At 69.1% G+C, this 109717-nt stretch carries 110 protein-coding genes (1 of these 110 only partly in view); 40 read left to right on the forward strand and 70 right to left on the reverse strand.

Annotation, left to right across the window (positions count from 1 at the left end):
• Positions 1-213, forward strand: partial view of a thioredoxin-like domain-containing protein gene (locus EV137_RS14375; RefSeq protein WP_134129098.1) — the end only. It extends 504 nt beyond the left edge of the window; only the last 213 of its 717 coding nucleotides appear in the window; the start codon falls outside the window, past its left edge; its stop codon occupies positions 211-213.
• A gap of 111 nt (positions 214-324) precedes the next feature.
• Here EV137_RS14375 and EV137_RS14380 read toward each other — a convergent pair whose 3' ends face one another.
• The 5 genes from EV137_RS14380 to EV137_RS14400 all read right to left on the reverse strand — a co-directional run bounded on the left by EV137_RS14380 (position 325) and on the right by EV137_RS14400 (position 5919).
• Positions 325-1419 (reverse strand): mannose-1-phosphate guanylyltransferase, encoded by a 1095-nt coding sequence (locus EV137_RS14380; RefSeq protein ID WP_134129100.1) that lies wholly within the window; start codon positions 1417-1419, stop codon positions 325-327.
• An 11-nt stretch (positions 1420-1430) separates the two neighbouring features.
• Positions 1431-2456, reverse strand: coding sequence for an NAD(+)/NADH kinase (locus EV137_RS14385; protein WP_238175294.1), 1026 nt, complete (start codon positions 2454-2456; stop codon positions 1431-1433).
• 157 nt (positions 2457-2613) lie between these two features.
• Complete coding sequence (locus EV137_RS14390) at positions 2614-3693, reverse strand: hemolysin family protein (RefSeq protein ID WP_134129102.1); 1080 nt, start codon at positions 3691-3693, stop codon at positions 2614-2616.
• Positions 3690-5027, reverse strand: coding sequence for a hemolysin family protein (locus EV137_RS14395; protein WP_134129104.1), 1338 nt, complete (start codon positions 5025-5027; stop codon positions 3690-3692). The genes EV137_RS14390 and EV137_RS14395 overlap by 4 nt, the downstream gene beginning before the upstream one ends.
• Before the next feature lie 43 nt (positions 5028-5070).
• Positions 5071-5919: an SDR family NAD(P)-dependent oxidoreductase gene (locus EV137_RS14400; protein ID WP_134129106.1), complete on the reverse strand. Its 849-nt coding sequence runs from the start codon at positions 5917-5919 to the stop codon at positions 5071-5073.
• A 70-nt stretch (positions 5920-5989) separates the two neighbouring features.
• Between EV137_RS14400 and EV137_RS14405 the strand changes: the two genes are divergently transcribed.
• Positions 5990-6913, forward strand: coding sequence for a LysR family transcriptional regulator (locus EV137_RS14405; RefSeq protein WP_134129108.1), 924 nt, complete (start codon positions 5990-5992; stop codon positions 6911-6913).
• On the opposite strand, the gene EV137_RS14410 is transcribed toward EV137_RS14405, so the two are convergent.
• Positions 6860-7117, reverse strand: coding sequence for a Sec-independent protein translocase subunit TatA (locus tag EV137_RS14410; protein WP_134129110.1), 258 nt, complete (start codon positions 7115-7117; stop codon positions 6860-6862). The genes EV137_RS14405 and EV137_RS14410 overlap by 54 nt on opposite strands.
• A 67-nt stretch (positions 7118-7184) precedes the next feature.
• Between EV137_RS14410 and EV137_RS14415 the strand changes: the two genes are divergently transcribed.
• Both EV137_RS14415 and EV137_RS14420 read left to right on the forward strand, forming a co-directional pair.
• Positions 7185-7865: a TIGR03089 family protein gene (locus EV137_RS14415; protein WP_134129112.1), complete on the forward strand. Its 681-nt coding sequence runs from the start codon at positions 7185-7187 to the stop codon at positions 7863-7865.
• A gap of 1 nt (position 7866) precedes the next feature.
• Complete coding sequence (locus EV137_RS14420) at positions 7867-8646, forward strand: SDR family NAD(P)-dependent oxidoreductase (RefSeq protein ID WP_134129114.1); 780 nt, start codon at positions 7867-7869, stop codon at positions 8644-8646.
• Here EV137_RS14420 and EV137_RS14425 read toward each other — a convergent pair.
• The 4 genes from EV137_RS14425 to galE all read right to left on the reverse strand — a co-directional run bounded on the left by EV137_RS14425 (position 8643) and on the right by galE (position 13690).
• A complete protein-coding gene (locus tag EV137_RS14425) occupies positions 8643-8966 on the reverse strand; it encodes a hypothetical protein (RefSeq protein WP_134129116.1) in 324 nt (107 codons plus the stop codon). The genes EV137_RS14420 and EV137_RS14425 overlap by 4 nt on opposite strands.
• A complete protein-coding gene (locus EV137_RS14430) occupies positions 8963-12160 on the reverse strand; it encodes an AAA family ATPase (protein WP_134129118.1) in 3198 nt (1065 codons plus the stop codon). The genes EV137_RS14425 and EV137_RS14430 overlap by 4 nt, the downstream gene beginning before the upstream one ends.
• Before the next feature lie 68 nt (positions 12161-12228).
• On the reverse strand, positions 12229-12648 hold the full coding sequence (locus EV137_RS14435; protein ID WP_134004220.1) for a cyclic nucleotide-binding domain-containing protein: 420 nt from the start codon (positions 12646-12648) through the stop codon (positions 12229-12231).
• A gap of 88 nt (positions 12649-12736) precedes the next feature.
• Entirely contained in the window at positions 12737-13690 is a 954-nt protein-coding gene (galE, locus tag EV137_RS14440) for a UDP-glucose 4-epimerase GalE (RefSeq protein ID WP_134129120.1), read from the reverse strand.
• 66 nt (positions 13691-13756) lie between these two features.
• On the opposite strand from galE, the gene EV137_RS14445 reads away from it, so the two are divergent.
• The gene (locus tag EV137_RS14445; RefSeq protein WP_134129122.1) at positions 13757-14503 is read left to right on the forward strand and encodes a phosphocholine cytidylyltransferase family protein; all 747 of its coding nucleotides are present in this window, start codon (positions 13757-13759) and stop codon (positions 14501-14503) included.
• Between the two features lie 219 nt (positions 14504-14722).
• On the opposite strand, the gene EV137_RS14455 is transcribed toward EV137_RS14445, so the two are convergent.
• From EV137_RS14455 to EV137_RS14465, 3 genes are all read right to left on the reverse strand, one after another.
• Entirely contained in the window at positions 14723-15355 is a 633-nt protein-coding gene (locus EV137_RS14455; protein ID WP_166679867.1) for a class I SAM-dependent methyltransferase, read from the reverse strand.
• On the reverse strand, positions 15352-17436 hold the full coding sequence (locus EV137_RS14460; protein ID WP_134129126.1) for a spermine/spermidine synthase domain-containing protein: 2085 nt from the start codon (positions 17434-17436) through the stop codon (positions 15352-15354). Before EV137_RS14460 ends, EV137_RS14455 begins: the two co-directional genes overlap by 4 nt.
• Positions 17437-17511: 75 nt before the next feature.
• Complete coding sequence (locus EV137_RS14465) at positions 17512-18345, reverse strand: S1 family peptidase (protein WP_134129128.1); 834 nt, start codon at positions 18343-18345, stop codon at positions 17512-17514.
• 280 nt (positions 18346-18625) lie between these two features.
• Between EV137_RS14465 and EV137_RS14470 the strand changes: the two genes are divergently transcribed.
• Both EV137_RS14470 and EV137_RS14475 read left to right on the forward strand, forming a co-directional pair.
• Complete coding sequence (locus tag EV137_RS14470) at positions 18626-20110, forward strand: LCP family protein (RefSeq protein WP_134004209.1); 1485 nt, start codon at positions 18626-18628, stop codon at positions 20108-20110.
• A 6-nt stretch (positions 20111-20116) separates the two neighbouring features.
• Positions 20117-21121 carry a glycosyltransferase family 2 protein gene (locus EV137_RS14475; RefSeq protein WP_134129130.1) on the forward strand — a complete coding sequence of 335 codons (1005 nt, stop codon included), beginning with the start codon at positions 20117-20119 and terminating at the stop codon, positions 21119-21121.
• Here EV137_RS14475 and EV137_RS14480 read toward each other — a convergent pair.
• The 6 genes from EV137_RS14480 to EV137_RS14505 form a co-directional block, all read right to left on the reverse strand.
• A complete protein-coding gene (locus EV137_RS14480) occupies positions 21118-21873 on the reverse strand; it encodes an ABC transporter ATP-binding protein (protein WP_134129132.1) in 756 nt (251 codons plus the stop codon). The genes EV137_RS14475 and EV137_RS14480 overlap by 4 nt on opposite strands.
• A complete protein-coding gene (locus EV137_RS14485) occupies positions 21860-22741 on the reverse strand; it encodes an ABC transporter permease (protein WP_134004203.1) in 882 nt (293 codons plus the stop codon). Before EV137_RS14485 ends, EV137_RS14480 begins: the two co-directional genes overlap by 14 nt.
• Before the next feature lie 170 nt (positions 22742-22911).
• Entirely contained in the window at positions 22912-23613 is a 702-nt protein-coding gene (locus tag EV137_RS14490; protein WP_134129134.1) for a tyrosine-protein phosphatase, read from the reverse strand.
• Between the two features lie 5 nt (positions 23614-23618).
• The gene (locus EV137_RS14495) at positions 23619-24296 is read right to left on the reverse strand and encodes a hypothetical protein (protein ID WP_134004199.1); all 678 of its coding nucleotides are present in this window, start codon (positions 24294-24296) and stop codon (positions 23619-23621) included.
• Positions 24297-24327: 31 nt separating this feature from the next.
• Positions 24328-24651 carry a branched-chain amino acid transport AzlD family protein gene (locus EV137_RS14500; protein WP_134004197.1) on the reverse strand — a complete coding sequence of 108 codons (324 nt, stop codon included), beginning with the start codon at positions 24649-24651 and terminating at the stop codon, positions 24328-24330.
• Entirely contained in the window at positions 24644-25336 is a 693-nt protein-coding gene (locus EV137_RS14505; protein ID WP_134129136.1) for an AzlC family ABC transporter permease, read from the reverse strand. Before EV137_RS14505 ends, EV137_RS14500 begins: the two co-directional genes overlap by 8 nt.
• 54 nt (positions 25337-25390) lie before the next feature.
• Here EV137_RS14505 and EV137_RS14510 point away from each other — a divergent pair, with 54 nt between their 5' ends.
• On the forward strand, positions 25391-25960 hold the full coding sequence (locus tag EV137_RS14510) for a helix-turn-helix domain-containing protein (protein ID WP_238175295.1): 570 nt from the start codon (positions 25391-25393) through the stop codon (positions 25958-25960).
• Here the strand turns inward: EV137_RS14510 and EV137_RS14515 are convergent.
• Positions 25957-27141, reverse strand: a complete 1185-nt coding sequence (locus EV137_RS14515) for an MFS transporter (RefSeq protein WP_134129138.1) — start codon at positions 27139-27141, stop codon at positions 25957-25959. The two genes, EV137_RS14510 and EV137_RS14515, sit on opposite strands and share 4 nt — an antisense overlap.
• A 166-nt stretch (positions 27142-27307) precedes the next feature.
• Here EV137_RS14515 and EV137_RS14520 point away from each other — a divergent pair, with 166 nt between their 5' ends.
• Positions 27308-28384 carry an RICIN domain-containing protein gene (locus EV137_RS14520; protein WP_134129140.1) on the forward strand — a complete coding sequence of 359 codons (1077 nt, stop codon included), beginning with the start codon at positions 27308-27310 and terminating at the stop codon, positions 28382-28384.
• Positions 28385-28434: 50 nt separating this feature from the next.
• Here EV137_RS14520 and EV137_RS14525 read toward each other — a convergent pair whose 3' ends face one another.
• Positions 28435-29265 carry an SAM-dependent methyltransferase gene (locus EV137_RS14525; protein WP_134004190.1) on the reverse strand — a complete coding sequence of 277 codons (831 nt, stop codon included), beginning with the start codon at positions 29263-29265 and terminating at the stop codon, positions 28435-28437.
• Positions 29266-29429: 164 nt separating this feature from the next.
• Between EV137_RS14525 and EV137_RS14530 the strand changes: the two genes are divergently transcribed.
• On the forward strand, positions 29430-30308 hold the full coding sequence (locus EV137_RS14530) for a Sco1979 family transcriptional regulator (RefSeq protein ID WP_238175296.1): 879 nt from the start codon (positions 29430-29432) through the stop codon (positions 30306-30308).
• On the opposite strand, the gene EV137_RS14535 is transcribed toward EV137_RS14530, so the two are convergent.
• Positions 30305-30796, reverse strand: coding sequence for a winged helix-turn-helix transcriptional regulator (locus EV137_RS14535; protein ID WP_202870920.1), 492 nt, complete (start codon positions 30794-30796; stop codon positions 30305-30307). The two genes, EV137_RS14530 and EV137_RS14535, sit on opposite strands and share 4 nt — an antisense overlap.
• Before the next feature lie 56 nt (positions 30797-30852).
• On the opposite strand from EV137_RS14535, the gene EV137_RS14540 reads away from it, so the two are divergent.
• Positions 30853-31428 (forward strand): GNAT family N-acetyltransferase, encoded by a 576-nt coding sequence (locus tag EV137_RS14540; protein ID WP_134129142.1) that lies wholly within the window; start codon positions 30853-30855, stop codon positions 31426-31428.
• Between the two features lie 377 nt (positions 31429-31805).
• Here EV137_RS14540 and EV137_RS14545 read toward each other — a convergent pair whose 3' ends face one another.
• Entirely contained in the window at positions 31806-32930 is a 1125-nt protein-coding gene (locus EV137_RS14545; protein WP_134129143.1) for an epoxide hydrolase family protein, read from the reverse strand.
• The gene (locus EV137_RS14550; protein WP_134129145.1) at positions 32920-33267 is read right to left on the reverse strand and encodes a VOC family protein; all 348 of its coding nucleotides are present in this window, start codon (positions 33265-33267) and stop codon (positions 32920-32922) included. The genes EV137_RS14545 and EV137_RS14550 overlap by 11 nt, the downstream gene beginning before the upstream one ends.
• A 53-nt stretch (positions 33268-33320) precedes the next feature.
• On the opposite strand from EV137_RS14550, the gene EV137_RS14555 reads away from it, so the two are divergent.
• Positions 33321-34097 carry a Rossmann-fold NAD(P)-binding domain-containing protein gene (locus tag EV137_RS14555; RefSeq protein ID WP_238175297.1) on the forward strand — a complete coding sequence of 259 codons (777 nt, stop codon included), beginning with the start codon at positions 33321-33323 and terminating at the stop codon, positions 34095-34097.
• Positions 34098-34114: 17 nt separating this feature from the next.
• On the opposite strand, the gene EV137_RS14560 is transcribed toward EV137_RS14555, so the two are convergent.
• Positions 34115-34687, reverse strand: a complete 573-nt coding sequence (locus tag EV137_RS14560) for a dienelactone hydrolase family protein (RefSeq protein ID WP_238175339.1) — start codon at positions 34685-34687, stop codon at positions 34115-34117.
• Positions 34688-34742: 55 nt separating this feature from the next.
• Here EV137_RS14560 and EV137_RS14565 point away from each other — a divergent pair, with 55 nt between their 5' ends.
• Positions 34743-35324 (forward strand): ArsR/SmtB family transcription factor, encoded by a 582-nt coding sequence (locus EV137_RS14565; RefSeq protein WP_134004176.1) that lies wholly within the window; start codon positions 34743-34745, stop codon positions 35322-35324.
• 74 nt (positions 35325-35398) lie between these two features.
• Positions 35399-36166, forward strand: a complete 768-nt coding sequence (locus EV137_RS14570; RefSeq protein WP_238175298.1) for a GAF and ANTAR domain-containing protein — start codon at positions 35399-35401, stop codon at positions 36164-36166.
• Between the two features lie 161 nt (positions 36167-36327).
• Here EV137_RS14570 and EV137_RS14575 read toward each other — a convergent pair whose 3' ends face one another.
• Positions 36328-36666, reverse strand: a complete 339-nt coding sequence (locus EV137_RS14575) for a hypothetical protein (RefSeq protein ID WP_134004174.1) — start codon at positions 36664-36666, stop codon at positions 36328-36330.
• Between the two features lie 239 nt (positions 36667-36905).
• On the reverse strand, positions 36906-37391 hold the full coding sequence (locus EV137_RS14580; protein WP_134004173.1) for a MarR family winged helix-turn-helix transcriptional regulator: 486 nt from the start codon (positions 37389-37391) through the stop codon (positions 36906-36908).
• A 57-nt stretch (positions 37392-37448) separates the two neighbouring features.
• On the opposite strand from EV137_RS14580, the gene EV137_RS14585 reads away from it, so the two are divergent.
• The 3 genes from EV137_RS14585 to EV137_RS14595 are packed head-to-tail and all read left to right on the forward strand — an operon-like array spanning position 37449 to position 39681.
• A complete protein-coding gene (locus tag EV137_RS14585) occupies positions 37449-38336 on the forward strand; it encodes a glutamate-cysteine ligase family protein (RefSeq protein WP_134004171.1) in 888 nt (295 codons plus the stop codon).
• Positions 38333-39292 (forward strand): ATP-grasp domain-containing protein, encoded by a 960-nt coding sequence (locus EV137_RS14590; RefSeq protein WP_134004169.1) that lies wholly within the window; start codon positions 38333-38335, stop codon positions 39290-39292. The genes EV137_RS14585 and EV137_RS14590 overlap by 4 nt, the downstream gene beginning before the upstream one ends.
• Positions 39289-39681 carry an MAPEG family protein gene (locus tag EV137_RS14595; RefSeq protein WP_134004167.1) on the forward strand — a complete coding sequence of 131 codons (393 nt, stop codon included), beginning with the start codon at positions 39289-39291 and terminating at the stop codon, positions 39679-39681. The genes EV137_RS14590 and EV137_RS14595 overlap by 4 nt, the downstream gene beginning before the upstream one ends.
• 112 nt (positions 39682-39793) lie before the next feature.
• Here the strand turns inward: EV137_RS14595 and EV137_RS14600 are convergent, their stop codons facing one another.
• Entirely contained in the window at positions 39794-41077 is a 1284-nt protein-coding gene (locus EV137_RS14600; protein ID WP_166679868.1) for a metal-dependent hydrolase family protein, read from the reverse strand.
• A 254-nt stretch (positions 41078-41331) separates the two neighbouring features.
• Between EV137_RS14600 and EV137_RS14605 the strand changes: the two genes are divergently transcribed.
• Both EV137_RS14605 and EV137_RS14610 read left to right on the forward strand, forming a co-directional pair.
• On the forward strand, positions 41332-41811 hold the full coding sequence (locus EV137_RS14605; RefSeq protein WP_134004163.1) for a pyridoxamine 5'-phosphate oxidase family protein: 480 nt from the start codon (positions 41332-41334) through the stop codon (positions 41809-41811).
• Positions 41808-42479, forward strand: coding sequence for a DsbA family oxidoreductase (locus EV137_RS14610; protein ID WP_134004161.1), 672 nt, complete (start codon positions 41808-41810; stop codon positions 42477-42479). The genes EV137_RS14605 and EV137_RS14610 overlap by 4 nt, the downstream gene beginning before the upstream one ends.
• A 69-nt stretch (positions 42480-42548) precedes the next feature.
• On the opposite strand, the gene EV137_RS14615 is transcribed toward EV137_RS14610, so the two are convergent.
• Positions 42549-42998 (reverse strand): pyridoxamine 5'-phosphate oxidase family protein, encoded by a 450-nt coding sequence (locus EV137_RS14615; protein ID WP_134004159.1) that lies wholly within the window; start codon positions 42996-42998, stop codon positions 42549-42551.
• A 72-nt stretch (positions 42999-43070) separates the two neighbouring features.
• Between EV137_RS14615 and EV137_RS14620 the strand changes: the two genes are divergently transcribed.
• Positions 43071-43643, forward strand: a complete 573-nt coding sequence (locus EV137_RS14620; RefSeq protein WP_166679869.1) for a TetR/AcrR family transcriptional regulator — start codon at positions 43071-43073, stop codon at positions 43641-43643.
• Here EV137_RS14620 and EV137_RS14625 read toward each other — a convergent pair.
• Both EV137_RS14625 and EV137_RS14630 read right to left on the reverse strand, forming a co-directional pair.
• Positions 43638-44147 (reverse strand): GNAT family N-acetyltransferase, encoded by a 510-nt coding sequence (locus EV137_RS14625; protein WP_134129153.1) that lies wholly within the window; start codon positions 44145-44147, stop codon positions 43638-43640. The two genes, EV137_RS14620 and EV137_RS14625, sit on opposite strands and share 6 nt — an antisense overlap.
• Positions 44148-44279: 132 nt before the next feature.
• Positions 44280-45443 carry an acyl-CoA dehydrogenase family protein gene (locus EV137_RS14630; protein ID WP_134129155.1) on the reverse strand — a complete coding sequence of 388 codons (1164 nt, stop codon included), beginning with the start codon at positions 45441-45443 and terminating at the stop codon, positions 44280-44282.
• Between the two features lie 124 nt (positions 45444-45567).
• Between EV137_RS14630 and EV137_RS14635 the strand changes: the two genes are divergently transcribed.
• Positions 45568-46905, forward strand: coding sequence for a UDP-glucose dehydrogenase family protein (locus EV137_RS14635; RefSeq protein ID WP_202870921.1), 1338 nt, complete (start codon positions 45568-45570; stop codon positions 46903-46905).
• Here EV137_RS14635 and EV137_RS14640 read toward each other — a convergent pair.
• From EV137_RS14640 to EV137_RS14650, 3 genes are all read right to left on the reverse strand, one after another.
• Positions 46902-48122, reverse strand: coding sequence for an MFS transporter (locus EV137_RS14640; RefSeq protein ID WP_134004151.1), 1221 nt, complete (start codon positions 48120-48122; stop codon positions 46902-46904). The two genes, EV137_RS14635 and EV137_RS14640, sit on opposite strands and share 4 nt — an antisense overlap.
• A gap of 75 nt (positions 48123-48197) precedes the next feature.
• On the reverse strand, positions 48198-48704 hold the full coding sequence (gene purE / locus EV137_RS14645) for a 5-(carboxyamino)imidazole ribonucleotide mutase (protein WP_134004149.1): 507 nt from the start codon (positions 48702-48704) through the stop codon (positions 48198-48200).
• A 3-nt stretch (positions 48705-48707) separates the two neighbouring features.
• Positions 48708-49880 (reverse strand): 5-(carboxyamino)imidazole ribonucleotide synthase, encoded by a 1173-nt coding sequence (locus EV137_RS14650; RefSeq protein ID WP_238175299.1) that lies wholly within the window; start codon positions 49878-49880, stop codon positions 48708-48710.
• Positions 49881-50023: 143 nt separating this feature from the next.
• Here EV137_RS14650 and EV137_RS14655 point away from each other — a divergent pair, with 143 nt between their 5' ends.
• Positions 50024-50584: a GtrA family protein gene (locus EV137_RS14655; RefSeq protein ID WP_134004145.1), complete on the forward strand. Its 561-nt coding sequence runs from the start codon at positions 50024-50026 to the stop codon at positions 50582-50584.
• Between the two features lie 294 nt (positions 50585-50878).
• On the opposite strand, the gene EV137_RS14660 is transcribed toward EV137_RS14655, so the two are convergent.
• From EV137_RS14660 to EV137_RS14670, 3 genes are all read right to left on the reverse strand, one after another.
• Positions 50879-51103 carry a hypothetical protein gene (locus EV137_RS14660; RefSeq protein WP_134129157.1) on the reverse strand — a complete coding sequence of 75 codons (225 nt, stop codon included), beginning with the start codon at positions 51101-51103 and terminating at the stop codon, positions 50879-50881.
• Positions 51104-51176: 73 nt separating this feature from the next.
• Positions 51177-51800, reverse strand: a complete 624-nt coding sequence (locus tag EV137_RS14665; protein WP_238175300.1) for a hypothetical protein — start codon at positions 51798-51800, stop codon at positions 51177-51179.
• Between the two features lie 314 nt (positions 51801-52114).
• Positions 52115-53044, reverse strand: coding sequence for a hypothetical protein (locus tag EV137_RS14670; protein WP_134129161.1), 930 nt, complete (start codon positions 53042-53044; stop codon positions 52115-52117).
• Between the two features lie 75 nt (positions 53045-53119).
• On the opposite strand from EV137_RS14670, the gene EV137_RS14675 reads away from it, so the two are divergent.
• The gene (locus EV137_RS14675) at positions 53120-54334 is read left to right on the forward strand and encodes a GNAT family N-acetyltransferase (protein WP_134129163.1); all 1215 of its coding nucleotides are present in this window, start codon (positions 53120-53122) and stop codon (positions 54332-54334) included.
• On the opposite strand, the gene EV137_RS14680 is transcribed toward EV137_RS14675, so the two are convergent.
• On the reverse strand, positions 54335-54955 hold the full coding sequence (locus EV137_RS14680) for a PH domain-containing protein (protein ID WP_134129165.1): 621 nt from the start codon (positions 54953-54955) through the stop codon (positions 54335-54337).
• 140 nt (positions 54956-55095) lie between these two features.
• Here EV137_RS14680 and EV137_RS14685 point away from each other — a divergent pair, with 140 nt between their 5' ends.
• The 3 genes from EV137_RS14685 to EV137_RS14690 are packed head-to-tail and all read left to right on the forward strand — an operon-like array spanning position 55096 to position 57194.
• Positions 55096-56499 carry an OFA family MFS transporter gene (locus EV137_RS14685; protein ID WP_134129167.1) on the forward strand — a complete coding sequence of 468 codons (1404 nt, stop codon included), beginning with the start codon at positions 55096-55098 and terminating at the stop codon, positions 56497-56499.
• The gene (locus EV137_RS42135) at positions 56496-56603 is read left to right on the forward strand and encodes an MFS transporter small subunit (protein WP_445991790.1); all 108 of its coding nucleotides are present in this window, start codon (positions 56496-56498) and stop codon (positions 56601-56603) included. The genes EV137_RS14685 and EV137_RS42135 overlap by 4 nt, the downstream gene beginning before the upstream one ends.
• Before the next feature lie 48 nt (positions 56604-56651).
• Positions 56652-57194: an MOSC domain-containing protein gene (locus EV137_RS14690; RefSeq protein ID WP_134129169.1), complete on the forward strand. Its 543-nt coding sequence runs from the start codon at positions 56652-56654 to the stop codon at positions 57192-57194.
• A 35-nt stretch (positions 57195-57229) separates the two neighbouring features.
• Here the strand turns inward: EV137_RS14690 and EV137_RS14695 are convergent, their stop codons facing one another.
• From EV137_RS14695 to EV137_RS14705, 3 genes are all read right to left on the reverse strand, one after another.
• Positions 57230-58039: a biotin--[acetyl-CoA-carboxylase] ligase gene (locus tag EV137_RS14695; protein ID WP_134129171.1), complete on the reverse strand. Its 810-nt coding sequence runs from the start codon at positions 58037-58039 to the stop codon at positions 57230-57232.
• Entirely contained in the window at positions 58036-60663 is a 2628-nt protein-coding gene (locus EV137_RS14700; RefSeq protein WP_134004126.1) for a phosphoenolpyruvate carboxylase, read from the reverse strand. The genes EV137_RS14695 and EV137_RS14700 overlap by 4 nt, the downstream gene beginning before the upstream one ends.
• A gap of 120 nt (positions 60664-60783) precedes the next feature.
• Positions 60784-61410 (reverse strand): TetR/AcrR family transcriptional regulator, encoded by a 627-nt coding sequence (locus tag EV137_RS14705; RefSeq protein ID WP_134129173.1) that lies wholly within the window; start codon positions 61408-61410, stop codon positions 60784-60786.
• A gap of 66 nt (positions 61411-61476) precedes the next feature.
• On the opposite strand from EV137_RS14705, the gene EV137_RS14710 reads away from it, so the two are divergent.
• Complete coding sequence (locus EV137_RS14710; protein ID WP_134129175.1) at positions 61477-61959, forward strand: SCP2 sterol-binding domain-containing protein; 483 nt, start codon at positions 61477-61479, stop codon at positions 61957-61959.
• Positions 61960-61966: 7 nt separating this feature from the next.
• Here the strand turns inward: EV137_RS14710 and EV137_RS14715 are convergent, their stop codons facing one another.
• Complete coding sequence (locus EV137_RS14715; protein ID WP_134129177.1) at positions 61967-63325, reverse strand: hypothetical protein; 1359 nt, start codon at positions 63323-63325, stop codon at positions 61967-61969.
• A 90-nt stretch (positions 63326-63415) separates the two neighbouring features.
• On the opposite strand from EV137_RS14715, the gene EV137_RS14720 reads away from it, so the two are divergent.
• From EV137_RS14720 to EV137_RS14730, 3 genes are read left to right on the forward strand one after another with little or no spacing between them, the layout of a single operon-like run.
• Positions 63416-64993, forward strand: coding sequence for an acyl-CoA carboxylase subunit beta (locus EV137_RS14720; protein ID WP_134004118.1), 1578 nt, complete (start codon positions 63416-63418; stop codon positions 64991-64993).
• Positions 64990-65193, forward strand: a complete 204-nt coding sequence (locus tag EV137_RS14725; RefSeq protein ID WP_238175301.1) for an acyl-CoA carboxylase subunit epsilon — start codon at positions 64990-64992, stop codon at positions 65191-65193. The genes EV137_RS14720 and EV137_RS14725 overlap by 4 nt, the downstream gene beginning before the upstream one ends.
• An 11-nt stretch (positions 65194-65204) precedes the next feature.
• Positions 65205-65564 carry a hypothetical protein gene (locus EV137_RS14730; protein WP_134004116.1) on the forward strand — a complete coding sequence of 120 codons (360 nt, stop codon included), beginning with the start codon at positions 65205-65207 and terminating at the stop codon, positions 65562-65564.
• On the opposite strand, the gene EV137_RS14735 is transcribed toward EV137_RS14730, so the two are convergent.
• The 5 genes from EV137_RS14735 to EV137_RS14755 are packed head-to-tail and all read right to left on the reverse strand — an operon-like array spanning position 65561 to position 71410.
• Positions 65561-67027 carry a peptidase M16 family protein gene (locus EV137_RS14735; RefSeq protein WP_134129179.1) on the reverse strand — a complete coding sequence of 489 codons (1467 nt, stop codon included), beginning with the start codon at positions 67025-67027 and terminating at the stop codon, positions 65561-65563. The genes EV137_RS14730 and EV137_RS14735 overlap by 4 nt on opposite strands.
• A 45-nt stretch (positions 67028-67072) precedes the next feature.
• Positions 67073-68083 carry a hypothetical protein gene (locus EV137_RS14740; RefSeq protein ID WP_134129182.1) on the reverse strand — a complete coding sequence of 337 codons (1011 nt, stop codon included), beginning with the start codon at positions 68081-68083 and terminating at the stop codon, positions 67073-67075.
• Positions 68080-68475: a hypothetical protein gene (locus EV137_RS14745; RefSeq protein WP_134129184.1), complete on the reverse strand. Its 396-nt coding sequence runs from the start codon at positions 68473-68475 to the stop codon at positions 68080-68082. The genes EV137_RS14740 and EV137_RS14745 overlap by 4 nt, the downstream gene beginning before the upstream one ends.
• Before the next feature lie 26 nt (positions 68476-68501).
• Positions 68502-69722, reverse strand: coding sequence for a Maf family nucleotide pyrophosphatase (locus tag EV137_RS14750; RefSeq protein WP_134129186.1), 1221 nt, complete (start codon positions 69720-69722; stop codon positions 68502-68504).
• Positions 69719-71410, reverse strand: coding sequence for a DUF885 domain-containing protein (locus EV137_RS14755; RefSeq protein WP_238175302.1), 1692 nt, complete (start codon positions 71408-71410; stop codon positions 69719-69721). The genes EV137_RS14750 and EV137_RS14755 overlap by 4 nt, the downstream gene beginning before the upstream one ends.
• A 101-nt stretch (positions 71411-71511) precedes the next feature.
• On the opposite strand from EV137_RS14755, the gene EV137_RS14760 reads away from it, so the two are divergent.
• Positions 71512-72738 carry a neutral zinc metallopeptidase gene (locus tag EV137_RS14760; protein ID WP_134129188.1) on the forward strand — a complete coding sequence of 409 codons (1227 nt, stop codon included), beginning with the start codon at positions 71512-71514 and terminating at the stop codon, positions 72736-72738.
• Here EV137_RS14760 and EV137_RS14765 read toward each other — a convergent pair.
• On the reverse strand, positions 72718-73065 hold the full coding sequence (locus tag EV137_RS14765) for an MmcQ/YjbR family DNA-binding protein (protein ID WP_134004104.1): 348 nt from the start codon (positions 73063-73065) through the stop codon (positions 72718-72720). The genes EV137_RS14760 and EV137_RS14765 overlap by 21 nt on opposite strands.
• A gap of 2 nt (positions 73066-73067) precedes the next feature.
• Positions 73068-74480, reverse strand: a complete 1413-nt coding sequence (locus EV137_RS14770; RefSeq protein ID WP_134129190.1) for an MFS transporter — start codon at positions 74478-74480, stop codon at positions 73068-73070.
• Between the two features lie 92 nt (positions 74481-74572).
• Between EV137_RS14770 and EV137_RS14775 the strand changes: the two genes are divergently transcribed.
• A complete protein-coding gene (locus tag EV137_RS14775; RefSeq protein ID WP_134129192.1) occupies positions 74573-75118 on the forward strand; it encodes a TetR/AcrR family transcriptional regulator in 546 nt (181 codons plus the stop codon).
• Here the strand turns inward: EV137_RS14775 and EV137_RS14780 are convergent.
• The 7 genes from EV137_RS14780 to EV137_RS41040 all read right to left on the reverse strand — a co-directional run bounded on the left by EV137_RS14780 (position 75115) and on the right by EV137_RS41040 (position 80993).
• Entirely contained in the window at positions 75115-75663 is a 549-nt protein-coding gene (locus tag EV137_RS14780; protein ID WP_134129194.1) for a hypothetical protein, read from the reverse strand. The genes EV137_RS14775 and EV137_RS14780 overlap by 4 nt on opposite strands.
• A 115-nt stretch (positions 75664-75778) precedes the next feature.
• Positions 75779-77080 carry a DUF58 domain-containing protein gene (locus EV137_RS14785; RefSeq protein WP_134129196.1) on the reverse strand — a complete coding sequence of 434 codons (1302 nt, stop codon included), beginning with the start codon at positions 77078-77080 and terminating at the stop codon, positions 75779-75781.
• Positions 77077-78084 (reverse strand): AAA family ATPase, encoded by a 1008-nt coding sequence (locus tag EV137_RS14790; protein WP_238175303.1) that lies wholly within the window; start codon positions 78082-78084, stop codon positions 77077-77079. The genes EV137_RS14785 and EV137_RS14790 overlap by 4 nt, the downstream gene beginning before the upstream one ends.
• A 7-nt stretch (positions 78085-78091) precedes the next feature.
• Entirely contained in the window at positions 78092-78676 is a 585-nt protein-coding gene (locus tag EV137_RS14795) for a hypothetical protein (RefSeq protein ID WP_134129197.1), read from the reverse strand.
• Positions 78673-79386 (reverse strand): DUF4129 domain-containing protein, encoded by a 714-nt coding sequence (locus tag EV137_RS14800; RefSeq protein WP_134004094.1) that lies wholly within the window; start codon positions 79384-79386, stop codon positions 78673-78675. The genes EV137_RS14795 and EV137_RS14800 overlap by 4 nt, the downstream gene beginning before the upstream one ends.
• Before the next feature lie 17 nt (positions 79387-79403).
• Positions 79404-80615, reverse strand: a complete 1212-nt coding sequence (locus EV137_RS14805; RefSeq protein WP_134129199.1) for a GNAT family N-acetyltransferase — start codon at positions 80613-80615, stop codon at positions 79404-79406.
• A 9-nt stretch (positions 80616-80624) separates the two neighbouring features.
• Positions 80625-80993 (reverse strand): helix-turn-helix domain-containing protein, encoded by a 369-nt coding sequence (locus EV137_RS41040; RefSeq protein WP_202870922.1) that lies wholly within the window; start codon positions 80991-80993, stop codon positions 80625-80627.
• A gap of 103 nt (positions 80994-81096) precedes the next feature.
• Between EV137_RS41040 and EV137_RS14815 the strand changes: the two genes are divergently transcribed.
• A complete protein-coding gene (locus EV137_RS14815; protein ID WP_134129201.1) occupies positions 81097-82170 on the forward strand; it encodes a CobW family GTP-binding protein in 1074 nt (357 codons plus the stop codon).
• A gap of 588 nt (positions 82171-82758) precedes the next feature.
• Here the strand turns inward: EV137_RS14815 and EV137_RS14820 are convergent.
• Positions 82759-83454 (reverse strand): maleylpyruvate isomerase N-terminal domain-containing protein, encoded by a 696-nt coding sequence (locus EV137_RS14820; RefSeq protein ID WP_134129203.1) that lies wholly within the window; start codon positions 83452-83454, stop codon positions 82759-82761.
• Positions 83455-84085: 631 nt separating this feature from the next.
• Positions 84086-84862 (reverse strand): HpcH/HpaI aldolase family protein, encoded by a 777-nt coding sequence (locus EV137_RS14825; protein ID WP_134129205.1) that lies wholly within the window; start codon positions 84860-84862, stop codon positions 84086-84088.
• 72 nt (positions 84863-84934) lie between these two features.
• Between EV137_RS14825 and EV137_RS14830 the strand changes: the two genes are divergently transcribed.
• A complete protein-coding gene (locus tag EV137_RS14830; RefSeq protein ID WP_166679870.1) occupies positions 84935-85840 on the forward strand; it encodes a phosphotransferase family protein in 906 nt (301 codons plus the stop codon).
• On the opposite strand, the gene EV137_RS14835 is transcribed toward EV137_RS14830, so the two are convergent.
• Together EV137_RS14835 and EV137_RS14840 are read right to left on the reverse strand one after the other, a co-directional pair.
• Complete coding sequence (locus EV137_RS14835) at positions 85837-87366, reverse strand: acyl-CoA carboxylase subunit beta (RefSeq protein WP_134129209.1); 1530 nt, start codon at positions 87364-87366, stop codon at positions 85837-85839. The two genes, EV137_RS14830 and EV137_RS14835, sit on opposite strands and share 4 nt — an antisense overlap.
• A 19-nt stretch (positions 87367-87385) precedes the next feature.
• Positions 87386-88549 carry an acyl-CoA dehydrogenase family protein gene (locus EV137_RS14840; protein WP_134004080.1) on the reverse strand — a complete coding sequence of 388 codons (1164 nt, stop codon included), beginning with the start codon at positions 88547-88549 and terminating at the stop codon, positions 87386-87388.
• Positions 88550-88617: 68 nt separating this feature from the next.
• Between EV137_RS14840 and EV137_RS14845 the strand changes: the two genes are divergently transcribed.
• Positions 88618-89016, forward strand: coding sequence for a MerR family transcriptional regulator (locus EV137_RS14845; RefSeq protein WP_238175304.1), 399 nt, complete (start codon positions 88618-88620; stop codon positions 89014-89016).
• Here the strand turns inward: EV137_RS14845 and EV137_RS14850 are convergent.
• From EV137_RS14850 to EV137_RS14880, 7 genes are read right to left on the reverse strand one after another with little or no spacing between them, the layout of a single operon-like run.
• Positions 89013-89240, reverse strand: coding sequence for a hypothetical protein (locus EV137_RS14850; protein WP_134004076.1), 228 nt, complete (start codon positions 89238-89240; stop codon positions 89013-89015). The two genes, EV137_RS14845 and EV137_RS14850, sit on opposite strands and share 4 nt — an antisense overlap.
• Positions 89241-89261: 21 nt before the next feature.
• Positions 89262-90008 carry a sirohydrochlorin chelatase gene (locus tag EV137_RS14855; protein ID WP_134129211.1) on the reverse strand — a complete coding sequence of 249 codons (747 nt, stop codon included), beginning with the start codon at positions 90006-90008 and terminating at the stop codon, positions 89262-89264.
• The gene (locus EV137_RS14860) at positions 90005-91132 is read right to left on the reverse strand and encodes a uroporphyrinogen-III synthase (RefSeq protein WP_166658589.1); all 1128 of its coding nucleotides are present in this window, start codon (positions 91130-91132) and stop codon (positions 90005-90007) included. The genes EV137_RS14855 and EV137_RS14860 overlap by 4 nt, the downstream gene beginning before the upstream one ends.
• A complete protein-coding gene (gene nirD, locus EV137_RS14865) occupies positions 91122-91466 on the reverse strand; it encodes a nitrite reductase small subunit NirD (RefSeq protein ID WP_134129213.1) in 345 nt (114 codons plus the stop codon). Before nirD ends, EV137_RS14860 begins: the two co-directional genes overlap by 11 nt.
• Positions 91463-95359 carry a nitrite reductase large subunit NirB gene (gene nirB / locus EV137_RS14870; protein ID WP_134129216.1) on the reverse strand — a complete coding sequence of 1299 codons (3897 nt, stop codon included), beginning with the start codon at positions 95357-95359 and terminating at the stop codon, positions 91463-91465. The genes nirD and nirB overlap by 4 nt, the downstream gene beginning before the upstream one ends.
• Positions 95356-97476, reverse strand: a complete 2121-nt coding sequence (locus EV137_RS14875; RefSeq protein WP_134004068.1) for a molybdopterin oxidoreductase family protein — start codon at positions 97474-97476, stop codon at positions 95356-95358. Before EV137_RS14875 ends, nirB begins: the two co-directional genes overlap by 4 nt.
• Positions 97473-98840, reverse strand: coding sequence for an MFS transporter (locus EV137_RS14880; RefSeq protein ID WP_134004066.1), 1368 nt, complete (start codon positions 98838-98840; stop codon positions 97473-97475). Before EV137_RS14880 ends, EV137_RS14875 begins: the two co-directional genes overlap by 4 nt.
• A gap of 147 nt (positions 98841-98987) precedes the next feature.
• Here EV137_RS14880 and EV137_RS14885 point away from each other — a divergent pair, with 147 nt between their 5' ends.
• Positions 98988-101105 (forward strand): MMPL family transporter, encoded by a 2118-nt coding sequence (locus EV137_RS14885; RefSeq protein WP_238175305.1) that lies wholly within the window; start codon positions 98988-98990, stop codon positions 101103-101105.
• A 10-nt stretch (positions 101106-101115) separates the two neighbouring features.
• Positions 101116-101556 carry a YdeI/OmpD-associated family protein gene (locus EV137_RS14890; protein ID WP_134129220.1) on the forward strand — a complete coding sequence of 147 codons (441 nt, stop codon included), beginning with the start codon at positions 101116-101118 and terminating at the stop codon, positions 101554-101556.
• Here EV137_RS14890 and EV137_RS14895 read toward each other — a convergent pair.
• The gene (locus tag EV137_RS14895) at positions 101543-104626 is read right to left on the reverse strand and encodes a helix-turn-helix transcriptional regulator (RefSeq protein WP_134129222.1); all 3084 of its coding nucleotides are present in this window, start codon (positions 104624-104626) and stop codon (positions 101543-101545) included. The two genes, EV137_RS14890 and EV137_RS14895, sit on opposite strands and share 14 nt — an antisense overlap.
• Positions 104627-104721: 95 nt before the next feature.
• Between EV137_RS14895 and EV137_RS14900 the strand changes: the two genes are divergently transcribed.
• Positions 104722-106158 (forward strand): Nramp family divalent metal transporter, encoded by a 1437-nt coding sequence (locus EV137_RS14900; RefSeq protein ID WP_134004057.1) that lies wholly within the window; start codon positions 104722-104724, stop codon positions 106156-106158.
• A gap of 5 nt (positions 106159-106163) precedes the next feature.
• Here EV137_RS14900 and EV137_RS14905 read toward each other — a convergent pair whose 3' ends face one another.
• Positions 106164-107093, reverse strand: coding sequence for an SMP-30/gluconolactonase/LRE family protein (locus tag EV137_RS14905; RefSeq protein ID WP_134004055.1), 930 nt, complete (start codon positions 107091-107093; stop codon positions 106164-106166).
• 61 nt (positions 107094-107154) lie between these two features.
• The gene (locus EV137_RS14910) at positions 107155-108078 is read right to left on the reverse strand and encodes an SMP-30/gluconolactonase/LRE family protein (RefSeq protein ID WP_134129224.1); all 924 of its coding nucleotides are present in this window, start codon (positions 108076-108078) and stop codon (positions 107155-107157) included.
• 61 nt (positions 108079-108139) lie between these two features.
• Between EV137_RS14910 and EV137_RS14915 the strand changes: the two genes are divergently transcribed.
• A complete protein-coding gene (locus EV137_RS14915; RefSeq protein ID WP_134004051.1) occupies positions 108140-108589 on the forward strand; it encodes an Lrp/AsnC family transcriptional regulator in 450 nt (149 codons plus the stop codon).
• 63 nt (positions 108590-108652) lie between these two features.
• A partial coding sequence (locus EV137_RS14920) for an acetyl-CoA carboxylase biotin carboxylase subunit (RefSeq protein WP_238175306.1) occupies positions 108653-109717 on the forward strand: 1065 nt, incomplete at its 3' end.

Here is a 109717-nt window from a genome sequence, read left to right on the forward strand (position 1 = left end):
CTCGGCAAGTTCATCGCGGCGCCGTTCAAGGAGTCCGACGGCAAGGCCTGGCCGGCCGGCAAGAACCTCGCCTTCGCGCACTGGAGCGGCCCGGACTCGGCCCAGAAGTCCTTCGGCCACCGCCAGTTCTGCGGCTCCGTCAGCGGCGAGGCCCTCAAGCAGTTCATGGAAAAGTACCCAGCCACCGACGCCCAGGAACCCAACGGCGGCTGACCCACCCCCATCCGCGTTAGAGGGGATATCCCTACGCGTCATGGGTTCTCCCCTGGTACATGAAGGGAGAACCCGTAACGCGAGCGGATATCCCCTCGTGTTGTGGTGGGGTCAGATGTAGTTCGCGTGGTCGGATTGGACTTGGGCTACCAGGTCTTTCACGCGTTCGCCGTCGGACAGTGGGCAGACCATGGTGACGTCCTGGGTGTGGACGATGATGTGGCTGCGGAGGCCCACGGCGGCGACCAGGTGGTTCGGGTCGTCGGTGACGATGATGTTGTCGTGGGAGTCGAGCAGGCAGCTCAGGGTGACGCTGTCGGTGCGGTTCCCGTTCGGGTCGGCGTCGTACGTGTCGGCGAGCGCGGCCCACGAGCCGACGTCCAGCCAGTGCACGGGCATCGGTACGACGACCACGTCCGCGTCGACCTTGCCCTGGGAAGCCGGCTCCATGACCGCGTAGTCGACGCTGATCTTGCGCAGGTTCGGGTAGATCTCCGCGAGCGTCGCCTCCCGCTCCGGGGTGTCCCAGACCGCGGCGACCTCACGCAGCCGCGCGGCCGATTCCGGCAGGAGCGTGTCGAGCACGTTCAGCACCGTGGAAGCCTTCCAGACGAACATCCCGGAGTTCCACCAGAACCGCCCGGTCGCCAGGTACTCCTCGGCCGTCGCCCGGTCGGGCTTCTCCCGGAAGCGGTCCACGACGTACGCCGACGTACCCTGGATCGGCGCGCCGCGCTCGATGTACCCGAGCCCGGTGTGCGGATGCGTCGGCTCGATCCCGAACGTCACCAGCGACCGGCCGCGCGCCTCCACCACCTCGAACCCGTGCTCGATCGCCGCCCGGAACTCGTCCTCCGGGCTGATCAGATGGTCCGATCCGACGAACGCGACCACCGCGTCCGGATCGTTGCGCGCAACCACAGCGGACGCGAGACCGACGGCGTTCGCGGTGTCGCGCCGGGCCGGCTCACCGATGATGTTGTGCGGGCCGAGCTCCGGAAGCTCCTTGCGGACCACGTCGGTGATCGCACCGACGGTGCAGACGTAGATGTTCTCCGGAGCGACCAGTCCCAGCAGCCGGTTGTACGCCACCCGCAGCAGCGACTGTCCCGCTGCCAGCGGCAGCACCTGCTTCGGCCTGTCGTCTCTGGACATCGGCCACAACCGCGTCCCTGAACCACCCGCCAGGATCACCACGTTTCGCATGAGGAGAGACCCTACCGGTCGTCACCAGGTGGCATCGGAATCCTGAGGTGCTGGAGGTCCGGAGGGATCGGCGAATCCGCGGGCTGCCAGAACAACTCGGCCTCACCGTCGAGCGCTGTCGCCGGTGCATCTGTGAGCCGGAAGCGGTCCCGCAACCGCCCGTAGAAGTCCGGCGGACGCAGCCGCACCAGCCGCAGCCGCCGTGGCGATCCGTAGACCCCGATCCAGTCCCCCGGATCGAGTACACCGCGCAGCTGCCCGTCGATGCTGACCGCGGCCTGCCCCGAGTGCGGCAGCACCCGCAGCGCGATCGGCTCGTCCGGCGCCGCGACGACCGTGCGGTTGAAGGTCATGTGCGGTGCGACCGGAGTGAACACGATCGCCTCGGTGTTCGGCGACAGGATCGGCCCGCCGGCGGCGAAGCTGTACGCCGTCGAGCCGGTCGGCGTCGCGACGATCACCGCGTCGGCGGAGTACGACGCCAGCAGCCGGCCGGACAGGTACACGCCGAGCGCCACCTGGTGATCGCGCGCGAGCTTCTCCACCACGACGTCGTTCAACGCGGTCACGTCGAGCGCCATCCCCCAGCCGTCGCCCTCGGCCATCTCGTGCCGTACCGGCGGCGGAGGCAACGCCGGCCCGTGCCCGTACCGCAGCAGCGACTCGATCCCGCTTGGGATCTCCAACGGCCGCGACGCCCGCATCGTCAGCGTCATCCGTTCTTCGTACGTCGCTCCGCCGTGATGCACCGCCTCGAGCGCCTCTTCGACGTCCTTGCACGCGACCTCGGTGAGGAAACCGACCTTCCCGAGATCCACCCCGAGGACGGCGGCGTCGTTCTTGGCAGCGATCCGAGCGCCGCGCAGGAACGTCCCGTCACCCCCGAGCGTGACCACCAGATCCGGATCCCCGGCGTGATGCAACTCGTCGGTCCCGGTACGCCGTTCCTGATGGTCTTTCCAGACGTCGATGTCCGTGCAACCGATACCGTGTGCGGCCGCCCAGTTCCGAACGGTCTCCGCAGTCTGAACCGCCACCGGCCGCCCCTGATGCACCACAAGCCCAAGCCGCCTAACCGCCACAACCCCTCCTCCGCGCTCGCCACCCCCACCGTAACCCGGCAACTTTGTGCACCCACCAACCATTCTGAGCGCGCCGAAACGGTCGGTGGGTGCACAAAGACGCGTGGGTGGGTTAGTTCGGTGGGGTGGGGCGGGTCGCGGTGATGATGGGGTCGGTTTCGTCGTCGAACTCGCCGATGACCTCCTCGAGGAGGTCCTCCAGGGCTACCACGCCGATCGCGGTGTTGCCGCCGCAGACGACTGCCAGTTGGGCGCGTTCGTCGCGCATGGTGCGGATCGCCTTGGCTACCGGGGTCTTGTCGCCTAGTTCCAGGGCCTCCGTCATCAGGTCCGACGCGCGGCTCGTGGTGTCGCCGGCGGTGGTCACGCGGGCCGCGTCGCGGACATGCACGATGCCGCAGATCCCCGTGGATCCGTCGGGACGCGGCCCGACGACCGCGAGGCGGGAGTGACCCTCGCGGCGGCTGGTCAGCTCCACCTCGCGGGCCGATGCGGACGCCGGGACCGTGGACAGCCGTGCGATCGGCGTCATCACCTGGCCGACCGTGGTGTTCTGCAGCGCGAGCATCGCGGTCAGCAGTTCGTGCTCGGGTTGTTCGAGGGTCCCGTATTCGCGCGAGGACTCGATCAGCAGCCGCAGCTCGTCCGGGCCGTGCGCGTTGGCGATCTCGTTCTGCGGCGTCACGCCGACCAGCCGGACGCACCGGTTCGCGATCCAGTTGAGGACGCTCAGCAGCGGGCGGAAGACGTACGTGAATCCGCGGAACGGCATCGCCAGCACCAGCGCCGCTCGCTCGGGGTTGCTGATCGCCCACGACTTCGGCGCCATCTCGCCGAGCAGGACGTGCAGCAGGCCGATCCCGCCGACGGCGATGATCAGCGCGATCACATGCCCGACGCCTTCCGGGATATGCGCCAGCTCGAACAGCGGATGCAGCAGATGCGCGACGGCGGGTTCACTCAGCGAGCCGAGGCCCAGCGTGCACAACGTGATCCCGAGCTGAGCACCCGCGAGCATCAGCGACAGTTCGCTGACACCGGCGATCGCGGCCCGGGCCGAACGGCTGCCGGACGCCGCCGCCTCCTCGAGCCGGTGCCGCTTGGACGCGACCAGCGCGAACTCGGCGGCCACGAAGAACCCGTTCAACGCCAGCAGTACGGCGGAGATGATCAGCGCCAGCGGCGTACTCATGCCGTCCGCTCCATCACGACGATGCCAGGCACCCGGCGCTCGATGGTCTGCACCGTGAGCCGCACGAACTCAGGCGGCACCGACCGGCCGTCGTGGTCGATCCGGTGCGGAAGCTCGACGACGAGCGAATCACCGACCTCGGGGATCCGGCCGAGCCGCGCCATCACCAGACCGGACACCGTCTCGTAGTCGTCGCTCTCCGGCAGTTGTACGCCGGTCACCTCGGCGACCTCGTCGACCCGCCGTCGAGCAGGCACCACCCAGGTCCCGTCGCCGCCCTGCACCAGCCCGGTCTCCGGCAGGTCGTCCTCGTCGCGGATCTCGCCGACCAGCTCCTCGGCGATGTCCTCCAGCGACACGATGCCCGCGAACCCGCCGTACTCGTCGACGACGATGGCGAGTTGCCGGCGCGCGACCCGGAGGCGCTCGAGGACCGCGGGCAGCGGGAGGGTCGTCGGTACGGCGACGGGCTGCGACGCCAGCGATCCGACCGCGATCGTCGCCCGATCGGCCGGTTCGAGCTCGACGACCTCGCCGATCGCGACCACCCCGATCACCTCGTCGACCGAGGCCCCGATCACCGGGAACCTGCTGTGCCCCGTGTCCTGCAGCTCGACGACCCGGGTCAGCGGCTCCTCACGGTGAACGGTGACCACGTCGACCCGCGGGACCATCGCCTCACCCGCGGTCCGGCCGCGGAAGTCAAGGCCACGGTCCAGCAGCCGCATCGTGTCCTGGTCCAGCAGGCCCTGCTCGTACGACGTCTCGATGATCCGGTCGAGCTCCTGGGCGGTCGCGCCCTGCGGCAGTTCCTCGACCGGCTCGATGCCGACGCGGCGCAGGATCCGGTTCGACGCCGAGTCGAACAGGTGGATCAGCGGCCCGGCAATGGCCAGGTACAGCAGGGTCGAGCGGGCCAGCCGGAGCGCGATCGCCTCGGCCTTCGCGATCGCCAGGTTCTTCGGCGCGAGCTCGCCGAGCACCATCTGGATGATCGTTGCCAGCAGCAAGGCGAGGATCACCGAGACCGACGTACTCACGGCGTCCGGTACGCCGGCCGCGCCGAGCAGGTTCTCCAGACCGGCACCGAGGTACGGCTCGGCGAAGTACCCGGCGAGCAGCGCGGTGATCGTGATGCCGACCTGTGCGCCGGACAGCACGAACGACAGTCGTGCGGTGACCTTCAGCGCTCGTGCGGCGGCCGCGTCACCGTCCGCGGCCAGTGTCCGCAGGCGGCTCCGGTCGACAGCGACGTACGAGAATTCCTGGGCGACGAAGTAGCCAGTGGCAACGGTCAGCACCAGGATCAGGCCCAGGCCGGCCAGGATCAGCATGGAACGACCTTATGAGAACTCCAGCGACTCCCATAGCGCGGGGTCAGCCCAACTGCCGCGGGGTCTGGCGCGGCTTCCAGGCGACCACCCGGCCGTCGCGGATCAGCTCGCCGTAGACGCCCGGATCGACGGCGTCGGCCAGGACCAGGTCGGCGATCGGTACGACGGCATCAGCCGGCGACTTCGCCTGGCTGAAGTCCTCGAACCACGGGCGGGACGCACGGGTGTCGACCAGCCCGGGGCAGACGGACGCGACCAGGGTGTTCTCGGCGAGGTCCCGGTCCCGTCGTTCGGCCGCGACCGCGCGCACCGCGGCGACCTGCGCCACCTTCGACGGGAGGTTGATCCACTCCGGCCAGCCCTGTGCCTGCGCCGTACCGTCGTGGACCGCCGTACGCCACTCCTCCACGACCTTCTCGACGTCCTCCAGCGAGACCTCGTCGAACCTTCCCCACAGGTCCTTCGGCAGTTGCTCCAGCGTCCCCAGCGAACTGGCCACCACGATCAGCCGTCCCCCAGGCCGCAGGATCGGCCCGAACGCCCGCAGCATGTGCTGCGCCCCGAGGTTCGCCACGTCGACGAACTCGTCGACCTGCTCCACGGGCGCCACCCCGGGCTCCAACGGCCCGACCGCGTTGGACACCACGATGTCCACAGCCCCCAGTTCGGCTGCCAGCCGCCGTACGGCTTCCCCGTCGGTCACATCGAGCACGCGCCCTTCGACCCGCGCCCTTCCTTCCACTCGAGCTGCCGCGGCGGCGACCCGCTCCGGGTTCCTGCCGGTGAGCAGGACCAGGTCCTCCGGGTTCATCCGCTGTGCCAGCTCTTCAACCAATGCATATCCGATGCCTTGATTGGCGCCGGTGACCAAAGCGATGCGTTGTTCTGTCATGTCTTCAACGTAGGTCTGCGACAGATATGACTCCAACGAAAGTTCGGCACACGTGGTATGCGTAGACGTCATGGACTTCACCGACGTCTCGCTGGTCGCCCTGCGCGTGTTCCGAGAGGTCTCCGAACGCGGCACGTTCACGGCCGCGGCCACTGCCCTCGGGTACACGCAGTCGGCCGTCTCCCGCCAAATCGCCAGCCTCGAACGTGCCGCCGGCAACCAGCTCCTCGAACGTCGTCGCGAAGGCGTCGCCCTCACCGACGCGGGACAGGTCGTACTGCGGAACGCCGCCGCCGTCCTGGACCAGATCGACGCCACCGCCCGCGAACTGGCCGGGCTTCCGGTCGCCGGCGGGACCGTGCGGCTGGGCTGGTTCCCGAGCGCAGGCGCGGTCTTGTTGCCACGAGCAATCAGCGCGGTACGTCGTACGCACCCGGCGATCACCGTGACGACGCGGGAAGGATCCACACCCGCGCTGGTCCGGGCGCTCCGGGCCGGGACGATCGATCTCGCGGTGATCGCGTCCGCTCCACCGTTCCGGCCGCCGGACGCCGAGTCGCCGGCGTTGAAGCTGGAGACGCTCGCGGAACGAAGCCTGCGGCTGGCGGTGCCGACCGGACATCCGCTCGCGGCGTCCGACTCGGTCGAGGTCGCGGACCTGCGAGGTCAGCGGTGGATCGCCGGGCCGGCGTCGAGCAGCGAGTTGTGGATGGGAGTGTGGCCGGGTCTGGACGAGCGGCCGGTGATCGCGCACACGGTCCGCGACTGGCTCGCGAAACTTCAGTTGGTCGCAGCCGGGGCAGGGCTCACCACGATCTCCGCGTCGATGGCGTCCGCAGTGCCGCCAGGTGTTCGGGTGGTCACGGTCCGGGGCGGGCCGCAGGAATTGCGCCGTACGCTCCTCGCCCGGCTGCCCGGCCGGATGACCGAGCCGACAGCGCTACTGGCTGCTGCCCTTCGTGCCGCCGCCCTCGAGGTCAACCCGCCGCTCTGAACCATCCATCGGAGGCTGAGCAGCCTGCGTGACCTGGGCGGGGGTCTCGTCGTCGTCGCCGTGCCGGGCCTTGTCGAACTCCTTCATCGCGCGGGCCGCGTTCCGGGTCAGCTCGGGGAGTTTCTTGGCGCCGAACAGCAGCACGACGATGACCAGGATGACGATCCATTCGCCGCCTTCGGGCAGCGCGAGCTCTGGCACCATGACAAGCCTTCTTTCCGGTCAATCCCCGTCCAACGTACGTCGGTCCGCGAACCGTAGGGTGGGCCATATGTCACGAGTCCTGCCCGAGTTGTTCGCGGCCGCGGTCCGCCGGGACGGCGGCGCCCCGTTCCTCACCTACTACGACGACACGACCGGCGAGCGGATCGAGCTCAGCGCGGTCACCACCGCGAACTGGGTCGCGAAGACCGCCAACCTGCTCGTCGACGAGTACGACCTGGAGGCCGGCGAAACCGTCGCGATCGGCCTGCCGCCGCACTGGCTCGGCGTGGTCTGGGCGCTGTCCACCTGGTCGGTCGGCGCATCGCTGACCAGCGGCACCGGCACGCTCGCGATCACCGGGCCGGACTTCGCGATCCGCGGCGAGCGCGAGACCGTCGCCTCCGCGCTGCTTCCGCTCGGCGGCCGCTTCCGCGAGCCGCTCCCGGACGGCATCCAGGACTACGGCGCCGAGGTCTACAACCATCCGGACGTGTTCGTCCCGTTCGACCCGCCGACGCCGGCCTCCCCGGCGTACGACGACCTCAACCACGAAGCCCTGATCGGTACGGCGGAACCCGTGAGCGACCGGATCCTCGTGACGCGTACGCTGACGGACCGCGCCGGGCTGGCCCTGCTCGTCGGCGTGATCTCCGGAGGTGGTTCGATCGTGCTCTGCCGCAACCTGGACGCCGCCAAACTGGAGCGCCGGATTACGGACGAGAAGGTCGACCGAGTTCTGGAGGGGTAGCGTGCGGCGGTTCGAGGGCAAGGTTGCGCTGGTCACGGCGGCGGCGCAGGGTATCGGTTCGGCGGTCGCGCGGCGGCTGGCCGACGAAGGCGCGTCGGTGGTGGTGACCGATCTCCAGGAGGAGAAGGTCACCGAGGTCGCGAAGGAGATCGGCTCGAACGCGCTCGGGATGCGGGTCGACGTGACGAGCCGGGACGACGTCGACGCGGCGGTCGCGGCCGCGGTCGAGCGGTTCGGCCGCCTGGACGTCGTGGTGAACAACGCCGGCGGCTGCATCGTGCGATCCGTGCCCGAGGACGCCACCGCCGAGGAGTTCCACGCGCAACTCGACCTCACGCTGGTCAGCGCCTCGCGCTGCATCCAGGCCGCGCTGCCGGAGCTGGTGAAGAACCGCGGCAACGTGGTCACGATCAGCTCGGTCAACGGGATCGCCGCCTTCGGCAACATCGAGTACGCCGCCGCCAAGGCCGGACAGATCGCGATGACGGTCAACTACGCCGCCCGCTACGGCAACCTCGGCGTCCGGTTCAATGTGGTTGCTCCCGGCACCATTCGGACGCCGAACTGGGACAACCAGCCGGACACCCTGGAGAAGTTCGGCAAGATGTACCCACTCGGCCGCATCGGCGAACCCGAGGACATCGCCGCCGCGGTCGCGTTCCTCGCCTCCGACGACGCCTCCTGGATCACCGGCCACACCCTCCCGGTCGAAGGCGGCGTCCTCACCGGCCCCGGCGTCCTCGACCTGACCACTTCAGGCCCCTTCAAGAAGGAGTACTAGAAGCCGAACGCGCCGACGACCCGCAGAGGCAACCCGGCGACGGCCACACCGAACCACAGGCCGCGGAACAGCCAGCACCAGCCTCGATGCCCACGGACGCCCTGCAGCACCAGGCTGCCGATGACCAGCGCGCCCAGGACCGCGAGCAGCACGACGCCGAACACCGTCCAGCCGCCGAGCAGCGAACCCACCCCGAGCAGGACCCAGAGCGGCCAACCCACGACCGAGGCAGGGCTCCACAGCGCATCGCGCGTCCGCCAGGGCTGCTTCCCGGGCCGCCCGCATCCGCACTCGGCGAACGGCTCCGGCGTCACGCTCATGGTCTGAACAGCTGCTCGGCCTGTGCCAGCGCGCTGGGATCGCCCGTGATGCGGTGCAGGCCGCGGAGGGCATGCGCCTGTTCGAGTTTGTTGCCGAAGGCACCCCAGTCCGCGGCGGCGCGCGCGAACCCGGCGGCCGCGGTCCCCGTGTCGCCGCGGTGTTCGGCGAGCAGCGCCTGCGCAGTCGTCGCCGAGTACTCGCGCATCGGCAGCACCGGCTCGACGAAGTCCGCGAGCTCGGCCGCAGCTTCGGCGTGGTCCACGGCGAGCGCCGCCCGCACCAAGGACGGCAAGCGGACGTCGAATTCGATGCTGCCGTGCAGATCGGGCAGCGAGGTGACCAACTGCAGGATCTCCAGGACGCCGTCCCGGTCGCCGTCGCGCGCACGCGTCGTCGCCGCAGGCGCGGCCGCGACGGCGATCATGTCCGGCCAGCCCGCCTCCACCGCCAGCCGGTACGCCTCCTCGGCGTGATCGCGAGCGCCCGGAAGGCCGGCCTCGGCCTCCGCCACCGCCAGCGCGCCGAGGACCTCGATGCGCCGCAACAGGGTGAACGCCGGGGAAGGGTGCTCGAGCTGGGCCCGGCACGCCGCGATCACCTCGCCCGACCGACCGGTCTCGATCATCAGCTGCAGGACCGTACAGCCGATCTGCTCCACCATCTCGGCCAGCCGGCGCCGGGCGGAGAACTCGCGAGCCGCTTCCAGCTCGCCCAGGGCAACCACCGGTCCCTCGATCTGCCACAGCACCCAGCCGTAGTTCAGCCACGTCACCGCCGCATCGCGCCCCCGACCGCCCTCGAGCAGCGCGGTCAGCGCCTCCTTGACGTCGACCAGCCCACCGGTGTCACCCAGACCGACCCGGGCGAGCCCCCGCGACTCCAGGGCCCGGTGCGGTACGGCGTACCCCTGCTCGGTCGCGATCCGCAGGGCAGAGTTCGCCGAGTCGATCGCATCCTGATAGCGGCTCGCGACCACGCGGATGCTCGCCTGGCCGGACAGCAACAGCGCCAGATCCTCGCTCGGCCCGAGCTCCTCGAGCATCCCGACCGCCCGGTCGACCGTCGCCAGGCTCTCCTCCATGCTGGTCAGCGAGTACGTCGAGGCTCTCAAGGCGAGCGCGACTCCGCGAATGTCCCCGATCGCCTCGAATCCGGCGATTGCCTCGAGGTACGCGGCCTGGGCGTCGTCGAGGCGGCCCGCCTGGAAGGCCGCCCAGCCCCAGCGCAGCAGGACCGTGGGACGTTCAGGATCGCCGGCCGGGCTCAGGGCCAGCGCGCGGTCGAGCAGGGCGAGCGCCTCGTTGGTGTCGAGGTTCATCGCCAGCTCCGCGGCCATCAGCTGGTACTCGCGCGCCCGGGGCGCGATCGCAGCGGCCGCATCCGGGTCGCCCAGGGCTGCGGCAAGGTCCAGGGCCGTGCTGAGGTGGTAGGCGATCAGGTTCGGCGTCTCGGCCTGACAGGCAGCGCAACGCAGTTCGAGCCAGTCGGCGGCAGCGAGGTGCCGTGCCGATCGAGCCGCGCGCGGCACCTGGCTGTAGGCGACGTCGCGGGTCAGGGCATGCCAGAAGGTGTATTCGTGCTGGCCCAGCATCGACGACCGCCGGACCGGCCGCACCAGCTCCTTGCGGGCCAGCTCCTGCAGCTCCTGGAGCACCTGGCCCGGATCACGGTCGGACAGCGCCGCCACGGCCTCGGCCCAGAACACCGGACCGATCACGGCGGCGTCCGCGAGCAAGGCCTTGCGATCCGGCTCCAGGGTGTCCAAGCGGGCCGCGATCAGCGCCGCGATGCCGATCGGCAGGTCGGCCGAGCCGGCCTGGTCCGGGCCGCAGTCGGTGACGATCCGGGCGAGTTCTTCGGCGTACAGGGGGTTGCCGTCGGCACGGCGTACCAGCCGCCGGCGGACCTCCACCGGCACCTCCTGACCGGCGAACATCCCGGTGAGGAGTTGATCGGTCTCGTCCGCCGTCAGCGGCGAGAGGCCGAGGGTGAGGGCGTTCTGCACCCCGCGGGTCCACTGCGGTCCGCGTTCGAGCAGCTCGGGGCGGGCGGTGACCACGACGAGCATCGGCAGATCGGTCAGCCACTCGGCCAGATGATCGACGAAGGCGAGCATCGCGTCCGTCGCCCAGTGCAGATCCTCGAACACCAGGACCACCGGCGACTGCTCGGCGAACGATTCCAGCAGCTGCCGCCAGGCCGCGAACGACTCCTCCTGGGTCGCCGACCCCGGCTGAGCGGACTGGTCGGCGCCGACCAGGGGTCCGACCCGGGCGCGCAACCAGGCGCGGTCCGCGCCGTCGGGCACGATCGCGTCGAGCTTGGCCACGGCCTGCGCGGGCGGGTCGGTGTCCAGGATCCCGGCCTGGACCTTGAAGACCTCCGCGATCGGCCCGAACGGCGTCTCGCCGTACGGCAGCGATCGGCCTTCGCGCCAGGTCACGAGCTCCTCGTGCTGATCCAGCCAGGCGCCGAACTCCGCGACCAGGCGGGACTTGCCGATGCCGGGCTCGCCGAGCAGCGTGACGAACTGCGGCACCCGCTCCGCGACGGCCTTCTCGAACGCCGTGCACAGCAAGGTCAGATCGCGCTGCCGGCCCACCATCGGCGTACTGAGGTCGCGGATGACGTCCGTGCCGAACCGTGCCCGCGGCGAGCCGGCCTGCCAGCGTTCGACCGGACGGCCGACTCCCTTGGCCGCGACGGGTTCCAGCGCGTCGTAGCCGAAGACCCGACTCGTCGCCTCGTGGGTCCCGCGCCCGACGACGACCGCGCCGACCGGCGCGGAGGACTGCAGACGGGAGGCGAGGTTGACCACCATGCCGGTGACGAACGGCTCGCCGAGCTCGGGTCGCGCGGTCAGCTGGACGAGCGCCTCACCGGTCTCGATGCCGATCCGGACCTCCAACGGCCCGTCGGGCAGCTGCCGCACCGCCTCGAGGATCGCCAGGCCGGCCCGGACCGCACGTTCGGCGTCGTCCTCCCGGGACCGCGGTGCGCCGAAGACGGCCAGGATGGCGTCCCCGGCGAACTTCTCGACCGTCCCGCCGTACCGCTCGACCGTCTGCCGCAGGGTCGAGTGGTACGGCGCCAGCCAGCGCCGGACGTCCTCGGGGTCGGCGGACTCGGACGCGCTGGTAAAGCCGACGAGGTCGCAGAACAGCACCGTGACGACCTTGCGTTCCTCGGTCATGGGGCCTCCCGTCCTGGACTGAGGAGCGGAGGGAGCGAAGCGACCGGCGCCCGCTGTCCCAGATCGGCTCAGTTCTGGGACTCGAGTGAGCGGATCCGGGCGGTCAGGGCCTTGAGCAGGGTCTGGGCGACCTCCGGGTTCTCCTTGACGACCGGCTCGAACGCCAGCGCGGACAGCGCGAACGTGGTCAGCCCGTCCGGCCCGGCCACCACGGTCGCGGATCGCGGCCGGCCGTCGATCAGCGAGATCTCGCCGAAGTAGTCGCCGACTTCCAGCGGCTCCCGTACGACACCGTTGACCTCCACGGCGGCCGAGCCTTCCAGCACCACCTGCAGGCCGGCGTCGTGGGCACCCTGCTCGATCACATGGCTACCGGCCGGAACCTTCAACGTGGTGCCGCGCTCGATCAGGTCGGACAGCGTGTCCTTGGACAGCCCTTCGAAGAGGTCGATCTTCCCCAGGAACTGCGGCAGGCTCTCGTGACTCATGGATCGCACCCCTCGATCAGTGCCCGGCACGGGCAACTCAGTGAACTGCGCCACAGGCTACAGCCGCTCCAGGACCACGCACCACGATTCAGTTCTTCGGCCAGGCTTCCCAGGCTGTTGCGAACATTTCGTCGACGGAAAACGTGTTCTGCCAGCCGAGGTCGCGGGTGGCCAGGTCGCCGTTGGCCACGACGCGGGACGGGTCACCGGGGCGGCGCGGGCCCTCGGTCGGGGTGAAGTCGATTCCGGTCACCCGGCGGGCGGCGTCCATGATCTCGCGGACCGACGTCCCGGTGCCGCTGCCCAGGTTGTAGACGGGTTCGAGGGTCTTGCCGGACTCGAGGGCGCGGGCGGCCGCGACGTGGGCGCGGGCCAGGTCGGCGACGTGCACGTAGTCCTTGACCGACGTACCGTCCGGGGTCGGGTGGTCGGTGCCGTAGATCTGCGGCACCTTGCCCTGGGTGAGCAGGTCGCAGACGATCGGGAACAGGTTGTACGGCGACGCGTCGTACACCGTCGGGTCGCCGGACCCCACCACGTTGAAGTAGCGCAGCGAGGTGTGGTGCAGTTCCGTCGCGGCCGCCTGGTCGCGGAGCAGCCACTCGCCGATCAGCTTCGACTCGCCGTACGGCGACTGCGGGTCGGGCGCGGTGTCCTCGGTGACGACCTCGTCCTTCGGCGTCCCGTAGACACCGGCGCTGGACGAGAACACGAGGTTGCGGATCTCCTTGTCCGCCATCGCTTCGAGCAGCGACACCATCGCGGTCACGTTCTGCGTGTACGTGTGCAGCGGGCGCTGCACCGAGACCCCGGCGTACTTGAATCCCGCGAGATGGACGACGCCGTCGACGCCCTCCAGCGCCTCGCGGACCGCCGCACCGTCGAGCAGGTTCGCCCGCACGAACGGCACCCCGTCCGGGACGAACTCCGCCTTCCCGCTCGACAGGTCGTCGATCACGACCACGTCGATCCCGTCGTTGCGGAAGGCGCGCACCACATGCGCCCCGATGTATCCGGCACCACCAGTCACGAGCCACGTCATGTCTCAGATCCTGCCACCAGAATCCGGCCCGGACCCCGTAAACGGGCCGAACCCGTACCATGGGCCATGATCGGACTGATTCTCGCCGCCGGAGCCGGACGCCGCCTTCGCCCGTACACAGACACGTTGCCCAAGGCACTCGTACCGATCACCCCGGACGTCACCGTCCTGGATCTGATCCTGGCCAACTACGCCGAGGTCGGCATCACCGACGTCGCCGTCGTCGTCGGGTACGCCGCCGACGCCGTCCGGACCCGGGTCCGCGACCTCGAAAAGCGGTACGGGGTCACGCTGGAACTTGTCCACAACGACAAGGCCGAGGTCTGGAACAACGCCTACTCACTGTGGTGCGCCCGCGACCTTCTGGCGACCGGCGTACTGCTGGCGAACGGCGACACCGTCCACCCGGCCTCGGTGCAACGCACGCTGCTCGGCGCCCAGGCGCCTGGCCGGCAAATCATCCTCGCGCTCGACACCGAGAAACCGCTGGCCGAAGAGGAGATGAAAGTGATCTGGTCCGAAACCAACGGGGTCGAGAGGATCACCAAGGAACTGGAACCGTCCGCCGCGACCGGTGAGTTCATCGGCGTCTGCCTCATCACGCCCGCGGCGGCGACGGAGCTGACCGCGGCCCTGGACGAGACCTGGCACCGCGATCCGCACCTGTACTACGAGGATGGGTACCAGCTGCTCGTGGACAAAGGTTTCCGGATCGACGTGGCACCGATCGGGACCGTCGACTGGGTCGAGATCGACAACCATGCCGATCTGGCCCGGGCACGGGAGATCGTATGCCGCTCCTGGCCCGGATGATCGCGGCACCGCTCGTCGTGGACGTGCGGCGGGGAGCGCCGTCCGAGCCGGCCGAGATCCTCGCCGACCAGCGGATCTCGCCGTCGGGGCAGTACGACGCGATCGTCGGGATCGGCGGTGGCTCGGTGCTGGATGTCACCAAGTTCGCCGCGGCCCGGAACCGATCGCGGTCAAGGTCGCCGACTACAACGACTGCGTACGGCAGACAACCGGCGTGCCCTAGGCGACGGTCGCCAGCCAGAAGTAGGTCAGCTCGGTCCACTCCACCTCGGCCGGCGCGACCTCCGCCGCGAACTCCTCCCGCGACGGGAAGTTCTTCAGCACCTCGAACGTGCGCCCGTCCGACAACTGGCGCATCTGGTACGTGTCGCCGTCGTCCGTCGTCCGGGTGATCGGATAGTTGCTGCCCTCCACGTACCGGTTGTCCGCGAGGATCACCACACCACCCGGCTCGACCCGATCCTTCAGGCTCGCGGCCCATCGGCGTACATCGGCGCGCGGGACATGCGACCAGAAGAATCCCGCGAAGATCGCGTCGAAGCGCCCCGGGACCGCGCCGAGATCGTACGCGTCCGCGGTCAGGAACCGTACGTCGGCCGGACCGTAGGACCGCGTCCGCGCGACAGCGAGCGTCTCGTCGTTCAGGTCCGTCGCGACGATCGACTCCGCCGTGGTCGCCAGCGCGGTCGTCCAGTAACCGGTGCCAGCGGCAACTTCCAGGACCGATCGACCCGCGACGAGCGGCGGCAGGAGGGACCGCAGACGGGCCAGGTCCTCCTGCCGTTCCGGCTTGTCGTACACCGCGTCGTACTCACCGGCACGCTTGCGGTAGTAGTCAGCAAGATCGCTCACTTGGCGACCGATCTGACCTTCGGTGTGAGTAGGAACGCGCCGACGTACAGCAGGGCGGCGACGATCAGCAGGCCGTGGAAGCCGATGATGAGGGCCGCGTACTCGAGGCAGCCGCCGAGCATCGCGCCGAGCAGGTTCGCCCCGAACGACGCCGTACCGTCGGCGGTGTCGGTGAACCGTTTCGCGAAGATCACGTTCGCCGCGAAGATCGGCAGGAACGCGATCAGCACCGCGACCAGCGCCCGCAACCCGACCGGCATCCCGAGCAGCCAGCTGTCCGGGAACACCCACGACAACGCGAGCCCGCCGAACAGTACGGCGAACATCACCTTGATCGGTGGTGTCTTGAACCGTCTCGTCACTTCGACCGCCGCGAGCACCGCCACCAGCACGCCGGCGAACACGATCGCGTTCACGACCCACGTCGTACCGAACAGCAACGCGAACCCGGTGATGCTCTTCGTCTCCAGCAGCATGAACCCGGCCCCGAGCAGGAACAGGTCCGCGTACGGACGCATCCGCCGGTACGACGCGCCGCCGCCGGCGATCCCGACGCCGACGAGACCGGCGACCAGGATCAGTCCGAGCGTGACGAGGTAGAGCGACGGGATCCGGTCCGTGAACAGGTACAGGAACGGCCGGTTGTCCGTGGCCGGCGGCGGCGTCTGCGCGGTCGCACCGGCCCACTCGGCGGAACAGTTCTGGTCCTGCTCGGTCAGGCCGACCGTCACGACCGCCTGCTGCAGACCGTCGCCGATCTTGTCCACGCACGGCTTGTGCCCGAATGCGTGCTGCGCCGTCGACGCGAGCCGGTCGATCAGCCAGGTCTCGCGGTAGTAGTTGTACATCGCGAACGCACCACCCGGGTTCAGGTGGTCACGCGCCGACTCGAACGCCTGCTGCGTGAACAGGTAGCTCTCCAGCCGCAGCGAGCTGGCGCCGTTGACCAGCGTCAACGAGTCCGGCAGCGCCAGCAGGATCAGGTCGTACTTCTTGTCCGTCCGGGACAGGAACGCCCGCCCGTCGTCGATGTGCGAGCTCACCCGCGGGTCCTGGTAGGGGCGGTCGGGGTGCAGCGCCTTGCCGAGGTCCCGGATCCGCGGGTCGATCTCGACCGCGTCGACGTGCTGCGCGCCCTTCTTCAGCGCGATCGCCACGTCCGAGCCCGAGCCGGCGCCGATGATCAGCACGTTCTTCGGCTGCTTGCCCGCGGTCGCCCGCTCGTACGGCAGCCCGTACTGCGGCTCCCACTGCAGGCGCGCGTCGGCCGGGATCGCCTGCTGGTGCGGTACGCCGTTCACCGTGATGGTCAGCAGCGGCACACCCTCCCAGGTGTACTGCTTCGTCTGCACCTTGTAGTACGGCGACCAACTGTTGTCGGACTTGGTCGACTCCTTGAACAGCACCCCGAGCATCACGAGCAGCGGCGCCAGCACCATCGCGGCGCTCAGCGCGGTAGCGACCGCCCGCCGGCCGGCTCCGGACGACCGCGGGATCATCAGCACCGCGAACACGACCGTGACGATGAGCCCCCACCAGATCGGCGGAGCGCCCAGGAACGACAGCGCGGTGAACGTGACGATCCCGATCAACGATCCGACCAGGTCGAAGCGGTACGCCGTCAGCCGCGGAAGCTCCGCGAAACAACGGCCGACCAGCTCCGCGGGACCGGCCAGCACCACGGCGGCCGCGACGAAGATGATCGGCAGGATCACCCAGACGGGCGGGCCGGTGGTGTTCAGGCTGGTGAAGTAGATCACGCTCGACGAGCTGCCGCGGTCGACCGTGACCGGCTTCCACGCGATCACCAGTACCAGCAGGCCCAGCATGATCGGCGAGTAGTACGGCAGCCGTTTCGCGCGGCCGGAGCGCAGGACGCCGATCCCGATCCCGAGGAACGAGCCGAGCAGCACGAAGTTCGAGAAGTAACTCAGATGGACGACGTTGGAACCGGTCCAGCGGATCAGCGCGAGCTCGACGAACAGCATCAGCGCGCTGGACGCGACCAACCGCGTCCGAACTCCGAACGGGCTCGGCCAACCGGTCGTGACGACGTGATCAGTAGCGGAGTCGACTGCCATGCGGGGCGACGTTACCGGATATCGAAGTGCTCTGCGTCACCCCGCAGGCATCGTTACTTTCTGTTCGAACAACCGTCAGTGACGACGGGCGGGCTTCGGGAGTTCGCAGCCGGACTTGTTGAGGTCGATGGTGCGGTTCGCGGTCAGGCAGGTGTAGAGCCACCAGGTCTGCTGGCCGTACGCCGCACCTTGTTCGACGGTGACGTTGCCGTCGGCGTCCACCTCGCACGGGTTGTTGACCGTGCACTGCTCGCCGTCCTCGTTGCCGGTGTTGTTGATGCCGATCACCTCACCGGTCGAGGTGCTGACCACCGGCGATCCCGACGTACCGCCGATCGTCTCGCAGCCGGGCTGCTGGTACTTGATCGAGTTCTGCCAGGTCCAGTCGCCCTCGCGGAGCTGCGGGATCGTCGCCTGCACCGAGCAGGTGTAGATCCGCTTCCAGTACCCGGACACCACGGCCATGCCGGCGCCGTCCGCGGGGCCCTGCTTGGCCAGCGTCAACGGGGACACGTTCAGGCGGCTCTTGATCGACGCGTAGGACTCGTTGACCTCGTACACGATCATGTCGGTCTTGGTCATCGTGCCGAACAGGATCCGCGCGGCGCGGACCGTACCGGCCCGGCCGGAGTCCGGGTTGAGCAGCGTGATCGAGCGCGTCGACGTCTTGTTCACCAGGACCTGGCCGGGCTGCAGGAACCCGCCCTCGTAGCAGTGCCCGTTGGTGAGGACGAGCGCCTTGTCGGTGGCGACCGATTCGGCGTACCGGACCAGCGACGCGGAGCAGTTGCTGAGCGCGGCGATGCCGGTGAAGTCGGCGCCTGGCGCCGCGGCTTGGGCGGAGGTGGTGCCGAGGAGCGTTGTCGTCGCGACCGCTGTGGCGGCCAGGAGCGTACGGAACAGTTTCATGGGGGCGGTTTCCTCACTGTTTGTGCTTGCAGCACTTCGTAACCCATCCCCCGGCCGGTCTCCATCACAGTTGCGTGAAACCGGCTGTCCACAGGGTCATCGCAGGGGTTTTCCTGCGCTCCGTGTCAGGACTGCTACTCTTCGTTTCCGGATCCGCCCGGTCTCGAACCATCGGCCACCACGGCACGTCGTACCTGATGACGAGGAACGACAAGGTACGGTCGATCGGCAGCAGCCCGCCGCCCGACGGCGTTGGATTTTCAGGGAACGGAAGGACGTCATGCCGCAGGAGACACCAGACCTGCGCAACCTCCGCGAGCCGGTGCGGTTCAGGCGGGCGCTGACGCTGTTGCTGATGACGCTGGTCCTGCCCGGATCGGCGCAGATCGTCGCGGGCTCGCGGAAGACCGGCCGCTGGGTCTGGCGGGTGGTCGCCGGCCTGATCGCGATCGTGATCTTCTTCGTGGTCCTCGGCCTGATCTGGCGGTCCGGCACGATCAACATCCTGGCCCGCCCGGGCACGCTGCGGATCGTCCAGGTGCTGCTGATCCTGCTCGCGGTCGGCTGGGCGGCGCTGTTCGTGGACGCCTACCGGCTCGGTCAGCCGCTGACGCTGGAGCGGAACCACCGCCTGATGACCAGCATCATGGACGGTGTCCTGATCTTCGTCGTCGTCGGCGCCCTGATCTACGCCAGCGTGATCGTGAACACCCAGCGCGACTTCGTCGCCAGCGTGTTCGGCAACGGGCAGAAGTCGAAGGCCGACAAGGGCCGCTACAACGTGCTGCTGATGGGCGGCGACTCCGGCGCGGACCGGATCGGCACCCGTCCGGACAGCATGACCGTGGCGAGCATCGACGCGGACACCGGCCGGACCGTCCTGATCGGCCTCCCGCGGAACCTGTCCAAGGTGCCGTTCCCCGCCGGTACGGCGATGGCGAAACAGTTCCCCGAGGGCTTCAAGTGGAAGAACTGCGGCGCGGAATGCCTGCTGAACGCGGTCTACACGTACGCCGCCGATCACAAGAACCTGTTCCCCGGCGACGCGAACCCCGGTGAGACCGCGACCATGCAGGCCGTCGAGGCCGTCACCGGGCTGAAGCTCAACTACTACGTGCTGATCGACCTGGCCGGGTTCCGCGACCTGCTGAACGCGGTCGGCGGTATCACCCTGGACATCGGCAAGCGGGTCCCGATCGGCGGCGGCAGCTCGCCGATCAAGGGCTACATCGAGGCCGGCAAGAACCAGCACCTGGACGGGTACCACGCGCTCTGGTTCGCCCGTTCCCGGGCCGAGTCGTCGGACTACGAGCGGATGGCCCGGCAGAAGTGCGTGATGTCCGCGATGCTGAACCAGCTGTCCCCGCAGACCGTGCTGACCAAGTTCCAGGGCATCGCCTCGGCCAGCAAACAGGTGGTCAAGACCAACATCCCGGCGGGTGAACTGGGCACTTTCACCGATCTCGCGCTGGACGCGAAGAAGCTGCCGGTGTCAAGCTTCTCCGCGGTCCCGCCGCTGATCCACACCGGCGACCCGGACTTCGCGCTGATCCGCACCAAGGTCGCGGAGACCATCGCGAAGTCCGAATCGCTGGACAAGGACGGCTCGGGAGGAGACGGTAAGACTTCGAGCACTCCGCGTAGCAGCACCAGCACCGCCCCGACCACCAGTACGACGAAGAAGCCGAGCACCAAGAAGCCGACCACCTCACCGACCACACCCGCCGCTGGCGTCGACGACGTCGCATCGATCTGTAAGGCCTGACCTGATATGCCGCTGTCCCACTGGCCACCCGTGTCCGTCGTGATGCCCGTGCTGAACGAGGAACGCCATCTCGAGGAGGCGGTCGGCCGCGTCCTCGAGCAGGACTACCCCGGCAACCTGGAGGTCGTCCTCGCGATCGGTCCGAGCAAGGACCGGACGCAGGAGATCGCGGACAAGCTGGCCGAGAAGGACCACCGGATCAGCATCGTGCCGAACCCGACCGGCAAGACGCCGGCCGCGCTGAACGTCGGCATCGCGCACGCCAAGCACGACATCCTGGTCCGGGTCGACGGGCACGGCGCGCTCACCGACGGGTACATCACCCGCGCGGTGGAAGTGCTGGAGGAGAGCGGCGCGGACAACGTGGGCGGCGTGATGGCCGCCGAGGGCCGGACCCCGACCGAGATGGCGGTCGCCTGCGCGTACCGCTCCCGGCTGGGTCTGGGCGCGTCGACGTTCCACCAGGGCGGCAAGGCCGGCCCGGCCGACACCGTGTACCTCGGGGTGTTCAGGCGGGCCGCGCTGGAGCGGGTCGGCGGGTTCGACGAGACCATGCACCGGGCCCAGGACTGGGAGCTCAACTACCGGATCCGCAAGACCGGCGGCCTGATCTGGTTCAGCCCGGACCTGTCCGTCACGTACCGGCCGCGGTCGTCGCTGTCCGCGGTGGCGAAGCAGTTCTTCCACACCGGCCAGTGGCGCCGCGAGGTGGTCCGCCGGCACCCGGAGACCGCCAGCAAGCGGTATCTGGCACCGCCGGTCGCGGTCATCGGCCTGGCGGTCGGCACCATCCTCGGCATCATCGGCCTGGCCACCGGCATCAGCTGGCTGGACCTCGGCTTCCTGGCCCCGATCGGGTACGCCGTCCTGCTGCTGGTCGGCTCCGCCGTCGAAGGCCGCTACCTGCCGTGGAAGGCTCTCGCCTGGCTCCCCCTGGTCTGCGCGACCATGCACGTCTCCTGGGGCCTCGGCTTCCTGATCGGCCTCCGAGAGAAGCCGAAGGCCGTCTAGCTCCTTGTTGACTTGATGTAGGCGGCTACGACTTCGTCGACGGGGCCGTCGAGTTTGAGTACGCCAGCGTCGAGCCAGAGGGCGCGGTTGCAGGTCTCCTGCACCACGTCCAGGCTGTGGCTGACCAGGAACACCGTGCCGGCCTGGTCGCGGAGCTCCTTGATCTTGCGTTCCGAGCGGACCCGGAACTCGGCGTCACCGGTCGCCAGCGCCTCGTCGACGAGCAGGATGTCGTGCGTCTTCGCGGACGCGATCGCGAACTTCAGCCGGGCCGCCATCCCGGAGGAGTACGTCGACATCGGCAGGTCGATGAAGTCGCCGATGCCGGAGAACTCGACGATCTCGTCGTACCGGCGCTGGATCTCGGCCGCGGACATGCCCATCGCGAGGCAGCCGAGGACGACGTTGCGGTCGCCGGTGAGGTCGTTCATCATCGCCGCGTTGACGCCGAGCAGCGACGGCCGGCCGCCGGTGTAGACAGCCCCTGCCGCGGGCGGCAGCAGCCCGGCGATCGCGCGGAGCATCGTCGACTTCCCGGAGCCGTTGCGCCCGATCACGCCGATCGCGTCACCCTTGTACGCCGTGAAGCTGACGCTCTTGACCGCGTGCACCTCGCGGATCGTCGGCCGGTCCTGGCGCTTCACGATCCGGCGCAGCGCGGTCGCCGCCGTACCCTTGCCGCCCTGTCCGGCGATCACCTTGTAGATGATGTCCAACCGGTCGGCGATGACCGTTGGTTCAGCCTCGCCCATAGCGGTCCTCCGCCTGCCAGAAGTACCAGAACCCCGACGCCAGCATCACGAACGACCAGACGATCGCGATCGACCAGGCGTGCGGCAGCTGGTTCGGTTCGTGCTCCTCGAGCAGCGACCGCCGGATGATGTCGATGTACGCCGAGATCGGGTTGAACGCGAGCACCTGGATCACCCAGCCCGGCGCGTCGACCTGGTTCAGCTTGGCCGGCAGCGAGAAGAAGATCCCGGACGCGTACAGCCAGGTGCGGGTGACGAACGGCAGCAGTTGCGTGATGTCGGAGACGAACGTCCCGATCCGCGCGAAGACCAGCGTGATCCCGATGTTGAACATGACCTGCAGCAGCATCGCCGGTACGACGAGCAGCCAGCTCCACGCGGGCCCGTCGGTGAACCCGACGACCACGAACAGGATGCCGAGCGACACCAGCATCTGGTTCAGCTCGTTCAGCACGTAGGCGAGCGGAAGGGTCGCGCGCGGGAAGTGCAGGGTGCGGATCAGCGACAGGTTCAGCGCGAGTGATCGCGAGCCTTCGGTCATGCAGCGCTGCGTGAACGTGAACACGAAGATTCCGCTGAGCAGGAACGCGACGTAGTTGTCGATCCCGTTCTTCGTGCCGAGCAGAACCCCGAAGGCGAGGTAGTAGACGGCCGCGTTGAGCAGCGGCGTCAGCACCTGCCAGATCGACCCGAGGCGAGCTCCGGCGTACATGGCGTACGTGCGGGCGGCAGCGTAGCTGACGACGAACTGGCGACGGCTCCACAACTCGTGCAGGTACGAGCCGAGCGGCGGGCGGACGGAGCTCTTGGAGAGTCCGTACCGTCGAGCCAGCGCCGCTGCGTCTGTCGCCCCGGTTGGCCCGGTCATGGGGCCCCCGGCCTGGACTGAGGTGCGCAGGGAGCGAAGCGACCGGAGCGACGAGGGAAGGCCGGGGACCAAGGCCCCATGACCCGCCGCGCCGGAGGTGCGGCATCCAGCACAGCGGCGGTTGGCATTGCGACAATGTACTGCGCTGTGTGACGTGCCTGTGACGCAGGTCAGGCCACTAAGCGGGCTCTCAGCTTCTCGAGGTCCTCGTCGGTCAGTCCACCGTGCCGCAGGTATGCCTCGGGTCCGCCGTACTCCTCGTCCAGATGCCGCAGGATCGCGACGATCGACTCGGCCCGGGTGTCCCGGAACTCGATCATCTCCGGGTGCTTCGCGACGTCCGGTTCCTCGGCGAGCTGCTCCTCCAGCCAATGCGCGAGCCGCGACTGCGTGAGGTAGTAGTCGGCGACGATCTCTTCCTCGGGTACGCCGGCCACACTCAGCGCCAGCGCGACGATCATGCCGGTGCGGTCCTTGCCGCCGTGGCAGTGGACGACCACGGCACCGTCCTGCTCGTCCGCGATCGCCTTCACCGCGGCCGCGAACAACTCCGGCCGCTTGTCCAGCATCCACGTGCACGCCGCGACGATGGTCGCCTGCCCGTGGTCCGGGTCCGCCAGATCCGCCAGCGACTGCCGCACCGCCAACGGCGTACCGGTGAACGGCGTCGGCGCGATCGCGACCTCGCCGTCACCGCGCAGGTCCAGGATCCGGCTGACCCCGGAGCGACGTACCGCCTCGATGCCGTCCGCGTTCAGGTACTGCAGGCTGTCCGCCCGGATCAGCACGCCCTCGCGCACCACCCGTCCGTCGGCGGTCGGCAGGCCGCCCACGTCGCGGACGTTGCGGCATCCGGGCCAGTCGAGATCCATCGCGTTCACCTGTCCTGTGGGCGGTTCTGCGGGCGGTCCGGGTTCGGGCCCGGGTTGTACGGCGGGGGCGCCGGGAAGGTGTGGTTCTGCTGCGGGGGCACCGGCGGGTACGGGTAGTTGCCGGGGGCACCTGGCTGGCCGGGGAAGGTGTTCGCCGGACGGTTGCGCCGGCGCTTCTTGACCGCGCCGACGGTCAGGAACGTGATGCCGAGCCCGAGGAAGATCAGGAACGAGAACACGGTGCCGAGGATCGACAGTACGAACGCGAAGACGGACGACTTCGGACCGGCGGCGTAGGTCGCACTGGTCTCGTCGTCGGTGCACGAGATGCTGTAATCCCCGGCCGGCACGGTCTGCGTCGACCGCGCCACGACGTACCAGCTCTCGCCGTTGATCGTGATCGTCTCCGAGCCGGTCGGCGGCTTGATCGGTACGTCGTTGCCGTTCGCGTCCTGAACCTCGCACGGCGGGTTCAGCACCGGGATCGACGCGTAGATCGTCAACCCTTCTTTCTTCAGGTGCACGACCCCGCCCTCGATCGACTGCGGCGTCCGCGGCGCGGTCACGACGATCCGCCATACGAAGAACCCGACCACCAACGCGCCGACGACGAAACAGGCGATGCCGACCTTCGGCAGAACCGACTTCTTGGGCGCCGCGGGCGGAGGGGGATACATCGTCATACCCGCACGGTATCCGCTCCGAGGACCGGGCTTAAGGGACGCCGAGGAGTCTCAAGCCTGCTGCGGTTGCGGCGGCGGCAACGACCACGAGCACGAAGGGGGCCTTGCGCCAGGCGAGGATGCCGCCGACCAGGACGCCGGCTGGACGCGCGATGCCTGCCGGGCCGTGGCCCTCCGTCAGGGCGGATGTGGCGACCAGTGCGGTCAGCAGGACGATCGCGGCGGCGGCGAGAAACTGCTGCGCGCGCTCCGGCATCTCGAACCGGCTCCGTAGCGCCGGTCCCGCGAACCGCATGGAAAAGGTGCCGACAGCAAGCACCCCGATCGCGACCAGTACCAGTGGAGTGTTATTCATTCGGCGCCTCCTCCAGTGCGGGCTTTCCGGCGCGGTAGAACAGCATGCCGGCCAGTGCGAGCAGTACTGGCAGACCGGCCGGCAGGAAAGGCGTTGCGATCAAGGCGATCACGACTCCCACGAGTGCCGCCGTACGGGTCGATCGATCCCGGAGAGCGGGCAGCACCAGCGCCAGCAACACCGCGGGGAACGCCGCGTCCAGTCCGAAGACATCGGTGTCGGTGATCACCGAGCCGGCCAGTCCACCGATCACGACCCCGATGTTCCAGCAGACGAAGATGCCGATCCCGCCGGCCCAGTACGCCGCCCGCCGCTGCTTCAGCTCGTCCTGCCTCATCGCGAACGCGACGTTCTCGTCGGTCATCAGGTGACTGCCCGGCCAGCGCCGCCAGCCGCTGCCGATCACGTCGCTGACCGCCAGCCCGAACGCGATGTGCCGGGTGTTCACCAGGAGTCCCGCGGCCATCGCCGCGATCGGGCTCCCGCCGGCCGCGACGATCCCGACGAACAGGAACTGCGACGCGCCCGCGAAGACCACGATCGACAGCAGGACCGGTACCCACAACGGCAGCCCGCCGCCGACGCTGATCGCGCCGTACGACAGCCCGACGACGCCGTCGGCCAGGCAGACCAGGCCGATGTCGCGGGCGAGTCCCCGATCGAGTGTTCGCCAGATCGAACGCATGGGCATTATGATGAACACCGCACGGACCGTTCGTCAAGCCGAACGATCAGACTGATGGAGCGAACAGCGATGGATACCAAGGCGCCACTCGACGTGATTGCCACCTCCCTGCGCCGGCACCGGGCCCGCGCCGGGCTGTCCTTGACCGAGGTCGCGAAACGCGCCGGCGTCGCCAAGTCCACGCTGTCCCAGCTCGAGTCGGGCACCGGCAACCCGAGCGTCGAAACCCTGTGGGCGCTGGCCGTTGCGCTCGACACCCCGTTCGCCGCGCTGCTCGACCCGCCGCGCCCGAAGGTGCAGGTCATCCGGGCCGGCGAGGGTCCGGCGATCTACTCCGACCAGGCCGAGTACAGCGCCACGCTGGTCGCCTCCAGCCCGCCGAACGCGCGCCGCGACATCTATCGTATCGTCGCCGCCCCCGGCCCCGGCCGGAAGTCCGAGCCGCACATGCCCGGCGTCGTCGAGCACGTCATCCTCGGCTCGGGCCGTGCCCTGGTCGGCCCGCTCGACGACCCGGTCGAACTCAACCCGGGCGACTACATCGCCTATCCGGGCGACCTTGCCCACGTCTTCCAGGCCCTCGAGGAAGGCACAGCGGCAACGCTCGTTTCTGAACACGTCTAGCGCCGCTTCAGCTGCCACCCGAGGGCGAGCAGCGCGGTCCCGCCCGCCACGGCCGACACCACGGCGATCGCAGTCGGCAGCGAGTAGGCGTCACTCAGTAAGCCCGTCGAGATCGCGGTCGCGGCCACACCGAGGTACACGCACGTCAGGAAGGCCGCGGTCAGCTCACCACGCCGCCCACTCGGAGCGAGGTGATTGATCTCGGCCTGCGAACCGAAGTACGTCAACCCGAGTCCGGCGCCTGCGAAAACCGCGGCGACGACGACCAGGGCGAGCGACTTCGCCGGGAATGCGCTGACGAGTGCGGCCAGGCCGACGACGAGCGACAGCAGACCGGCAGGCTGAGCTCGGCGCGGCGACAGTTGCGCCCGGACGGAGACCGCCTGCACGGCGCAGGCGGCGGCCAGCATCATCGCCGCGACAGTGCCGAGCAACGCCAGGTTGTGGGTGTGCAGCAGCTGCGCGGTGTACGACGGAACGACGGACAGGAAGAGTCCACCGGTCGCCCACACGGTCGCGGCGCTCAGGCTCGCCCGCGCGAAGTCGGCGCGGATCTCCGGCGGGACCGACGGACGCTGCGGCCGCCAGCGACCACCGACCGGCTCGCGCGGCAGTCGCGAGACGGCGATCGCGGTCACCACGGTGAGCACGAGTCCCACGCCGTACGGCAGTTGGCGTGGCGCCGGTGCCCACCCCGCAACGACACCGGCCACCAGCGGTCCGGCTGCGCTACCACCACTTTGTGCGAGCACGGTGGCCAACGCCGCCTTGCCACGATCGTCCTCTGGTTCGAGCTCCACGAGGGCGGCGGCCGCGGTTCCCGCAGTGGCGCCCAGGGCGATGCCCGCGGCGATCCGGCCGGCGAAGAGCCACGCGGTGTTCTGGGCCGCCGCGAGCAGAATCAGTCCGACGGCGCCGAGACCCAGCCCGCCGAGCAGCACCCGTTTCCGTCCGATCTGGTCCGACAACTGGCCGAACACGATCAGCGACGGGACCAGGACCGCCATGTACACGGCGAAGATCAGCGTCAGCTCGGTCCCGGAGAAACCGAACCGCTCCCGGTACACGCTGTACAGCGGCGTCGGCAGGTTCCCGTCCAGCAGCAGCACGAACAACGCCGCGGCCACCACCAGGAACGGCCCACGACGGCTCGTTCGGATCCGTTCGGCTGTTCCGGTCATCCCGTTCGCGGTACCCGACCGGCATCACCGCAAACGACGATCGTTTCCGACTATCTGTAACGTTAACTGCTCAGCTCTGGACATTTACGCGCAACTCTGCGCATCATCGCTCCAGAGAGCTCTCTGACGAAGTCCCGCCCCACTTCGCTTGGAGGTAGCACCCCCTATGAGACTCAAATCCTTACTGCTGTGCGCTCTTCTCGGCCTCGCCGCTGCCCTCGTTCCCGCTAGTGCGTCGGCCGTCGGCGTGACCCCCGGCACCTACGTCAACTACACGTTCGACACCGCGTCGCTCACCCAGGCCGAGTTCAAGATGACGATCAACGCCTCCCCCGGCCGCGCGAACGTCTACTGGGCCAACCAGTTCGGCTTCACCGGCGGCGACGTCGGCGGCTACACCGGCATGCAGACGCACCGCGACGGCGGCGGCATGTTCCTGTACTCCCTCTGGAACTCGACAGCCTGGAAGGCCGGAGACGCAGGCACCTACTGCATCAAATTCCAGGAGGACGGCACCGGTGGCAGTTGCCGCCTCGACCAGGCCCCGACCGCCGGCCACACCTACGCATTCGCCGTCGCGAGCGAGGGCAGCGGCTGGTACGGCGTGACGGTCCGCGACCTCACCGCCGGTACGTCGTTCAAACTCGGCAGCCTGCAAACCGGCTCCGGGAACACGATCAGTACGTCGGGAATGGTCAGCTGGACCGAGTACTTCGACTGGAACAACGACAAAGCCACCTGCGACGACGAGCCGTACTCGAAGCTGACGATGAGCGCGCCGACCAGCGGCAGCCTCACCGCGCACTTCACCGGCACGTCGGAGAGCAGCGGCTGCGCCGCGGACAGCCAGGTCACGCTGAACGGATCGACCGCCGTCCAGGAGAACGGCATCGGCAACTCGGACTCGGGTGACATCCGCGGCAGCGGCGGCTGCCTGGACGTCTCCGGCTCGGACGGTACGACGATCCTGCTGTACACCTGCACCGGCGGCAACAATCAGAACTGGGTGCACGCGGAGAACTCCACGTTCCACGCCCTGTTCAGCTGCCTCGACGCGAGCGCGACCCAAGCCGGCACCGTGATCCTCTACAGCTGCCACGGCGGCACGAACCAGCAGTGGACACTGCCCGGCGACGGCACGATCCGGACCGGCGGCCGCTGCCTCACCGCACCAGCTGCCCTCGGCAACGCCGTGACCGTTGCCACCTGCAACAACTCGGCAGCGCAGCGCTGGACGGTCTGAAACAGCACAACGCCCGGGACCACAGTGGTCCCGGGCGTCGCGACGTACGGTCAGATCTTGCGGCCGACCGCGCCGACGATGCACTCCTCCACCTGGTTCAGCGGCTTGAGCCGCGGACCGTCCGGCCACCAGTCGTCGCAGAGCACCAGGCCCGGGGCAACGAGCTCCTGGCCGGGGAAGAACTCCATCAGTTCCGCGCGGGTGCGGAACCTACCGCTGCCCATCGGGCTGTGGATGAACTTGTCCTCCATCTTCCGGGCGACCTCGGAGTGTTCCGGCGTCTCCGGGTTGAAGAAGTGCGACACCACCGTGTACGACCCGGGCACCACCGCGTCGACGTACTTCTGCATGATCTGCGCGCCTTCGGTGCCGATGTAGTGGTGCAGCGTGCCGTTCTGGATCACGGCGATCGGCTCGTTGAAGTCGAGGAAGCTGCGCACCTCGTCGTTGGACAGCACCTCGTCGGGGTCGAAGATGTCGGCGCTGACGAACAGCGTGTTCTCGTTCTCCTCGAGCAGCGCGCGGCCGTGCGCGAGCACCACCGGGTCGTTGTCGATGTAGAGCACCTTGGCCTCGGGCTGGATCCGCTGCACGATCTGGTGGGTGTTCTCGGCGGTCGGCAGACCGGACCCGCAGTCGAGGTACTGCGTCATACCCGCCTGGCCGGCCAGGAACCGGCAGGCACGGATCAGGAAGTTCCGGTTCGACTTGGCCAGGTCCTGGGCCTGCGGCGCGGCAGCCTGGACCCCGCGCAGTACCTCGCGGTCGACCTCGAAGTTGTCCTTGCCGCCCAAGAAGGCGTCGTACACGCGGGCGATACTGGCCCGGGAGGTGTCCACGCCGACCGGGATCGAACTGGGTGCCTTGGTGGCGTCGACCATCAGTGAACCTCGCAGAGAGTAATCGGGAAGTCTGTTCGACCGACTCTACCGAGAGTACGGCGCGCTGAACACACCGTGTCGGCACGTGCGGTATGGACATATTCACGACCCGTTATGAAATGATCAGCTGCTGCAACCGAACCGCTGCTGCTGGGAGGCCAGAGGTGACCGAGCCGGAGGCGTACGGCGGCCCGACCGCTCTGCGCATCGTGCTCGGTGTGCACCTGCGCCGGCTTCGCGAGGCCGCCAAGGTCAGCCGCACCGATGCGGGCTGGGCGATCCGCGGCTCGGAGTCCAAGATCAGCCGCCTGGAGCTCGGCCGGGTCGGGTTCAAGGTCCGCGACGTCGACGACCTGCTGACGCTGTACAAGCTCGAGGACCCGGAGGAACGCGACCGGCTGCTCACGCTGGCCCGCGACGCGAACAATCCGGGGTGGTGGCAACGGTACGACGACCTGACGCCGCAGTGGTTCCACTCCTACCTCGGCCTGGAGATGGCGGCCGATCTGATTCGTACGTTCGAGCTGCAGTTCGTGCCGGGTCTGCTGCAGACGCCGGACTACGCGCGGGCCGTCATCCAACTCGGCCGGCAGGACCAGCCGTTGTCGCGGGCCGAGCAGGATCGCCTTGTTTCGTTGCGGATGGGCCGCCAGGAAGTGTTGACGCGGCAACGACCCGCGCGGCTGTGGGCGGTGATCGACGAGGCGGTACTGCGACGTCCGATCGGCAGCCGCGAGATCCTCAAGGCCCAGCTGGAGTTCCTGATCGAGGCGGCGCGCCGGCACAACGTGACGCTGCAGATCATCCCGTTCGACAAGGGCGGATACACCGCGACCGGCGGCGCGTTCACACTGCTCCGGTTCAACGACGCCGACCTCCCGGACATCGTCTACATCGAGCATCTGACCAGCGCGGTCTACCTCGACAAGCGCGAAGAGCTGGACACGTACGTCGTCACCATGGACGCCGTGTCGATCACCGCGGCCCAGCCGCGCGAGACCGAATCCATTCTCCGCAAGGCGATCGAGAACCTCGACCGCTAACGCGGCTGTGCGCCCGGCCCGGGGCGGAAGGCAACTTCACGCGGGGTCGGCTCGTGGCCGGCCTCGCACCGCATGACCACTGTGACGCGCTCACCGCAGTCGCCGCGATGGCGCGGCTCGATCGGCGGGCCGGAGTCGAGCGGCAGGTACTGGTCGGCCCACTGGATCATTGCCACCAGCACCGGGTAGAGATCGAGCCCCGCCTGGGTCAGCCGGTACTCCGAGCGTTCGCGCTGACCGGGCAGGCGGTACGGGTGGCGGCGGATCAGACCGCGCTCGATCAACGCGGCGAGCCGCTCGGTGAGAACCTGGCGCGGCACGCCGGCCCGCGCCCGGATGTCCTCGAACCGCCGGACACCGACGAAGACCTCGCGCAGGACGTGAAAAGTCCACTTGTCGCCGAGGATGTCCATCGTCCGGGAGATCGTGCAGTTCTCCGTGGACCAGCTCATCGCCTCCGGCACCTGTTCACTGACTGCCGTGCTCATGTGAACCAGCATAAGTCCGCTTGACAGACTCAGCCAAGTGGAGCAAGGCTGAATCCGTGAACCAGACTCAGACGAGACCGCCACTCGTCCGCCGCGCCGGCGAACCCGACGCGGACGAACTGGCGAGGATGTTGTCCGGGCTGACGGACCTCAGCCGCTACTTCCGGTTCCAGACCGCGATCGGTACGCCGCCACGCCAGGCGTTGCTGCTGCGGATGCTGTGCCCGACCGGCGCCGCCTTCGTCGCGACCCGCGACGAGACGATCGTCGGCCATGCGATGTGGGCCTGGGCACCCGGTGAATCGACCGCCGAACTAGCGGCCGTGATCGCCGAGGACGACCAGCGGCGCGGCCTCGGCATCCGAATGCTCTCCATCGCCGCCGCCGACGCGATCGAGGCCGGCGCGACCCACTTCCTGTTCGTGGTCAGCGCCGCCAACGACCGCTCCCTCCGCATGCTCCGCCGCCGCTGGCCCAACGCAACAGTAGAACGCGACGGCGCCCTACTGACCTTCGTAACCCCCGCCCGCCTACCAAGCCACCCGAAAGAATCCCTGGATGCAGTCCACGAGCAAGTCGAGCATCTCAACCGCGACCTCCGACGAATGGACGACGCACTACCGGCGCTCTAGCACGAGGGATTGTTGTCTGCCCACGCGGTGCGGTCACCACGGCCGCGAATGGCGGGCTATTTCGCCGACGGCCTGAAACGACCGGCCAGCGGTCACGTAGCCCGCCGGAAGCAGGCGCTCCTGTCCGGTGTACGGGTCCGGGGTCGTGCGACAGCCAGCGGTGAGTGGGCACCTGGTATTACCTGTCCCCAGTCACCAGCGCCTGTCCCCACTCCCCCACCCGCTCCCGGCCGTCGCCGCAACCGGTGAGCGACCCCTGTCGCGCAGACGACGGGTTCTCCTGATGGCGCTCCTCGCGCTCCGGTGTGCAGAACACCCGCCTGGCCCGGGATCGCGCTGTGGGTGGGCGCGGCGCATAGTGCTGTGTGGGACGGGCCCTAGCGGAGCAGGCGGAAGAATGTGCGGATGTCGTTGACGAGTAGGGCGGGGGCTTCTAGGGCGGCGAAGTGGCCGCCTTGGGTGAATTCTGACCAATGGACGATGTGGTGTTGGCGGTCCAGTACCCGCCGGATTGCTGGGTCGGTTGGGAAGACGGCGACGCCTGTCGGCACGCCCGGGGTCAGGTCGTCGGCTGCCTGCCGGTTCTCGTAGTACAGGTTGGCGGAGGTTGCGCTGGTGTTGGTGAACCAGTAGATCGAGACGTTCGTGAGCAGGTGATCGAGGTCGATCGCGTCCTCGGGCAGTTCGCGTGCCGGGTCGGTCCACTCCCAGAACTTCTCGAGAATCCACGCCAACTGTCCAACAGGCGAGTCGCTCAGCCCGAACGACACCGTCTGCGGCCGAGTCCCCTGCAACTCGGCGTACCCGGTGCCGACCGCACGCAACCGCTCAGCCGCCGCAAGCCGCTCGCGCTCAACGTCGTTCAACTGCTCGCGATCACCCGGTTCGAGGGCCGGATACGCCAGTCCCCCATTGATGTGTACGCCGACCACGTGCGCCGGATCCACCTGTCCCACAAGGGGCGAGACAACGGATCCAGTGTCGCCGCCTTGCGCGCCGTACCGCTCGTACCCGAGGCGACGCATCAGCTCCGCCCATGCACGAGCGATCCGCGCGTGATTCCAGCCGGACGTCAACGGCACCGAGAACCCGTGCCCCGGCACGGACGGCGCGACGACGTGGAAGGCGTCGCGCGGATCCCCGCCGTACGCCGCCGGATCGGTCAGCGGCCCGAGCACTTCCAGGAACTCGGCCACGGATCCCGGCCACCCGTGCGTGAGCACCAACGGCAACGCATCCGGCTCGGCCGATCGCACGTGCAGGAAGTGAATCGTCTGCCCGTCGATCTCGGTCGTGTACTGCGGATGCTCGTTGAGCCGTGCTTCCCAGGCCCGCCAGTCGTACGCCGCCCACCGCTCGACCACCCGCCGCAAATACCCGACCGGCACGCCGCGCTCCCACCCGTGCCCCGGTAGTTGGCGAACCCAACGAACCCGCTCCAGCCGGCCACACAGATCCGCAAGCTCCGCGTCCGGCACCGCAATCCGGAACTCAGAGATCATGCGCCCGCTCGTGCAGCGGCTCGTACAACCCGACCTCGCCCCCGCCCGGCAATCGGAACGCCGTCAGCACACCCCACTGCTGCCGCTCGACCGGTCGCACGAACTCCACGCCGCGCACGGACAGGTCTGCCATCGTCTGCTCGAGGTTGTCGCACATCAGCAGCAGCTCGTGCGCGCCGACCTCCGCCGGATGCATCGCGACCTCGGCCGGTGGCAGCTTGAAGATCAGCCAGCCGTGGCCCGCGTCCACGGACGGGTACTCCAGCACGTCCCGGAAGAAGGCGCGGTCCGCGTCGGCGTCGGTGGTGTAGATGATCACATGCGCTCCGTTGATCATCTTCAGCACTGTAGCCGGGAATACCGACAATGCCTGGGCAGGTTGCCGAGGGCGTGATCCTCTTGACTGGCGCAACGGGCAACGTCGGGCGGGAACTGGCGGCGCTGCTGCCGGAGGCGCGCTCTCTCGACCGCTCGTCGGGCGCCGATCTCGCCCGTCCCGAGACGCTCGATATGGAGGGCGTCGACTCTGTCTTCCTGGTTTGGCCGTTTCTCACGTCCGACGGTGCGAGTGCGGTGCTGGCTAAGATCGCGAAGTCAGCGCGGCGGGTTGTCTATCTGTCGTCGTCGGCAGTCCGGTTCGGGGCTGACACGGATCCGATCACGCGTTTGCATGCCGATCTGGAGACTGCCGTGCGGGCGTCGGGACTGGAGTGGACGATCCTGCGCGCGGACACGTTCGCGTCCAACGCGCTCGGCTGGGCGGGGCAACTCAAAGCCGGTGACGTCGTACGCGGGCCGGACAACGCCGCGACCGCGGTGATCGACCCCGCGGACATCGCCGCGGTCGCTGCCGCCGTACTGCGTGATTCGCAGCCCGGCACGACCCACACGCTGACCGGTCCCGACGTACTCAGCCGGGCCGATCAGGTGCGGATCCTCGGCGACGCGCTCGGCCGCGAGCTGACGTTCGAGGCGACACCGTTCGACGACGCGCGAGCACAGCTGCTCGCGGACGGTCGCCCGCCGGCGCTCGTCGAAGCGCTCATCGGCAGCGCCCAGAACCGCCCAGCCTCCGACCTCGTCACCACCACCGTCCAGGACCTCACCGGCCGCCCCGCGCGAACCTTCCGAGTCTGGGCCGACCGCAATCTAGCGGCCTTCGGCTGACCAGCCCTGCACAGGTTCTACGCAAGGAAGGCGAGGGTGCGCTCCAGGACGAGCTTGGCGGCGGACTCGTCGTATCCCGGGAGGGATGAGTCGGCGAACAGGTGCTCCTTGCCGGGGTAGAGGAAGAGTTCGGCATTCTCGTTGGCGGCGACCAGGGCGCGGGCAGCGTCCAGGTCGCCGCCTTCCTCGGTGAAGAACGGGTCCTCGTCCATGCCGTGCACCTGCACCGGTACGCCGTCCGGCCAGGTACCGAACTCCTCCACCGGCAGGCACGAGTAGTAGAAGAGCGCTCCGGTGGCGCCGGGACGAGTCTGCGCCAACTGCTGAGCAGGCACGACGCCGAGCGAGAACCCGGCGTACACGACGTTCGACGGCAGGCTCTGCGCAGCCTGGACGCCGCGCTCGGCGACCACACCGAAGCCGGTGGCCCGCGCGTAGTCCATCCCCTCCTCGAGCGTCGCGTAGGTGTTGCCTTCGTACAGGTCCGGCGTGTGGACGGTGTGACCCGCCTGCCGGAGCTCGTCGGCGAACGCCTTCACCCCGTCGGTCAGCCCCTGTGAGTGGTGGTACAGCACGACCTCGGCCATCATCAGCTCCAATGATCCAAATATCCCGAACAATCCACGATGCTAGTCTATTCGGACCATGGCGATCAACAGGTCGGTCCCCGATTACGAGCTCGCGGACACTGTCGAGCTGACGACCGCGGAGCAGGTGCGGGCGATCAGCGATCCGCTCCGGACGACGATTCTCGGGCTGTTGCACGAGCGGGCGGCGACCGTGACGGAGCTGGCAACAGCGGTCGGGCGGCCGAAGAGCACGGTCGCGCACCACGTGAAGGTGCTCGCCGACGCGGGCATCCTGCAGGTGGTCCGGACCCGGAAGGTGCGGGCGATCGAGGAGCGGTTCTACGGGCGTGCGGCGCGGATGTTCTTCGTCGGCCTCGGCCGGCAGGGCGACCAGGGACAGCTGCCGCACGACTTCAACGACTTCGAGGTCGCGGCCGAGGAGTCGAAACCGGCGTACGACGCGGGTCAGATGCGCTCGTTCATCCGGCACGCCCGCATTCCCGAGGAGCGTGCCGCGGAGTTCTGGCAGCAGGTCGACGCGCTGATCCACACGTTCGACCAGCTCCCCCGCGCCGGCGACACGACGTACGGCTTCACGGTCGGCCTCTACCCGATCGGCGACTACCCGACACTGCCACCGGCCGAAGACGAAGGCTGATCTCTGGCGCCCAACCGCTGCGAGCGGCGTAGCTTGGAGGCGGGGAGGTTCTCCGGTCGCCCGGAGGTGAAACGGTGGATGACAATGGTGATGCGCCGCTGGTCGACGCACTGAGCTCACTGCACTCGCTGCTGCTCGGCGCGCCAGGGCTCGAGGAGCTGCTCGCGAAGCTGGCCGATGTCGCGGCCAAGATCGTCGAGCCGCCCGCGTCCTGCGGGATCACGACGCGGTACGACGGCCAGCCGCGGACGATCGTGAGCAGCGACGCCCGGGCAGCATGGATCGACGAGCAGCAGTACAGCCTCCGCGAAGGGCCCTGCCTGGACGCCTTGGCGAGCGGCGCCGTCGTGGACGTCGCCGACTATCTGGGCGAGAACCGGTGGCCGCAATACGTCGACACGGCACGGACAGCCGGAGTGAAGGCCTCGCTCGCCCTTCCACTGATCGTCGACGGGCAGACGATCGGCGCGATGAACCTGTACGGATACGAGCGGCCTGACACCTTCAGTGAGGCGGATCGCGAGCGCGCGACGGCGTACGCCGAACAAGCCGCCACTACGCTGGCCTTCGCGGCGCGTGCAGTGCGGCAGTCGGAGCTGGGTGAGCAGTTGGAGCAGGCGCTCGCGTCGAGGTCGGTGATCGACCAGGCACTCGGGCTGCTGATGGGCCAGGAGAAGTGCGATGCCCGAACCGCGTTCGAGTTGCTGCGCCGCCATTCCCAGAACCACAACCGCAAACTCCGCGACGTGGCCGCTGCCCTGATCGCCCGGCACACCGGCCGGCCGGCGGTCGACAGTCGCGAATTCGATTCTGGCCCGAGCGGTCGAGACACCAGGACGTGACCCGACCCGTAGTTCCGGTCGCACACGTCCTGGTGTCGTGAAGGTGTTCTGCCGTCATGAGAATCAAGAGGTGAGAGCCCTCGGCGTGACCCGGCCCGCGTTACTCGCCGCACACACCCAGGTGCCGTGATGTCGCCTCTGTCCTCGTTGATCGGTTCCAGTTATCGGCCGGTGTTGCTTCTGGTTGACATTGACCCACTCGCTGCCGGCTGCCCGGTAGCGAGTTCGTCGACGACCTGACGATGACCCGCCTGCGCCTGCAGGAGGCTCGGCCACGTCCACCTGCACGGGCGGTTGCCTCCGACCGCGTGCAGCAGGGTCTCGAAGACCCGTGGCCTGCTCGGCAGATTCAGTCCGAGCCACATCGTCATGACTTGTACCTGTTGTCCCTCGACGGCGACGGCGTCGCTGGCGATCACGACGTACTCCGGCCGCGCCGTCAACGCGAGCCAGGTGGTGCGATTGATCACGTGACCTTGCCGGTCGACGTAGAGGGTCATTGGTGTCCCCTGTGCATCAATGCAGTACTGCGCACTACTGCGGACTACCTGCCGGATGCGTCGACCGGGAACGAGGATCCCGTGGCCCGTCGATGCTGGACGGGAATTGTCGGGAGTCGCACACGATCGGCACCGGAATGGTCCGCGGGCTGTTCTCCCAACCTGCGGGCAAGCTTAGACAAGCCGACCTGTCCTGACAACTGTTCTCAATCCATGAGACAACGAGCGAAGCCGCGGACCTAGGCCGTGTTCGCGGCCTGGCTCTCCTCAGCTGCGAAACGATCGAGGACGTCGACCAGCCGCTCGAGCACATCACGAGCGACGGCGTACTCCTCCTCGCCGAACTCTTCGGCGAAGCGGCGCTCGAGCTCACCAAGGTACGAGAAGCCGTCGCCGGCCACAGCCAGTCCGTGCTCGGAGTACGTCACCACCTTGGCCCGGCCGTCGTTCGGGTCGGACCGCATCTCCAGCAGGTCGAGCGCGACCATGTCGCGGATCACCTCGCCCATCGACTGCCGGGTGATCCCGGCCCGGGCGGCCATGTCGGCGGCTCGGGCGCCGTCGGAGTGCAGAAAGCCGAAGACCGAGTTGTGGGCCATCTTCACCTCGGTGTGCCCGTCGGCGTGGGCACGGCGGACCATGTCGGACTGCAACGCGCGGTTGGCGCGCTCGACCAGCGCGATCAGCGGCTTCCGATCGAGTCGCGGGACCTGAGGCCTTGACATGTCGTAAGGATACCTTCCAATATTTGACAGGAATCCTTACGGTATCAGGAGGGGACGATGGAGGCCAGGGAACTACACCCGGTGGTGGCCGGTCTGTTCGCGCGGGGGCGGCGGCGGACGGTTCGGGTCGCGATCGAGCAGGAGTACGTCGTCGCCGCGGCCGATGGCGGCGTGGTGCCGATCGAGGAAGTGCGGCGGGCGGCGGAGGGGTCGTTCGCGGCGCCGTACGTCAGCTTCGAGCCCGGCGGACAACTCGAACTGAGTCTCCCGCCGTCGCTCGATCCGATCGGCGACCTGCGGTGGCTGACTGCCGACCTCCGACGCCGGCTGGCCGGGATCACGCTGCGGGCGATCCCGGTCGACCCTCGACAGGAGGTGCCGTTGCAGTTGACCTCGGCGCGGTACGTCGCGATGCAGCGGCACTTCGACCGCATCGGGCCGGCCGGTCGACGGATGATGCGCCGTACCGCGTCCACCCAGATCTGCCTGGACTGGTGGCCGGGGCAGGCCGGCATCGAGCAGTGGCAGGTACTCAACCTCGCCGGCCCGTTCCTCGCGGCACGTTTCAACCACAGCGAGCGGCTGGCGACTTGGTTGGCGGTCGACCCGGCGCGTACCGCGTTCGACGACAGCCTGCTGCGCGACGAGGACCCGGTCACGTCGTACGCCGCCTTCGCCGCAGCCGCCACGGTCTTCGTCGACGGGCCGGTCGGGCACGTGAGCACGCTCTTCCCGCCGGTCCGCCCGCGCGGGACGTACCTCGAGGTGCGCTTCCTCGACGCTCTCGAGCCAGACGCAGTGGAGCGTGCGGTCGCCGTACTCAAGCAACTCATGTACGACGACGTACGCCGACGCGACCTACTGCGGGCACTCGAAGGGTCGTGTTCCGCACAGCTGTGGCGCGCGGCGGCGGCCGGCGTACTGGATCAGGAGGTGGCGGCATGACCGGCGTGCTGTTCGTGACCGACCCGTTGACCGGTCTGCAAGGCGATATCGACGCCAGCGTGGGGTTGATGAGTGCGACGCAGGATCTGGGTGTCGACATCTGGTGCTGCGGTCCGGAGGAACTCGCGGTCGTCGACGGGCGGGTGTGCGCGCGGGCTCGGCGGATCCGGCTGCGGCCGCGCGTCGCCGGTGGCGATCATCGATGGATCGTGGACTCGACGTGGTGGGACGAGCTCGGTACCGCGGTCGTCGACGTCGCGTCGTTCGACGTCGTGCAGTTGCGGATCGATCCGCCTGTCGACGCGCGGTACCTGCACACGACGTACCTGCTCGATCTCGTCGAAGCGGCGGGCACACGGGTGATCAACCGGCCGGAGGGGATCCGGGCGATGCACGAGAAGCTGATCGCACTGCAGTTCCCCGAGTTGTGCCCGCCGACGTACGTCGGGGCCGATCCGCAGGCGCTGCGGTCGTTCGTGCGGGGCGTCGGTACGGCGGTCGTGAAGCCGGTCGACGGGTTCGCGGGGATCGGCGTGTGGCTGGTGCGGGACGACCGGAGTGCGATCGCGTTGCTGGAATCGGCCACGCACGGCGGGCGACAGCACGTGATCGCGCAGCAGTTCCTGCCAACAGTTGCGGAAGGCAACAAGCGGTTGTTCCTGCTGGACGGCGAGATCGTCGGCGCGGTTCTTCGGCGGCCGGCCGTCGACGATTTCCGGATCGGGCCGCCGGTCGCACCGGCCGAGATCGACGACCACGACCGCGCGATCGTCGGCGTACTCGGACCGGTACTGCGCAAGCACGGCCTCGCCGTCGCTGGTCTCGACGTGATCGACGGCCGGCTGATCGAGGTCAACGTCACCTGTCCCGGCGGCATGCACAAGACCGACGCCCTGCTCGGGACCAACCTCAGCCACACCATCGTCAGCAGTCTGTTCAAGGGAGCACTCGTATGAGCACCATCACCGTTGTCTGCATTGCCCTGCTGGGCATCCTGTTGTTCCTGCTCGGAGCCAACGTCACGCGCAACCGTGCCCTCCGCGGAGGTGGCAACCAACTGCCGAGCGATCCCACGGACCGGTTACTGATCGCGGTCCGTGCGCACGGTAACGCGGCCGAGTACATCCCGACGATGATCGTGCTGCTACTGGTCTGCTCGGCGTTGTCCGACAGCTGGCTGATCGACGTACTCGCCGTCGCGGCCGTCGTCGTCCGGTTCACGCACGCGCTCGGCATGCTGCGGTCCGCCTCGCTCGCGGCGCACGGCCCGCTCCGCGATGTCGGTGCCATGGGCACCTATCTCGTCGGCCTCGCGCTCGGCGTCACCGCGATCGCGACGATCTGAACGCGGTCGGGGTGAGCGCGATCGATCCGGCGTTCGTTGAGGTAGCGGTACCCCGACCCCGACTACGCCGATCCGGCAATCCAGCCACAACTCTGGCCGGCCGGCTAAGCCTTCAGCGGGACGAGTCGGCCGTCGTGTCCTTGACGAGGGCGCCCTGTTTCATGATCGCCGCGAAGGCGGTCTCCGGAGTGGCCAGCAACTGGATGTCGTCCAGCGGATTGCCGTTCACAAGGATGAGGTCGGCGAGTGCGCCTTCCTCGACGACTCCGAGAACACCGGGGTACGGATTCCGGGCAGCGGACAGCGACAACAGTTCGGCGTTGGTGACGGTCGCCATCGTCAGCACCTCGGCCGGCGTGAACCAGCGCGTCATCTTGGCGAGCTGCTTGCCCTGCTTGGTTGCGAGCGCCGGGTCGAACAAGGTGTCGGTCCCCCAGGCCAGCCGGACGTCGTGCTTCTTCGCCAGCTCGTACGCCGTTTCCGTCCCGGTCACCATCTGCTCGAACTTCGGCCGGCTCCCCGGCGGGACAGGGGGCGCGTCCTCGTCGTCCAGGAAGGGCTGGAGCGACCACCAGACCTCGTTCTCCGCCATCAGTTCGACGGTCTCGTCGTCGAGCAGCTGACCGTGTTCGATGCACTTGACTCCGGCCCGGATCGCCTGCTGGACCGCGCGCGGCGTGTAGGCGTGCACCATCACGTAGGTTCCCCAGTTCTCCGCGGCCTCGACCGCCGCGTGCAGCTCGGCCTCGGTGTACTGCGTGACGTCCAACGGATCGTACGACGACGCGACGCCGCCGCCCGCCATGAGTTTGAGTTGCGAGGCGCCGAGCATGAGCTGCTCGCGCGCGGCCTCGAACACCGCGCTGACACCGTCGGCGATGCGGACGGCACCCACCAGCTCGGCATGACTCAGGTAGCCGGTCCGACCACGGGGGATCTCGTGCCGGGCCCGGAAGTCACCGTGCCCACCGGTCTGCGAGATCATCGCCCCGGACGGGTAGATCCGCGGCCCCGGCACCAGGCCGTCGTCGATCGCCTGCTTGAGCCCGAGCGACGGGCCGCCGGCGTCCCGGACCGTGGTGAAACCGCGCAGCAACGTGTCCCGCGCCGCTGCCGCCGCGACGATGTGTAGGAACCCGACATCACCCGTCAACGCGGTCATCAGCGGCACCGAGGCGAAGATCGCGTGCCAGTGCGCATCGATCAGTCCCGGGATCAGCGTCCGCCCTTCGCCGGGTACGACGCGCGCACGGGCAGGGATCTCGGCCGCCGGCGAGATCTTGTCGATGACTCCGTCGCGGACGACCACCTGCACCGGGTCCCCGACCCTGCCGCGACGTACGTCCAGTACTCGCACCTGATGAAACACGGTCGGCTGTCCCTGGTCCGAAGTCACGGCGTCACCTCTCGCAATGGGTTCCCATCCCGAGAGTAGGACCGTCCTACCCAGGTCTGCTCATCCGATCTGGAGGAGGAAACCGCGACTCCGGGCTGTCACACTCCTGATGACGCCGGACGCCGTCCATGGAGGACACGCGCAAGGTCAGGGGTTGGCGGTCGTCCTGCTGATCGCGGGGTGCATTCCGGAGTGTCCTTCGACGTTGCCGACGCCGGTTGAGGAAACGGACCGTGGTCCGTTAATGTGGTGACATGGAGACGCGTGCCGGACTCGACCGGATCAACGAACTCGGACAGCGGGATCATTTCCTGGCGGTTGCCATTACTCAGCGACGATCCGGTGAGCCGGCCGCATCGGTGGTGAACGCCGGGGTGCTCGACCACCCGGTGACCGGCGAGCCGGTCGTCGCCTTTGTCGCCCGCGGCCGGACGGCGAAGCTCACGCACCTGCGACGTACGCCGGCCGCGACGCTGGTGTTCCGCGCGGAGTGGGAGTGGATCGGCGTGAGCGGATCGGTCGAGCTGGCCGGGCCGGACGATCCGCTGGAAGGGATCGACGCGGAGCGGTTGCGCGTGCTGCTGCGGGACATCTACCACGCGGCGGGCGGCGTACATCCGGACCTGGAGGCGTACGACCGGGAGATGGTGGCGGATCGACGTACGGCGGTGCTCATCACGCCGGAGCGCTTCACCAGCAACCCGTCCGGCGCCGATCACCAGGAGGACGAGTGAACGTCGCACCCGGGACGATCCAGGTCTGGTCGGATCTGCTGTGCCCGTTCGCGCACGTCGCGATTCACCGGCTCCGGACGACTCGCACCGAGCTCGGGCTGGACGGCGTGGTTCGCCTGGATCACCACACGTTCGCGCTGGAACTGTTCAACGGCCCGCACTCCCGGCCAGGGACCGACAGCGAGGCGGTCGGGCTCGGTCAGCTCGCGCCGGAGATCGGGTTCCGCCTGTGGACGCAGCCCGATTGGACCTACCCGTCGACGGTGCTGCTCGCCGCTGAGGCCGTCCACGCCGCCAAGGCTCAGAGACTGCAGGCCTCCGAGGACCTCGACGCGGCGCTTCGCCGGGGTTTCTGGTTCGAATCCCGGCCGATCGGCCATCGGCAGACGATCCTCGAGATCGCGGCCGACGTCGAGTCGGTCGACGTCATCGAACTGGCCGCGGCCCTCGACGACGGCCGGGCGCGATCCGCGGTGATGGGCGACCACGCCGTCGCCGTCACCGACGCCGTACAGGGCAGCCCGCATCTCTTCCTCCCCGACGGCACCGACGCCCACAATCCAGGCATCGAGGTCCGCTGGGAAGGCCCGTGGGCCTCCGGCTACCCAATTGCCCAGAGCAACGATCCCGCTTGGCCGGAGAAGCTGCTACGCGCCGCGGCCGCGTAGTCAGGGCCGAGTAGTCAAGGCTGGGCAGTCAGGGGCTGCCCAGCCTAGGTGAACGGCGGACGAGGCGCCTCAGGCGAAGTCGTTGGTGAAGTCCGCGGTGTTCCACTGCTGCGGCTTCATCACGTAGACGAGGTCGGTCTCGGATCCGCCTGCCTCCTCCCATTCCTTCGTGTACGTCGAACCGAAGTCCTCGCCCAGGTACCGGATCGCCATCGGGAGCAGATCCTTTGCGGTGTCGGGCGAGCGGATCTCGGTGACAGGTCCTTCGACGGTCACGTAGCGGTAGGGGGTCGCCTCCGACTGGACGACGAGCACGAACCGCCGGGCGGCCTCGATCGCGACGCCTTTGCGGGACTTCGCGTTCATGATCACGGTCACGCCGGTCTCCGGCGAGTAGTCGTACCACACGGGCGCGCTGACCGGCGCACGCTCCGGATCGTCCGACGTCACAGCAAGCACACCGACACGTACGTCGGTGAGAAAGGCCTCCCGCTCGGCCCGGGTCATACGGTCTGGCATCCGAATACCTTCCTGTCTAGGTCGTTGACCTAATTGTAGGTCAACGACCTAGACGGCGGTAAGGTGCGGGGTGTGACCACCTCGTTCAGCGACCGCGGCGCGGCCCGCCGGGACGCCGTACTGGCCGTGGCGCGGAAGCTGCTGGTCGAGGAAGGGTTCGACCAGTTCGTCCTGCGCCGGGTCGCGGCGAAGGCCGAGATGAAGCTGGGAAACCTCCAGTACTACTTCGCGACCCGCGACGACCTGCTCGAGGCGCTGATCCGCGCCGAGTTCGAGCACGACCTCGCGGCCGTACGACGGGCTACCACGATCGACGGCCTGACCGAGTCCGCACGCGCCCTGGTCCGGAACTGGACAACCGGCGCGGGCGCCGTCTTCGGCACGATGTCACTGCTCGCGTACCACCACGCCCGCTTCCGCCGCCTCAACCACGAGATCTACGAGGCGTTCTACCGCGAACTCGGCGTCCTCATCCGGCGCGTCACGCCAGGACTGTCCGACCAGGAGATCCGGATGCGCGCGCGGTTGATCACGTCCGTACTGGACGGAGTCGCGATGCAGATCCACGCCGGCGCAACCAACCGCACCGAACTGACCAAGCGCGCCACGGCCCTGGTCACCAGCATCGCAACCGCGCCGTCATGACCCGGGCCTGATCGAGAACCGCCGATAATGGCTCGCGACCCCGAGGAACTCCTCGTCGGCCCCACGCCCGACCTCCGTCATCCCGAGCGACGCCAGGATCCGCACCGACGCCCGATTCGCGTTCACCGCCTCGGCCCAGATCTCCTCGAGCCCCAACTCCCGGAACCCCCAGTCGAGCCCGAGCCGCGCCACGATCCCACCAAGCCCACGCCCCCAGCGGTCGGAAGGCCCAACGACATAGCCCAGTTCCCGTCGATCCGGATCCGCCCCGGCCAGGTCGACGTACCCGATCACGTCGTCACCTAAGACCGCCGCGCGACGGAGAAGGTCCGATTTCGGGTGCTCGATCAGCGTGCGCCAGTGCGTCTCGTGCTCAGCTGCGGGCAGATCCATTGTCCAGCCGGCGTGCTCGCAGAAACGCCGGTCCCGCCCCCACAACGCATACGTCGCCACATCCGCCAACTCGAGCGGACGCAGGAACACCCGCTCGGTTCGAGACGGCATAAGAGCATCACGCTCCAGTCACGCGAACGGATAACCCCTCGAATACAGGGTTCTCTCCTCGTGTATCAGTAGAGAACCCAACACACGAGGGGATAGCCCGTCTTCTGTCGGGCGGGGTGGCGGGCGTGCCCGTCAGCTGAGGCCCTTCAGGAGTTGGCGGGCCATGACGATGCGCTGGACCTGGTTGGTGCCTTCGTAGATCTGGGTGATCTTGGCGTCGCGCATCATGCGTTCGACCGGGTAGTCGTGGGTGTAGCCGTAGCCGCCGAGGAGTTGGACGGCGTCGGTGGTGACGGCCATCGCGACGTCGGAGGCGAAGCACTTGGCGGCGGCGCCGAAGTAGGTCAGGTCGGAGTCGCCGCGCTCCGAGCGGGCGGCCGCGGCGTACGTGAGCTGACGGGCCGCCTCGATCTTCATGCCCATGTCCGCGAGCATGAACTGCAGGCCCTGGAACTCGGCGATCGCCTTGCCGAACTGCTTGCGCTCCTTGACATAGCCGAGCGCGTAGTCGAGGGCGCCCTGGGCGATCCCGAGCGCCTGCGCGGCGATCGTCACGCGGGTGTGGTCCAGCGTCGCCATCGCGGTCGCGAACCCGGTCCCCTCAAAGCCGATCATCCGCGAGGCCGGGATCCGGACGTTGTCGAAGTACACCTCGCGGGTCGGCGAGCCCTTGATCCCGAGCTTCTTCTCCGGGGCGCCGAACGAGACGCCCTCGTCGGACTTCTCCACCACGAAGGCGGAGATCCCCTTCGAGCGGGCATCCGGGTCCGTCACCGCGAAGACGGTGTAGAAATCGCTGACGCCGGCGTTGGTGATCCAGCGCTTCACGCCGTTCAGCACATACCCGTCCCCGTCCGCGACGGCCCGCGTCTTCATCGAGGCGGCGTCCGAACCGGCCTCCGGCTCGGACAGGCAGTACGAGAACATCGAGTCGCCCGCCGCGACCGGCGGCAGGTAGCGCTGCTTCACCTCGTCGGACGCGGACAGCAGCAGCGGCAACGAGCCGAGCTTGTTGACGGCCGGGATCAGCGAGGTCGAGGCGCACGCGCGGGCGACCTCCTCGATCACGATCACCGTGGCGAGAGCGTCCGCGCCGGCGCCGCCGTACTGCTCCGGGATGTGCGGCGCGTGGAAGTCCGACGCCTTCAGCGCGTCGTACGACGCCTTCGGGAACTCGGCCAGCTCGTCCACGTCCCCGGCGTGCGGGGCGACCTTGGCGTCGCAGACGTCGCGAACGGCCTCGCGGATCGCCTGGTGCTCCTCGGACAGCGCGTACAGCTCGAATGAGTTACTCACGGGTCACACAGTACGACGAACATCTCGCCGGTGGGGGGCGTCGTACGCCGAAAGTGAGCAAGAGCGCACTGTCCAGACATGAGCCGATAACCGTCCGATAACCACGATGGGTAGAGTCCCCGACATGAGTGAAGCGACCTCCCGCCCCCTGCGGATCGCCGTGATCGGCACCGGATACCTCGGCTGCAACACCTCTGCCGGGATGGCCGAATTCGGTTTCGACGTGATCGGGGTCGAGATCGACGAGCACCGGCTGAAGCTGCTGAACGACGGCAAGGCCCCGCTGTACGAACCCGGGCTGGACCCGCTGCTGAAGAAGCACGTGGACTCCGGCCGGCTGCGGTTCACCAGCGACTACACCGAGATCGCCGACTGGGCCGACGTGCACTTCATCTGCGCCGGCACCCCGCAGCTCGAGGGCAGCGAGGCGGCCGATCTGTCCCAGGTCTACTCCGTGGTCGACATGCTCGCCCCGCTGCTCACCAGGCCGACCCTGGTGGTCGGCCGGTCCACGGTCCCGGTCGGTACGTCGAAGGCGGTCGAGGAACGCATGCACCGCCAGGCCCCGGCCGGGTCGGCGGTCGAGATCGCCTGGCAGCCCGAGTTCCTCCGCGAGGCGCACGGCGTCGAGGACACGCTGCACCCGGACCGTCTGGTCTTCGGCGTCCAGTCCGCGGCCGCGGAGGCCCGGCTGCGCGAGGTGTTCGCGATGCCGATCGACGAGGGTTCGCCGGTGGTCGTCTGCAACCTGCCGACCGCGGAGCTGGTCAAGGGCGGCGCCAACGCGTTCCTGGCCACGAAGATCTCGTTCATCAACGCGCTCGCGGAGATGGCCGACGCGACCGGTGCGGACGTCACCCAGCTGGCCGAGGCGCTCGGGTACGACAAGCGGATCGGCCGCGGCGCGCTGAACGCCGGACCCGGGTACGGCGGCGGCTGCCTGCCGAAGGACCTGCGCGCGTTCATGCACCGGGCCGGCGAGCTCGGCGTCGAAGAGGTCATCACGCTGCTGCGTGAGGTCGACGACATCAACCACCACCGGCGCGCGCGGATCGTCGACCTGACCCACGAGATGCTCGGCGGCCAGTGGATCGGCAAGAACGTCACCGTGCTCGGCGCGGCGTTCAAGGCCGGTACGGACGATGTTCGCGACTCGCCCGCGCTCGATGTGGCCGGGCGGATCCAGCTGCACGGCGCGAACGTCACGGTGTACGACCCGGAGGCGATGGAGAACGCCCGCAAGGTGCGTCCGACCCTGCGCTACGCCCCCACCGCGGTCGAGGCGTGCCGCGAGGCGCACGCCGTACTGCACCTGACCGAGTGGCCGGAGTTCCGCGCGCTCGACCCGGTCGCGCTGAAGCCGGTCGTCACCGACCCGGTCGTCGTCGACGCCCGCCTCAACCTCGCCGCCGACGCGTGGCGCGCCGCGGGCTGGACCTACCGGGCACCGGGCCGGCCTTAAGCGACTGTTGCCGAGCGCAGGACCGGGCGGGTCAGTACGATGCATCCGGTGATGGTTGCTGCCACCGAGATGCCCAGGCAGACTCCGGTGATGCCGATGCCCGTCACATCGGCCAGGCTGCCGAGCAGCGGGTTCGCCACCATGATCGCGATGCTCTGACAGAGCACGACGATCGACTGCAGGCGGGACTGGAACTCACGCTCCACCGAGTTCATCAGCAGCGGCAGCACGTGACCGGTGAACATGCCGACGCCGATCCCGCTCAGCACACCGGCGGCGAACGTCAACGCCAGCGGGTCGAGCACCGAAAGGCCGAGGAGTCCGGCAGCCGCCAGCAGGAGGCCGAGCGCGGCGAAGACGCCCGGCCGGGGAAACGCGCCCCGCATCAGGATCCGTAGGGCGATCACCCCCACTCCCAGGCTCCGGCTGGCGACCAGCAGAGCGGCGGTCGTGGCGTTCCACCCGTGGTCGCGGGCGAGCAGCGGGAACAGCAGTGCGTCGAGCGGCATCAGTAGACCTGCCGCAACCGTCATCGTGATCAGCAGCGCCCGGGTGAGCGGGCGGCCGAAGGCGACCTGGATGCCGGCGCCGATCGAGCGAAGCATGCCGGCCGGCATCCGGCCGGGGGGCGCGATCGTCTTCCGCAGCAGGATCAGGACGATGATCATCACGCCGAACGTCAGGGCGTCGAAACCGCCCGCCGCAGTGAGTCCGGACCAGCTCACCAGGACGCCGCCGACCGCGGTGCCCGTGACGGCGAAGATCACGCCCGTCACCTGGAAACTCGCGAGCGCCCTCGGCACCTGCGCCGGCGGCACCAGCAGTCGCGGCATCGACCGGGACGACGGCAGGAAGAACGCGTCGATCGTTCCGACCACCAGGGCCAGGATCACCAGCAACCACACGGGTTCGCCGGCAGCCAGAGTGGCCGGGACGAGGGCCGCGGTGACCAGGAACATCGCGGTGCAGCTCACCAGCAGCACCCGTGGGGCGCCGTACCGGTCGCCGATCGCGCCACCGACGAGCAGCAGGACAGCTCGCGGGGCAGCGGCGAGCAACAGGATGAGGCCGGCGACGCTGCCCCCGTGGCGAGTGGCGGACCAGCCGATGGCAAACCTCATCGTCAGATCGCCGAGGAGGGACACGGCAGCGCCGAACAGCCAGATCCAGTAGCGGACCGGAATGCGCTGCGTGTCCGAGTCAGTGGGCGGAGTCACGATCGACGACCTTAGACGACAACCAGTGGGAACTCATGACTACCCGCCCCGTCCTGTGGAAAGCCAGTGACCGCCTCAGCCTTTACGCAGCTCTGCCGCCCCATCACGTACCGTAGCGCCCTTGGCCCGCGCCGACTCCGCGAGAGTTTCCTGGAACGCGATCATCCGGTCCCGCAACTTCTCGTCGGAGGCAGCCAGGATCCGGACCGCGAGCAGCCCCGCATTACGAGCGTTCCCGATCGAGACGGTCGCAACCGGCACTCCGGCCGGCATTTGCACGATCGACAGCAGCGAGTCCATTCCGTCGAGGTATTTCAGCGCCACCGGTACGCCGATCACCGGCAGCGGGGTCACCGACGCGAGCATCCCGGGCAGGTGCGCGGCCCCGCCGGCACCGGCGATCAGCACCTTGAGCCCTCGCTCGTGCGCTGACCGTCCGTAGTCGATCATCTCGGCCGGCATCCGGTGCGCGGACACCACATCTGCCTCAAAGGGCACGTCGAACTCGGCACACACCTCGGCCGCGGCCTTCATCGTCGGCCAGTCGCTGTCCGACCCCATCACGATGCCAATCACAGCCATGTCCTATTCGTCGATCGTGCCGGTCAGGTAATCAGCAGCATGCCGCGCCCGGGAGCGGGTCTCCTCGAGGTCGTCGCCGTACGCCGTGACATGGCCGACCTTGCGCCCCGGCTTCACCGACTTCCCGTAGAAGTGGACCTTCAGGCCCGGGTCGCGCGCCATGCAGTGCAGCAGGCCGCGGTGCATGTCCTCGACGTCGCCGCCGAGTACGTTGACCATGACCGTGTACGGCGCCCGCGCGGCCGGCGAGCCGAGCGGAAGGTCGAGCACCGCGCGCAGGTGGTTCTCGAACTGGGACGTGACCGCGCCGTCGATCGTCCAGTGCCCGGTGTTGTGCGGGCGCATCGCCAGCTCGTTGACCAGCAGCCGACCGTCCCGCGCCTCGAACATCTCGACCGCGAGGATGCCGATCACGCCGAGCTCACCGGCGATCCGCAGCGCGGTCTGCTGCGCCTGGGCGGCCCGCTCCGGCGCCAGACCGGGCGCGGGCGCGGTCACCTCGACGCAGATGCCGTCCCGCTGCACCGACTCGACGATCGGGTACGCGACCGCCTGACCGTGCGGCGAGCGCGCCACGATCGCGGACAGCTCGCGGACGAAATCCACCTTCTCCTCGGCCAGGATCGGTACGCCGCTGCCGAACGCGGTCGCGATCTGCGGGTCCTCGGGGCCGTCGACGAACCACACACCCTTGCCGTCGTACCCGCCGCGGGTGGTCTTCAGGATGACCGGGAAACCGCCGACCCGCTTGGCGAAGTCGGCGACGTCGGCGGGCGTGCCGACCACCTGGTGCGCGGGCGCCGGCGCGTCGAACGTGTCCAGCCGGGCGCGCATCACGGCCTTGTCCTGGGCGTGCACGAGCGCGTCCGGGCCGGGCCGGACCGCGATCCCGTCCGCCTCGAGCGAGTGCAGCAGGTCCGTCGGGACGTGCTCGTGGTCGAAGGTCACCACATCGCACTCCGCGGCGAACCGCCGTACCGTCTCCGGGTCCTTGTAGTCGCCGACGGGCGCGTCCGCGACCGCCTGGGCCGCCGACACCGTCGCGCCCTCGGCGAGCACGCGGAGCTGAATACCGAGGGCGACGGCCGTTTCCTGGGTCATCCGGGCCAGTTGCCCGCCGCCGACCATGCCGACCACGGGGGTACCGACGGGGAGATCCTTACGATCGAACTTCACAGCGGTGAGCCTAATGTCCATACATCATCGGGCGTACGGCGGCTGTCGCGGCACGCGGGCGATTTCGGGGTCGGACCGGTCGCCGGGTACCGTGGGAAGCTGCCCTCCCGTCGCGGTGTGATCACAGAAGGTCCCGAGGTCCGTTGAAGCTCGTCACCACGCTGTACCGCCAGTTCCAGCACTTGGTGCACGAAGTCGCCAAGTTCGGTCTGGTCGGTCTGCTCGGTCTGGTCGTCGACCTGCCGATCTACAACTGGCTGGTCTTCAACAATCCGCTGGTGCTCGCCGACTCGGGTGTCGGCATGCTGCACCACAAGCCGCTGACCGCGAAGCTGATCTCGACCACGGTCGCCACGATCGTGACGTACTTCGGCAACCGGTACTGGACGTGGCGGCACCGGGAGCGCTCCGGCCTGCACCGTGAGTACGTGCTGTTCTTCGTGCTGAACGGCATCGGCCTGCTGATCGCGGCCGGCTGCCTGGCCTTCTCGCGGTACGTCCTGGACCTGCACAGCTGGCTGTCCGACAACATCGCCGCGAACTTCATCGGCCTCGGCCTCGGCACCCTGTTCCGCTTCTGGTCCTACCGCAAGTTCGTCTTCCGTGAAGAGATCGCCCTCGACGAGGCCGAGCACACCCCGACCCCGGACTCCCCCGCCGAACTCGACGGGGAGTCGACAGGGGATCTGCCCGCGGTCCGCTGACGCCGGCTGGTCGATGACTTCCCCTCCACCGCCTCTGCCGGCGCGGTCGCGGCTCCATCCCGCGGTTGTCGTCAGCATCATTCTGGCGGTGCTGCTGGCGGGCGCCACCGTCGCCGGGATCGCGGCCGTCGGCATCGTCCGGGCCGACGCCAAGACGCAACTCGAACGCGCCGACGACCTGCAGCGCAAGCTCGACGAGGCCGCGCCGGGCGAGCAGGAACGCACGGAGGTCCTGGCGGCTGCGCGGGCGAACGTCGGCGTCCTCTTCACCTATGACTACCGAAAGCTCGACGACTACGCGGCGGCGGCCCAGAAGGTCACGACGGAGAGGTTCGGCGCCGAGTTCGCGAAAACCGTGGCCGCGATCCGTCCGCAACAGCTGAGCCAGCAGGCCGTCGCCAAGGCCGAAGTCAAGGACGCCGCTGTGAAGGACGCGACCGCCGCCACGGCCCACGTCCTCCTGTTCGTCGACACGACCACGACCACAAAAGGTGCGTCGGCGCCGAGCATCCAGCGCACCCGAGTGCAGCTCACCCTCCAGTCAGAGGACGGCCGCTGGCTGACAGACGAACGTCGAAGCGGTCTGAGTTCGTCACTCTCCGAACGGCGGCTTCCAGGTGGGGTTGCCGTCGGTCCAATGGAAGTAGACCGGGTCGGTGAAGGTGCCCGGGACCTTGCCGAACGACTGGATGACGGTGGTCGGGCCGCTGGCGTGGCCCAGGGCGTACATGTAGGCCGTGTGGGTGTCCCGGTCGATGCCGAGCAGGACCGAGCCGTACTGGCCGCAGTGCTGCGCGATCAACGTCTCGAAGCCCTGCCAGGTCTTACTGCGAACCTGCTTGACGACGGGTTTCATCGGCGCGGTGGTCGGGATGTGGATAGTGTAGAGCGCGCCGCCGCGGGTGTTCGCGAGGAACGTGTCGTAGGTCTTGGTCGAGCTGATCAGCGTCATCGCCTTCACCGCGGCGAACCCGGGCGCGGACACCTTGTTCCCCCAAGCGCCCTTGCTGTCGATCGTCCAGCGGAACAGCGTGCCGTCGTTACGAAGTCCGTACGTGTTGTACCGGAGCACCTTGTCGTAGTACAACCCTTCGTCGAGGGCGACGAAGGTCCCCCAGCCGCCGCCGATCCGCTTGATCCCGCCCTCGATGACACCGCCGCCGGCCGAGTAGCTGGCGTGGTACAGCCCATCCCCCAGGATGCTGTAACCGGACACGAAGGCGATGCTCTGCCCGTCATCACCCCACGACATCGAAGAGCTGACCCGAACCGTTCCGTCGGGGTACACCCCGGTCCCCAGGATGTGGCTTGCCGGGGCCGTGGGCGGCGTCCCCGCGAAGACGCCCTGATTCCGGTGATCACCCCCGGCCGTCACGGAGCCCACCGCCACGGGGCAGCCTCCTGCCGACACCGCGCTCGGCGTCGCTGCCGCGGTTCCAGGGATCACCACCCCGGCTGCCACGAGTAAGGCCGCTGCTGTCGTTCCGAGTGGTTTGAGCATTCGTACCACCCCCTGTTCCCTTGGCTTGCTCATTCGGCGTGTTTCGGGCTACCGGGGTCCTTCAGACCGGCGTAGACGTTGTCGGGCATCGTCGCGGGCACCTTGCCCATCGACTGGATCACCGTGCTCAGACCGGTGTAGCGGCCGACGGCGTACAGGTAGGCGGAGTCGGTGTCCTTGTCGATGCCGAGCAGCAGGGAACCGTACACGCCGCACTGCTGGGTGATCAGGGTCTCGAAGCCCTGCCAGGTGCGGGTGCGGACCTGCTTCACGACGGGCTTCATCGGTGCGCTGACCGGGAGGTGGATCGTGTAGAGCGCGCCGCCACGGGTGTTGGCGACGAACGTGTCGTACGTCGCGGTCTTGCTGACCAGCGACATCGACTTCACCGCGGCGAATCCAGGAGCCGACCCGGTACGGCTCCAGACGCCTTTGGAGCTGACGTTCCACCGGAACAGCACGCCATCGCTGCGCAGGCCGTAGACGGTCCATCGGGAGATGCCCGCCTGCGTCGGGCCCTGGTACTCGGCTTCCTCCACCATCGTGAAGTTCCCCCAGCCGCCACCGATCCGCCGTAAGCCTGCCGGAGGATTGCTCACGGTCCCGTCATGAGCGCCGTACGCCGCCTGGTAGAGCGCATCGCCGATGATGACGTAGCCGTACACGTCGTATTCAGAGCCGTCAGGGCCCTGGTCGATCAGGATCGACATCGTGGCCATGACTTTGACCTGCCCCGGCGCGAACGCTCTACGGCCGAGCGCACCGCTGGTCGCCTTCGGCGGCGTGGTCGACACGACGGCCAGATTGTTGTGGTCACCGCTTGCGGTAACTGACGACGCGTTGACGTAACAGTTGACGGCGGACGTGGTGGGCGTTGTGGAGCCGGCCGACGCTGTAGTCGGTACCAGGGTTGCCGTGAAGAGCAGGGCCACCGCGGTTGTTACGAGTGGTTTCCTCATTGGTGCCACCCCCTTACCCGGCATGATGCTCCCGCGAGGGCAGAAGTTGTCGGTGCGGCGTGTGAAGATGCGGTGGTGACTGACTTCGAGGTGCGTGCGGCCGAGGCCGGAGAGTTCGACGCGGTACGGGCGGTGTTCAGCGCCGCGATGATGTTCGAGCTGACGCCGGACGACGATCTCGCTCGGCAGTTGTTCGAGCCGGAGCGGACGCTGGTGGCGGTCGACGGCGGGGAGTTCATCGGGACCACGCTGGCGTTGACACGCAACCTGTCCGTGCCGGGTTCCGTCGTGCCCGCGGCGCATGTGACGGGGGTCGGCGTGCGGGCGACGCATCGGCGGCGCGGGGTGCTGTCCCAGTTGATGGGGAAGCAGCTGCGCGAGGTGCCGGAGGCGATCGCGGTGCTGTGGGCCAGCGAGCCGGCGATCTACGGCCGGTTCGGGTACGGCGCGGCCGCCTGGGGTACGGCGTACGAGGTCGACCTGCACCGAGTCGGTCCGCCCACCGGGCCGATCCGTCCGGGCGAGCTCGGTCAACTGACCCCGGACGAGGCGCTCAAGGAGCTACCGCGCATCCTGGGCCTGATGCAGCAGGTCCGGGCCGGCGTCTCCGACCGCTCGGAGCTGCGCTGGCAGAAACACCTCGAGGACAAACCGGACGATCGCGGCGGACGGACCGCTCTCCGAATCGTGGTTCACCGCGACGAGACCGGCAGCGTGGACGGGTACGCGATCTGGCGCGGCAAGATGGTCTGGAATCCGACCGGCCCGGCGTACGAGGTGCACGTCGAGGAGCTGGTCGCCCCGGAGCCCACGGCGTACCGGGTGCTGTGGCAGCACCTGTTGACGATGGATCTGAGCGCCAAGCTCGGCTACGGGTACGCCGCCATCGACGAGCCGCTGCAGCAGCTCGTCAGCACCCCGACCGCCCTGGACCGCCGAGTGACCGAGTCCCTGTGGCTGCGTGTGACCGACGTACCGCGGGCGCTCCAGCAGCGGCAGTACGCCGTACCCGTCGACGTCGTTCTCGACGTGACCGACGACCTGATCGAGGCGAACACCGGCCGCTTCCGTCTGACCGCCTCCGAGTCGTCAGTGAAATGCGAGCGCACCGACGACCCGGCCGATCTGACCGTGTCGGTCGGCGCACTCGGAGCGGTATACCTCGGCGGTCGCCCGCTGGCCGAGTTCGCGCCAACGGGCCGCATCACCGAACACACCGCGGGCGCCCTGGCCCGAGCTACTGCAGCCTTCGGCTGGCCAACCGCACCGGTCAGCCTGGAGGTCTTCTAGCTAGCGGTTGTCGTCCGAGCTGAAGATTGTGTCGCCGTCGTCGGTTCGGGGTTGTTGCTGGGGTTGCTGGGGGCGGCGGCGCATGTGTTCGGGGGGCTGCTCGTCCTCGAGGATGCCGTCGCCGGGCCTGCCCTCGGGGCCGCCGAAGAGAAGGTCGGACATCTGCAGGTGGACGTGCTCGACATGCGGTACGTCGGGGAGCACGACCTGACCGCGTTCGCCGGCGGACTCGATGTGCAGCGTGCCGCAGCCGAGGATGCGGTCCACCAGGCCGTGCTCGTAGGACACGTCGTTGATCCGCATCAGCGGGATGTCCCGGCCGGTCCGGGTGAGGATGCCGTGCCGGGTGATCAGCCGCCGGTTGGTGATCGTGTACGTCGAGAAGAACCAGTTCAGGAACGGCTTCAGCCCGAAGGTCGCGACGACCACCACGCCGACCGCGAGGATCGCGATCCGGGCCGGGGTCTGCAGTGACCCGGACGGCACGATCGCGGCCAGGAAACCGCCCAGACCTGCCACCACCAGCAGCAGGAAGACCGGCCCGATCAGCGCCTTCCAGTGCGTCCGGGTGCTGACGACGACGTACTCGTCCTCACCCAACAACTTCGCCGAGATCGCCATAGGCCCAGTCTCACAGGTCCCGGGTTCGGTTGTCCTCTCCCGACACGTTCGGAGAAAAGATGGTTTAACACTTCACAAAATGCATACAGTGAGCCAGGATGCGCGAAGGGTTGTCAGCTGGGGGACGAGAAGGAGCCGTGATGGCAGTCTTGTCGATTCTCGACCGGGAGCACACCGTCGCACCGCAGGGCTACAGCCGCTGGCTGATCCCGCCGGCCGCGCTGGCCGTCCACCTGTGCATCGGCCAGGCGTACGCGACCAGCGTCTACAAGACGTCGATGGTGAAGCACTTCGACACCACCCAGACCGCGGTCGGCGTGGTGTTCAGCATCGCGATCGTGATGCTCGGCCTGTCCGCCGCCGTCGGCGGCACCTGGGTGGAACGCAACGGACCGCGGAAGGCGATGTTCGTCGCCGCCTGTTTCTGGGCGACCGGGTTCCTGGTCGGCGCCCTCGGCATCGGCACCGGCCAGCTCTGGCTGGTCTATCTCGGGTACGGCGTGATCGGCGGCATCGGCCTCGGGATCGGGTACATCTCGCCGGTCTCCACGCTGATCAAGTGGTTCCCGGACCGCCCCGGCCTCGCGACCGGCCTGGCGATCATGGGCTTCGGCGGCGGCGCACTGGTCGCCAGCCCGCTGTCCCGCCAGCTGCTCGGGCTCTACGACTCCGGCTACGACCCGAACGTGAGCACTTCGGTGGCCGGCGGCAGCGCGCTGGTCGGCCTGTTCCTGACGCTGGGCATCGGCTACTTCGCGATCATGATGTTCGGCGTCTTCAACATCCGCGTCCCCGCCGACGGCTGGGCGCCGGCCGGCTTCGACTCGTCGGCGGTGCGGCAGAAGGCCCTGGTCACGACCGGCAACGTCTCGGCGGCGAACGCGATCAAGACGCCGCAGTTCTGGTTCCTGTGGGTCGTGCTGTTCTGCAACGTCACGGCGGGTATCGGCATCCTGGAGCAGGCCAGCCCGATGATCCAGGACTTCTTCCGCGGCGACGGTGTCACAGGGGGCAAGTCGAGCGTCGCGGTCGCGGCCGCCGCCGGGTTCGTCGGCCTGCTGTCGATCTTCAACATGGCCGGCCGGTTCGGCTGGTCGTCGACGTCCGACCTGATCGGGCGGAAGCCGATCTACGCGATGTACCTCGGCGTCGGGATCGTCGCGTACACGCTGCTGGCGTCCGTCGGGCACACCAGCACGGTGGTCTTCGTGCTGCTGGCCGCGGTCATCATCTCGTTCTACGGCGGCGGGTTCGCGACGGTTCCGGCGTACCTGCGGGACCTGTTCGGCACCTATCAGGTCGGCGCGATCCACGGCCGCCTGCTGACCGCGTGGTCGGCGGCAGGGATCGCCGGGCCGCTGATCATCAACGGGTTCCTGGACCGCGAGGGCAAACCGGGCACGCTGACCGCGGCGGCGTACCGGCCGGCGCTGTTCACGATGGTCGGCGTACTGGCCGTCGGGTTCGTCGCGAACCTGCTCATCCGCCAGGTCTCCGAGCGGTTCCATGAGAAGTCCGGCTCCACGGTGGAGGCAGCACAATGAACCAGACCCCGCGCCTGGTGATCTCCTGGCTACTGGTCGCCGTACTCCTCGGCTACGGCGTCATCCAGACCCTGATCACCGCAGCCAAGATCTTCACCGGATAAAGCGAAAACGATCAAGTACGACGCGTAGGCGGCGGGCACGATGGTCACATGATCGAGCCGGCAGCGCGGTTGGTGGCCGTGAACGTTGTCCATGAGGTGATTCGTGGACCGACGCGGTGGACTGCCATCGACAAGCGGCCGGTGCGGGGTGCGGTCGAGGTCGGAGAGCTCGGGCTGGTGGGCGATCGGCAGTGTGATACGCGGTATCACGGCGGGCCGGACAAGGCGCTCTACGCGTACGCCGAGGAGGATGCGGACTGGTGGGCCGCCGAGCTGGGGCGGGAGATTCCACCGGGGTTGTTCGGGGAGAACCTGACGACGCGTGGATTGGACATCACCGGTGCGCTGATCGGCGAGCGGTGGCGGATCGGCGGGATCCTGGTCGAGGTGCGATCGCCGCGGACGCCGTGCGGGAACCTGTCGGGGCGGATGGGGATCAAGCGGTTCCACCAGCGCTTCGCTCGCACGGGACGGGTCGGCGCTTATCTGAAGGTGCTGGAGACCGGCGAGGTGTGTGCCGGCGACCGGATCACGGTCGTCCACCGCCCGGACGACGGGCAAACGATCGGCGGCGCCGCACGCGGGGAGTAGGAGGTGCGAGGCAGCGCCGGGCGTGGAGTGGTTGCTCAGGCGTTGCGTAGGTGGGTGACGTCGCCCGCTGCGAGTGGCCGGGGGCCTTCCTTCGTGTCGACGATCAAGCGACCGTCGTCCGCGAGGTCGCGGGCGGTTCCTTCGAGGAACGTGCCGTCGGGGAGTTCCACGCGCACTGCCTGCCCGAGGGTTGCCGACAGTTCGCGGTACTCCGGCAGGACGACGGCCGGATCGCCGTTGGCGTCGACCCAGGACTGATAGCGAGACGCGAGCTCCCGAAGTACCGCTGCCATCACGGTGGCCCGGTCGATCGTCGCCGCCTTCTCCAAGGCGAGCGAAGTGGCTGCCTCATGGGGCTTCTCCGACTCGCGCAGCGTCACGTTCAGGCCGATGCCGATGACGGCAGCAGGCCCTTCGACGCGCTCCAGCAGGATGCCGGCGAGCTTGCGGTTCTCGACCAGTACGTCGTTCGGCCACTTCACCTGCGCCGGAATCTCACCGACCTGCCGCACCGCCGCAGCCACCGCCAGCGGGACCAGCAGCCCCAGCCAGGGCCACCGTGATGCCTCAACGGCAGTCGGACGCAGCAGAACGGACATCAGCAACGCAGAGCGCGGCGGTGTGGTCCAGGTACGCCCCAGCCGACCGCGACCGGAGGACTGGTACTCCGCAGCCACGACCAGTCCCTCTGGCTGACCACCTGCAGCCGCAGCTGCCACAACAGCATTCGTCGACGGCGTCTCCGCGAGTACGTCGATCTGCGTCCACAACGCACCGGGACGCACCAACCGCCCCCGCAGGAACTGCTCGTCCAGCGGGGGCCGCTCCAGGTCGCTGAAGCTCATCCGGTGTTCTGCAAACCGGCAGCGACGCCAGAAACGGTCAGCAACAGTAGTCGCCGAGTACGGACGATCTGCTGCTCGTCCAGTGAGTCATCCGTGCGAAGCGTCCGCAGTGCCCGCAACTGCAGGTAGCTGAGCGCGTCGACGTACGGGTTGCGCAGCTCGACCGCACGGCCCAGCACGCGCCGTCCCTGCAGCAGGCGCTCCTGGTCGAGCACCTTGAGCACCCACTCGGTGGTGAGCGCGTGCTCGTCCAGCATCCGCTGCGTCAGCTCCGGCCGGTCGCCCAGCTCCAGGTAGCGGCCGAGGATGCGCCGGTCCGTCTTGGCCAGCGACATCTCCGCGTTCTCCAGCATCACCTGGAACAGCGGCCAGTTCTGGTTCGCGTCCCGCAGCAGGTCGACGTCACCGACAGCGGCAAGCGCCGTACCGAGGCCGTACCACCCAGGTGCGTTCACACGGGCCTGCGACCACGCGAACACCCACGGGATCGCCCGAAGGTCCTCCAGCGACGACACCGCGACCCCACGCCTGGCAGGCCGCGACCCGAGTGGCAGCTGGCCCAGCTCCTCCAGCGGCGTCACAGTGCTGAACCACTCCGCGAAGCCGTCGGCCTTCACCAGCCCGTGGTACGCCGTACGCGCTGCCTCGTCGAGCGTCTTCTCGACCACAGCGAACCGCTCGGCCGCGACCAGGGCCCGCTCCTCCACTGCCGGCGTCGACGCCAGCAGCGTTGCCGCAGTCACCTGCTCGATGTGCCGCTGCGCGATCGCCGAGTTCCCGTACCGGGCCGGAATCGCCTCGCCCTGCTCAGTCAGCTTGAACCGCCCGGCCACCGAGCCAGGAGCCTGCGCCAGTACGGCGCGGTTCGCCGGGCCACCGCCACGTCCCAGGGCGCCGCCGCGGCCGTGGAACAGCGTCAGGCGGATCGCATTGCGCTGCGCCCACGCGGTGATCCTCGCCTGCGCGTCGTACAACGCCAGCGTCGCCGACACCGGGCCGACGTCCTTCGCGGAGTCGGAGTACCCGAGCATGACCTCGAAGCGCCGGTCGTTCGCGGTGAGCCGGTGCCGGACCCGGGTCAGCTGGATCGCGTTGTCCAGGACCTCCACCGAGTTCTGCAGGTCCTCACCGGTCTCGAACAGCGGTACGACGTCCAACTCGATCGGACGCCCGTCCAGCGCGGCGTCGGCCAGCTCGTAGACAGCCGCCAGGTCGCCTGCGTTGCGGGTGAACGACACGACGTACCGACGGCAGGCCTCGGGGCCGAAGCGCTGCTGGATCTGACCGATCACCCGGAGTGTGGCGAGCACCTCCTCCGTCTGGTCGGACAGCTCGCCACCGCCGAGCACCTCCTCCAGCGCCTTGGCGTGCACCGAGGAATGCTGGCGGACCTCCAGCTCGGCCAGGTGGAACCCGAACGAGTTCACCTGCCAGATGAGGTGCTGCAGCTCGCCGTACGCCTGGCGTGGCGCGCCAGCGGACACCAGCGAGTCCTGCAGGACCTTGAGCTCGTGCAGGAAGTCAGCGGCCCGCGGGTACCCGAAGTCGGCGTCGCGGGCGCGAGTTGCGGCCAGACGGCGGGCAGCCAGCAGCAGGAGCTGCCGGTGCGGCTCGGCCGGCGAGCGGGTCTCGATGTCGGTGATCAGCTCCGGGTTGACCGCGCGGGCGTCCTCCAGGATGCGGCGTACCGGCGCGGACGGCGGCGTGGTCGCGGCGTCCAGGGTGAGGGCCCGGCCGAGCGCCTCGGTGGCCTGCTCGAGTGCCCGCAGGACGTGGTCGGCCTGGATCTGCATGGCCTCCCGGGTGATCGCCGCGGTCACGTTCGGGTTGCCGTCGCGGTCGCCGCCGATCCACGAGCCCAGGTGGACGAACGGCGCCACCACGGGCGTCCGCGTCCCGGCCTCGTCACCGGCCAGGGCGTCGTCGAGCCGCCGGTACACGTTGCCGACGACGTTGAACAGGGTCTCCTCGAACACCGCCATCGCCGAGCGCACCTCGTCCAGCGGCGAGGGGCGGCTGGTGCGGAGTTGCGACGTACGCCAGAGGATGTCGACCTGCTCGACCAGGCGGCGACGGTTCTCGGCCAGGTCGCTGTCACCGGCCCGCGGGTCGTGGCGCTCGTCCAGCAGCGAACTGATCCGGCGGATCGTCGCCAGCACGGCGCGGCGCCGGGCCTCCGTCGGGTGCGCGGTCAGCACGGGCCGGAACTCCAGGCCGTTCAGGAGCGCACGGGCCTGCTGCTCGCCGCTGTCGCGGGTGATCTGCTCCACGGCCTGGGCCAGCTCGGACACCACGGCCTCGCTGCCTGCGCGGTCGCGCTCACGCAGCACGCGGGCCCGGTGCAGCTCCTCGCTCAGGTTCGTCAAGTGGAAGTAGCAGGTGAACGCACGGGCAACGTCCTCGGCCCGCTCGTGCGGCCAGGACGCGACCAACTGCTCGGCCGCGGCGCCGTCACCGGCGATGGTCAGCTCACGCAACTTCTCGACGTCGTCGAGCAGCGGCTGACCGGCGTACTCGACCAGAACCTTGCCAAGGATCTCGCCGAGCAGGCGGACGTCGGCCCTGAGTTCCTCGGGCACCTCGAACCGCGCGCGGGTACGGGTCTCACTACCGGTCTCGGTCACGTTCGCCCACCCTATCGGCGGACACCCGCCAACGCCGCAGACCGTCCGCCCACTGGAAGCGGATCGTGACCGCACACCCAGCAATCTCACAGTACGTCGCTACTCGGACGGGTCCCGTTTTCACACGTTCGTGAAGCCGCCGCCGACCACCTGGGACACGGTGCGCGCCAGGTCGGCCGGGGAGCGGTCAGTGGTGCCGGCGACGAGCATCCGGGCACAGGCCTCGATCATCGAGGCGAGCAGCTCGGCCAGGACCGGGAGGTTCGCGTCCGGGTCGGTGACGCCCTGGAGGGACTTGACCAGGGTCAGGCGCAGGCTCTCGACCAGAAAGGCGCGCGCCGCGAGGATCCGCTCGGCGACGACGGGCGCGGCGCCGTACTGCGCGCCGAAGACGATCCGCCACGACTGGGGCTGCTTGGCGACGGCGGCGAGGAACGCGGTCAGGCCCTCGAGGACGTGCTCCTCCGTCGTGCCGACGCTCGGATCTGCGGGCAGCGCGGAGACGATCGAGATGACCAGGTGCTGCTCCTCGCGGGCGAGCAGGGCCAGCAGAAGCTCGTCACGGTTCGCGAAGCAGTCGTAGACAACCGGTTTGGTGACCCCGGCCGCGTCCGCGACCGACTGCATCGTGGTCCCGGCGTATCCCTTCGCGGAGTAGACCTCGAGGGCGGCGTCCAGGATGAGCGGGCGGCGACGCTCCGGACCGAGGTGCGGCGCGCGCCGGCGTCTCTCAGCGTCCTCGACCACTTGACAAAGCTATCCCATCGTAGGAAATTCCTACGGTCTGGTAGGAACTGCCGCCGGGGGTGGTCGATGACCGATCGAGGCAGTGCCGGCTGGCTCGAGTCCGACGGCCTCACCGCCCTGGACGCGAGTGAGCTCGCCCGGCTGGTCGACCGGACGTCGGAGCGGGAGCTTCGGCATCGACTCATCGGGGGTGTGCGAGAGGTCGCGTTGCGCGAGATCTTTCGACGGATGCCGGAGTACCTCCGACCCGCCCGAGCCGCCGGGTTCGACGCTGTCATCATTTGGCAGATCACCGGCGCGGGCGGGGCCGGACGTCCCGACTCGATCGACGAGTACTGGCTCCGCGTCCACGACGGCCGGTGCACGCTCGTGTCCCCACGCCCCACTCCCCCCGACATCTGGATCCGCACCGACCCCGCCACCCTGCTCCGGATCGTCACCGGCAACGAGGACCCCGTCCTGGCCGTCCTCAAACAACGCCTCTCGGTCCGCGGCGACCTGGCCTTAGCCGCCCGCCTCCCCAAACTCTTCAGCGCCGGCCCCTTGTAGATCCAAGTCACCGGATGAGGCCGTCAGATCCCTTGTTTCGGGAGCTTGCGGCGGCGCCGTCGGCCTGGCGCGTCTGCCCTGTGGGTGCCTGGACCCGACCGAGGGGCGGGATAGCTGGATCGGTCCCGAAGACGCGGTTCGGCTCGGCAGCCTGCGCGTTCGGCGGGTGCAGCTCGAATCCGCGGACTGCTGCCAACGTGCGGTCCCCGAGCGTGCCGCCGTACACCTCCGCCTCCCTCCGCACGTCCGAGCCGCCCGCTCTCCAGTCGTCCACCAGGGTGGGCAGTTCGTCGAAGCCCTCGGTCAGCATGGTCGCGGTCGCGGCGGTGGCAGCCGGCCGGCTCTCGAAGGGAATCGTCGAGGTCGCCACCATCGTCTCGGCTGCGGCGGCCGTCGCGGCAGGCGGCGACGCCACCTGGCTGTCCGGGAGATCGGTCTGTATCCGGGCGTGATGCTCGACTCTGGACACGAGTCCTCGCGCCACGATCGCCCGGACCTCGTCGAGCGACGGAGTCGGCTGCGGTTCCATGGATTCCTCCCAGTAGTCGATCTTCTGCAGGAACTCGTGCAGCCTGCCCACCTCGTCGCGTGCGATCCCGCTCGCGGTGTCGATCGCGCCGGCGCCGCCGGTGACGTCCTCGCGCCGGTTCTCCAGTTCCTCGGTCAGCTCGCGCGCCGCGGCCCGCTGCACATCCCGTACGGCGAACCCCGCCTCGATGCTTCTGGTCAGCTGCCGATGAATCCCCGCCCGCTGCCCCTGAGGCAGCCGCGCGAAGTCCATTCGCGCCTCCAGCAGCATCGCGGCTGCCTCGTGCGCGGCCGCACCGTGGCCGGCGGCAACGAGCCGCTTCAGCACCTGGTCCTCACCGGAAGCGGTCCGGGCCCCGATCGCGACTGCCATCGCCCGTGCGGCCGCGACGTCGCCCTCGAGTTGCGGCGGTGGGAACCGCCCGAGGTCGTCCGGCCGCCCGTCCGGGAACAGTCCGGCGACGAGGCGCGGTGTCGCGTTGGCGGCGTACGCGCGGCAGACGGCTGTCGCGAGCCGGTCCCGGGCGCCGGCGTCGGCCGGCTCCGGTAGCGAGCTGTCCGGCTCGAGCCGGTTCGCGCACAGGGCGACCAGTTCGGTCAGCCCGGCGCGGGCGTCATCCCGCCGGTCGTGCCATCGCCCTTGGGTGCCGGAGATCGAATGCAGCGAGGTCGCGAGTCGTCCCGGAAGGTCCAGGTTGTCGGCGAGCGGCCGGAGCATCTCCACATGCCCGGCGCTCAGCTCGAGCGTCTGACCCCGCCGGAGCGAGGACACGCCGTCCACGCTGTCCAGCACGACGAGCTGGTTGACCTTCTGGACGAGCCTGTCGACATCAGCCACGTGCGGAACCTATCGCCGGACCGGTTCAGTACGCGGCTTGCGAGCGACGTCACAGGCGGTACGGCGTACTGGCGCGTAGGCTGCGCGTTCATGGGAGAGACCGTGAACATCCACACCACCGCCGGGAAGCTCGCGGACCTCGAGCACCGGCTCGACGAGGCCGTGCACGCCGGGTCGGAGCGGGCGGTGGAGAAGCAGCACGCACGCGGAAAGAAGACCGCGCGTGAGCGGATCACACTCCTGCTGGACGAGGGCTCCTTCTCCGAGCTGGACGAGTTCGCGCGGCACCGCTCGACGAGCTTCGGGCTGGACGCGAACCGCCCGTACGGCGACGGCGTGGTGACCGGGTTCGGGACCATCGACGGCCGTCAGGTGTGCGTGTTCGCGCAGGACTTCACGGTCTTCGGCGGCAGCCTCGGCGAGGTGTTCGGCGAGAAGATCGTCAAGGTGATGGACCTGGCGATGAAGATCGGCTGCCCGCTGATCGGCATCAACGACTCGGGCGGCGCCCGGATCCAGGAAGGCGTGGTCTCCCTCGGCCTGTACGGCGAGATCTTCCGCCGCAACGTCCGCGCCTCCGGGGTGATCCCGCAGATCTCGCTGATCATGGGCCCGTGCGCCGGCGGCGCGGTCTACTCGCCCGCGGTCACCGACTTCACCGTGATGGTCGACGAGTCGTCGTACATGTTCATCACCGGCCCGGACGTGATCAAGACCGTCACCGGTGAGGACGTCACGCAGGAGGAACTCGGCGGCGCCCGGACGCACAACACCAAGTCGGGCAACGCGCACTACCTGGGCTCTGACGAGGAGGACGCGATCGAGTGGGTGAAGGCCCTGGTCGGTCATCTCCCGCAGAACAACCTCGAAGATCCGCCGGTGTACGACGCCCCGGCCGACCTGGAGGTGACCGAGACCGACCTCGCGCTCGACACCCTGATCCCGGACTCGCCGAACCAGCCGTACGACATGCACATCGCGATCGAGGCGGTCGTCGACGACGGCGACTTCCTCGAGGTGCAGACGCTGTTCGCGCCGAACATCATCGTCGGCTTCGGTCGCGTCGAGGGCCGCCCGGTCGGCGTGGTCGCGAACCAGCCGATGCAGTTCGCCGGCACCCTCGACATCGACGCGTCCGAGAAGGCGGCCCGGTTCGTCCGCACCTGCGACGCGTTCAACCTGCCGATTCTCACGTTCGTCGACGTCCCCGGCTTCCTGCCCGGCACCGACCAGGAGTGGAACGGCATCATCCGCCGCGGCGCGAAGTTGATCTACGCGTACGCCGAGGCGACCGTCCCGATGATCACCGTGATCACCCGGAAGGCCTACGGCGGCGCGTACGACGTGATGGGGTCGAAGCACCTCGGCGCCGACATGAACATCGCCTGGCCGACCGCGCAGATCGCGGTGATGGGCGCCCAGGGCGCGGTCAACATCCTGCACCGCCGCGAGCTCGCCGCGGCCGAGGACGTCGAGACCCGCCGCCAGGAACTGATCACCGAGTACGAGGACCACCTGGCGAACCCGTACATCGCGGCCGAGCGCGGTTACATCGACGCCGTCATCAAGCCGAGCGAGACCCGCGCCGAGATCGTCCGCGCGCTCCGCCTCCTCCGCACCAAACGCGACACCCTGCCCCCGAAGAAGCATGGGAACATCCCGCTGTGACCACGATCCAGATCACCAAAGGCAACCCGACGCCCGAAGAGCTGGCCGCTCTGATCGCGGTGGTCGCCGCACGCGCCGCCGCCGTACCGGCTCCGGCTCCAGACCCGGACCGAGCCAGCAACTGGGCCACCTACTGGCGCAACACCCGCACCCCGTTCCACCCCGGCCCCGGCCAGTGGCGCGCGAGCGCTCATCCGTAAACACTGGCGGTATGGCTAAGTACGCGGTCAACCCCGAGGCGCTCGTCCACGCGCGGAAGCTGATCGACGCGCGGCAGTACGTGCTGGACAGCGACTGGGGTGAGGTGCAGCCGCGGGCCGACGACCAGAACTCGTACCTGGACAAGCACGGCTGGCAGGAGTACGGCGCCTGGCACCTCGGGCTCACGGACGGCGCCGGCGAGGAGACCAAGGCGCGCTACGCGTTCGTACTCGGCGATTTCCGCCGGATCCACCGCACCGCGCTGATCGCTTCGGTCTATCGGGCCTCCGAATGGCGTCACAAGGCCATCGAGCTGGCCGCCCATGACCTCCTTCAACTCCTCGACGAGAAGTCCGGCCTGACGGCTTAGACGTCGAGCTTCGGTTCGTCGTACCAGAGGTCTTGCGGGACTCGCTCGGACAGCTCGGTGAGTACATCTGTGGCGCCGCGGAACAGGTCGCGGTCGAGGGGGATGGCACAGCCGTTCAGGCCCAGCACGATCGTCGGTCCATCCTCAGATCGCATCACGCCCGCGATCTCGTCCCAGCGGATCTGATGAATGCCGTCCGAATCACGCAGGACCAGCGCGTCGTCGGTGCGGACCCACAGCATCGAGCGGGCCTCCTTGACGAACGTCCGCGCAGTGAGCGGCGGCTTGAAGGTGCGGCCGGCCGGCAGTTCGGCGATCACCGGGCACGCGGACGCGAGCGTGAAACCGGCCTCGTGCCACACCTCCAGCGCATGCTCGTCGCCGTAGCCGATCGCGCCGGGCAAGGCGGTCTTGAGGACGGCGGCGATATCCGACGACTGCACCGCCGCCAGCCGCGCGGCGTCGACCGGAGCCAACTCGGGCTCGCCGACGATCCGGCTCATCGCGGTGCTGAAGGCACGCCGTACTTCGGGATCGTCGGAGACCAGGTTCTCCTCGGCGCGCGCGATCTGATGCGCCAGCTCGGACGGCGTCGGCCCGTTCTCCGCGAGGTCGGTCAGGGCCGCGACGACCGCACGGGACACCGCGTCCTCGCTGCCCTCGCGCGCCTCGGCGTACACGACCCAGTCGCTCGACCCGTTCTCCCCGGCGACGAGGTCGAGGCCGATCTCGTAGCTGTGCCCGCCGACGAACCGGCACTTCTCCTCGATCCGCTGCCGCAGCGTAATGATCGCGAGCGTCGAGAGCCGTATGTCGTCGTCCGGCGGCAATGTCAGCAGTACGCCCGCCGCGGGGATGCCGTGCCCGACCACGACCGGCCCGTCGAAGGACCGCGTGGGCGGCAACACCCGTGCCGGTGCCGGACCGCTCGGCAACTCGAACTCCAGGCCGTCGGGAAGCGGACCGGTCACCTGCAGCACCGCGTTCGCCGGTACGAACCACTTCTTCGCGAACGAGCTCACGTGCTCCGGTGTCAGTCCGTCGTACCCCGCCCCTTCCAGCCAGGCGAGTCCGGGCCCGCGGGCGCCGTACCGGACGTTCAGGAGGAAGGCGACGACCGGATGCGCGACGTTGCCCTCCTCCGCGGTCAGCACGCCCGCCTCGAGCGCGAGGCGGTCGGCCGGCGGCGCGGCGAGCGCGCGGCTCAGGCGGTTGAGGAACTCGCCCACGCGCGCCGCCGAACCCGAGGCGACGAAGGTCGTCGTCAGCAGGTCGACCTCGGCGTTCATTTCGATCGGCAGGTCGCGGACGGTGTACATCACCAGGTGCTCGAGGGCGTGCGCGACCCCGATGGTGCGCAGGGTCTCGTCGCGACTGCCGACCGCGAAGGTCAAGGTGACGTCGGTGTGCCGCTGCGACCCGCGATGCCGCACGACCCGAACGCCGTTGATGTACTCGTCCACGGGCGAACCTTAGCCGTCAGGTCCGACGGAAGCGCGCCAGCGCCGTCAGCCTCGACCGGCGGGGCCTTCCTTGTCGTTGCCGAGGGCAGGTTTGGCCGGGTCGCCCAGCCTTTCGTGGTCCGGAGTGGGCCTGGATCCGACCGCGCCCGACGCGGGCGCGATGCCATGGTCCAACGTGAGACCGCCGAAATCCGCCATCTGGGCGAAGAACTGCTCGCTGGTGCGGACCTTCTCGATCGCGCCGGCCGCGATCCGTTCGCCGCGCTGCATCCCGGCCGTCCGGGCTGTCGGTACGTCGGAAAGTCCCGCGAAGCCCGCGCCGACGACGCCGGCGAGCTCGCTCCGGAAGGCGGCCGCACGCTCCGGATCCCGCAACAGCTCAGGCAGCCGGGTCCGGCTGACAATCAACCCGGCCAGCGCGTCCGCCCGGCGGGAGGCCGACTCACGCGCGCCGGCCCGCAGTACGTCGATGGCGCGCAGCCCCTCGAACTCGGCCGACAACTCGGCGGCGAACGTACCGGTCGCGATCGTCCAGCCGGGATAGGACGGCAACGCGGGCTCGGGGGCGGCTGCGACCGCACGCGCCAGCGGTACGGCCAGCTCGGCCGGCAGGACCCGGTCGATGATTCCGGGCATCTCCTGCTGCGTGAGCGCCTCGATGAAGCCCTCCTCGGCGGGATCCTGCTCGTCGCGGTCGTGGTCGCGGATCCGATCCGCGATCGTCCAGTCGGCCGGTGCGGTCAGGTGCCCGAGCTCGTGCGCGGCGGTCTTGATCGCGCGCCGGCATTCCTGCGCGAACTTCGGGTCGGACAGTGCGGCCGGACCTTCGGCGTACAGGCGTCGCAGTGGTTCCACCACCAGCGGACGGCTGAGCAGCAGCCGTCCGTCCTCGGTCGCCCGGCCCCGCACGGACCTCTCGAACTCGGGCGGAATGTAGTCGATCCGGCCGTTCCAGAGTGTCGCCTCGGCCTGGTGGCTGCGCATCACCTCGGCCGCGAGGCGATCCCACAGGCCGTCGAAGCCCGGAACCGCACTGGCCGGGTCGAAGCGCGTCATTGCCGTTCGATCCGCTCCAGCACTCCCAGGAGGGTCGCGTTCAGGTCCAGCGCGGCGTCCCGCTCGGCATCGGTCGGCGCCGCGGCCGCGATCCTGGTGACCTCGTCGATCCCGGCCTCGACGTGGGCGCGCTGCTCGGCCGGTGTGCCGGCGGGAACGCGCCTGGCCCGCAGCATCGCCTCGAACGCCAGGTCGACGGTCTCGCTGTGCGGCGCGGTGACTTCGAGCAGCATGCGCTCGGTGGCTTCCAGGTACCGCTGGGCCTTCGCCGGGTCGTCCTCCACCGTCGCCGCCAACTGCCGCAAGCGCTCCACGCCGGCCTTGAATGCCGGTACGTCGTCCGCCGCACCAACGACCGTGGACCGCTCGGCGTAGAACTCGTCGAACCGCATGGCAGACAGGATTTCACACCCAGGAATCAAGTACGGCGGAAGCGCACCACCGGATAGATCGGGACCTCGTCCGTGTTGCGGGTGGGGCCAACGAAGCTTGTCGCGCCGTCGAGCACCAGGCCGTGCCGGGACGCGACGGCGACCAGGTGGGCGAGGGCGTCCTGGGAGCGGGTGTCGTCGGGGCCGCGGCCGTCGGCGTAGCGGCCGGCGTCGGACTTCTCGGTGGTGGTGACGAAGACGCCGTCGGTGCGCAGGACCCGCGCGACCTCGGCGATCACCGGCTCGCTGTCGTCGAGCAGGTGCAGCAGCCAGACGGCGACGACCGCGTCGCACCGACGATCGGCCACCGGCAACCGCGTCGCATCCGCCGCCGCGACGTGACCGGGCAGCCGGACGTTCGCGCGGCGCAGCATCGCCGTGGACAGGTCGAAGCCGTGCACCAGGTTGCCGAGGGCAACCAGCTCCGCACCGACGATCCCGGTGCCCACCGCCAGCTCGAGCACCCGCTGCGCTCCGGCCGACGCACCGGCAGGCGCCGCAGGGCACCTGAGCAGGTCGTCGACGGCGCGCGCGGCCGCCGCGGCGCGGGCCGGTCCGCCACGGGTCTCGTCGTACGTCGACGCGACGGATTCGTCGTACCTGAAGGGTTTCTGGGACCTCCACAGCTCGGGCCAGCTGATGCCGACCTCGATCAGCATCCGGCGCAGCAACGGCAGCGAGAGTCCGACGACGTTGTGGTAGTCGCCCTCGATCGCCGTGACGAACGGGCCGCCGAGTCCGTCGACCGTGAACGAGCCCGCCACCACGAGCGGTTCGCCCGTCTCGACGTACGCGTCGATCTCCTCGTCGGTGAGGTCGGCGAACTGGACCTCCGTCGACGCCAGCTCCCGGATCTCCTGCTTGGAGGACGTGTCGAACAGGCAATGGCCGGTGTGCAGTACGCCGCGACGCCCGCGCATCATCCGCCAGCGCTCGCGGGCGACCTCGGGAGTGCCGGGCTTGCCGTACGCGACGCCGTCGAACTCCAGGACCGAGTCGCAGCCGAGGACGGTCGCGTGGTCGGTCAGGTTCGCGACCACCGCACGCGCCTTCAAGACGGCGAGCAGCCGGGCGAGCTCGCCGGGGTTCTCAGCGGTGACGTTGTCCTCGTCGACGCCCGAGACGATCACCTCCGGCTCGATCCCCGCCGCGCGCAGCGTCTTCAGTCGCGCCGGCGACGCCGACGCGAGGACGAACCGGGTGCTCATAGCTTCGCCAGCGCCCGGCGCAGCGGGTCGAGGCCGATCGACCCGAGGTTCAGCGCGTCGGAGTGGAACGCCCGCAGGTCGAACGCGGATCCCTTGCGCTGCTTGGCCTCTTCCCGCGCCTGCAGCCAGATCCGCTCGCCGACCTTGTACGCCGGCGCCTGGCCGGGCCATCCGAGATAGCGGTTCAGCTCGGCCCGCAGGAACTCGGTCTCCATCCGGCAGTGCGCCCGCAGGAACTCGAAGCCGAGGTCGGCGTTCCACCGCTCCCCCGGCCGCCAGCCGAACGGGTTGTCCCGCGGCACCTCCAGCTCCAGGTGCATGCCGATGTCAACGACCACCCGGGCCGCGCGGAACCCCTGCGCGTCCAGCATGCCGAACCGCGCGCCTGCGTCCTCGAGGTAGCCGAGCTCCTCCATCAGGCGTTCGGCGTACAGCGCCCAGCCTTCACCGTGGCCGGAGACCCAGCAGGCGATCCGCTGCCAGCGGTTCAGCAGGTCGGTGCGCAGCATCGTCTGCGCGCACTGGAGGTGATGTCCGGGCACGCCCTCGTGGTACACGGTCGTGACCTCGCGCCAGGTGGCGAACTTCTCGATACCGTTCGGCACCGCCCACCACATCCGGCCCGGCCTGGTGGTCAGGTCCTCGCTCGGATTCGTGTAGTAGATCGAGCCGTCCGAGGTCGGTGCGATCATGCACTCCAGCGTGCGGATCTCGTCCGGGATGTCGAAGTGCGTGCCGGCCAGCTCGGCGACGGCCGTGTCGGACAGCTGCTGCATCCAGTCCCGGAAGGCTTCCTTGCCGAGGATCGTCCGCGCCGGGTCGTTGTCCAGCAGCGCGGCGGTCGCCTCGATCCCGCGATCGCCGCCGTTCAGCCCGGCCGCGATGTCCTGCATGGCCGACTCGATCCGGGCCAGCTCCGTCCAGCCCCAGGCATACGTCTCCTCGAGGTCGATCGCGGCACCGAGGAAGCTGCGGGAGGCCAGCTCGTACACCTCCCGGCCGCAGGCGTCCCGCTCCGGCGCCCGCGGCGCGAGGTCGGCGGTCAACCACGATCCGAACTGGTCGAAGGCCTTCCGCGCCGCGGCGGCCGCGGCCTCGACGGTCGGCTTGACGGCACCCTCCGGCGCCTGCGCGGCGAGTCCCGCGAAGAAGTCGTCGCCCTCGGCACCGGTCCAGCTGGCGATCCGGCCGGCCAGGCCGGTCACCTGGCGCACCGCCGAGATCCGGCCCTGATCGGCCTGCTCGAGCAGCGTCTCGCGGTATCCGTCGAGCGCCGTACCGACCTGGTTCAGCCGGATGGCGACGATCTCCCAGTCCTGCTCGGTGTCGGTCGGCATCAGGTCGAACACCTGCCGCAAACCGGCCGGCACCGAGGCGATCGCATTCAGCTGGTGCTGCGGTACGCCGGCCTCGTGGCGCTCGACCTCCAGGCCGAGCCGCTCCACGAAGGCGTCCTTGGCGACCTCCTCCCGCGGACTCGCCGGCTCGATCGCACCGGCTTCGGCAAGGGACCTCCTGGCGAGCTCCGTCCGCGCCTCGAATCCGGCCGGTGTGAAGTCCGGCAGCTCGTGGTCGTGGCCGGTGACGCCCATTTCGGTCGCCAGGATCGGGTCGAGCACGATCTCCTGCTCGAGGTGCCGCTCGGCGAGCTGATCGATCGGGCTGTTCGGGTTGGTGGCAGCAGTCACCCGATCGACCCTACCTGTCGAGGGCCTCCGGAGCTGACCTGTTTGTTGGCCGATACTGTGGCGGTCGCTGAATGCCAGCACGAGGGACGAGAGGAACGGCGTTGAGCCAGCCACCCTACGGGCCGCCCGGCCAGAACCCGCCGTACCAGCAGGGCCCGCCGCAGGGCCCGCCGCAGGGTCCTCCGCCGGGTCAGTACGGCGGTCCGCCCCAGGGACCTCCGCCCGGTCAGTACGGCGGCCCGCCGCAGCAGGGTCCCGGCTTCGGCTGGGGCCCGAGCTTCGGCCCGGGTGGTCCCGGCGTTCCCAGCATGGGCTGGCAGCAGCCGCGGAAGAAGTCGAAGGCGCCGTTGATCGCGATCCTGTCGATCGTCGTGGTGGCCGTCGTCGGCGGCGTGATCATCGGTCTGGTCCGGAAGGCCACCAACGACGTGACCACCCCGCCGGTGACGCCGAGCCGGTACACGCCCGAGCCGACCACGTCCCCGACCGAAGAGCCGACGGAAGAGCCGACCGAGGAGCCCTCCGAATCTCCGTCCGAGGAGCCGACGACCACGGAGCCCACTACCACCGAGACGTCGAGTACGCCGAACAAGCCGGCGGACACCACGGTCGTGGCCAAGAACGCGCTCTACAAGGTCGGCCAGATGGCCACGGTCAACTGCAAGGAGCCCAAGGCCCGGCCGACCAACGCCCGGGGCGCGGCCGCCTACTGGGCCGCGATCAAGCCCTGCCTGGACAAGTCGTGGGCGCCGCTGGTCGCGAAGGCCGGCTACAAGTTCACCGCGCCGCGGATGACGTACTGGTCCGGGACCTCGATGTCGACGCCGTGCGGCGACGGTCCGGTCGCCGTACCGTTCTACTGCTCGGGCAACCACATGATGTACATGAAGGTCGACGTCTTCGTGAAGGCGTACAACGAGTACCCGGGTGATCCGATCGCCCAGGCGTACGCGCGGATGTGGTACAGCCGCTCCATCGCCCACGAGTACGGGCACAGCGTGCAGTTCATGACCGGCATCCTGCAGGCGTCCAGCAACCTGCGCTACGAGCAGCCGGACTACGAGGGCCGGACGCGGATGACGCGGCGGATGGAGCTGCAGGCGAACTGCTTCGCCGGTGTCTTCCTGGCCGCGAACAAGCGCAGCTACCCGATCAACGGCAACCTGCTGTACGTCTGGAAGAAGTACGTCGTCACCGCGGGCGACAAGCCCGAAGAAGGCGACCACGGCAGTGTCGCCAGTCAGGCACGCTTCATGGGGAAGTCGTTCAACACGGCCAACCCGGCCAGTTGCAACACCTTCTCGGCGTCACCGGCCAACGTCAGCTGACAGCTCCGACAGGCCTGGCGGCGCGACCTGCCGCCAGGAGTCGACGAGGATGTCGCGCAGTTCGTCGGCGTCCTCCAGTGCCTCGAGGCGGGCTCGAACCCAGTTCGAGCCCGCCTCGTGTTTGGGCACCCAGAACTTCTCCGGCTCCGCGGCGATCAGCTCCTCGCGCTCCAGCCGCGGGCACCGCACCGCGAACGACGTCTGGTCGTCCGGCACGGTGACGAACATCCGCCCGGCCACGTCGAACGTCGGGTGCCCCCACCGCCGCTTCTCCACCGTCTCCGGCAAAGACAACGCAATCCGTCGCACGTCCTCAGCGTCCAGCACGCTCACACTGTAGAACGTCGACGCCCCGGCAGGAGGAGGGCTGCCAGGGTGCCGGCCGCGACGATGGCGGCTCCGGTCCAGACGGCGGGGACGAGGCCGGCGGCGTACTGCGTCGGCGACTCGTAGGAGCCGGCTGAGGCGAAGACCGATGCCAGTACGGCGACGCCCATCGCGACTCCGACCTCGCGGATCGTGTTGTTCGTGCCGGACGCAACGCCGCGGTCCGCGTCGGCGGCGCTCGCCATCACCAGGCTCGCGGACGGCGCGAAGGTCAGCCCCATCCCGATCCCGGCGAGGACGAACGGTGCGACCAGTTCGCCGTACTGCGTCGTCGCCGTGGTGACCAGTGCGATCCAGCCGAGCGCGGTGGCGAGGAACGCCTGGCCGAGCACGATCAGGATCCGGGGGCCGACGCGGTCGACGATCAGACCGGCGATCGGTGCGACCACGAGCGGGGCCGCGGTCCACGGCAGCGTGCGGACACCGGACTGGAACGGCGTGTACCCCTGCACGACCTGGAAGAACTGCGCGAGCAGGAACACGGCTCCGAAAACGCCGACCGCAAAGCTGAACGCGACCACGTTCACCACACTGAACGAGCGAACCGAGAACAACCGCAGCGGCAACATCGGCGCGACAGTCCGACGCTCCCACCCGAGGAACGCGGCCAGTAGCACCCCGCCCGCGAGCAACGACCCCAGCACGCCAACGGACGTCCAGCCGTCATCGGCTCCGTGCACAACACCCCAGACGACGGACAGTACGCCGGACGTCGCCAGCACGAGTCCGAGCAGGTCCAGCTGCTTCGCCGTACCCCGCGACTCGGTCAGGACCCGCGTGGCGAGCACGACGGCGACGACTCCGACGGGAACGTTCAGCCAGAAGATCCACTGCCAGTTCAGGCCGTCGACGACGGCTCCGCCGACCACCGGACCGACCGCGATTCCGAGGCCCGAGATGCCGCCCCAGATACCGATCGCGGCGCTCCGCATCTTCTCCGGTACGGCGCCCGCGAGCAACGTCAGCGACAACGGCATCACAGCCGCCGCGCCGATGCCCTGGATCGCGCGGGACCCGATCAGCATCCACGGCTCGGTCGCCAGCGCGCAGGCCGCCGAGGCCAGGGTGAACAGCGTGATCCCGGCCAGGAACACCCGCCGCCGACCGAGCCGGTCGCCGATCGCGGCCGCGGTCAGCAGCAGCGCCGCGAAGGCGAGCGTGTAGGCGTTCACGAACCATTGCAGGTCCGACAGGGACGCCCCCAGCTCCGACTTGATCACCGGCAGCGCGTTCGTCACCACCAGGTTGTCCAGCGTGACCATGAACACCGGAATCCCTACGGCGGCCAGCACCAGCCCGAGTCCGCGGCTCCGGGGAGCGGTCAGTTCCCTCTCATCGAGAGCGGTCGATGTCATCTCGTACCCCTAGTTGTAATTGACTGATAACAAGCTTGATGACGAGAGTATGCATCGACTGATAACATGTCAAGGGAGTGGAAGGAGCGCGGATGACGCCCAAGGTTCGGCTGACTGCCAAGGAGCGCGGTGCAGAGGTGTTGGAGGCGGCGGTCCGGGCCTTCGCCAGGTCCGGGTACGAGGGCACCAAGACCGACGAGATCGCCCGGCTGGCCGGCGTCTCACAGCCCTATGTGATCCGGCTGTTCGGCACCAAGCAGGAACTCTTCCTGGCCGCCGTACGGAGTGCCTGCGAGCGGATCGAGCAGACCTTCCGCGAGGCCGCCGCCGAGACCCCGGAACTGGGCGCGCTCGGCGCAAGCTACGAGCGGATGTTCGCCGAGCGTGAGGTGCTGCTGGTCCTCCTGCAAGGTTTCTCCGCCAGCGGCGACCCTGTGATCGGCGACTGCGTGCGGGAACGCTTCGGTCGCATCTACACCCTGGTCCGCGAACTGACCGGCGCGTCACCCCAGCAGACCCGCGAGTTCCTCTCCGCCGGCATGCTGCTGACCGTCATGTCCGCCATGCAGGTCCTCGGCCCGGACGCGATCCCGATGCCGTGGGCCGAAGAGATCCAGAAAACCTTCGGCGAGCACTAGTCCCGGCTGAGTTTTTGGTCGGCGGCGAACCAGATGGTTGCGGCGGTCAGGGCAGTGGCGGCGACGGTGACGACGAGTGAGCCGGCGACGTCGGCATTGCGGACCAGGGCGGCAGCGCCGGCGACGGCCGGCGCCAGCAGTACGGCGATTGCTCCCGGCAACCACCAGCGACGCAGGGCCGCTCGGTGCACCCGCGCGTACGACGGCAATTGGCCGGCGAACGCTGCGGCCAGGTGGACGACGACGAGCGCACCCGCGGTGAGGGCCAGGCTCCAACTCGGCGCGCTGGGTGCACGCATCAACCACCCGAGCGTCACCACCAGCACGAACAGCAGCGCGGCCAGCGAATCAGGCAGTACGACGGTGCACAGCAACAACGCGCCGCCGACGATCGGGACCAGATCCGCCTGATCCCACGACTGCACCGATGACACGACCAACGCGACCGCCCCAGCCACCGCGATCACCAGCCGAGCAACCACCACAGCCCGCCCAGCCACCCGCAACTGCGCCAACCACAACGTGATCTTCTCGTCGACGGTCATGGGGCCTCCCGGTCTGGACTGAGGAGCGGAGGGAGCGCAGCGACCGGAGCGACGAGGGAAGACCGGGAGTTCCAGCCCCATGACCCGCCGCGCCGGAGGCGTGGCATTTGTAGAGTCATGAGCGGATCCTGGGGGCTGCGGAGACTCTGGCGGCGTCTCGGAGTACCTCGTCCAAGGTGCCGGCGCCTTGCCAGGGGACGGTCGGTACGCCGAGGTCACTGAGGCGGTCGAGGTCGCGGCGCCGTTCGAGTAACCGCAGCCGCCACGCGAGCGGCCACGACCGGGTGTCGTGCGCGTCGAGGTCCATGATCGACACGACGTCCGGCGGCAACGTGTCGATCGCGATCACCGTGCAACCGGAGTGCACGAGCGTGACGATGTAGCCGAGGATCGTCGGCCGCAGCAGCGGGCTGAGAACGAGCACCAGGCTGTCCGAGCGGACGCGGTTCCGCCGCGCCAACTGCTCCTCGTCCTGCTGCCGGCCGCGCCGGTCCGCGTGCACCAGCGTGTCCAGGATCCGCCGCAGATGCGCGCGCCCGCTCCCCGACCGCACGCCGCGGAACAGGCTGCCGGTGTCGATCAGCCGCACCCGGTCGCCGTTGCGCAGGTAGTGCTCGGCGATCGCGGCGGCCGCGCGGACGGCGGTGTCGAGACTCGAGGACCGGCCGTCGATCCCTTCGCTGATCCCGATCTCGCCGCCGGTGTCGACCATGATCACCACTTCGGTGTCCCGGTCCGACCACGTCGACGTGACATGCAGTTCCTGCGTCCGCGCCGACACGGACCAGTTGATCCGCCGCAACCGGTCCCCCGTCCGGAACGGCCGTACCCCGGCCAGCTCCGTCCCTTCGCCCGGCCGCCGCGACCGGTGCAATCCGACCAGTCCGGCCGGCCGCGGTACGGCGTCCACCGCCTCGAATCCCTCGCGCAACGGCAGCGTCGTGACCGACAGCGGCTCCGCCGACGTCACCTGGATCCGGTACGCCCCGACCGTCGACGTCGCCGTGACCGTTGGCCGCTCCAACGACCGCAGTCCCCAGCGCTTCGACCGTACGCCGACCTCCAGCCGCACCTCACCGTGCGACACCGGCTCCGCGATCGCGGCCTGCGGCGGGTCGTACTGGAACCACAACGTCCGCGGCAACGCCGCCACGATCAGGTCGACGTCCGGGTCGACGGACTCCGGCACCCGCATCCGGTACGTCGTACCTTGCCCTTCGAACAACACGTCCGCGTCCAGCTCGGTATGCACCTCGGGGCGCTCCCGCGGCCGGAAGAACCGCCCCCACACCGCGAGGAACGCCAGCGGCAGACCGAACACGGCCGCATCCGGGCGCCGCAGCAACACCGCGACGCCGAGCAGCACCGCAGCAACACAGATCGCCCGAACCTGCGCGTGCGTCGGCTGCCAACTCATGAGACCACGGTTGGTGGTGCCGCGACCGAGCCGAGGACGGTGCGTACCACTGTCGCGCCGGTGACCTCGTGGAGCCACAGCTCCGGACGCACGGTGATCCGATGCGCCAGTGCAGCGACCGCGACCGCCTTCACGTCCTCCGGTACCACGTAGTCGCGACCCTTGATGACGGCGTACGCGCGTGCTGTCAGCAGCAATGCCAGTGAGCCACGTGGCGATGCCCCGACGAGAACCTGTGAGTCCCGACGGGTCGCGGTGGCTAGATCAACGCAGTACTGACCGACTGTGTCGTCCACGGTCACCGTCTCGACGGCACGTTGCGCGGCACGCAGCCCGGCCGCATCCGTTGCCGCCTCGACCGACTGGTCCTCAGTACGACGGCTCATCCGGCGCCGCAGTACCTCCCACTCCTCCGCCGGACTCGGATAGCCGAAGCCGATCCGCAGCATGAACCGGTCGAGCTGTGCCTCCGGCAACGGATACGTGCCCTCGTACTCCACCGGGTTCGCGGTCGCGAGCACGTGGAACGGCGCGGGCAACGGGAACGTCTGCCCCTCGACCGTGACCTGATGCTCCTGCATGGACTCCAGCAGCGCGGCCTGCGTCTTCGGTGGCGTCCGGTTGATCTCGTCGGCCAGCAGCAGGCCGGTGAAGATCGGGCCCGGCCGGAAGACGAACTCGGAGTCCTTCTGGTCGTACACGAACGCGCCGGTCACGTCCGACGGCAGCAGGTCCGGCGTGAACTGCACACGCCGGAACTCCAGCCCGAGCGCCTGCGCGAACGACCGCGCGGCCAGCGTCTTCGCCAGCCCCGGGTAGTCCTCGAGCAGTACGTGCCCGCCGGCGAGGATGCCCGCGAGCACCAGTTCCAGCGCCTCGGCCTTCCCGACCACGGCCTGGCTGACCCGCTCCAGCACCTGCCGGCTCAGCTCGGTCACCTCACCGAGCTTCAGCTCGCCCTCAGTCGCTGCGTCAGTCGCTGCGTCGGTCACTGCGTCGGTCACTGGTCCCTCACAGGTTCTCGATGGTGTGGATCGCGTACTCGATCTCGTCGAGGGACGCGGTGCGTTTCTCGTCGCCGGCGATCAGCTGCCAGAGCTGGTCGCCGGTGATCGCGCGGGCCCGCTCCGGCTCCCGCTCGGGGTCGACGCCGTGCCGGTGCACCAGGCGGTCGGTCGCCAGCTCGAACAGCAGCGGGCGGACCCGGCGGGCGAAGGTCTGCGACCCCTCACCGGCACGCCGTTCGCGGCTCGACTCCTGCAACCAGGTGGCGATGAACTGCGTGCGGTTGTCGTTGGTCCGGGCGCGCAGCGCAGCCAGTTTGTCGTCATGCCGCCCGGGCCAGCTCGTCTCCACGGTCTCCGGCACCACCAGCCGGATCGCCAGCGACACCACACCGACCGCGAGCGCAGCCACCACGAACCACAGCGGCCGCGGCGCCATACCGGCAGCGGCGAACACGGTCACGAGCAGCAAGCTCACCACCACAGCCACACCAAGGTGCTGCACGAGCAACTTGCTCGGCCACAAAGACCTCCGCTTGCCCTCAGCCGGCGGCCCCTTCTCCTCCAAGGGCGTCCATCGGTACGACGTCATAAGGCCTCCGCCTCGGCGGGGTGAGCGGCGGCGAGGTCGTCGCGTAGGCGGAGCAGGGCTGAGCGGGCCTCTGTCCGCGCCTGCTCGCTCGAGCCGTGCGTCGAGTACCGCGCTTCGCGGTACAACTCACCGAGCCGGATCAGCTGCGGCTCGGAGATCCCGCCGATCCCGAGCACTCGCACGATGAACTCGGCCGGTGTCTCCGACGGCTCCCGCGGTACGCCGGCCGAAGCAGCTGCCTCCTCCAACGCGACCCAGCACGCGACGACCGCGTCGGTCGCCGTACCGGTGTCGATGCGGGCCAGGCCCGTGTCGACCGCCTCGGCCAGTCGCTCCGCCTTCATCCGCTCCCAATCGGGCTCATCGGCCTCCACGTGCGGAAGGCGGACCCGGCGCACGACGCGGACGATGACCAGCAGGATGAACCCCACGATCGCGGCGATGATCAGGTAGACCACGGCCTGCCACAACGACAGCACCCAGCCCGGCGTCTCGTGCTGCGGGAGCGCGCGCGGCGACGGCTGTGACTGCTCCGGCGCCGTTTCGCTCACCGAGAAGGTCGGCAGCGGTCGCGGGCTCGCGCTCAGCGTGCTGTCGCTGATCGGGCGCACCGGCCCACTCGCGGAGGCGAGCACGACGAAGCCGGCCACCACGACCCCCACGAACAGCACGGCGACCACCGCGAGCGCACCCCGACGCTGCGTCTGCATCTGGGCAGGCTACCCCGTCAAAAGCCTGTGTCGAGGAACGGGAGCCGAGATGTGGAAAACGCTTCCGCGGTCGCGTCCAGGGCACCAGGGGTGTGCTCAGCGACCAGGCCTGCCCGGCCGAGCCTCTTGACCGACGGGCGACCGAGGTAGATGGCGCCGAGGTCCCGGACGTCGAGAGTGAGGTCGGCGTCGCGCGTGACGGACTCGCAGCTCGCGCCGTCCGGTCCGCCTGTGAGGTGCCAGCGGCCCGCGTTCCACGGGAGGAAGTCGTCGACCACCTCCAGGACGACGTCGACGTCCCGCGCATACGTCCGCTCCGCGAGCGCACGACGTACGTCGACCGGCCGGATCCACAGGCCGTCCCGCGTGATCGGCCCTGGCGCGCGCGGGTCGAGCAGCAGGTCCAGGAGCGGGTCGTCCGACGCGAGCATCTCGCACCGGGTCTCGCTGAGCAGGTCCGGTTCGAGCAGGTACCGCCACAGCGCCGCGTGCGACGTGATGTCCACCGCATGCACCCGCTGTACGTCGACGTACCCCTTCTCCGCGCGCTTCGTCCGGTAGTACGCGAACCCGGTTAATTCGCCGTCGCGCTCCGCGACGACGCATCGCAGCTTGGACGCGCTCGCGATGTTGCTCGTGACGGTGGCGCTGATGGTGTACTCCTGCCAGCGCTCGTCGTGGCGGCACACACCAGGTCGCTCCAACGCCAGCCTGTTCCGCAGCTCGGCGCAGCGGGCGAGGTGCTCGCGTACGTCGACGTACCGGATCCGGACGTCGTCGATGCCGGCCACCGGGCGCAGCGTGCGGGACGCCTTGGGTACGACGATCTCCTGGTGGTCGGACGCGAGTCCGTAGCCGAACCGCGGGTAGATCACCGGCTCGCTCGCGGTCAGCGCCGCCAGCGGCTCGCGGCCGGCCTCGTGGATGTCGGTCAGCTGCCTGCGCATCAGGTCGCGCAGGATGCCGCGCCGCCGGTGCGTCGCCCGGACGCCGACCATCGTCACGCCCGCGACCGGCAATTGCCCGCCGGGCACCGTCATCAGGTGCGAGAACGTGCCGGTGTGCCCCACGAGCTGCCCGTCCTCGCTCGCGACGACACTGCGCTCAGGCTCCCAGATCCGCCGCTCGGACTCGTACTGCTCGTCGGTCCACGGCGCCGAGAACGCCATGTCCAGGAGCTCCAGGAGCTCCTCCCACTCACCCGCGAACCGCCCGATCTCGATCGTCATGTCCTTTACCTACCAGACGACCGGGCTCGGCGACCCGGGATTTACGGTGGCACCGGCCGGCATTGCCCCGAGCCGCGGCCAGTACGTCGCCAGCCCGGGTCGGTCCGGAACCGTGCTCAGCCAGCGCCCGCGGCGTCGCGGCGGCCCGATCGACGCCGACAACGTCCCGACCGGGATCTCGAGCACCTCCTCGAGCAGCCCGACCGCGGCGAGCGAGTCCCGCCGCTCGGGGCGCGAGCGGCCCGACTGCCAGTAGCTCAAGGTGGCGAGGCTCACCGACACGCCACGCGCGCGGAGCCGCTCCTGGATCCGCCCGAGCTCGAGCCCGCGCGCCTGGATGGCTTCCCGGAGCACGTCCGCGAACTCCCGTTCGCCCATGCGCCGAACCCTAGGCACAGCAGGCGATCCAAGCCAGCCCTGGGGCGATCAACAGTTGACACCAGCTCTGGACTGATGAAAACCGTTTTCATATACTGACGGCATGACCGCCCAAGCGAAAACTCCGTTGTCCTTGTTGGTGGGGCTTTCCACGACGTTGCGGGGGCCCGTGCTGGAAGCAATGACCGACGCCACCACCGTGGCCGTGGTGATCGACCAGGACGACATGCCCGGTCGGGGCGTGCTGTCGTGGCGCGTGCGGGACGCGTCGGGGCCGATCGACGCGGGCGAGTTCACGGTCGGGGACGACTGCGGTGCCTGCCAGTTGATCGAGTCGCTCCTACCGTTGCTGGAGACGCTGGTCGCGCGTGGGCACTGGGATCACATCGTGCTCGCGGCGCCGCCCGGGATGGAGGCGCGACCGCTGGTCACCACGTTGACGTCCGTCCTGCCGGAGATCGACGTCGACACGGTCACTTGCGTCGTCGACGCCGTACTCGTGGTCGAGCAACTGTCCGGCGACGAGTTGCTCGCCGAGCGCGGCCTGGCGCTCGGTCTGCCGGATCGACGCAACGTCGCGGAGCTGACCGCACGCCAGATCGAGTACGCCGACGTGTGCGTGCTGGCCAACGCGCATCGCAGTACGGCGGTCGAGCGGCTCGAACACCTGCTGGTGCACCTGAACCCGCGGACGTCGGTGGTGACGGCGGACGTTGCCGGCGTACCGAATGGACCGGTTGCACGGACCGGGCGGTTCGACTTCGACGCGGCCGAGGCGTGGGCGGGTGAACTCGCGGCATCGGATCGCGTGCAGCCGAGCGGCGACGGCGTGACGACGTTGCTGTGGCGGTCGACGCGGCCCCTGCATCCCGCGCGGCTGAGCGATGCGCTCGAGGACATTGTGGACGGTGTGGTTCGTAGTCGCGGCGTGGTGTGGCTGGCGAACCGTCCGACGCAACGCGTGCGGTGGGAATCCGCCGGGTACAGCGCGTCGCTCGGAATGCTCGGCGAATGGTCGGAGACCGAGCACCTCGCCGAGTGCACCGTCGTCGCCACCGGCATGAGCCTCGACCCGGCCCGCCTCCAAGCAGTCCTCGACGCCTGCCTCCTCACCGAGTCCGAACTAGCCCAACTCGACTGGACCACCCTAGAAGACCCCTTCGCCGGCGTCCTGTAACCCCACCCCCGTCTCACTCCACGCCACCCCAACCCAGCTGACCACACGCTCCACCCCACCTCACGCCCCACGCCAGCTCATTTCACGCCCAGCTCGCGCTCCGCCCGCCCCACCCCAGCTCACCTCACGCCCTACCCCACGCCGGCTCACTTCACGCCCCACCCCACGCTCCACCCGCCCCACCCCGGATCACCTCACGCCCGCCCCGCCTCACACGCCACGCCAGCTCACTTCACGCCCCACCTCACGCTCCGCCCGCCCCACCCCAGATCACCTCACGCCCGCCCCGCCTCACACGCCACGCCAGCTCACTTCACGCCCCACCTCACGCTCCGCCCGCCCCACCCCAGATCACCTCACGCCCCGCCCCGCCTCACGCGCCACGCCAGCTCACTTCATGGCCTGCCTCACGCTCCGCTCGCGCCGACCGCGCCGTGCGCGGCCCGCCGCCGCACTCGGGCTCGCCGCATATGCCTGGTTAACCCACCAAATGAGGGGTTCTGCACCGTGGTTCAGGGTGGGGAACCCCCCATTTGGCTGGTTAACCAGGCAAATGCGTGGGTCAGCCAGGCAAATGGGGTGGGCGGGCTAGCCGAGGAGGGGGAGGCGGTTGGCGTGGGGGCCGAGCATTGACAGGTCGTCCTCGTCGAGGGGCAGGCGGCCGGTTGCTTTCAGGATGTACGTGGTGGTGTCCCACGCGATCACGTCCCAGGCCTCCGGGCCGAACAGCCCGTCCAGGGTGCGCGCGGTGACCTGCAGTCCTTCGGGATCGGGCTCCGGCGCGTCCGGCAGGCCGACGATCAGGTCGAGATGATGGACCGTTGCCTCAAGCACCAAAGTGGCCACGAAGTCGACCGCCCGCAGGACATGACCCTGCGTCTCGACCCGGTGTCCCTTGATCGCCAGCCCGGCCGCGGCCGCGCGGACGGCCGCCTCGGACACCTCACGCCAGTGCTGCACGAGCAGACCGGGTTTGCGATACGCCGCCGCGACGTTCCGCACGAAACTCGTGTCGCCGTCGGGCTCCGGCGGGAAGTCGCGCCAGTACGTGACGAAGTCCCGGTCCGGCTCGACCACGGCCGGGCTCGCGAACGCGATCAGCGCCCGCTGAGCGTCGTACAGCAAATGCACGAGCAGCGGACCGACGGGCATGCCGGCGCACCGCGTCTCGCGCTGGAAGTCCGCGTCGCTGAGCCCGTGTACCGTCTCGGTCAGCCGCCCGTAGGTCCGCCCCAGCGTCGCCGCCAGTCCCAGCGGCAACGCGCCGCGCTCGGGTGCCTTCATCCCCGGCCTCCTCGGTGTCCTGTGAAGAACGTAACCCGAGAAGCCACCGAGGTGTTCCGGACTCGCACACCCACCAAGCTCCGCCGACCACCGGAGCCCACCACTCACCAAGCTCCGCCGACCGCCGAACGCCCACCACTCACCAACCCGGGCCGACCGTCGGTCTCACCCGTCGGCTGAGCGTGAACCGCCCCGAACCGGCGCGGTTGCTGAGTGGCGGAGGTCCACCCCACGAGCGAGCCGCGCCGCGCTGCGCCGACGCAGGTGGTCAGCGACGCCCCTACGAACGGACCGAGCCAACCCGGCCGACGCGGTTGGTGAGCCCCCACGAGCGAGCCGAGCCGACGTGGACCGACGCGGTTGATGAGCGACGCCCCAACGAACGGGCCGAGCCGACGTGGACCGACGCAGTTGGTGAGCGACACCCCAACGAACGAACCGAGCCGACATGAACCGACCCAGTTGGCGAGCGACACCCCAACGAGCGAACCGTGCCCACGTGGACCCACGCAGTTGGCGAGCGACACCCCTACGAGCGAGCCGTGCCCACGTGGGCCGACGCAGTTGGCCATCGACTCCCCTACGAGCGAGCCGTGCCGACGTGGACCGACGCAGTTGATGAGCGACACCCCTACGAGCGGGCTGTGGCGAGGTGGGTGGCGGCGATTGCCTCGAGGTGGGCGAGGTCTGAGGCGACGGTGGCGAAGGTGTAGCCCTGGTCCAGTCGCTTCTTGGCCGACTCGCCGTCGAACGTGTGGATGCCCGCGGCGATCCCGGCCTCCCGCGCGGTGCGCGCGATCAACTCGACCGCCTCCTCGAACGGACCCTCGACCTCCGGATCACCCGGGAAGCGAGCACCGAGCGCCAGACTGAGGTCCGACGGGCCGACGTACACACCATCGAGCCCGGGCGTCGCGCAGATCTCAGCCACGTTCTCGAGGCCGAGCGGGGTTTCGATCATCGCGAGTACGACGGTCGCGTCGTCGCTGTCCGCGGGCACAGGACCGATCCGCAGCGAGGCTCGCATCGGCCCGAACGACCGCACACCCGCCGGCGGGTACTTCGCCGCCCGAACCGCCCGAGCCACGTCGTCCGCGCTGTCGATCAGCGGCACGATCACACCGGTCGCCCCGGCGTCCAGCGCCCGCCCGATCGGCGTCGGATCGTTCGCCTCGACCCGCACCAGCCCGACCGTCGACTGCGGCCCGATCGCGGACCCGGCGTCGATCGCGAGCAGCCCGGTCATCAGCCCCTGGTACCCGATCAGTCCGTGCTGCGCGTCGAGCACCACGTAGTCGTACCCGAGCCGCGCGATCCGCTCAGCGGCGGCCGGCGAATCCAGCGTGATCCAGTACCCGACCAGCTTCTCCCGAGCCCGGACCTTGTGCGAGAAATCGTTTGCATTCACCCCCGCACACTATCCAGACCATCGCCCGTAAATCCCTCGACCAACCATCAGTTGGACGAGACGATGCTGCGGATGGCATCCACGGAGCTCCTCCTGCACGAGTTGGTCGCCGAGGCCGGTCTACCGGCGGTCACGAACGCCGTACCGGTCACCGGGCACGGCTTCGACCACGTGATCCTCCTGGCGACGCTCGCCGACGGCACCCGCGTCCTCCTTCGGCATCGCGCCTCGCACCCACGCCCGCTTCCGGTGGTACAGGCACAGTTCCTGGCCGATCACGACGTACCTGCACCGCGTCTGCTCGGTGGCAACGACGAGGCGACGCTGTACGAGTACGCGCCCGGCGAGATGCTCTCCACCCTCGTGGCGGAGGGACGAATGACAAGCGACGCGTGGCGCTCGCTCGGCACGGCGATGCGGCGCCTGCACGCCGTACGCTTCCCAAGAAAGCTGCAAGGCACGTTCGGCCCGGACGGCCTCACGCTGACCCCCGCCGACCCTGTCGCGAAGTTGCACGAGGACCTGACCGCAGCCGAGGACTACCTGCGTACACACCTGCCCGAGGTTGTCGCACAACTTCCGCACGCTCACGCGCTGATCGACGCGCACGCCGACAGCCTCAGCGGGCCGACGGCCCTTCTGCACTTCGACATGAACCCGTCCAACATCATCGTCGGCCCGGCCGAGACGCTACTGATCGACTGGGGCGACGCACGCGTCGGCGACCCGGCGGGCGAGGTCGCGGCACTCGAAGAGCACATCTATCTCATCGACCGCACCCCACAGCTGCCGGACGCGTTCTACGAGACCTACGGGCCGCGGCTGAACAAGGTCGACGTCTGGCGGTTGTGTGGGGCGGTTGGTTGGTATGCGAGTGGTGACTTCGAGGAGTTCGAGCAACTGGAGCCGGAGCTCCGCGCGAAGGCCCACCAATGGCGCACGGGCCTGGCTGACTACCTAGGCACTCGGCTGAGCTAGACCGGCGGTACGCCGTGGCGGCGGTGGGAGAATGTCCGGTCCTTGGACTGGGCTGCGGCGAGGCGGGCGATCAGGTCAGCGCGGAGGTTCTCCGGCTCGATGATCGCGTCGATGACCAGGTCGGCGGCCAGCCGGAGGATGTCGATGTCGGTCTCGTACTCCTCGCGCAGCCTGGACACGTACTCGACCCGTTCGCCCTCGTCGGCGATCTCCTGGATCTTGTTGTAGTACACGGCGTTGATCGCCGCCTCCGGCCCCATCACCGCGATCTTCGCGGTCGGCAACGCGACACACGCGTCCGGCGAGAACCCGGGTCCGCACATCGCGTACAGCCCGGCGCCGTACGCCTTCCGGACGATCACCGACACCGTCGGCACTGTCGCCTCCGACACCGCGGTGATCATCTTTGCGCCGTGCCGGATGATCCCGGCCCGCTCGACCTCACTGCCGATCATGAAGCCCGGTACGTCGCACAGATACACGAGCGGCACGTTGAACGCGTCGCACAGCCAGATGAAGCGCGCGGCCTTGTCCGCCGAGTCGACGAACAGTACGCCGCCCTTCACCGCCGGCTGGTTCGCGACGATCCCGACCACCTGCCCCGCGAGCAGCCCGAACCCGACCACAAGCTCCGGCGCGTACGCCGGTTTGATCTCGAAGAACGTGTCCGCGTCGACGAGCGCGTCGATCACGTCGTGGATGTCGAACCCGACGCTCTCCTCGGCCGGCACCAGGTCCCGGGTGAAGTCCCGGCCGGCGTCCGAGGCGTCGTACGACGGCGGTCGCGAGCGCCACGAACCGGGCAGGTAGGAGAAGTACTGCTTCGCGAGCTCGATGGCCTCGGCGTCGTCGCTCGCCAGCAGGTCGCCGCAGCCGGAGACGCTGGTGTGCATCCGGGCGCCGCCCATCTCCTCCAGCGTCACCTTCTCCCCGACCACCATCTCGGCCATCCGGGGCGAGCCGAGGTACATCGAGGCGTTGCCGTCGACCATGATCACGACGTCGCAGAACGCCGGGATGTAGGCGCCGCCCGCCGCGGACGGACCGAACAGGCAGCAGATCTGCGGGACCTTCCCGGACAGCGCGACCTGGTTGTGGAAGATCCGGCCCGCACCGCGGCGGCCGGGAAACAGCTGGACCTGGTCGGTGATGCGGGCGCCGGCGGAGTCGATCAACCAGAAGATCGGCAGCTCGTCGCGGAGCGCGACCTCGGTGATCCGGACGATCTTCTCGACCGTCCGCGCACCCCAGGAGCCGGCCTTGACGGTCGGGTCGTTGGCGACGATCAGCGCCGGCCGGCCGTCGACGAGCGCGCGGCCGGTGACGACACCGTCGGCGGGCAGGCCCGCGTTCAGGGCGTTCGCCAGCTGCGCATCCTCGACGAAGCTCCCCTCGTCGACGAGCAGGGCGATCCGGTCGCGGACGTACAGCTTGTTCTGCGAAGCGAGCTTGGCCGCCGCCTTCTCGGGCGGCGCCAGGGTCGCCTCACGAGCAACCTTGACCTCGGTCCAATGGTCGTGGGTCATGTAGTCATCATCCCAGGCATCATTCCACTGGGAGGCCGAGCGACCTCGCGATGAGCATCCGTTGGACTTCCGACGTACCCTCGCCGATCTCCAGGATCTTGGCGTCGCGGTAGAACCGGGTGACCGGGTACTCCTCCATGAAGCCGTAGCCGCCGAAGACCTGGGTGGCGATCCGGGTCGCGGTCACCGCGGACTCGGTCGCGTACAGCTTGGCCACCGACGCGGCCTGCTTGAAGTCGGCCCTCGAAGCACCCGCATCCTTCAGCGCGGCGGCCCGGTAGACCAGCAACGAGGCGGCGTCCGCCATCACCTTGAGGTCGGCGATCTGGAACGCGACACCCTGCTTGCGGCCGATCGGTACGCCGAACGTCTGCCGCTCACCGGCGTACTGCACGGACAGCTCCAGGCACGCGCGGATGCAGCCCAGTGCGACCGCCGCGATCGCGACCCGGCCGTCGTCGAGCGTCGCCAGGAACTGCGCGAACCCCTTGCCGCGTTCACCGAGCAGATTGGCCTCGGGAACCCGGCAGTTCACGAACGACAGCGGGTGCGTGTCGCTGGCATGCCAGCCGAGCTTGTCGTACGCCGCTTCCGCGGTGAATCCCGGCGTACCGCTCGGGACGATGATCGTGGAGATCTCCGGCTTGCCGTCCGGCTTCTCGCCGGTGCGCGCGGTGACCGTCACACACGAAGTGATGCTCGAACCCGAGTTGGTGATGAACTGCTTGGAGCCGTCGATGACCCACTCGCCGTTGTCGAGCACCGCGCGGGTCTTGGTGGCACCGGCGTCCGATCCGGATTCCGGCTCGGTCAGCCCGAACCCGGCCAGCGACCGGCCCGCGACCAGGTCGGGCAGCCAGGCGGCCTTCTGCTCGTCGGTGCCGAACGTCAGGATCGGGTTGATGCCGAGCCCGACCGCCGCCTCGAGCGTGATCCCCATCGACTGGTCGACCCGGGAGATCTCCTCGATCGCCACGCACAGGCTGGTGAAGTCGCCGCCCGCGCCGCCGTACTCCTCCGGCGCGGTCAGCCCGAACAGCCCGAGCCGCCCCATCTTCTGCACGACCTCCACCGGGAAGTAGTGCTTGCGGTCCCACTCGGCCGCGTGCGGGCCGATCTCGGCCTCCGCGAAGTCGCGAACGCTACGACGGAACTCCTGATGCTCCGCGGACAACTCGAACATGCGGCACTCCTTCGTGCTTGACGCTTACGTAAACGTAAAGCACGCTGGGGAGCATGCACAATAGCCAGGTGCCCGCAGAGACCTGGTCGATCGCCGAACTGGCCGCCGAGTACGACGTGACGCTCCGCACGATCCGGTTCTACGAGGACCGCGGCCTGCTCAATCCCGAACGCCGTGGCACCGCGCGCGTCTACCACCCCCGCGACCGCGTCCGCCTCGCCCTCATCCTGCGCGGCAAACGCCTCGGCTTCTCCCTCGACGAGATCGCCAAGATCGTCGACATGTACGACGCCGAACCCGGCGAGGAAGGCCAGCTCGCCTACCTCCTCGACCAGATCACCCACCGCCGCACCGAACTAGAACAACGCCGCCGCGACATCGAAGAAACCCTCCAGGACCTCGCCGAAGTAGAAGCCCGCTGCCACGCAGACCTCAAAGCCCTCAGAGATCAGAGCGACAGTCGCTAGGTCGTCTTGCGGCCGTACAGCCAGTAGATGATCGGTGCGGCGCCGAGGGAGTTGAAGAGGGTGAGGGCCAGGGCCCAGAGCGGTTTGGGGCCACGAACCTGGGTGGCGGGACGTCGCGCCAGGTCGGCCAGTGCGACCGCCTTCAACACGCTCTCGACGACCGCTCCAGCGACGACCAACCGCTGCTGCCGGGTACTCAGGTCAGCCCACTTCTTCCCACGCACATCCCCCACGATCCGCGCCCATCACCCCACACGCAAGCATCGCCGCGCGACGGGCGCGCCCACCCGGTGCGTCGCGGATCGTCGTACCGAGTCCACTGCTCGAGGCTCGAGGGCCTCCTCGTAGCGGTGGAGGGCGAGGGTGGCGAGGTGGGGGTGGGGGGCCAAGGGGGGCGTGACGGGGTGGGGGCCGGACTGGCGGCGGATGAGGTTGTGGAAGAACCCGGGGGCCAAGAGGTACGTCGCTATTGCCAGGCGGCCCGGGGTGCGGGCGAGTACGTCGGGGAGACGGTCGCCGGCGCCGGACACGTAGGCCACCTGGACAGGCCGGTCGACACGCTCAGCCAACAGACTCGCCGTCTCCTCGCAGTCGGCCAGCGCGCGCGGGTCGGAGGAGCCGGCGGCGGCCAGTACGACGGTGTCCACGCGGGACAGGTCGCCGAGCCGGTCGGCGAGGATCTCGACCAGCACGGGATCAGGACCAAGCGCAGCGGCCGCGTGAACCCGCCCGGGATAGCGCTGCGCTTCGGCAGCAACGTCGACGTACACGTGGTAGCCGGAGCTCAGTAGCAGCGGTACGACGACAGCGTCCGAAGCGTCCGTGGTGACGCGACGAACGAGAGACGGCAGCGCCGGCGTGAGCAGGTCGACGAAACCCAACGAAATAGGCAGGTCCGGGCGTTGACGAGCCATCTCCCGGACGAGGTCGTGGATCACCTGGATACCGCGAGGGTCGGCTGTCCCGTGGGCGACGGCTACGAGGTCGGTCATGAGGCAACTCCGGCGGGTTCTACGGCCAGGCGGTAGCCGCGTCGCACTACCGTCCGCACCAGTTCCGGACGACCGACCGCCGTACGCAGTCTGTTCACCGTGACCTCCACCGCGTGTACGTCCTCAGCTCCAGGAAGCACCGCGAGCAGCTCCGGTCGCGACACCACATCACCACCGGCCGCGACCAGGGCGGCCAGTACGGCGCGCGGGCCTGGACCGAGTGGCAGCACCACACCGTCCAGCACCGCAGCACCTCCACGAATCACCAACTGGCCGAACGCCGTCTCGATCGACCGCGCGTTGTCGTCGGTGAGCCGATCGGTCACGAGCCGGATCAGCGCGCCCAACCGATACCGGTCCGGAACCAACGGGTCCAGTCCCAGCGCTTCGAAGGGCGCCGCCGTCACCGGACCGACGCAGGCGTTCAGCACCCGCCCGGTCCGCAACGCCGAGGTGAGGTCGTCGTACTGCCCGTTCAACGCCGCGGCGTCAAGCATCGCCTGCGCACCCGGTGCCGACGTGTGTACGACGGCGTCAACGGTCCCCGCGCACACCTGCGAGATCATCCGCTCCACCACGGCCGCATCGGGCGCAGGCCCCCACCGATACACCTCCAGCCCACGCACCGACCCGCCGGCCGAACGCAGCGCCTCCTGCAACGCCGGATCCGACAACCCGTGGAGCTGTACGACGATCTTCCGCCCGACGACGCCCTGCGCGCGCAGCCACTCGACCACCTCGGCCGTCGTCTCCGACCGCGCCGACCAGTGCTCGACCAGCCCGGCCGCGCGGATCGCGCCGCGCGCCTTCGGACCGCGGGCGAGGATTCGCGACTGCTCCAACGTACCCAGCAGGTCCGCGGCGAGACCGGCGGTGTCGGCCGCCTCGATCCAGCCGCGGAACCCGACCGCTGTGGTGACCACGACGTCGTCCGGCGGATTCGCGATCACCCGCCGGGTCGCCTCGATCAGCGCGTGGTCGTCGGCGACCGGCACGATCTGCAGGGTCGGCGCGTGCAGCACCTTCGCACCGCGCCGCTCGAACGACGCGATCAGGTCCTCCGCACGCCGATGCGCCGTGATGGCGATCGTGCAACCGCTCAGCGGCCCCGGCCTAGTAGTCACCTGGACCCACCACGACCTGTCCGTCGACGATCTCGACCGGGTACACCGGCAGCGACACCTCCGGATCGTCCAGGCACGCCCCGGTGCGCAGATCGAAGACCTGCTTGAACATCGGCGACGCCACCGTCGGTACGTCGCCGCGGCTGCCGACGATGCCCCGCGACATCACGTTGGCCCCGCTGAACGGATCCTGGTTGCCGATGGCAAACACCTCGTCGTCGTGCGTCCTGAACAACGCGATCTGCAGGTCCCCGAGCAACGCCGCGACCCCACGTTCCGGCAGCAGTGCCTCAAAAGCGCAGACCACTGTGCGCTCGACAGTTGTCATGGTCATCGACGTACCTCCAATCGGGGGCCGGCCAGCAGGACCGGCTCCAGCTGCCCGCGCTCGGCCGAGGTGGCCGGGCGCGGCTGGTTGCGCTCGACCACGTACCGCAGGTCGGCGTCGGGCTGGTCCGGCGCGTTCACGAACGACACGAACCGGGCGAGCTTGCCGGGATCGTTCAGCGTCGCCTGCCACTCGTCGACGTACGAGTCGACGTGCTTGGCCATCGCCGCGTCCAGGTCGGCGGCGATGCCGAGGCTGTCGTTCAGTACGACGTCGCGCACGTGGTCCAGGCCGCCTTCGAGCTCGCGCATCCACACCGCGGTCCGCTGCAGGCGGTCACCGGTGCGGATGTAGTACATGAGGAACCGGTCGATCGCCTGGAACAGCTCCTCGTCGGTCAGGTCCGAGGCGAGCAGCTCGGCGTGCCGCGGCGTCATACCGCCGTTGCCGCCGACGTACAGGTTCCAGCCCTTCTCGGTAGCGATCACGCCGACGTCCTTGCCGCGCGCCTCCGCGCACTCCCGCGCACAGCCGGAGACACCGAGCTTGAGTTTGTGCGGCGACCGCAGCCCGCGGTACCGCAGCTCCAGCGCGATCGCCATCCCGACCGAGTCCTGTACGCCGTACCGGCACCAGGTCGACCCGACGCACGACTTCACGGTCCGCAGCGCCTTGCCGTAGGCATGCCCCGACTCGAAGCCCGCGTCCACCAGCCGCTTCCAGATCGCCGGCAACTGCTCGATCCGCGCCCCGAACAGGTCGACCCGCTGGCCGCCGGTGATCTTCGTGTAGAGCCCGAAGTCGCGCGCCACCTCGCCGATCGTGATCAGGCCCTCCGGCGTGATCTCACCGCCCGGGATCCGCGGTACGACGGAGTACGTGCCGTCCTTCTGCATGTTGGCCATGACGTGGTCGTTGGTGTCCTGCAGCGACGCGCGCTCGCCCTCGAGCACGTGACCGGCCGGGTCCAGACTCGCCAGGATGGACGCGACCACCGGCTTGCAGATGTCGCACCCGCGGCCGCTGCCGTGCCGCTCGACGATCTCGCTGAACGTCCGCAGCTCGGTGATCCGGACGACGTCGAACAGCTCGGCCCTCGACAGCGCGAAGTGTTCGCACAACGCCTTGCTGACCTCGACGCCGGCCTTGGTGAGCTCGGTGTTGAGGAGGTTCTTGACGATCGGCAGACACGAGCCGCACGACGTACCGGCCTTCGTCTTCCCGCACACCGACTTGATGTCGCTGCAGCCCTCGTCGCGGACCGCGCAGCGGATCGTCCCCGCGGACACGTTGTTGCACGAGCACACCGGCGCGTCGTCGGGCAGCTCGAGCTGCACCGGACCGGCGCCCTCGGGCAGCAGGAAGGCGGCCGGGTCCGCACCGAGTTCCCGGCCGACCATCGGCCGCAGTCCGGAGTACGCCGACGCGTCGCCGACCAGGATGCCGCCGAGCAGGGTACGGGCGTCGTCCGACAGCACGAGCTTCTTGTAGACACCGGCCACGGGGTCGGCGTACACGATGTCGAGGGCGCCCTCGGTGGCGCCGAACGCGTCACCGAAGCTCGCGACGTCGACGCCGAGCAGCTTCAGCTTCGTCGACGTGTCCGCGCCCGGGAACGTCGCTTCGCCACCGAGCAACCGGTCCGCGACGATCTCGGCCATGGTGTAGCCGGGGGCGATCAGGCCCCACACGCGCCCTTCGATACAAGCGACTTCGCCGATCGCCCAGACACCAGGAACGGACGTACGGCAGGCTTCGTCGACCACGACACCGCCGCGCTCGCCGATCTGCAGACCGGCCTCGCGGCCGAGCTCGTCACGCGGCCGGACTCCGGCCGCGAAGACCACCACGTCGGCCGGCAGATCGGGGCCGTCGGCAACGCCCATCGCGCGGGCCGCACCTTGCGAGGTGAGCTTCACCCGCTGACACTGCGTCCCGGTCAGTACGTCGACGTCGAGGCCCTCGATCAGCCGGGCCAGCGCGGAACCGCCGCCCTCGTCGACCTGCAGCGGCATCAGCCGCGGCGCGAACTCGACGACCTTGGTGCCGGCGCCGAGCGCCCGCAGCGCCCCGGCCGCTTCCAGGCCGAGCAGACCACCGCCGACGACGACGCCGTTGACGTCCTTGCCTTCGCTCTTCAGTCGCTCGACGTACACGCGCAGCGCGGCGACGTCGTCGATGGTCCGGTAGACGAAGCAGCCTTGTGCGTCGTTGTTCTTCACCGGCGGGACGAACGCCGCGGAGCCGGTCGCCAGGACGAGTTCGTCGTACCCGACCTGCTCGCCGCGCGCTGTGGTGACGGTCTTCGCCGTGGTGTCGATCGACGTGATCTGCACGCCCTTGCGCAGGTTGACCGCCGGGTCGTCCCAGAGATCCGGGTCGCCGAGCGACAGGTCCTGCGGGTCGCGGCCGGAGAAGTAGCTGGTCAGTGCAACCCGGTCGTACGGCAGCCGCGGCTCCTCGCCGAAGACCGTGATCCGGTAATTGACGTCGGTGTCGCGCTGCCGCAGCGCCTCGACCAGCCGGTGCGCGACCATACCCCCACCGACCACCACCACGTGCTTGGCCTTGTTCAGCTCTGCCATCGTCGCCCTCCTGCTCGGGACTGGTTCGGTCTCGCCGCGCCGGAAGCGGTCGAGCAGTTCGCCGACGGCGCCGGTGCAGCTTCCGCACCCGGTCGTCGCCCGCGTCGTGGCGGCGATGCCGGCGACACTGTCGGCACCCCCACGCCAGGCCGCTTCGATCGCGACCCTGGTGACGCCGTTGCACCTGCACACGGTCGCCACCTTCTTGTTCTGTACCGCGGGTACGTCGGGCTCGGTGAGCAGCCCGTCCGCCACCACCGGCGTACCCCGATCCGCCAGCAGCACCAGCTCCGCGGCGACCTCCGGCGCACCGACTGCCACCGCAGACCGGACCACGCCGTCCCGCAGAACGGCCCGCACGTACCGCGTCTCGTCCTCGAGCCGGACCACGGCCCCGTCCTCGTCCTTGTCGCCAAGAACAAGCAGGTCGAGGCCACCGGCCGTCACACGCACGACCTCGTAGTCAGGTAGCTGCGCGGTCTCGTTCATCAGGTGCTTCGCCAGCGCCTCGGCCTGCATCCACGCCGAGTCGACCGTGCCGGTGAGGCGCCCGTCGATCTCGGCACAGTCGCCGATCGCGTGCACCCGTGGGTCGTCCGGGCTGGTCATCGTGGTGTCCACGACAATTCCGTCGCGCACCGTCAGGCCGGTCGCCAGCTCGGTGCGGGCCCGGACACCACACGCGACGACCAGCAGATCGCCGAACACCTGGCGGCCGTTCCGCAGCCGGAGGGCGCGGAAACTGCCGTTCTTTTGTTCCGTTCCGTCAAGTTCCGTGTTGAGGAGGACCTCGACACCGAGCCGGCGGACCGCGCGCGTCACGCGACGTCCCGCCGACGCGCGAACCGTCTTGTCCAGCAGGGTTTCGCCGTCGTGCACCACCGTGACCGCGACTCCGCGTTCACGCAGCGCACAAGCCGTCTCGACCCCGAGCACCCCGCCGCCGAGGACGACGGCACGCCGGGCCGTGCCTGTTGCCGCAACCACTGCCCGTGCGTCGTCCGCGGACCTCAGCAGCTGCCCGCCCACGACGCCCTTCGGAACCACCGGCACAGCACCGGTCGCGAACACCAACCGGTCGTACGGGTGCTCGCGACCACCGTCGTCGGTCACAACCCGCCGTGCCCGATCTACGGCCACCGCGGTCTTGAGCGGCTCGTTGCCGACAGCAACCTCCGCGCGGCCCGCCACGTACTCGGTCAGCCGGCCACGGTTGTACGACGGCTCGTCGCCCAGGACCGTGACGTCGTACGACGGCAACAGCTCTGCCAGCCGCCGGCCGGCCATCCCGCCGCCGATGATCACTACTCTCATGCCGGAACTCCCGTCGCTGGCAGGGCAGCGGCGGTGACTTCGACGGCACACGCCTTGAACTCGGGCATCCGCGACACGGGGTCGAGCGCGTCGTTGGTCAGCTCGTTGACCGCCTCCGCGCCACCGAAGTGGAACGGCACGAAAACGGTGTCCGGCCGGACGTCGGCCGTCACCCGCGCCGGCAGCACCATCGACCCGCGCGCGGTCCGCAACCGCAGCGGACGCCCGTCGCCGATCCCCAGCTGCGCGGCGACCCGCGGATGAATCTCGGCGTACACCTCGGGCTCGGCCTCGGCCAGCTCCGGAACCCGCCGCGTCTGCGCGCCGCTCTGGTAGTGCTGCAGCAACCGCCCCGTCACCAGATAGAGCGGTGCCTCCGTGCTGAGATCGTCTGCGACCGGCCGGTGATCGACAGGTACGACGTGCGCCCGCCCGTCCGCCGTCGGAAATCCGTCGGAAAACAGCCGCGGCGTCCCCGGATGCCCCTCGTGCGGTACCGGCCAGAACAACGCCTCGTCCGCGTCCAAGCGCTCCCAGGTGATCCCGGAGTAGTCGGCCTTCCCGCCGGCACTCGCTCTCCGCAGCTCCTCGAACACCTCGGCCGGATCAGTCGAGAACCCTGGTACGTCGAGCCTTTCGGCGATCCCCGCGAACACCGCGAGATCGCTCCGCACCTCACCCGGCGCGGCCACCGCGGCACGCCGCCGCAGGACCCGGCCTTCGAGGGACGTCATCGTCCCTTCCTCCTCGGCCCACTGCGTGACCGGAAAGACCACGTCCGCGAGCAGTGCCGTTTCCGACGGCACGACGTCCGCGACAACCAGCAGGTCGAGGGACGCCAGACGCTCCCGTACCGACGACAGGTGCGGCGCCGACACGAGCAGGTTGCTCCCGTGCACCAGCAGCGCCTTCGGACCATCCGTCGTACCGAGGGAGTTGATGAGCTCGACCGCGCTCTTCCCCGGCCCCGGCAGCTCGTCCGGATCCACGCCCCAGACACCAGCGACGTAGGCACGCGCCGCCGGGTCCGAGATGCTCCGGTACCCAGGCAGCTGATCCGCCTTCTGCCCGTGCTCCCGGCCGCCTTGACCGTTTCCCTGCCCGGTGATGCAGCCGTACCCGCTGCCCATCCGGCCCGGGAGGCCAAGCGCCAACGCGAGGTTGATGCAGGCAGTCACCGTGTCGGTGCCCTTGCTGTGCTGCTCGGCCCCGCGGCCCGTCAGGACGAACGCCCCAGCGCCACCATGCACCGGAGCAGCCGCCGCCAGGACCCGTGCGGCCCGCCGGATCGTCGCCGCCGGAACACCGGTCACCCGCTCGGCCCGCTCCGGCCACCAGGACGCCGTCGTACGGACGAGCGCATCCGGGTCATCGGTCCGCTCCTGCAGATACGCCGTGTCCGCCAGACCTTCCTGCAGCACCACGTGGGTGAGCGAAAGCACCAACGCGAGGTCGGTACCAGGTGTCGCCTGCAGGTGAATTCCAGCGTTTTCCTCAGTCAGACCAGCAGTTGCGGAGCGACGCGGGTCGACGACCAGAAGTCCACCCGAGTCGCGTGCGCCCTGCAGATGCGCCACCGCCGGCGGCATCGTTTCCGCAATGTTGCTGCCGACCAGGAGGACTGCTCCCGCACCACCCAGATCGGCCAGCGGAAACGGCAATCCGCGATCGATTCCGAACGCCCGGTTCGTCGCAGCGGCCGCCGACGACATACAGAACCGGCCGTTGTAGTCCACGTTCGCCGTCTTCAGCGCCACGCGGGCGAACTTGCCCAGCGCGTATGCCTTCTCGTTGGTCAGCCCGCCGCCGCCGAACACCGCGATCGCGTCCCGCCCGTGAGCGGCCTGCAACGCCTTGATCCGGTCGGAAACGAAATCCAGCGCTGCATCCCAGCTCGTCTCCACCAGCTCGCCCGCGGCGTTGCGGACCAGCGGCATGGTGAGCCGGTCCGGCACCGTGAGTACCTCGGGAGCCGTCCAGCCCTTACGACACAGCCCGCCCTTGTTGGTCGGGAAGTCGCGCGGCCGCACCTCCACCGCACCCGGCCGAGCGACCGGGTGCAGCGTGGTGGCGCACTGCAGAGCGCAGTACGGACAATGAGTCGCAACTGCCGTCACACGTGCTCCCGGCTGAGCGAACCGCCCTTGCGCAGGTAGCAGAAGTACGTCACCGCGAGGCAGATCACGTAGAACCCGCAGAACACGTACAGCGCCGGGATCAGCGAGCCGAAGTGGCTCGTCGACATCGCGAATCCACGCGGGACCAGGAAACCGCCGTACGCGCCGACCGCGGACGCGATCCCGATACAGGCCGCGGCCTCACGCCGGGCCCGGCCCGGGTCGCCCGGCGTGGTGAGCCGGAACACCGCCGGAATCATCCGGTACACCGATCCGTTCGCGGCACCGCTGGCCACGAACAGGAACAAGAAGCTGATCAGGAACCCGGCGAAGCTGTCCGCCTTCAGAGCGACGACCGAGGCCAGGATGCCCAGGCCCATCACCACGAAGCAGCAGACGGTCACCCAGGCCCCGCCGACGCGGTCGGCCAGCTTCCCGCCGAACGGCCGCGACACCGACCCGACCAGCGCACCCAGGAAGGCGATGTGCGCCACGGTGATGTCCGGGAAGGTGGTCTTGATCAGCAGCGGGAACGCCGCGGAGAAGCCGATGAACGACCCGAACGTGCCGATGTAGAGGAACGAGATGATCCAGGTCTGCGGGCGCTTCGCGGCCGCCACCGACGCCCGGAACGACGAGGTCGCGGCCGATAGGTTGGCCATCGACTTCCAGGCCCAGAAGGCGGCCAGGACGATCAGCGGCAGCCAGATCAGACCGGCCCGGTTCAGCGTCAGGCCGGCGCCGGCGACGATCACGATCGGGACCACGAGCTGCACCACCGCGACGCCGAGGTTGCCGCCGGCCGCGTTGACGCCGAGCGCGAAGCCCTTCTCCTTCTCCGGGTAGAAGAACGAGATGTTGGTCATACTGCTGGCGAAGTTGCCGCCGCCCGCGCCCGCCGTGGCCGCGATCAGCACCATCAGCCAGAACGGCGTGTCCGGCCGGCTCAGGAAGTACGACAGACCCAGCGTCGGGACCAGCAGCAGGCTGGCGGACACGATCGTCCAGTTCCGGCCGCCGAACTTCGGTACGGCGAACGTGTACGGCAACCGCAGGGTCGCGCCGACCAGGCTCGGCAGCGCGACCAGCCAGAACAGCTGGTCCGTCGTGTAGGTGAAGCCCGCCTTGGGCATCGACACCACGACGATGCTCCACAGCTGCCACACCGAGAAGCCGAGGAACTCGGCGAAGATCGAGGGCCACAGGTTCCGCCGCGCGACCGCACGGCCCTTCTCGGCCCAGAACGTGGCGTCCTCGGGATCCCAGACATCGATCCAGCGCCCGCGTCGCGGTGCCTCGACCGTTCCGACCGCACCGGTCCGGTCGCGGGTAGTGGCGACCTCCGGTCCTGCCTCGAGCGTCATCGCGTGTCTCCGATCATCCGACCTGTTCGATTAGGCCAGGACGCTATGACCGGGGTGTTTCCACGTAGTCATCTTGTTGTTACGTCGCCGAAACGGCTCCCGCACACCCGTCGCCGGGTGGTGAGAGGTTCCGGGTACTGTTCCCCGGTGAACCGGTGGAGGTGGAGGGCGGGGATCGCCGCCGTACTGATCGTTTGGCTCGTGCTGGGCGCCCTCGGCGGGCCGGCGGTCGGAAAGCTCAGCGAGGTCCAGCAGAACGACAACGCCAACTTCCTTCCGAAACAGGCCGAGTCGACGGTGGTCGCCAACGAGACCGCCAAGTTCGTCGACTCCAAGGCGCTGCCGTACTTCGTCCTGATCGAGCGTGAGTCCGGGATCACGGCCGCCGACCTCGCCAAGGTCAAGGCGTTCCAGGCGAAGCTCCCCACGCTCGACCTCGGCGCCGGCAAGAAACTCGGCGACTACCTGACCGGTCCCGCCACGCCGGCGATCCCGTCGGAGGACCGCAAGGCGCTGCTGCTCACGGTGCAGATCGACCAGGACCGTGCCGACGAGGTGGTCGAGGAGGGCGAAACGGTCCTGTACGCCGTCGCGGACAGCCTGCGGACCGATATCAAGCAGGACCTCACGCCAACTGGTCTCACCGTCTACGTGACCGGCCCGGGCGGGGTGTTCGCGGACTTCGTGGTCGCGTTCAGCGGGATCGACGGGATCCTGCTCGGGGTCGCGCTCGCGGTCGTGTTCGTGATCCTGCTGATCGTGTACCGCAGCCCGATCCTCCCGGTCGCCGTCCTGCTCACCGCGGTCTTCGGTCTCGCGCTCGCCGCGCTCGTGGTCTATCCGCTGGCGAAGAACGGCGTACTGCAACTGAACGGTCAGAGCCAGGGCATCCTGTTCATCCTGGTCGTCGGCGCCGCGACCGACTACTCGCTGCTGCTCGTCTCCCGTTACAAAGAGGAGTTGCACGACTACGACAGCAAGTTCCAGGCGATGCGGGTCGCGTGGCGAGCCTCGATCGAGCCGATCGCGGCGAGCGCCGCGACAGTCATCCTCGGCCTGCTCTGTCTGCTGCTCTCGCAGCTCGGCAGTACCAAGGGCCTCGGGCCGGTCGGCGCGCTCGGGATCGCCGGTGCGCTGATCGCGTCGATGACGTTCCTGCCCGCGATCCTGCTCGCGTTCGGACGGCGGATCTTCTGGCCGTCGATCCCGCGCGTCGACCACGTGCACTCCAGCGACCAGGTCGGCGGGCGCCGGCTCTGGGGACGCGTGTCGGGTCTGGTCGGCCGGCGTTCCCGGCGGGTCTGGGCGATCACGGCGCTGGCGTTGCTGGCTTGCGCCGCGTTCCTGCCGACCTTCAAGGCGAGTGGTACGTCGCAAGAGGACCTGTTCCTGAACAGCGTCGAGTCGGTCACCGGCCAGGAGGAGCTGGCCAAGCACTTCGACGCGGGAGCGGGTACGCCGGTGCAGATCCTGACCCCGGTCGCACTGGCAGATCAGGTGGTCCAGACCGCGACGAAGGTCGACGGTGTCGGCGGGGCATCCGCCTCAGCCGCTCCCGGCGTACCGCCGAAGGTTGTGGACGGCAAAGTACTGGTCCAGGCCACGTTGAAGGTGCAGGCCGACTCACCGGACGCGACCAAGGTGGTCAAGCACCTGCGGACCGAACTGGACAAGGTGAGCCCCGACATCCTGGTGGGCGGCAACACCGCGATCAATCTCGACGTACTGGACGCCGCGCAACGCGACCTGCGGGTGATCATCCCGACCATCCTCGCGGTCATCTTCGTCGTCCTGATGCTGCTGCTGCGTTCGCTGGTCGCCGCGATCCTGCTGGTGATCGCGAACGTGCTGTCGTTCGGCGCGACCGTCGGTGTCAGCGCGCTGATGTTCAACCACGTCTTCAAGTTCCCCGGCGCCGACCCGGGCATCCCGCTGTACGCGTTCGTCTTCCTGGTTGCCCTGGGCATCGACTACTCGATCTTCCTGATGACCCGCGTCCGCGAGGAATCCCAGGAACACGGCACCAGACCTGGCATCCTCGTCGGCCTGGCCGTCACCGGCGGCGTCATCACCTCCGCCGGCGTGGTCCTCGCCGCCACCTTCTCCGCCCTCGCCGTCCTCCCCATCCTCTTCCTCGCCCAAATAGCCTTCATGGTCGCCTTCGGCGTCCTCCTCGACACCACCGTCGTCCGCTCCCTCCTCGTCCCCTCCCTGGCCCACGACCTCGGCAAGAAGGTCTGGTGGCCCAGCAAACTCGCGTCCTAGGGTGCGAGCTATGGAGACGTTCGAGGCAGCGATCGTGGTGAACGACGGTGGTGGGGCCTGGGTGGAGGTTCCTGGGGAGGTTGTCGCTGCACTGGGTGGGGGTGGGCGGATTCCGGTGGTGGCTACGTTTGACGGGGTGGGGTATCGGGGGTCGATCGCGTCCATGGGTGGGTGTATGGCGTTGGGGGTGCTGAAGAGCATTCGCAGCGAGTTGGGGAAGGGGGACGGTGACGCGGTGACTGTGACCGTTGAGCGGGATAACGGTGAGCGAGTTGTCGATGTGCCGGAGGATCTCGCGGCGGCGTTGGCCGAGGCGGGGTTGCGGGAGGTGTTCGACGGGCTGAGTTACAGCCATCGGCGCGAGCACGTGAACGCGATCAACGACGCCAAGAAGCCGGAGACCCGGGCTCGGCGGATTGCGAAGGCCTTGGAGATGCTCAGGGCTTCTTGAGCGAAGCCAGTTCAGTGCGGTTGGAGACGCCGAGTTTGGCGTAGACGTGGGCCAGGTGGGTCTTGACCGTGCCGCGGCTCATGAACAGTCGCTCGCCGATCTCCGGGTTGCTGAGGCCTTCGACCGCGAGCGCGACCACCTGTTCCTCGGTGGGCGTGAGGCTGGCCCAGCCGGACGACGGGCGACCGCGGGCGCCGCGGGTACGCCGGGCATACGCGACGGCCTCGTCCAACGGGAGCGGCGGCTCGTCCTGGCTCCGCGGCGGCTGGTGACGTGCTTCGTCCAAGGGCGCCGGGAGCTCGGGAGGTGTTGCCAGGCCGAGCGCCGTACGGGCGGCGGATGCGGCCCCGCCGAGACGGGACGCGTCCGTGGGACGGTTCGTGTGGATCGCCAGTAGGGCAAGGGACTCGAGGCTGTCGATGACGTATGTGCGCAGCCCGTGGTCGACGCGGATCGTCAGCGCCTGGTGCAGGAGGTCCGCCGCCTTGTCCGGTTGTTCGGCGATCGCGATGCGACCGAGTTGATCAAGCGCGTCGGCCAGGATCCGCGGGAGGTTGTACCGACGGGCCAGCTCCGCGGCGCGTTCGAGCAGGTCGGTCGCGTCCTGTCCACGGGCGCGCTCGGCGGCGGCGACGGTGGGCAGCAGCATCGCGGGCGCGAACGTCCCCGCGAGCGGGCTGTCCGGCGCGGTGTCGCGGGCCAGCCACTCGACCGCTGCGTCGTACTCGCCGCTCCAGAAGGAGATCAGCCCCATCACCTGACCGAGATTAGGTACGACGGCGCCCGCCGTGTCGGCCAGCTCGAGCAGCGGCCGCATCAACTCGCGCGCCTCGTCGAGGCCCCCCGTTCTGGCCAGCACCGACGCCAGTTGTCCGCGTGCGGTGCCGACGCGGTGGAAGTCGGCGAGCGGTTCGGCGGCGGCGAGAGCGCGTTCGGCGATCTCGAGTGCCTTCAAGGGTTCGCCGGTGGAGACCAGGCTCTCGGACCAGACGGTCAACACGGTGGAAGCGATACCGCGTTCGCCGCTGGTGGTCAGGCCGTCGGCGGCGCGATCGAGCAGCGGACGGAGCTCGTCATGACGGTCCCACAGCGAGAGCAGTACGCACTGCAGGGCGACGTTCGCGTTCCGGGCCGATTCGTCACCGATCCCGTCGGCGAGCCGTACACCCTCCGCCGTCAGATCCCACGCCTTCTGGAAGTCCGTGAAGAACTCCCCGACCGCGACAAGTGCGAGGAACAGCGAACGCAGCCGGTCGTCACCCAGCTCCGTCGCGAGCTCGAGTCCACGACCCGCGGCGTCGTACCCGAACGGATCGACGGTGTCGGCAACCGTCGCGTACCCGTAGAGCAAACGGGCCTGCAGCAATGTTCTGTCGTCTTGCGCACGTTCGATCGCGCGGCGCAGGTAGCCGATGCCCTCGTTACCGGTTGCCTGCAGGTTCCACAGCCACCGAAGCGCCGCGGCCAGTCGCCGGCCGCGCTCGGGATCGTCCGCGGAAAGCCCGTGTTCCAGGGCGGCACGATAGTTCTCGCGATCCGGTTCGATCAGGGCTCGCCAGGCGTCACGATCCTTGTCCAGTAGGGGTTCTGCGGCCTCGGCGATCTGGAGGTAGTGGTCGAGATGCCGATCCCGTACGTCGTCATCGGCCGTCAAACGTGTTCCGGCGTACTCGCGGATCGTCTCCAGCAGCCGGTACCGCCCGCCCTCGGCGACAACGAGCGATTTGTCGACAAGCCTCGCGAGTACCTCGAGTACGGCGCCGCAGACGGCCGATGCGGCGTCGAGGGTGAACCCTCCGGCGAAGACCGAGAGACGGCGGAAGACCTGGCGCTCGTCCTCGTCGAGCAGGTCGTAGCTCCAGTCGATGGACGCGGCGAGCGTGCGCTGGCGAGCGGCGACGCCACGAACGTTCTTCGTCAGCAGGCCGAACCGATCGCTCAGGCCTGCTTCGATCTGCGTAGGTGTCAGCGTGCGGGCCCAGGCGGCGGCGAGCTCGAGGGCGAGTGGGATGCCGTCGAGGCGCGCGCAGATCGAGCGGATCGCCTGATCGGACTCCGGCGATCCGGCCGGTTCTGACTCCGACGACGTCGCCTGCTTCGTGTCCGGAAAACCGGTGCCGGAGCGCTCGAGAAACAGCGCCCGGGCTTCATCGGGGGCGAGAGCGGGGACGCGCCAGATCGCCTCGCCGGGGATGTCCAGCGGCTCCCGGCTCGTCGCGAGGACGGTGACCTCCGGACAGCCGGTCTGCAGGGCGACAACGAACTCGGCGACACCCTCGATGATCTGCTCGCAGTTGTCGAGGCAGATCAAGGCACGTTTGGTCCGGAGCTGCCCGATGAGCAATCGGTCGCCGGACTCGACCAGGAGACCGCTCGCGGCAGCGACCGTCTCGGGGATTTGCGCACTGTCGGTGACTGCGGAGAGGTCGACCCACCAGACGCCGTCCGGCCAGCGTTCGGCCAGTTGCGCCGCGGTTTGAGCGGCCAACCGGGTCTTTCCACTCCCACCCGGTCCGGTGAGGGTGACGAGGCGGCTGCCCGAAAGCTGTGTTCGGAGCGCTGCGACCTGGGTCTCCCGGCCGATGAAGCTGGTGAACATGACGGGCAGATTGTTCGGCACCCGATCGAGGGAACGCAGCGGCTCGTTCGTGGTGGTGAGCTCGAAGATCCGCTCGGGCGAACCGAGATCACGCAAGCGGTGCACGCCGAGGTCGGTCAGGTCCGGAGCGTCCCGGAGGCCCGCGGCAGTTGTTGCAGTGAGCAACGTTTGGCCGGGGTTGGCGAGGGCCAGCAACTGTTCGGCGTGGCGGACCGCGGGTGTGGCGGTCGGTGCGGCGTGCAGGGCGATCCGGAGCAGTTCGCCGGCGGGCACTCGGGAGGCTTCCTCACGGAGCGTCCCGGCGGCGGCGATCGCGTCTGCCGCGTCGTCGTACACCAGGACGGGCTGCCCGGCGTCCCGGCGTACGAGCTGCTCCCCCGGCAGTTCGGCGGCCAGGCCGGCCAGGCGCGCGTAGGCGGGTGCGCTGGCGGCACCGGCGTACGACGCGATCAGGACTGTCACCCCACCCATGGGCGCCAGTCTGCCATTCGGCTGTGTCGGGTCGCCCTGGTCGACAGTATTCGCTACCCTCCGGTCAGAGGGGGGTCGAGGAAGTGAGGAGCCTCATGGCGGACACCAAGTCGACTGACCACGGACGATTCGCGCTACCGACCAAGAACCTGCCCGCACCGCAGGTTCGCGACCTTCCCGATCCGCCCACCAAGACCTGGAAGATCATCGGCCCCGGCATGGTCGGCGCCGGGGTGGGTCTGGCCTCGGGAGAGTTCATCCTCTGGCCCTACATCTCCAGCCAGGTCGGCCTGGTGTTCCTCTGGGGCGCCGTCGTCGGCGTGGTGGTCCAGTGGTTCCTGAACATGGAGATCGAGCGGTACACGCTGGCAACTGGTGAGACAGCGTTGACCGGCTTCAACCGGTACGGGAAGCACTGGGGTCTGTTCTTCGCGATCATGACGTACTTCGCGAACCTCTGGCCGGGCTGGGCGACGAGCTCGGCGAGCATGCTCACGTACCTGTTCGGCGCCGGCAACCCGCGCTGGATCGCGATCGGCATGCTGGTGCTGATCGGCGCCATCCTGACCCTCGCGCCGGTCGTCTACGTGATGCTCGAGCGGCTGATCGCGGTGAAGATCGCCGCCGTCGCGCTGCTCGTGATCCTTGCGCTCGCCTTCGCGATCCGCGGGAAGACGTACGGCGCGCTCGGGGACGCGGTCACGCACCCGCAGTTCCCGGCCGAGCAGCTCGGGTTCGCGCTGGTGATGGGCGCGATCGCGTACGCCGGAGCAGGTGGCGGCCAGAACCTCGTGCAGAGCAACTGGATCCGTGACAAAGGGTTCGGGATGGGCGTGCACGTGCCGCGGCTGACGTCACCGGTGACCGGTGAGACCGAGGCCGACCCGACCGCCAACGGCTACACGTTCCCGCCGAACGACGAGAACCTGGCCCGCTGGAAGCGCTGGTGGAAGTTCGCGAACATCGAGCAGGCCGCGACCTTCGTGGCGATCACTGTCGTCACGATCGTCTTCACCTCGATGCTCGCGCACGCCACCCTCTTCGGTGACAGCAACGTGAAGAACAACATCGGCTTCCTGAAGATCGAGGGTACGACGCTGCAGACCCTGGTGGGCGGCTGGTTCGGCTACCTGTTCTGGGCGATCGGCGCCTTCTCGCTGTTCGCCGCGGCGGCCGGCATCGTCGACTACACGTCCCGGCTGGCGGCCGACATGGTCAAGGCCCGGTACCTCCGCGAGTCCAGCCTCACCGAGTCCAAGCTGTACTTCTGGCTGGTCTGGGGACTGGTTGCCTTCGGCATCATCGTCCTGCTGGCCGGCCTCACGCAGCCGCTGGTGCTCCTGGTGATCTCGGCCTGTACCGCCGGCACCATGATGTTCGTCTACTCCGGCCTGCTCTGGTGGATGAACTCGAGGGCGCTCCCGCGCGCCATCCGGATCACCACCTGGCGCTCGGCCGTCCTCTGGTTCTCGTTCCTGGCCTTCGGCTTCCTGGCCGTCTTCACCATCATCGACCAGGCCAAGAAGCTCTAGAGCGCTCAGCCCCGGGGGCCGTAGGCCTCCGGGGCTCCGTTGGCCGTGGTGAAGAGGGAGTAGACCGATGTGGTCGCGGTGAGGAAGAGGCGGTTGCGTTTCGGGCCGCCCCAGGTGAGGTTGCTGACGGTCTCGGGGACCAGGAGTTTGCCGAGCAGCGTGCCGTCGGGGTGGTAGATGTGCACGCCGTCCGCGGCCGACGCCCAGACGCGGCCCTGGGTGTCGAGGCGGATGCCGTCGAAGATGCCGTTGCCGCACTCGGCGAACAGCTCGCCGCCGCTCAGGGTGTCGCCGTCGACGGTGAAGACGCGGATCGTCCCCTGCTCCGAATCGGTGATGTAGAGCAACGACTCGTCGAGTGAGAACGCGAGCCCGTTCGGCCGGTCGAAGTCGTCGGCGACGCGGGTCAGCCCACCGTCCGGCGCGACCCGGTACACGTGGCAGCCGCCGGTCTCGATCTCGCCCTTGTACCCCTCGTAGTCGCTGTCGATCCCGTACGCCGGATCCGTGAACCAGACCGACCCGTCGCGCTTCACCACCACGTCGTTCGGGGAGTTCAGCCGCTTCCCGTCGTACTCGTGGGCGAGCACGGTGATACCGCCGTGGTGTTCGGTCCGCGTCACGCGCCGGTTGCCGTGCTCGCAGCTCACCAGCCGGCCCTCGGTGTCGCGGGTGTGGCCGTTGGTGTTGCCGGCCGGGTGCCGGAAGACGGAGACCTGGTACGACGTCTCGTCCCAGCGCAGGATCCGGTCGTTCGGGATGTCGCTCCACAACAGGTAGCGGCCCGCGGCGGAGTACACCGGGCCCTCGACCCAGCGGCCACCGGTCCACAGCCGTTCGAGGCGGCTGTCGCCACGGATACCTTCGAAGCGGTCGTCCAGCTTCTCCCAGACGGCCGGCGCGGTCCCTGCCAACGGCTCGAGAATTCCGGTCATCACGACTCCTCGCGAACTCGGCTGCGAACACTCGCGGAAGAGCCTATGCGGTTCTCCTGCGCTATCTCGGGGCGGCCTGCACGTTGGTCAGCCACGACCACACCGAGGTGGTCGCGGTGATGAAGAGGCGGTTGCCCTTCGGGCCGCCGAAGGTCAGGTTGGACACCACGTCCGGGAGCACCAGCTTGCCGATCAGCGTGCCGTCGGGATCGAAGCAGTGCACGCCTTCGTGCGTGGCCGCCCAGACCCGGCCGGTGCTGTCCAGCCGGATGCCGTCGAACATTCCGCCCTCGCACGGTGCGAACACCTCACCCCCGGTCAGCTTCTCGCCGTCCACGTCGAACCGGCGGATGTGCTTGCCCGGCGTGTCGACGACGTACAACTGGCTCTCGTCGTTGGAGAAGGCGAGCCCGTTCGGACGGATGAAGTCGTCCGCGACGACGGTCAGTGCGCCGTCCGGGGCGATCCGGTAGACGTGGCAACCGTCGATCTCCTGCTCGGCGGCGTGTCCCTCGTAGCTCGAGGTGATCCCGTACGGCGGGTCGGTGAACCAGATCGACCCGTCGCTGCGTTCGACCACGTCGTTCGGGCTGTTCAACCGCCGGCTCGACCCCGAACTGCCGAGGTGCGAGGCGAGGACCGTGCGGCTGCCGTCGTACTCCGTTCGCACGACCTGGCGATCGCCCTGCGAGCAGCTGATCAGGCGGCCGGCGCGGTCGATGGTGTTGCCGTTGACGTAACCGGAGGGCTGGCGGAACACGCTGACCTGGCCGGAGAGCTCGTCCCAGCGGAGCAGCCGGTCGTTCGGAATGTCGCTGAAGACGAGGCAGCGCCAGGCCGGCGAGTACGCCGGTCCTTCGAGCCAGCGGCCGCCGTCGTACAGGCATTCGAGGTACTCGTCGCCCGCGATCTTGGTGAAGCGCTCGTCGAGCACCACGAGCTCGGCCCGGAGCCGCGGCGGCGCGGCGTTGAGTGTGATCGTCATATGCGGAACGCTATCCTGTCGCCGACCGCCCATACAGAACGAGGTTTGGTTTGTGACCGATATGACAGTAGATGATGTGGATCGTGGGTTGCTGGCCGCGTTGCAGGAGGACGCCGGGCAGTCGTATGCCGCGCTCGGGCAGGCGGTCGGGCTCTCGGCCGGATCCGCCCACGAACGGGTCCGGAAACTGAAGGCGGCCGGCGTGATCCGGCGTACGACGGTCGACGTGGACCCGGCCGCGGTCGGGCTCGGCGTCCTGGCGTTCGTCATGCTCGAGTCCGGCGCCTGGATGGGCGACGAGCCGACCCTGAAGGCGTTGCGGAAGATCCCGGCGGTCGAGGAGGCGCACATCATCGCCGGGCCGGCGTCGGTCCTGGTGAAGGTCCGCACGGCGACCACCGAGGACCTGCAGGCGACCCTGCGTGCACTCCACCAGGTGGACGGGGTGACCAGCACTCAGACAGTGGTGGTGCTGGAGACGTTCTTCGAGAGACAACCCACCGTGGTGTGAGCAACACCCTGCCCCCAGGGCGGCCCCTTGACCCTAGACTCGGGCCAGCCGAAGGGAGTCGCTGTGTCCGACAGCTTGCATATCACCAAGGTGCTGGTCGCCAACCGGGGCGAGATCGCCGTCCGGGTCGTCCGGGCCGCCGCCGACGCGGGACTGGAAAGCGTCGCCGTGTACGCCGACCAGGACCGGGACGCGCTGTTCGTCCGGCTCGCCGACGAGGCCTACGCGCTGGACGGGTCGACACCGGCCGACTCCTACCTGAACATCGCCAAGATCCTGGACGTGGCCGCCCGCTCGGGCGCGAACGCCGTACATCCGGGCTACGGCTTCCTGGCCGAGAACGCTGCGTTCGCCCAGGCGGTGATCGACGCGGGGCTGATCTGGATCGGGCCGCCGCCGTCGGCGATCGACTCGCTCGGCGACAAGGTCAAGGCGCGGCACATCGCGGAGAAGGTCGGCGCGCCACAGGTTCCGGGTACGCCGGACCCGGTGGCGAACGCTGATGAGGTGGTGGCGTTCGCCCAGGAGTACGGGCTGCCGATCGCGATCAAGGCGGCGTACGGCGGTGGCGGGCGCGGGATGAAGGTCGCGCGGACGCTGGAGGAAGTCCCGGAGCTGTTCGAGTCGGCCACCCGCGAGGCTGTCAGCGCCTTCGGACGCGGCGAGTGCTTCGTCGAGCGGTACCTGGACAAACCACGGCACGTCGAGACCCAGTGCCTGGCCGATGCCCACGGCAACGTTGTCGTCGTGTCGACGCGGGACTGCTCGCTGCAGCGCCGGTACCAGAAGCTCGTCGAGGAGGCGCCGGCTCCGTTCCTGTCGCCCGAGCAGCTGGAACTGCTCTACTCGTCGTCGAAGAAGATCCTCCGCGAGGCCGGGTACGTCGGCGCCGGGACGTGCGAGTTCCTGGTCGGACAGGACGGACTGATCTCGTTCCTCGAGGTGAACACGCGACTGCAGGTCGAGCACCCGGTCTCCGAGGAGGTCACCGGGCTCGACCTGGTCCGGGAGATGTTCCGGATCGCCAACGGCGAGGAGCTCGGATACGGCGACCCGGAGATCTCCGGGCACTCGATCGAGTTCCGGATCAACGCCGAGGACGGCGGGCGCGGATTCCTGCCCGCTCCG

Source organism: Kribbella pratensis, assembly GCF_004366075.1.
In the GTDB taxonomy this organism is placed as follows: Bacteria; Actinomycetota; Actinomycetes; order Propionibacteriales; family Kribbellaceae; genus Kribbella; species Kribbella pratensis.

What these genes read in the sequence shown, in the direction of transcription:
- EV137_RS14505 (WP_134129136.1), bottom strand. Translation starts at nt 25,336, where the DNA reads ATGCGTTCGATCTGGCGAACACTCGATCGGGGACTCGCCCGCGACATC.
- EV137_RS14615 (WP_134004159.1), bottom strand. Translation starts at nt 42,998, where the DNA reads ATGCCAGACCGTATGACCCGGGCCGAGCGGGAGGCCTTTCTCACCGAC.
- EV137_RS14550 (WP_134129145.1), bottom strand. Translation starts at nt 33,267, where the DNA reads ATGATCAACGGAGCGCATGTGATCATCTACACCACCGACGCCGACGCG.
- EV137_RS14545 (WP_134129143.1), bottom strand. Translation starts at nt 32,930, where the DNA reads ATGATCTCTGAGTTCCGGATTGCGGTGCCGGACGCGGAGCTTGCGGAT.
- EV137_RS14785 (WP_134129196.1), bottom strand. Translation starts at nt 77,080, where the DNA reads ATGAGTTGGCAGCCGACGCACGCGCAGGTTCGGGCGATCTGTGTTGCT.
- EV137_RS14445 (WP_134129122.1), top strand. Translation starts at nt 13,757, where the DNA reads ATGATCGGACTGATTCTCGCCGCCGGAGCCGGACGCCGCCTTCGCCCG.
- EV137_RS14590 (WP_134004169.1), top strand. Translation starts at nt 38,333, where the DNA reads ATGACCGGCGTGCTGTTCGTGACCGACCCGTTGACCGGTCTGCAAGGC.
- EV137_RS14730 (WP_134004116.1), top strand. Translation starts at nt 65,205, where the DNA reads ATGGCTAAGTACGCGGTCAACCCCGAGGCGCTCGTCCACGCGCGGAAG.
- EV137_RS14475 (WP_134129130.1), top strand. Translation starts at nt 20,117, where the DNA reads ATGCCGCTGTCCCACTGGCCACCCGTGTCCGTCGTGATGCCCGTGCTG.
- EV137_RS14905 (WP_134004055.1), bottom strand. Translation starts at nt 107,093, where the DNA reads ATGACCGGAATTCTCGAGCCGTTGGCAGGGACCGCGCCGGCCGTCTGG.
- EV137_RS14800 (WP_134004094.1), bottom strand. Translation starts at nt 79,386, where the DNA reads ATGCAGACGCAGCGTCGGGGTGCGCTCGCGGTGGTCGCCGTGCTGTTC.
- EV137_RS41040 (WP_202870922.1), bottom strand. Translation starts at nt 80,993, where the DNA reads ATGGGCGAACGGGAGTTCGCGGACGTGCTCCGGGAAGCCATCCAGGCG.
- EV137_RS14595 (WP_134004167.1), top strand. Translation starts at nt 39,289, where the DNA reads ATGAGCACCATCACCGTTGTCTGCATTGCCCTGCTGGGCATCCTGTTG.
- EV137_RS14390 (WP_134129102.1), bottom strand. Translation starts at nt 3,693, where the DNA reads ATGAGTACGCCGCTGGCGCTGATCATCTCCGCCGTACTGCTGGCGTTG.
- EV137_RS14910 (WP_134129224.1), bottom strand. Translation starts at nt 108,078, where the DNA reads ATGACGATCACACTCAACGCCGCGCCGCCGCGGCTCCGGGCCGAGCTC.
- EV137_RS14480 (WP_134129132.1), bottom strand. Translation starts at nt 21,873, where the DNA reads ATGGGCGAGGCTGAACCAACGGTCATCGCCGACCGGTTGGACATCATC.
- EV137_RS14745 (WP_134129184.1), bottom strand. Translation starts at nt 68,475, where the DNA reads ATGCGGTTCGACGAGTTCTACGCCGAGCGGTCCACGGTCGTTGGTGCG.
- EV137_RS14770 (WP_134129190.1), bottom strand. Translation starts at nt 74,480, where the DNA reads ATGACATCGACCGCTCTCGATGAGAGGGAACTGACCGCTCCCCGGAGC.
- EV137_RS14680 (WP_134129165.1), bottom strand. Translation starts at nt 54,955, where the DNA reads ATGGCGATCTCGGCGAAGTTGTTGGGTGAGGACGAGTACGTCGTCGTC.
- EV137_RS14750 (WP_134129186.1), bottom strand. Translation starts at nt 69,722, where the DNA reads ATGAGCACCCGGTTCGTCCTCGCGTCGGCGTCGCCGGCGCGACTGAAG.
- EV137_RS14435 (WP_134004220.1), bottom strand. Translation starts at nt 12,648, where the DNA reads ATGAGTCACGAGAGCCTGCCGCAGTTCCTGGGGAAGATCGACCTCTTC.
- EV137_RS14835 (WP_134129209.1), bottom strand. Translation starts at nt 87,366, where the DNA reads ATGACCCACGACCATTGGACCGAGGTCAAGGTTGCTCGTGAGGCGACC.
- EV137_RS14380 (WP_134129100.1), bottom strand. Translation starts at nt 1,419, where the DNA reads ATGCGAAACGTGGTGATCCTGGCGGGTGGTTCAGGGACGCGGTTGTGG.
- EV137_RS14795 (WP_134129197.1), bottom strand. Translation starts at nt 78,676, where the DNA reads ATGACGTCGTACCGATGGACGCCCTTGGAGGAGAAGGGGCCGCCGGCT.
- EV137_RS14425 (WP_134129116.1), bottom strand. Translation starts at nt 8,966, where the DNA reads ATGAGCGTGACGCCGGAGCCGTTCGCCGAGTGCGGATGCGGGCGGCCC.
- EV137_RS14695 (WP_134129171.1), bottom strand. Translation starts at nt 58,039, where the DNA reads ATGAGCTTCAGCGACCTGGAGCGGCCCCCGCTGGACGAGCAGTTCCTG.
- EV137_RS14525 (WP_134004190.1), bottom strand. Translation starts at nt 29,265, where the DNA reads ATGGTCGACGCCACCAAGGCACCCAGTTCGATCCCGGTCGGCGTGGAC.
- EV137_RS14900 (WP_134004057.1), top strand. Translation starts at nt 104,722, where the DNA reads ATGGCGGACACCAAGTCGACTGACCACGGACGATTCGCGCTACCGACC.
- EV137_RS14855 (WP_134129211.1), bottom strand. Translation starts at nt 90,008, where the DNA reads ATGACCGACCTCGTAGCCGTCGCCCACGGGACAGCCGACCCTCGCGGT.
- EV137_RS14575 (WP_134004174.1), bottom strand. Translation starts at nt 36,666, where the DNA reads ATGACCCTCTACGTCGACCGGCAAGGTCACGTGATCAATCGCACCACC.
- EV137_RS14805 (WP_134129199.1), bottom strand. Translation starts at nt 80,615, where the DNA reads ATGACGATCGAGATCGGGCGGTTCGCGGGTGAGTGGGAGGAGCTCCTG.
- EV137_RS14880 (WP_134004066.1), bottom strand. Translation starts at nt 98,840, where the DNA reads ATGACGCTCGAGGCAGGACCGGAGGTCGCCACTACCCGCGACCGGACC.
- EV137_RS14840 (WP_134004080.1), bottom strand. Translation starts at nt 88,549, where the DNA reads ATGTTCGAGTTGTCCGCGGAGCATCAGGAGTTCCGTCGTAGCGTTCGC.
- EV137_RS14395 (WP_134129104.1), bottom strand. Translation starts at nt 5,027, where the DNA reads ATGCTGATCCTGGCCGGCCTGGGCCTGATCCTGGTGCTGACCGTTGCC.
- EV137_RS14720 (WP_134004118.1), top strand. Translation starts at nt 63,416, where the DNA reads ATGGGAGAGACCGTGAACATCCACACCACCGCCGGGAAGCTCGCGGAC.
- EV137_RS14895 (WP_134129222.1), bottom strand. Translation starts at nt 104,626, where the DNA reads ATGGGTGGGGTGACAGTCCTGATCGCGTCGTACGCCGGTGCCGCCAGC.
- EV137_RS14415 (WP_134129112.1), top strand. Translation starts at nt 7,185, where the DNA reads ATGTCACGAGTCCTGCCCGAGTTGTTCGCGGCCGCGGTCCGCCGGGAC.
- EV137_RS14605 (WP_134004163.1), top strand. Translation starts at nt 41,332, where the DNA reads ATGGAGACGCGTGCCGGACTCGACCGGATCAACGAACTCGGACAGCGG.
- EV137_RS14625 (WP_134129153.1), bottom strand. Translation starts at nt 44,147, where the DNA reads ATGCCGTCTCGAACCGAGCGGGTGTTCCTGCGTCCGCTCGAGTTGGCG.
- EV137_RS14490 (WP_134129134.1), bottom strand. Translation starts at nt 23,613, where the DNA reads ATGGATCTCGACTGGCCCGGATGCCGCAACGTCCGCGACGTGGGCGGC.
- EV137_RS14510 (WP_238175295.1), top strand. Translation starts at nt 25,391, where the DNA reads ATGGAGCGAACAGCGATGGATACCAAGGCGCCACTCGACGTGATTGCC.
- EV137_RS14500 (WP_134004197.1), bottom strand. Translation starts at nt 24,651, where the DNA reads ATGAATAACACTCCACTGGTACTGGTCGCGATCGGGGTGCTTGCTGTC.
- EV137_RS14465 (WP_134129128.1), bottom strand. Translation starts at nt 18,345, where the DNA reads ATGAAACTGTTCCGTACGCTCCTGGCCGCCACAGCGGTCGCGACGACA.
- EV137_RS14690 (WP_134129169.1), top strand. Translation starts at nt 56,652, where the DNA reads ATGATCGAGCCGGCAGCGCGGTTGGTGGCCGTGAACGTTGTCCATGAG.
- EV137_RS14410 (WP_134129110.1), bottom strand. Translation starts at nt 7,117, where the DNA reads ATGGTGCCAGAGCTCGCGCTGCCCGAAGGCGGCGAATGGATCGTCATC.
- EV137_RS14685 (WP_134129167.1), top strand. Translation starts at nt 55,096, where the DNA reads ATGGCAGTCTTGTCGATTCTCGACCGGGAGCACACCGTCGCACCGCAG.
- EV137_RS14820 (WP_134129203.1), bottom strand. Translation starts at nt 83,454, where the DNA reads ATGAAGGCACCCGAGCGCGGCGCGTTGCCGCTGGGACTGGCGGCGACG.
- EV137_RS14520 (WP_134129140.1), top strand. Translation starts at nt 27,308, where the DNA reads ATGAGACTCAAATCCTTACTGCTGTGCGCTCTTCTCGGCCTCGCCGCT.
- EV137_RS14670 (WP_134129161.1), bottom strand. Translation starts at nt 53,044, where the DNA reads ATGAGGAAACCACTCGTAACAACCGCGGTGGCCCTGCTCTTCACGGCA.
- EV137_RS14430 (WP_134129118.1), bottom strand. Translation starts at nt 12,160, where the DNA reads ATGACCGAGGAACGCAAGGTCGTCACGGTGCTGTTCTGCGACCTCGTC.
- EV137_RS14405 (WP_134129108.1), top strand. Translation starts at nt 5,990, where the DNA reads ATGGACTTCACCGACGTCTCGCTGGTCGCCCTGCGCGTGTTCCGAGAG.
- EV137_RS14460 (WP_134129126.1), bottom strand. Translation starts at nt 17,436, where the DNA reads ATGGCAGTCGACTCCGCTACTGATCACGTCGTCACGACCGGTTGGCCG.
- EV137_RS14495 (WP_134004199.1), bottom strand. Translation starts at nt 24,296, where the DNA reads ATGACGATGTATCCCCCTCCGCCCGCGGCGCCCAAGAAGTCGGTTCTG.
- purE (WP_134004149.1), bottom strand. Translation starts at nt 48,704, where the DNA reads ATGGCTGTGATTGGCATCGTGATGGGGTCGGACAGCGACTGGCCGACG.
- EV137_RS14635 (WP_202870921.1), top strand. Translation starts at nt 45,568, where the DNA reads ATGAGTGAAGCGACCTCCCGCCCCCTGCGGATCGCCGTGATCGGCACC.
- nirB (WP_134129216.1), bottom strand. Translation starts at nt 95,359, where the DNA reads ATGAGAGTAGTGATCATCGGCGGCGGGATGGCCGGCCGGCGGCTGGCA.
- EV137_RS14565 (WP_134004176.1), top strand. Translation starts at nt 34,743, where the DNA reads ATGGCGATCAACAGGTCGGTCCCCGATTACGAGCTCGCGGACACTGTC.
- EV137_RS14740 (WP_134129182.1), bottom strand. Translation starts at nt 68,083, where the DNA reads ATGACGCGCTTCGACCCGGCCAGTGCGGTTCCGGGCTTCGACGGCCTG.
- EV137_RS14915 (WP_134004051.1), top strand. Translation starts at nt 108,140, where the DNA reads ATGACAGTAGATGATGTGGATCGTGGGTTGCTGGCCGCGTTGCAGGAG.
- EV137_RS14535 (WP_202870920.1), bottom strand. Translation starts at nt 30,796, where the DNA reads ATGAGCACGGCAGTCAGTGAACAGGTGCCGGAGGCGATGAGCTGGTCC.
- EV137_RS14815 (WP_134129201.1), top strand. Translation starts at nt 81,097, where the DNA reads ATGACCGCCCAAGCGAAAACTCCGTTGTCCTTGTTGGTGGGGCTTTCC.
- EV137_RS14400 (WP_134129106.1), bottom strand. Translation starts at nt 5,919, where the DNA reads ATGACAGAACAACGCATCGCTTTGGTCACCGGCGCCAATCAAGGCATC.
- nirD (WP_134129213.1), bottom strand. Translation starts at nt 91,466, where the DNA reads ATGACCATGACAACTGTCGAGCGCACAGTGGTCTGCGCTTTTGAGGCA.
- EV137_RS14710 (WP_134129175.1), top strand. Translation starts at nt 61,477, where the DNA reads ATGACCGATCGAGGCAGTGCCGGCTGGCTCGAGTCCGACGGCCTCACC.
- EV137_RS14580 (WP_134004173.1), bottom strand. Translation starts at nt 37,391, where the DNA reads ATGTCAAGGCCTCAGGTCCCGCGACTCGATCGGAAGCCGCTGATCGCG.
- EV137_RS14560 (WP_238175339.1), bottom strand. Translation starts at nt 34,687, where the DNA reads ATGATGGCCGAGGTCGTGCTGTACCACCACTCACAGGGGCTGACCGAC.
- EV137_RS14890 (WP_134129220.1), top strand. Translation starts at nt 101,116, where the DNA reads ATGGAGACGTTCGAGGCAGCGATCGTGGTGAACGACGGTGGTGGGGCC.
- EV137_RS14780 (WP_134129194.1), bottom strand. Translation starts at nt 75,663, where the DNA reads ATGACCGTCGACGAGAAGATCACGTTGTGGTTGGCGCAGTTGCGGGTG.
- EV137_RS14470 (WP_134004209.1), top strand. Translation starts at nt 18,626, where the DNA reads ATGCCGCAGGAGACACCAGACCTGCGCAACCTCCGCGAGCCGGTGCGG.
- EV137_RS14485 (WP_134004203.1), bottom strand. Translation starts at nt 22,741, where the DNA reads ATGACCGGGCCAACCGGGGCGACAGACGCAGCGGCGCTGGCTCGACGG.
- EV137_RS42135 (WP_445991790.1), top strand. Translation starts at nt 56,496, where the DNA reads ATGAACCAGACCCCGCGCCTGGTGATCTCCTGGCTACTGGTCGCCGTA.
- EV137_RS14515 (WP_134129138.1), bottom strand. Translation starts at nt 27,141, where the DNA reads ATGACCGGAACAGCCGAACGGATCCGAACGAGCCGTCGTGGGCCGTTC.
- EV137_RS14775 (WP_134129192.1), top strand. Translation starts at nt 74,573, where the DNA reads ATGACGCCCAAGGTTCGGCTGACTGCCAAGGAGCGCGGTGCAGAGGTG.
- galE (WP_134129120.1), bottom strand. Translation starts at nt 13,690, where the DNA reads ATGACGTGGCTCGTGACTGGTGGTGCCGGATACATCGGGGCGCATGTG.
- EV137_RS14830 (WP_166679870.1), top strand. Translation starts at nt 84,935, where the DNA reads ATGGCATCCACGGAGCTCCTCCTGCACGAGTTGGTCGCCGAGGCCGGT.
- EV137_RS14585 (WP_134004171.1), top strand. Translation starts at nt 37,449, where the DNA reads ATGGAGGCCAGGGAACTACACCCGGTGGTGGCCGGTCTGTTCGCGCGG.